This is a genomic window from Pantoea sp. PA1, assembly GCF_056856975.1.
Window position 1 is genome coordinate 113,481 of sequence record NZ_JBXGEE010000006.1, and the last position, 115,343, is coordinate 228,823.

Genomic DNA, 115,343 nt, shown 5'->3' on the forward strand with positions numbered 1-115,343 from the left:
TCCAGATCGACCAGCGCCAGCTTCATCGCCTCAATCGACAGATGCAACCACTGGGGAGAATCGGGCGCGTAGCGATGAATCTCCCACTCCTCCAGGATGCCGAGCGCAATCAGGGTGGCGATGCCCTGACCGTTAGGCGGTAACTCCTGAACCGATCCGCCGGCAAACGGATGGGAGAGCAGGGTGACCCAGTCGGCGCGGTGATTTTTCAAATCCTCCAGCGTCAGGGCTGCGCCATGCTCGCGGGCAAAGTCTGCCATCTTCTGCGCCAGTTCGCCGCGATAAAAACTCTCTCCCCGGCTCTCAGCGATCGCCTGCAGGGTGCTGGCCTGTGCCGGGTTGCGGAAAATGTCACCCGCGCGCGGTGGGCGGCCCTGCGGCGCAAAGCAGCGGCTGAAGCCAGGCTGATCCCGCAGCTTGTCATAGCCGCGCTGCCAGAGCTGAGCAATCAGCGGTGAAACCGGAAAACCGTCGCGCGCATAACCGATCGCTGGCTGTGCCAGGGTGGTCAGCGGCAGTGTGCCGAAGCGCTCAGCCAGGGTGACCCAGGCCGAGACAGCCCCCGGCACGGTGACGGACTCCCAGCCGGTTTCAGGCATGGTGTCTGAAGCGGCAAAGCGTTCAGGATGCCAGGCGGCGGGGGCGCGACCGGACGCGTTCAGCCCGTGCAGCGTGTGGCCGTCCCAGACAATGGCAAAGGCATCGCTGCCGATGCCGTTTCCGGTCGGCTCCAGCACGGTTAAGGCCATGGCCGTGGCGACCGCCGCATCCACAGCGTTACCTCCCTGTTGCAGCATACGAAGACCGGCCTGCGCCGCCAGCGGCTGGGAGGTGGCGACGGCGTTACGTCCCATCATCGGTACGCGATAAGAGGGATAGCCGACATTGAAATCTGTTTCACGCATCGCTTTTCCTTAGAGAGTTCAGCTCCCGGTCTGGCCGTCATCGGCGTGCCATAGCGTCTGCACTTCTTTCGCGCAGGCGCATCAGCATTGACGGAGCGCTGCACCGGCAGAAGGCAGAGACCGTTTCATCAGGGAGTCTGCTGTTTTATCCGGTGATGTCTGGCCGTGCAGAATAGGTGATTCATCCACAACCTGCTGTGAGCCGCCGCGCGGCCGCGCACAGGGGGTTGCCAGGACTATTCTTAATTTCATAAAGGCAGTGAATATAAGTGTTCAGGAAGTAAACCATTGGCGTATATTTTGCACTCACTATCTGAAGAGGCAGACCGCCTCACAAAATTGAGAAGATGCCTGCAAAAAGCATGACGGCACCCGCATAAATAGCAAACAGCATTTGATTTTTTTGTCCGCTATGAGGGCACAAAAACCAGCTGCCTCAGCGTGTTAGAGGCGTCGGAACAACTCCGGCAAAAGATAGTGAAAAAAATAATGAGAAATTGCGCGGCAAATAGTCAGGTCTCTATCCATACTTAGTCTCCCGGCATTTGTTGCATTGAACTGACACCTTTTAAAGCAGTGCACAGCAGGCTGCGTCCCGTAGTGGTTTCAAAAACAACAAAAACAAACCCTTGCGGGATCCAGCCTGTAACAGGCCCGGTTTCAGAGCCCCAGGTTGAGGCTCTTACCTCTCTACTTTCACGTGCTTCATAGCGAGTTTTAAGGAGTTCTCTATGGAATTAAAAGACCCGATGTTTGAATTGCTCAGCAGCCTTGAGCAGATTGTTTTGACACGTGATGATCGCGCCGCCGACTTACTGATTCAGCGTCAGCAACCCGCTCAGCCAGAGCCACAGCGCCTGCGCGAAATGACCGGTATGCAGGTTGATGAGTTTGCTAAAGTGATGGGCGTGAGCGTTTCTTCCGTGAAAAGCTGGGAAGCCCGGCGCACCCGTCCTTCTGCGACGGCACAGAAACTGATGAAGTTATTACATGCCAATCCCTATCTGGGACGGCAGTTGCTCGACTAAGTTTGCTTCAGAAAAGAACCCGCCGCTGGCGGGTTTTTTATGCGCGTAATTCGCTGTATTTGGCCGCCTGCTTCACGAACCAGCTTTCCGGAACGTTGTAGGGTGATTCGCGCAGCTGTGCGATCCCACTCTCTATAATGGTGGAAGCCTGCTGCCATAACTGTGCATCGCCCTGTTTCAGCAGCGTAATCTGTATCTGCTTTTCCACCAGATAGACGCGGGCAAAGTCAGGATCGAAGCGCACAATCGCGCGGGTATTGTCGATGATATCGGCCAGTTTTATGGTTTGCGCCTCAGGACTGGCGCTGGCAGTATGGCGAAAGTGCGCCAGTTTACGGGCTGCCCGATTTCTGGCCGTGGCAGGCGCGCTGTCGGTCAGCATTTCTACCAGGCTGGCCACGCGCGCGCCGAAGTGGGCTTCTATATCGCCCGGCGTGGTCGGTGTATCTTCCACGGTGTCGTGCAGCCAGGCGGCTGCCAGCAGGGCATCATCATGGCTGACGCTGCGGACCAGCTCCACGACCGCCGCCGGATGAACGATGTAAGGCTCGTCGGTATATTTGCGGCGCTGACCGGCCCGGGCATGCGCCTCGGTGGCGAAACGACGCGCCTGTTCTTCCAGTGAATTCTGCATGCCTGTTCCCCTGATAAAAGTTTGCTTGCAATTATCTAGTGCGCTACCTATATTAAACACCATGAACAGTGATCAAGATGACAAAAAAGTGAAACCGATGCCACTGTTGGTCGATCAGCAGCTCTGCTTTGCGCTTTACTCTGCCAACCTGGCGATGAATAAAGTCTATCGCCAGTTGCTGAGCCAGCTCGACATCACCTATCCACAGTATCTGGTGATGCTGGTGCTATGGCAGAAAGATGATGTCACCGTCTCAGAGATCGGCGAGCAGCTCTTTTTAGACTCCGCCACCCTGACGCCCCTGCTGAAACGACTGGAGAGCGCAGGTCTGATTAACCGGCAGCGTACCCGTCAGGACGAGCGTCAGGTTGCTGTGACGCTCACCGAAGCGGGCGAGGCGCTGCGCATTAAAGCCGCCTCTATTCCTGAAGCGGTGAAATGCGCCACAGCCTGTGACGATGAGACCCTGCTGGCGCTGAAAACAGAGCTGGATGGGCTGCGGGATAACCTGAACCAGTCCCGATAAAAATTGCTGACGGGTGCGTGGCACCCGTTAAACCTCATCGCCTGATACCGCACAGATAAGTAGCGGGCGATTAAATAGCGTAACGGAGAAATGTCATGTCTTTAGAACAAGTGGTTTACCGCGCCAAAGCCAAAGCAACCGGTGGTCGTGATGGTCGTGCAACCTCTTCTGACGGTGTACTGGACGTGAAACTGGGTGTCCCGAAAGAGATGGGCGGTGCAGGCGGCGAAGCGACTAACCCTGAGCAGCTGTTTGCTGCGGGCTACTCTGCCTGCTTCATCGGTGCGATGAAGTTTGTGGCGGGCCGTGACAAGATCGCCATGCCAAAAGATGCCTGGATCGAAGGTGAAGTTGGTATCGGTCCTATTCCCAACGGCTTTGGTATCGAAGCGACCCTGAACATCCATCTGCCAGGCATGGATGAAGCAGAAGCGCAGAAGCTGGTTGATGCGGCGCATATCGTTTGTCCTTACTCAAACGCGACCCGCAACAACATTGACGTGACGCTGAATATTATTCGCTAAGCGAGCAGCGGGCCTGACTCTCTCAGGCCCCTCTTTTTTTATCCCCGATTCCGCTCTGCCACCCTCTGTTTGCCCGCCACGATCTGTCTTGTACAAAAAATGTGCTAATCAGGTCGACAAAGATTATTTTCTGGTCTATCAAACGCAGCCATGTTTTACTGGGCCACCTCGCGTTATAGCCCATAAACCCGTTCAGAATTTTCCTTCATCTTGTCCGGCCCGCTTATTCAGCGAACTCTGCCGCGTTTCGGCAGTCACATTAAAGATTTGTCAGGCGCTTCACACCGGAGAAACCCCCTTTTTCATGAATTACATTAAAACGCTAACGCAGCAAAAGTTATCGCTATTGCTGGCGCTCTATCTCGGTATCTTGCTGAATTTACCGATTTTCTATCGTCGTTTTGACGGTTTTCTGAAGCAATCTACAGTCACGAACTGGCTGACGGCGGTCACTGAGGTTGTGGCGATCGTGCTGCTGACATTCTTCCTGATGCGCCTGCTGTCGCTGGGAGGCAAGTGGTTTTATCGCGTGCTCGCCACGCTGATTGTGCTGATTTCTGTTGCCGCCGCCTATTACATGGCGTTTTTCAACGTGGTGATTGGCTACGGCATTGTGGCGTCGGTGATGACCACCGACACCGATCTCTCTAAAGAGGTGATCGGCTACCACTTCGTTCTGTGGATGGTGCTGGTCAGTGCGTTACCGTTGCTGATGATCTGGCGCAACCGGCTGAGCATGACGCTGAACGAGCAGCTGCGTACGCCGGGACAGCGGCTGAAACCGACCCTGATTATGCTGCTCTGCGTGGCGCTGGTCTGGCTGCCAATCCGTTATTTCGACAAGCTGCAGAAGCATAATGAAGAGATCACGAACATCGATCTGCCGAGCTACGGCGGCGTGGTCGCGCACTCCTATCTTCCTTCCAACTGGCTGGCAGCGGTCGGACTGTTTGCCTGGACCCGCATGGATGAGTCGCTGCAAAGCGAGGAGCTGCTGGATCCGGCGAAGAAGTTTACCTACGTCGCGCCTGCCGGGCTGGATGATACCTATGTGGTGTTTGTGATTGGTGAGACCACGCGCTGGGATCACATGGGTATGCTGGGTTATGAGCGTGACACCACGCCTAAACTGTCGAAAGAGAAAAATCTGGTCGCGTTCCGGGGTGAATCCTGTGATACCGCGACCAAGCTGTCGCTGCGCTGCATGTTCGTGCGCGAAGGCGGCACGATGAATAATCCGGGCCGTACGCTGAAAGAGCAGAATGTGTTTGCGGTGATGAAAGAGCTGGGCTTCACCTCTGAGCTGTTTGCGATGCAAAGCGAAGTCTGGTTCTACGACAACGTTAATGCCAATAACTTTGCCTTCCGTGAGCAGATCGGTTCTGAGAAGCGCAATCAGGGCAAAGCCGTGGATGATATGCTGCTGGTGCCTGAGATGAAGGCGTCGCTGGATCGTTTCCCGAAGGGCAAGCATCTGGTGATCCTGCATACCAAAGGGTCGCATTATCTCTATTCACAGCGTTACCCTCGCAGCTTCGCGAAGTATCAGCCGGAGTGTATGGGGGTGGATGAGACCTGCAGCAAAGCGCAGTTGATCAACGCTTACGATAACTCGGTGCTTTATGTGGATAGCATGCTGGACAGCGTGCTGGATCAGCTGCGTGATAAGAAGGCGATCGTCTTCTATGCCGCCGACCACGGGGAGTCGATCAGCGAGAATATGCATCTGCACGGCACGCCGCGTGAGATGGCGCCGCCTGAGCAGTTCCGCGTGCCGATGATGGTCTGGGCGTCCGATAAGTATCTGGAAGACAGCCAGAACCGCAGTAATTTTGAGCGTCTGCAGGCGCAGCAGCGTGTGGGGCGAACCCATCGTCACGTTGAGCTGTTCGATACCATCCTGGGTTGTCTGGGGTATACCTCGCCAGATGGCGGCATTAACCCGGCCAATAACTGGTGCCAGGCACCGGCGAAAAGTCAGGCTAAATCGCTGTAATGGTGTACGAAAGGGGAGGGCAGGCGGCTGATTTCCGGTAACCGCATGCTTTCCAGGCGATCGGCGGCAAAAGCTTAAAAAGCGGTTGACGCTAATCCGGGGTAGCAGTAACATGCGCCCCCATCGGCGAGTAGCGCAGCTTGGTAGCGCAACTGGTTTGGGACCAGTGGGTCGGAGGTTCGAATCCTCTCTCGCCGACCATCTTTAAGAAACCTGTCTGAAAAGACAGGTTTTTTTTCGTCTGTTGAAAGGCAAAGAGTGATTTTTGAGCGGGCTTCAGAATACGTGTTTTCAGCAGCCGCAGATTAACTCAATGCGCAGGTAACCCGGTCAGAAGAGGAAAGCGTCCCACGCCATGGATGGCGTGGGCCGAGCGTCCAGGGATGGTTTAAGCGACTTTCCGATCTGACCGGGTTACCTGAGCAGGCTCGATCTCCCCGCTAAGCAGATACGATCATAGATGCGCTCTCACAGCGAATCGGCTCACCCTGTCCTTCACAGCTTCACGTTTTATCTGTCCTCTTCCAGAAAGTTCCAGAAAAAGGCATTCGCCGCGCCAGATGCTTGCCAGCCGTTATTATCGCCATTTTCCTGCTCGCAGGCCTTGCCACATCAGAGATGCCACCATAATTCGCGACACGTTCTTCTTATGACCGAAAGCAGCAACATGCTGATTTCTTATACATCAAAACCAGCATATTCCGCTGGATGAACGTCATAACGCACGGTGAATCGTTCAGTTATTCAACATTTGCCGGTAAAAGTTTTAAGTTTTTTAGCGGTGAGAATCACTAGCGATAAAGCTGGCATCCAGCACAATGCACGGATATCGGGGCTGCAGCACTGTGCATTGTATGGCTTTTGTGCGGAAACGGTATTTATTACCGTTGCATGCTATTCCTCACACTCTGTGTAAATAAGTAACCCTTGTATTGACGTTCTTTGCAACTGTTGACAAATTGATGCGTCAATAAGCCGCAGTTACGGAATTTTCTGAATGCCCAACCCGCTTCGGAAAAACAAAAAAACGTAGCGTGATTTAACCACCTGTTCGGTGGTACGCCTGAACCGCATAAAAAAACCAGAGGTCAGGCAATACACACAACATCACATCACAATGGAGCAAAAGCATGATCAACTCCCTGGCTAAATCCGGGATGCTGAAGGTCGGTCTGAGCCTGATTGCTATGACTGTCGCCGCCGGTGTTCAGGCAAAAACCCTGGTCTACTGTTCTGAAGGTTCTCCGGAAGGCTTTAACCCGCAGTTATTCACTTCGGGCACCACCTACGATGCCAGCTCACGTCAGATCTACAACCGACTGGTTGAGTTCACTGTCGGCACGACCGAACTGCATCCTGCGCTGGCAGAGAAGTGGGACGTCAGCGACGATGGCAAAACCTACACCTTCCACCTGCGTAAGGGTGTGAAGTGGCAGACGACCAAAGATTTCAAACCTACGCGTGACTTCAACGCGGATGATGTGGTGTTCACCTTTGAGCGCCAGCTGGATAAAAACAACGCCTATCACGGCGTCTCCGGCGGCAGCTATGAATATTTCGAAGGCATGGATATGCCGAAGCTGATCAGCAAAATCGAGAAGGTGGACGACAACACCGTACGCTTCGTGCTGACCCGCCCTGAAGCGCCGTTCCTCGCCGACCTCGGCATGGACTTCGCCTCTATCCTGTCCAAAGAGTATGCGGACAACATGCTGAAAGCCGGCACGCCGCAAAACGTCGACCTGAACCCGGTCGGAACCGGTCCGTTCCAGCTGCTGCAATACCAGAAAGATTCGCGCATCCTCTACAAAGCGAACCCGAACTACTGGGGCGAAAAGCCAAAAATCGACCGCTTAGTCTTCTCCATCACCCCGGATGCGTCAGTGCGCTACGCCAAACTGCAGAAGGGTGAGTGCCAGGTCATGCCTTATCCGAACCCGGCTGACATCGCACGCATGAAGCAGGACAAAAACATCAACCTGTATGAGCAGGCTGGCCTGAACGTCGGCTATCTCTCTTACAACGTTGAGAAAAAACCGCTGGATAACCTCAAAGTGCGTCAGGCACTGACCATGGCCGTCAACAAAAAGGCCATTATCGACGCGGTTTATCAGGGTGCAGGCCAGCCGGCTAAAAACCTGATCCCGCCAACGATGTGGGGCTACAACGACGCGGTCAAAGACTACGCCTACGATCCTGAGAAAGCCAAAGCGTTGCTGAAAGAAGCGGGCATGGCCGACGGCTTCTCCATCGACCTCTGGGCGATGCCGGTTCAGCGTCCTTACAACCCGAACGCACGCCGCATGGCGGAAATGATCCAGAGCGACTGGGCGAAGATTGGCGTGAAAGCCAAAATCGTTACCTACGAGTGGGGCGAATACCTGAAACGCGCCAAAGCGGGTGAACATCAGACCGTCATGATGGGCTGGACCGGTGACAACGGAGATCCGGACAACTTCCTGGCGACCCTGTTCAGCTGTTCAGCCGCGAAAGATGGCTCTAACTACTCGCGCTGGTGTGATAAATCCTTTGAGGATCAGATCCAGCCTGCGCGTGCCACCGCCGACCAGGCGAAGCGTATCGAGTACTACAAACAGGCACAGGTTGTGATGCATGACCAGGCACCGGCGCTGATGATCGCGCACTCTACGGTATACGAACCGGTCAGCAAGAAAGTCACCGGGTACAAAGTCGATCCGCTGGGCGGACACTACTTTGCTCAGGTAGACATTCAGGAATAATTGTCGCCTTTTCCGGGGCGGCCCTGCGTCGCCCCGGCTTTTTCTCCCTGTTTTACTGGAAACGGTAGAGGCGCAGTCTGACTGCGTCGCGGTCGGACCTACCCGATCGTCAGATGTAAGCAATAACAACCCTCGCGGCGACGGTCGCGCGGAGAAGAGAGAACCCGGATTATGCTGCAGTTCATACTCCGACGTCTGGGCCTTGTCATCCCAACGTTCATCGGTATTACATTACTCACTTTCGCTTTTGTTCACATGATCCCCGGCGATCCGGTGCTGATCATGGCGGGCGAACGCGGGATTTCTCCTGAACGTCATGCACAGTTAATGACGCTGCTGGGTCTGGATCAGCCGCTGTGGAAACAGTACCTGAACTACATCAACGGCGTACTGCATGGCGACCTGGGCGTTTCACTCAAGAGCCGCATCCCGGTCTGGGATGAGTTTGTTCCGCGCTTCAAAGCGACGCTGGAACTCGGCATCTGCGCCATGATATTTGCCGTTGCGGTGGGCATCCCGGTTGGGGTCCTGGCCGCCGTGAAGCGTGGCTCCATTTTCGATCACACCGCCGTGGGCATCTCACTGACCGGCTACTCCATGCCGATCTTCTGGTGGGGCATCATGCTGATCATGCTGGTCTCAGTGCAGCTCAACCTGACGCCGGTTTCCGGGCGGGTTGGCGACACCGTCTTCCTGGATGACAGCATGCCGCTGACCGGCTTTATGCTGATCGACACCTTCTTCTGGGGTGAGCCGGGCGACTTCCATGACGCGGTCATGCACATGATTTTGCCAGCCATCGTGCTGGGCACCATTCCGCTGGCGGTGATTGTGCGTATGACGCGCTCGGCGATGCTGGAAGTGCTGGGTGAAGATTACATCCGCACGGCGCGCGCCAAAGGCCTGACGCGGATGCGGGTGATCGTGGTGCATGCGCTGCGCAACGCCATGCTGCCGGTGGTCACGGTCATCGGTCTGCAGGTCGGCACGCTGCTGGCCGGGGCGATTCTGACCGAAACCATCTTCTCGTGGCCGGGTCTGGGTCGCTGGCTGATTGAAGCGTTGCAGCGCCGCGATTATCCGGTGGTGCAGGGCGGTGTGCTGCTGACGGCAGTACTGATTATCCTGGTCAACCTGCTGGTTGATCTGCTGTATGGCGTGGTGAACCCGCGCATACGTCACAAGAAATAAGGGGGCATCATGTCTGTTGTTGATCCCGGCAGCGTTACCGTTGCACCCAAGCCGATGACCCCGTTTCAGGAATTCTGGCACTACTTTAAACGTAACAAAGGCGCGGTAATTGGCCTGGTGTACATCATCATTGTCCTGCTGTGCGCCATTTTTGCCGATGTGCTGGCTCCGCATGCGCCGGCTGAGCAGTTCCGCGATGCGCTGCTGCATCCGCCGGTCTGGCAGGACGGGGGCAGCTGGAACTTTATTCTGGGCACCGATGATGTGGGCCGCGATGTGCTGTCGCGCCTGATGTACGGCGCGCGCCTGTCGCTGCTGGTGGGCTGCCTGGTGGTGGTGCTGTCGCTGATTTTCGGCGTGATATTCGGCCTGCTGGCCGGTTATCTCGGCGGCCTGGTCGACGTCATCATCATGCGTGTCGTTGATATCATGCTGGCGCTGCCCAGTCTGCTGCTGGCGCTGGTGCTGGTCGCCATCTTTGGCCCCTCGATCGTCAACGCCTCTATCGCGCTGACCTTTGTCGCCCTGCCGCACTACATCCGTCTCACCCGTGCGGCGGTGCTGGTGGAGGTGAACCGCGACTATGTCACCGCCTCCGGCGTGGCCGGTGCCGGTATGCTGCGTCAGATGTTCGTCAATATTCTGCCTAACTGCCTTGCGCCGCTGATCGTGCAGGCGTCATTAGGCTTCTCCAACGCCATCCTGGATATGGCGGCGTTGGGCTTTCTCGGTATGGGTGCGCAACCGCCAACGCCGGAGTGGGGCACCATGCTCTCCGACGTGCTGCAGTATGCGCAAAGTGCCTGGTGGGTGGTGACCTTCCCTGGATTGGTCATCCTGCTCACCGTGCTGGCATTTAACCTGATGGGCGATGGTTTGCGTGATGCACTCGACCCGAAACTCAAGCAGTAAAGAGGCACCGAGATGGCGTTATTAAATGTAGACAAACTGTCGGTGCATTTCGGCGACGACAAAGCACCGTTTCGTGCGGTTGACCGCATCAGTTATCAGGTTGAGCAGGGCCAGGTGGTCGGCATTGTCGGCGAGTCCGGCTCCGGTAAGTCGGTGAGTTCACTGGCGATCATGGGGCTGATCGATTTCCCCGGCAAAGTGATGGCGGAAAAGCTGGAGTTTAACCAGCGCGATCTGAAGCGCATCTCCGAAAAAGAGCGCCGTCAGCTGGTTGGCGCAGAAGTGGCGATGATCTTTCAGGACCCGATGACCAGCCTTAACCCCTGCTACACCGTGGGTTTCCAGATTATGGAAGCGATCAAGGTGCATCAGGGCGGCAATAAACGCACCCGGCGTCAGCGGGCAATCGACCTGCTGACCCAGGTGGGAATTCCCGATCCCGCGTCGCGGCTTGATGTCTATCCTCACCAGCTGTCGGGCGGTATGAGCCAGCGTGTGATGATCGCGATGGCGATCGCCTGCCGGCCTAAGCTGCTGATTGCGGATGAGCCGACCACGGCGCTCGACGTGACCATTCAGGCACAGATCATCGAACTGCTGCTGGAGTTACAGCGTCAGGAGAACATGGCGCTGATCCTGATTACGCACGATCTGGCGTTAGTGGCGGAAGCCGCGCACCACATCATCGTGATGTATGCCGGTCAGGTGGTGGAGAGCGGTAAAGCGAGCGATATCTTTAAAGCGCCGCGTCATCCTTACACGCAGGCGCTGCTGCGCGCGCTGCCGGAGTTTGCGGCGGATAAAGCGCGTCTGGCCTCGCTGCCTGGCGTGGTGCCGGGCAAATATGACCGCCCGACGGGCTGTCTGCTTAACCCACGCTGCCCCTATGCGACCGATCATTGTCGTCAGGTGGAACCTGAATTGCGCACCATTCCAGGACGCCAGTCCAAGTGTCACTATCCGCTGGACGATGCCGGGAGACCAACGTATGAGTCATGAAACAACCAGAGATCAGTTCCTGTTGCAGGCGATTGATCTGAAGAAGCACTACCCGGTGAAGAAGGGTCTGTTTGGTCAGGAGCGTCTGGTTAAGGCGCTGGATGGCGTCTCCTTTAATCTGGAACGGGGCAAGACCCTGGCGGTCGTGGGCGAGTCGGGCTGTGGTAAATCCACCCTTGGCCGTCTGCTGACGATGATTGAAACCCCGACCGAAGGGCAGCTCTACTGGCACGGTCAGGATCTGCTGAAACACGATCCCCAGGCGCAGAAGCTGCGCCGTCAGAAAATCCAGATCGTATTCCAGAACCCCTATGGCTCGCTCAACCCGCGTAAAAAGGTGAGTCAGATTCTGGAAGAGCCGCTGGTGATCAATACCCAGCTGACTAAAGCGGAACGCCGTGAGAAGACGCTGGAGATGATGGCGAAAGTCGGCCTGAAAACCGAGCACTACGATCGCTATCCGCATATGTTCTCTGGCGGACAGCGTCAGCGTATTGCGATTGCGCGCGGGCTGATGCTCGATCCGGACGTCCTGATCGCCGATGAGCCGGTTTCGGCCCTCGACGTCTCGGTGCGCGCCCAGGTGCTTAACCTGATGATGGATCTGCAGCAGGATATGGGGCTCTCCTACGTCTTTATCTCGCACGATCTGTCGGTGGTGGAGCACATCGCCGATGAGGTGATGGTGATGTACCTCGGCCGTTGCGTTGAGAAGGGCAGCAAAGAGGCGATTTTCAGTAATCCGCGTCACCCTTACACCCAGGCGCTGCTCTCCGCGACACCGCGACTGAATCCTGACGATCGGCGTGAGCGGATTAAGCTGACCGGCGAGCTGCCCAGCCCGCTCAATCCGCCGCCGGGCTGCGCCTTTAATGCGCGCTGTCACCGTCGTTTTGGCACCTGTGTGCAGCTGCAACCGAAGCTGAAAAACTACGGCGGACAGGAGATTGCCTGTTTTGCAGTGGATCAGGATGAGAATCAGCCGGTCGGTGTGGCAGAAAAGGTCAGTTAAGGATCGGCAGGCCCCGTCGGGGGCCTGCGTTTCCTGATATCGCACGGGCTCAGCCCTCTTCAGCCTGAACCGGCAGAGTCATGGCCTGACGATCAGTCCCCCCGCTTTATTTTCCCCCTCTCTTATCACAGCCCGTCGCTGTTATTCGCCAGCAGCGCTGCATCTTCCTTTAGCGGTGCCATCCTGATATGAGTGCAGCTGGCTGTACCAGGCAATGTCTGAGCCCTCTCTGCTGAAACATTATTCAGACAGGAATAGCCAGTTTAACTTAAGTTTAATTTATTAATTTAAAGTGCCGGTTGGCTATGGAAGGCGTCATCGGGATATTAGCGAATCTGTATGATTAAAAACGTTAATTAAATATGCTTTTTTTATAATCAGGTTTTCCTGACTGCGAATAACAGGATGTGGTATATTCCAGGAAAATTCCCCCCTTGTGGCAGGCCACCTCAAATGAAGAATTATGATGATTTGCAGCGTTTTAAAGAAAAAACACAAACGCTCGACATCGCCTTTAAAGATATGTCTGGCCAGACGCAGGAACCGGCGGAACAGAGTAAATGGGCACTGCTTCGTCAGCTGGCGAAGGAGGAGCATCACACGCCGTTCGGTGGCGGTCAGCGAATAGACCTGCCACAACCGCAGCCGCTGCGCGGTGATGAGTTTACGGCACCTCCGCCAGAGCCACCGCGCCCCGCAACGCTCTCTGCGTCGCCGGCAGAGGCACAGCCCCGTTACGCCGCGCTCAGTGCGCAACCGGCGGCGGTCCGCAGTTCGATTCTCGATAGCCTGGCAGGCAGCAGCGTCCCTGCGGCCACGCCAGCGGCTGAGCGGGGCCCGTCGGCCTTATTTCCACCACCCCCGCCGCCACAAAAAGCCATCGTCGCGGAACCTGTCGCCGCGCCGGTCCGGCCCGCCAGCGTGGCCGAACTTCAGCCCGCGGTGGCACCGTCCGCGCCTCATGCTGAGCCGGGACGGTTTGGCGCGCTGTTCCGCTCACGCGAAGTCAGCCTGCCGAAAGAAACCTTACTGAAACCGTTACTGGAGAAGATTGCGCTATGCCGTTAGTTTGTGTGTGCTCGCCGAAGGGGGGCGTGGGCAAAACCACGCTGGCGGCGAATCTGGCCTGGAGCCTGGCGCGATCCGGTAGCAAAGTTCTGGCCATCGATTTTGATGTGCAGAACGCATTACGTCTGCATTTTGGCGTGCCGCTCCACGACGGCCGCGGATTTGTGGCGCGTTCAGAAGAGCAGGCGGACTGGAGTCAGTCGATTCTCACCACCGGCGGCAATATCTTTGTTCTGCCTTATGGCGACGTCACAGAGCCGCAGCGCGAACGGTTCGAAGAGAACCTGATGAAAGATCCCCACTTTATTCAGCGCGGTCTCGACACGGTGCTCAATTATCCCGGCCTGGTGATTGTGGCTGATTTTCCGCCCGGTCCCGGTCCGGCCCTTAAAGCCATGACGGCGCTGGCCGATATGCATTTAGTGGTGATGTTAGCGGATACCGCATCGGTCTCATTATTACCGCAGATAGAAGAGAACCGGATGATCGGTAAACCGCTTAATAATAAGCAGGGGCACTATTTTATCCTGAACCAGTGCGATAACCGCCGCAATATTAATCGCGATGTGACGGCCTTTATGCAGCAGCGGCTGGGGGATAATTTACTGGGCGTGGTTCACCGTGATGAAAGTGTTGGCGAAGCCAACGCGTCTCAGCAGTCTGTTTACGATTTCAGCCCCGCTTCCGCCGCGGCATTTGATATTGAACTGATCGCGAAACGCGTCAGCAGCATTCTCAATATCACCGTGGGCAATGGCGAAGTTCAGGCACCTATCCGTACTCACCATTTTTAACCGGCTGGTTTCGCCAGACAGCTGATTTACACAGCGCTTCTCAGGGTGAATCATGAGTAAAATCGGGTTTTACCTGCTGCTGCTGGTGCTTGCACCCGTTGCGGCGGTGATCATCACTACGCCGATGGACAGCCAGAAACAGTATATTTTTGGTCTGATCAGCATCGGCATGATGTTTTTATTGGGTTTCAGCAAGAGCCGCAAAATTACCGTGGTGATGGTGATCCTCTCGGCATTAATGTCCAGCCGTTATATCTGGTGGCGGACGACAGAGACGCTGCATTTTAATTCCGAAGTCGAGGCTATCTTAGGGATTGGCTTATATCTGGCGGAGCTTTACGTCTGGCTGATTTTAATTCTGGGCTTCCTGCAAACCACCTGGCCTTTAAAACGCACCATCGTTCCGATGCCGGACGATACCCGGTTGTGGCCGACGGTGGATATTTATATCCCCTCCTACAATGAAAGTTTGGAAGTGGTGCGCGACACCGTGCTGGCGGCGCAGTGTATTGACTACCCGCGCGACAAACTCAGGGTCTACCTGCTGGATGATGGCAAGCGCAGCGAATTTGCCCGCTTCGCGGCCGATGTGGGGGTGGGCTATATCACCCGCGACGACAACAGACACGCCAAGGCCGGTAACCTTAACCATGCCATGAAAATCACCAAAGGTGAGCTGATCTGCATTTTCGACTGCGATCACGTCGCGACCCGCACCTTCCTGCAGGCGACGGTTGGCCCCTTTCTGAACGACCCAAAACTGGCGCTGCTTCAGACACCGCACTACTTCTACTCACCCGATCCCTTCGAGCGTAACCTGCGCGCCGCGCGCAGCATGCCAAACGAAGGGTCACTGTTTTATGGCCCGGTGCAGCAGGGCAACGACAACTGGAACGCCACCTTCTTCTGCGGCTCCTGTGCGGTGATCCGCCGTTCCGCGCTGGAAGAGATTGGCGGCTTTGCCGTTGAAACCGTGACGGAAGATGCGCATACCGCCCTGAAAATGCAGCGGCTGGGCTGGGGTTCGGCCTTTCTGTCGATTCCGCTGGCGGCCGGTCTGGCCACAGAACGTCTGGGGCTGCACATCATTCAGCGTACCCGCTGGGCGCGCGGCATGACGCAGATTTTCCGCGTCGATAACCCGCTGTTTGGCCGGGGTCTGAAGTGGCAGCAGCGTCTCTGCTATCTCAACGCCATGCTGCATTTTCAGTTTGGTCTGCCGCGCGTCGCCTTCCTGACCGCGCCGCTGGCTTACCTGCTGTTTAACCTCAACATTATTCACTCCTCGGCGTCACTGATTTTCGCCTACGTGCTGCCGCATCTGGTGATGTCACTCTACGTCAACTCCCGCATGAATGGCCGTTTCCGCTACACCTTCTGGGGCGAGATTTATGAGACGGTGATGTGCTTCCACCTGGTGATCCCGACCATCCTGACCCTGCTGTCGCCTAAACATGGCAAATTTAACGTGACCGATAAAGGCGGCGTGCTGGATCAGGGCTTCTTCGACTTCCATATTGTGCGTCCGCACGTGATCGTGGCGCTGCTGCTGAGCATCGGCATTGTGGCTGGCGTGGTGCGGGCGGTGATGCATGACTACTTTGGCGTCGATCCCTACGTGATTGCCCTGAACGTCGGCTGGGCGATTTTCAGCCTGATCATTCTGATGGCCGCAATTGCCGTGGCGCGCGAAACCAAACAGGTGCGTAAAACCATCCGTATTGAGGTACAGATCCCGACGATTATTCACTACGCCAGCGGCATTTCATCGCGCACACTGACCAGTAACCTCTCCATGGGGGGCGCGCAACTCGACGCGCCCGACGGGCGTCACGAGTCTGATGAAATCGAAGAGATCGATCTGCTGCTGAAGTCAGGGGCGATTACGCTTCCGGTCACGAAGATTTCCGGCGATGCGGAGAGCATTCGTCTGCGCTTTGAAGCGATGCCACTGGCGCGCCGTCGCGAACTGGTGCGCGTGGTGCTGGCGCGTGCCGATGCGTGGATTCAGCCGGAGTATAAACAGGACAACCCATTGATCTCGCTGGGCACCATTATCCGTACCGTGTTTGAGCTGTTCTGGCTGACCTGGAAGGGCCGCCACGATAAACGTAAAAATGTCGACCCGGTTGCCGCGGCGGCGAAAGAGGATGGCGCGGCATGAAGATCCTGACGCAGACATTGCTGGCCAGTTCACTGACGGCGGCCTTGTGGCTGACGCCTGCCGGCGCGGAAACGCCAGCGGCGGTGGACAATAGCGGCGCGGCCCCGGTAAACAGTTCAGCCCCGACGCCGCCCGGGGCGGCTCCGGTCACACCGTCTGTCACAGAGGGTACGCCGTCAGCCGCGCCGGGAACCGATTCCGCGCAGGTTCCGGCCAGCGAGACGCCGCCAGCTGCGGCAGCCACGCCAGCCGGGAACAGCGCAGTATCAGCCACGCCGGGAACCGATTCGGCGCAGGCTCCGGCCAGCGAGACGCCGTCAGCCGCGCCAGCTGCGGCAGCCGGGAACAGCGCAGCGTCTGCCACGCCGGGAACCGATTCCGCGCAGGCTCCGGCCAGCGAGATGCCGTCAGCTGCGCCAGCTGCGGCAGCCGGGAACAGCGCAGCGTCTGCCACGCCGGGAACCGATTCCGCGCAGGTTCCGGCCAGCGAAACGCCGTCAGCCGCGCCCTCTGTGGCACCAGCGACCGGCGCGGCCCAGTCATCCGCCAGCGATGCGCCCTCTGCCGCACCGGTGAACAGTGCGGCCCCCGCCAGCGGAGCGGTTCCCTCCGCAGCGTCACCATCCGCCTCACCCGGTGACACGCCAGCCGCAGCCGTTCCCTCTGCTGAGGCGACAGCCGCTCAGCAGAATCCTGCCGCGACGGGCGACGCTGCGGCCCCGACGACGACGAATAGTGGAGCCGTCACGCAGGACAGCAGTGCGCTGTCAGCGGTGCCGTTGCCGCAGGGGCTGAGCAGTGCGGACCCGGCGCTGGAAGCGGCCGCCAGCGCGCTGCCCTATGCGCCAGGCCAGGCGACAGCACCGGCGGCAGACGCGCCGTTACCGGTCATGGCGGCGATCAATCAGCCGATCAGCAGCACCCTCTCCGTGGCGCAGATGGGCCAGACACGCGGCATCACGCTGACCGGCGGCCAGTTGCAGTCAGGCATTACCTTTACCCTGCCCAGCGATGAGGTGATTACCAATGCGCGGCTCAATCTGTCGCTGCGCGTCTCAGCCGCACTGGCAGCGCGGAATACGTCGCTGCAGCTGATGCTGAACGGTCAGCCGCTCGGCACACTGCCGCTGGGCGCGACCGACAGCGATGTCAGCGACTATGAGCTGGAGATCCCGGCGGCGATGGTGGTCTCTGAAAACAACCTGAGTTTTAAAATCAACGATGCGGACAAGTTGCTGTGTGAGAAAGAGAGCGCACAGCAGTATCAGGTCACCATCCTGCCGCAGACCTCCCTGCACCTTGAGGGGCAGCAGCTGAATATCGGCACCCGCCTGCGCAATTTCCCGCGACCGTTCCTTGATCCTCAGCGGATGACCGCCGCCACCGTGACCATCGGCTTCGCCAGCAACCTCTCTCCCGATGCGGTGAGTGCGGCGGCGCTGGTGGCATCCTGGCTCGGCATCCAGAGTGATTATCGCGGGATTCGTTTCCCGGTGGTGCGCGGTGAGCTGCCGGAGAACAACGGCATCCTGTTTGGTCATCCCGGAGAGCGCATCGGCACGCTGACCTTCCCGGCCAGCAACGGACCGATGCTGCAGCTGGTGGATAACCCCATCAATCCGGTCTACAAACTGCTGCTGGTCAGTGGCAACAACGCGGATCAGCTGCGTCAGGCGGCAAACCGGCTGACGCAGCCCCTGGCGACCGATGAGAGCCAGCTGCCGGTCTCTTCGCCGCTCCCTGACAGCCGTAAGCCTTACGATGCCCCGCGCTGGATCAACACGGACCGTCCGGTGCGCCTGAGCGAACTGCTGCGCAAATATCAGAGCCTGACCAGCAGCGGCATCTGGCACGACGCCCTGCGCGTGAACTTCCGCGCCGCGCCTGACCTTTTCCTGTGGGATGGCGACACGGTGCCGGTCAATCTGCACTATCGCTTCCCGTCGGAAACCTGGATTGATGAGGAGAATTCCTTCCTTAACGTCATGCTTAACGGCACCTTCCTGCGCAACCTGACGGTGAACAAAGTTGGTCTGCTGGAGAATGCCTGGCACCGTTTAGGCGGGGATGCGCGGCAGGAGCAGTATCGGCTTAATCTCGAACCCTATCTGATCTACGGCGATAACCAGCTAGCGCTCTACTTCAATATTAAACCGCGCGCCGACGCGCCCTGCGGCGTGCTGCTGAATAACAACATCAAGAGCCGGATTGAAGAGGACTCGTGGATCGATCTGAGCCATACCCGCCACTTCAGTATGCTGCCGAACCTCTCTTACTTTGTCGGGGCCTCATTCCCGTTCTCGCGCCTGGCCGACTTCGGTCAGACCACGCTGCTGCTGCCGGAAACCCCCAGCAACGCCGAGCTGTCGACGCTGCTGGATCTGGCGGCGCGCGCCGGGAATGCCACCGGCGTGGCGCTGACGCAGAATCAGGTCATGTTTGGTCTGCCCGCTGGTGGCACCCATCTGGCACGTTTACAGCAGAGCGATCTGCTGGCGGTCAGCACCACCGGCAACAGCGCCTTTAATCAGGCGATGCTGGCGGCGTCACCGTACGACGCCAGCGGCAACACCTTTGGCGTGAAAGAGCCGGATACGCTGGAACAATTACGCGGCTGGCTGACCGGCGACTGGAGTCGGCAGCAGCTGGATGCCGATCGCTACTTCTCCTCCAACGAGGCGTGGCGCGGCTTCCTCAGCTATCGCTCGCCGTGGAACCCCGATCGACTGGTGGTGATGACGGTCGCAACCAGCGACGACCAGCTGCTGCGACTGCACAACGATTTAAGTTCGGCGCAGATCAACGCCGCCGTGCGCGGCGATACCGCGATCATTACCGATGAAAACGGCATTCGCAGTTTCCGCGTCGGCGCACAGTTCCCCAGCGGCGAGATGCCCTGGTACATGATGGTGGTGTGGTACGCCAACCAGCACTCGGTGCTGCTGGCACTGGCGGCGCTGCTGGTCTCTGCGCTGGTGGGCAGTGCGGCCTGGGTGATGCTGAAGCGCCATGCCTGGCGGCGTCTGCATCCAAAGCAGGACCGTGATTCCGGCAGGAAGTAAGGATAAAAAGAATGAAAACGACTCTGATAAGTGCCGGAATCCGCCATGCGCTGCTGCTGGGCAGCACGCTGATCTTCTCTTCGCCGCTGCTGGCGGCGGAAAGCAGCAACCCGGCGTTGCAGGCGCTGTTCGACCAGGCTTCTTACTGGCACCAGAAGGCGCATGACGATCTGGCGAAGGCTTCGCTGCAGAAGGTGCTGATGGTGGAACCCGGCAACACCCAGGCGCTCTACCTGCTGGCGCTCTATTCCCAGCAGGGTGGCGACACGGCGGCGGCGGCGCAGTATCGCGCCCGCCTGAGTCAGGTTGCCCCTGGCGATCCCCATCTGAGCGAGCTGGATAATGCGCGCCAGATGCAGACCATTCCGCAGGCGCAGCTTTCGCTGGCGCGTCAGCAGGCGCGCAGCGGCAATATACCGGCGGCGTTACAGACCTGGCGCAACACCTTCAGCGGCAATGAGCCGCCCGCCAGCGTGGCGGCGGAATATTATCTCACTATGGCCGGCGACCGTACGCTGCTGCCGCAGGCGGTCGAGGCGCTGCGGCAGTTTGCGGCGCAGCATCCGCAGGACACGGGTGCGCAGCTGGCGCTGGGGAAAGCGCTGACTTATCAGGAGTCGACCCGCCGTGAAGGCATTGAAGTGCTGAGCGCGCTGGCGAGCGGCAATCAGGATGCTGACCGTTCACTGCGTCAGGCGCTGCTGTGGCTCGGCCCGCAGCCCGCCGATGCGGCGCGTTATCAGACCTGGCAGCAGCGTCATCCGCAGGACACAGCGGTCATGGACTACTACCGTAAGAACGTGGGTGGCGCAGAAAAAGGGGCGGGCTTCAGCGCGCTCAACAGCGGGGATGTCGGCGGGGCGCAGGCCAGCTTTGAAAAAGTGCTGGGTGCCAATCCTCAGGATGCGGATGCGCTGGCGGGCATGGGCTACGTGGCCCAGCGTGACGGACGTTATCAGGAAGCGGCCGATTATCTGCAGCGGGCGGCGCAGCTTGGCGGCGATCAGAGTGCGTCGCGTCAGCAGCAGGCCGACGATGCCCGCTTCTATGCGCAGCTGGCCAGCGCGCAGCAGGCGCTGAAAAACGGCGACAGCGCACAGGCGCTGACATTAAGCGAACCACTGATGCAGGCGCAGGGCGAAAAAGGACTGGCCGCCAGGCTGTTCCGCGCCGACGTGCTGCGCCGCACGAATCAGCCCGTCCAGGCAGAGCAGATCTACCGCGAAATCCTGCAAAGCGATGCGGATAACCGCAGCGCCAAAGAGGGGCTGTTTTACGTGCTGCGCCAGCAGAATCGCACGGCTGAAGCTGGCAGTCTGCTGGGCTCCCTGCCGGAGAGCGTACGCCAGAGCGTCGCACCGCGCGTGAATGAAGCCGATGCGCTGCGCCAGCAGGCGAAGCGTCAGCTGGCCGCCGGTAACAGCGCCGCGGCGATGGCGACGCTGCAACAGGCTATTCAGCGCTATCCCACGGAGGGGTGGCTGCGGCTCGATCTGGCCCGGCTCTACCGCCAGCAGGGGGATACGCTGCTGGCCGCTAACGTGATGCAGCCGGTCATGCGCAGCGGTGCCAGCAGCAGCGAGCTGTATGCCGGCGCACTCAACGCCAGCGAAAGCGGCGGCTGGCAGCAGGCCAGCACCTTACTGTCACGCATTCCCGCCAGCGCACAGACCGCAGCGATGCGTGAACTGGCGCAGCGGGTCAATTTCAACCTGCAGATGAGCACCGCCGATCGCTATCTGGCGCAGGGGGCCACGGCCGCCGCTGCCAATACCCTGAAAGCGCTCACGGTCAATCCGCCCGCGAATCCGGTTGATGCCGGTAACCTGGCGCAGAAGCTGGCGCAGGCGGGCGATCTCCCCAGCGCCGTCTCGCTGGTGCGGGCGAACCTGCAGCGCGGCGTGCAGGGGAATGCGGGCGACTATGCGGCGCAGATGGCGGTGCTGAATCAGGCGGGCCTCGGCAGCGAGGCACAGCGCTTCCTCAGCAACCCTGAGCTGCAGGCGCGCAGTACCCCGACCCAGCTGGCCGGCATTCGCAACGGCTATCTGATTAATGAAGTGGATCGCCTGCGGCAGCAGCGGCAGTATGCGGTGGCCTATGACAAGCTGATTGGTGCCCTGCAGCAGGATCCACAGAACCGCGATCTGATGTTCGCGATGGCCCGTCTTTACCAGGACGGTAAGATGAACCGGGATGCCGGTGTGGTGTATGACTACCTGATGACCCAGGATACTCCGACTCAGGATGCCCGTGTCGGGGCCATCAACGTGGCGCTGGCGCAGAACGATGTGCAGCGCGCCAGTGCGCTGAGTCGTGGCCTTAACCGCACCGCGCCGTCGGCCGATCGCCTGCTGCTGCTGGCGCGCGTCGCGGAAGCCAACGGCGACCATACGCAGGCGATGGGCTATCTGCGTTCCGCGCGTGGTCAGCTGATCGGCCTGCAGGGTGCGCAACCCGGCAGCGTGCCGACGATAGGCGGGCTGGCGCTGGCGGATAACCCCTTTATCAATCGCCACACTTCGCCGGTAGGACGCACCGCGTCCAGCTACGGCACCGTGCTGCCGTGGCAGGCAGCGCCTGCCGGGGTGACGGCACAGGGCGAACCGGCTGTGGGCAGCGAAACCGCGTCCCGACAGGCGCAGACGCTGCACGAGATCGACACCATGATGGATTCGCTGCAGGAGAAAACCGGCACCTGGAGTCAGGGTATGGTGCAGGTGCGCGGGCGTGATGGCGAGTCAGGCCTGAGCAAACTCACCGAAGCCAAAGCGCCGCTGACGTTCTCTACCGTGCCGTTTGAAAAGGCGCGCTTTGACTTTACCGCCACGCCGGTCTCGCTCACGGCGGGCAGCGGCGCGGCCGATGCGTGGCGTCGTTTCGGCACCAATGCGCTGAGCCAGGGCAATGTGGTCGCCGCAGGCGGTGCCACGGTCAATGATCTGCCGAACGCCACCACCGATTCGCAAACGGCGTCGGGCGTGGAGCTGAATCTGGCGCTGAAGGGCGACCGTTACAAGGTCGATCTCGGCAGTACGCCGCTGGGGCAGGATCTCAGTACCCTGGTGGGCGGCGTCCAGTGGTCACCAAAGCTGACCGACTTCCTGACGCTGATCCTGACCGGCGAGCGCCGCGCCATTACCGACAGCCTGCTCTCATACGTGGGCGCAGAGGATAAGGCCAGCGGCAAACGCTGGGGCCGCGTCACGAAGAACGGGGCTAACGCCCTGCTAAGCTACGACAATGGCGATGCGGGCTTCTACGCCGGGGCAGGCGCTTACAGCTATCTGGGTGAAAATGTTGCCAGCAACAACAGTCTGCAGGCGACGGCAGGCGCTTACGTTCGTCCGTTCCACAGCGACGATCGCGAGCTGAAAGTGGGGATGAGCCTGTCGTGGATGGACTTCTCGAAAAACCTCAGCTATTTCAGCTACGGGCAGGGCGGCTACTTCAGCCCGCAGAACTATGCGGCGGTCTCTTTCCCGGTGGAGTTCTCTCGCCGGTTTAACGATCTGAAAGTGAACATCGGCGGTTCCGCCGGTTATCAGAGCTACAGCCAGGATAAGAGTGCGTACTTCCCGGCCGATGCCCGGCTGCAGTCGCAGCTGGAGGCGCTTGCCGCCGGTGGCAGCGTGAAAGAGGCGTACTATTCGGGTGGCAGTAAAAACGGCGTCGGCTATAACCTGCACGCGGGGGCTGACTATAAACTCAATAAAGATGTGACGATTGGCGGCCAGCTGGGCTATGACACCTTTGGTGACTACAACGAAAGCAGTGCGCAGCTCTATGTCCGCTATCTGTTCGGAGAGAAGTAATGAGTGAGCATTCGGGCGGTTCGCATCCCTGGCAGCCGGGCTGGTTTGACCTGGTCAGCGTGCTGATTGAGGGGATGATCGCCAACGCCGGTCAGCAGGAGGCGGAAGCCTTCCTCTACCGCATGGGGGAGTCGCTGGCGACCCGCTATCCGTTGCCAGCGTCACGCACCGTGCAGGATCTGGAGCGCGAGTGTAATCTGCAGCTGGCGCGCTTTAACTGGGGGTTTGTGCAGCTTCAGCCGGAAGAGGCGGCGCTGCGGATTACCTGTCACGCTATACCGGCAGGCGACAACATCCTTTCACCGGCTGAGTGGCAGTCGGCGTTTGGTGCGGTGCTGGCCGGTCTTTTTTCGGGCTGGCTGCAGGGGCAGGGCGGCAGCAACCGGGTGCCGGTAACGGCTGAACGCAGTGAAGGCAGTACGCTGTACTATCGATATCAATAGGATCAACTATGAAACGTAAGCCATTCTGGCTGGGCTGGATCTGCTCAGTGTTACTGCTGGCCTGCAGCGCGCAGGCCAGTGCCAGCGGCTGGGACACTTTTAAAAGCCGTTTTGTTACCCCTGAAGGGCGGATCATCGACACCGCCAATAACAATGTCAGTCACACCGAAGGTCAGGGGTATGGCATGTTGCTGGCGGTCGCTAACGATGACCGCGCCACTTTTGATCGGCTGTGGCAGTGGACGCGCACCCAGCTGCGTAATCCGCAGACCGAGCTGTTCTACTGGCGCTATGTGCCGGGGAGTGACAACCCGGTTGCCGACAAAAACAACGCCTCGGATGGTGATGTGTTGCTCGCCTGGGCGCTGCAGCGTGCCGCGCAGAAGTGGCAGGCTGAGAGCTATCAGCAGGCCTCTGACCGTATCCAGCGTGCCATCATCCGGCTGGATGTGGCGAATTTTGGCGGGCACACCGTGCTGTTGCCGGGGGCGCAGGGCTTTAACAAAGGCAGCTTTGTGGTGCTGAATCCCTCCTACTTCCTGTTTCAGGCCTGGCATGAGTTTGGCGAGCGCAGCCATCTCCAGGTCTGGGATAAGCTGATCAATGACGGTTTCGATCTGCTGGGTAAGCTGAGCTTTGGGAAAACCGGCCTGCCGCTGGACTGGGTGGCGCTGAATGCTGACGGATCGGTTGCCCCGGCCGTCGGCTATTCCAGCCGCTTCAGCTACGACGCCATTCGCGTGCCGCTGAACATCTGGTGGTATGACCCGCACAGTCTGGCGCTGGTGCCGTTTCAGCGCGTCTGGCAGGGTTACAGCCGGATGCTGACGCCAGCCTGGTTTGACGTGCTGGCGAATACCCCGGCCCCTTACCATCTTGAGGGCGGTCTGCTGGCAGTTCGTGACCTGACGCTGAATGAGACGGGCTATCTGAGCGATACGCTGGCGGCGGATCAGAACTACTTTTCGGCCAGCCTGCAGTTACTGACCTGGCAGGCCTTTCAGGAGAAGCGCTGATTGCTCAGCGCCCTGTTGCGGATAGCAGCGGGTTCACTCCGGTTCAGGCGCGCCGACGCGCCTGAACCCCCTTCATCGCTGCGCTACTGCGGGTAGGCTACCCAGTCGCCGCCGTTAAGCCGGATCCAGGGTTTGCCCTGATACATCATCACCACCGCACCATCATTCTCCGATACGACAGGCGTCTGAGGCAGCTTGTCCGTCAGCACCGACATGTTCACATTCGGCGCATTAAACACCTGACCATCGACCACGCGCGAGACAAGCTCTGAGACAGCCAGCAGGCTGGTTGGTGCATCGATATTCAGGGGCTGTCCCTGATGCGGTGCCTTCATGCCGACAAACTTAATTCCCACCGGCACGTGCGTGATGTCGGGGCTGGGGATATCGCGCAGGCCGGACATCTGCATTTTATCGCCCTGCAGCGCGGCACCATGCTCCGGCACCACCAGAACCATCACCCGGCGGCCCGATTTCTCCAGCTGCGTCAGGAAGGCGTCGATCTGGTCAAACAGCAGCTGAGCGCGCGGCTTCCACGGGGCCGTTTTCGTGCTGCCCAGGTCGCGCGTGCCGTCGTGCAGCGGGATCAGATTGTAGAAGGTGGCGCTGCGGGCATCGCTGCTCTTGCTGCGATCATCCAGCCAGCGCTGCATCACCTGGGCATCGTTAAGCACCGGCGAGCCGTCGAACGAGGTCAGTTCCGGCGCAATACCCGCCTGGGACATCAGCGGAGCCTGAATATCGCCTGACTCGCGTAACTCCTTGAGATAGTTACCGAACACACCGGTATGATCCATCATCAGCTGCTCTTTAAAGCCCAGTTTCGCCAGATTATCGAACAGATAGCAGCGTGAATCGGTGGGCTTATAAAGGTCACTGTGCGAGGTCTGACCGCAGCTGGCACGCAGCAGGCGAATCCCCGCCGGGCCGCTGTAGCTGGTGGCCGAGTTGAAGTTGGTCAGCATGATGTCGAAGTGCTGCCACAGCGGGTGATTACGCAGCTGGGACGCGTCCATATCAGACCAGGCGAGCGAACAGATATTGATCACCAGAATGTCGAACGGCTGCGAATCGGCTGGCAGACTGTCAGGGAAGTGGGTGACGCGCTTGCGTTCACTCTCATAAAAGCGGCTGAGCCAGGCGGTCAGGCTGGCGCTGGTGGGGGCAGCCGACTGATCGAGCCCCTCCGGTGCCGCCGCGGGCTGGCTGGCGGCGGCGGGCGTCTGATTCAGAACCACCTGCGGCGTGGCGGCGCGCGTGGGTAGCAGCGACATCGCCGGGCCGGCGATAGTCAGCACGTTGAGCCAGATCATCATCAGCGACACCAGCACGGTGATGCGGATCCAGGGCGAAATAAACAGGTAGATCACCAGCAGCACAAACAGCGCACCTAACATCTGCCAGTTAATAAAACGGTCAGCCAGATCGAGCAGGTAAGCGGCGGAGAAGCCCGCCAGCTGGTCGCCCTGGCTGAGCAGGCTGCTGAGCCCGGGCAGCCAGGTGTCATGCCAGAACAGCCCGATCCCGATGGGTAGGGAGATCCAGTGACGGAGGCGATGCAGGCGCAGCGACGGCAACGGAAAGAGGAGCCAGGCGAGAAACACCAGATTGCTCAGGGCGTGAAAATTAAGATAGCCGTACCACAGCAGGGCAAACTTCACTAAGAAATAGAAATTCCAGCCGCCCAGGCCGCGCCAGCAGGACCACAAACGGGAAGCGTGGGCTGCAGCGGGTTGATCATTTTTCATTAATGTTGGCATCCGTTTTTGAAGATTGACGCTGCCAGTGCCCCTCAGACTTCAGCGCACGTGCAGGTAACAGGCGATTCAGTAGACCGTTCCAGCGGCGCGGCAGCCACTGCTGCCACACGGGTCTGGCGATCAGCAAAATGAACAGCAGCAGCAGCGCAATCTGCACCCAATCCATCAGGTTCATCAGGACTCTCTCTCCGGCAGTAATGTAATGGGCTGCGGAACCGGGCGCTCCGGCGCGGCCACTGGCGGGATCTCCGCGGGGCGCACCGAATCGGAAACCGGCGTCAGCACCTGCAGCGCCATCGGCGTCATTTTTTTAATGTTGCCGATCTCGGCGAGGATCTGGTTGTCCTCAAACCAGATAATCCGGTTGGCAAACAGCTCATCGTGCGGCAGTGAAAAGATAAATTTCAGCGCTTTATCCAGGTCGTTGTAGCGGCAGGAGGAGAGGAACAGAATCACCCGATCCTCCAGTACCGTGACCAGATCGCCAAAGCGGCGCGGTTTGCAAAGCGTCAGAACCTGCTGAGGGGTGAGCTGCGGCACCGGGCGCAGGGCGACCAGCAGGCCTTTGTCATTTTCCGGCAGCAGGGTGTTGCTGATTAACTGGCTGACCGCCTCACAGAACGCATCCAGGCGCAGATAGCCCTTTTCATGCAGCGGCTGCAGGGAGGCGATCAGCGCATCCAGGCTGGCGGGCACGCGACGACTGAACCGCTGCCCCTGAATCCCTTCAAGCATGGTGAGAAAGCGCGACATCGCTGCCGTGGTGGGCACAATGGTGTTCACGCCGCAGGCCTGCAGCAGGCGCTCATCGCTGTAACGCAGGCTGACGCCCATCTCACGCACCACAATTTTCAGCCCGTTGCCGCGCGCGCGGCGCAGGCTATGCACCATTTTTGCCAGTTCACCGATCTGTTCACTGTGATTCAGGCTGAAGATCACGGTGGCCGCATGGGCCTGCTGCGCCTGCAACCAGACCTGCTGATTATCGTCAAACAGCTGCCACTGGCGGGAAAGCGGCGGCGCGCCTTCAAGCACGCTTTTATCGGCCAGATAGTGTTGCTCGTCATTCAGGCTCAGCGGTTCCTGCGTTTCTTTTAACGCAAAGAAATGCGCATCTTCATAGCCCAGACGAAGCGTACGATCGGCAAACAGTCTTTCGCCGGTATACCACCAGCTTATTTGATACAGCCAGCTATCCTGCTCAACGGTTAAATAAGCCAGTCCGTCTATCTGACGATAATAACGCTGAAGCGAGCTGGTCTGATTAAAAAGAGTAATACCGGTGGTGACGATGAGAAGTGTAATATTTCGTTTGCGCAACATTCTGCGCATGCGTGTTATCCAGTCACGCAACTCCGCTTCGTTTAATTTATCCCATTGCGCCGTACTGCTGCTGAAGATCACCAGCCCACTTTTATGACTGAGCGTGCGGGATAAATCCCTTTCCAGCTGCAGCAGACTTTTTTTATTTGCCGGCAGAGAAAAGAGCGGGATACGGTCGGGGCCGCCCGTCAGGTCGGGCCTCAGCAGCTCGCGGGGCGGCAGCCCGGCGCTGATGAGCGTGGCGGCATGCTGCTGGGAAATAACCTGTCGAATAAAGGCACGCATATCCTGCTGGCGTGCGCAGGTGACCCAATAAAAACCGGGATTTTGCAACGTTATGACTTCAGGCTGAACCTGTCGCAGCCCCAGTGAAAAAGAATTTTTCATAATGAATTCGATATTGTTCCAGCCCAGGCTAGTTTATTATAGTCAGCACAGGTTGTAACCTGACGAATTAAAAATTACTGCGACAGGCCAATTATGCTTTTCTGATAGCGTCCTTATTCTGGAAACCCCTTTTCAGAAAAAAGGCGAAGAGGCCACTGTCCTCAATCCGACACTGTTTATTCGTGGCGAAAAATAATGACAAACCCGAATGTTTATACGCCGGTCGCCGTTGAGGGTGGACCTCAGGATGATATCAGCGCACTGCGTGACGCCTTTTCTCTGCACGCGTTCCGTTATATCGATATTGCCCGCGAAGAACGGCTGGCAGAGATCGTATCGCGCTGGCCATTATTAACCGAAACCGTTGCCGCACAGCCGGAGCCGCATCGCTGATGGCGCTGATGGCACTTCAGGGCATCCGGGGCGGTGTCGGCACCTCCTCTCTCTGCGCGGGCCTCGGCTGGGCGCTGTCGGCACTGGGTGAACAGGTTCTGCTGATTGACGGCTCGCCGGTCAGCCAGCTCGGCATGCATTTTAATCTGCCGGTGCAGGCGGAGCAGGGCTGGATGCAGGCGCTGTGTCACGGCGGCGACTGGCTGCAGAGCGCCCGGCGCTATCCGCAGGGGCCGGATCTGCTCCCCTACGGTCAGCTCTCCGCTTCCGCTGCGGTTCAGGACAGCACGATTGCTGCCCCGCTGCTGGCGGCGCTACCGGCGCTGCGGGGGCGCTACGGCTGGATAATTTTTGATCTGCCCGCCGAAAGCGCGCCGTGGCATACAGCGCTCTATGCGCAGCTGGATGGCCTGCTCGGCGTCATTACGCCCGATGCGAACTGCCATTTGCGCCTGAGTCAGCAACGCTTTCCTGCGGCGACCCGTTTTCTGATCAACCAGTTCAACGCCAACAGCCGCCTGCAGCAGGATCTGCATCAGCTCTGGATGGCGTCGCTGAATCCGCTGATCCCGCTGCTGATCCACCGGGATGAAGCGCTGTCAGAAGCGCTGATGATGAAGCAGCCGGTCGGAGAATACCGGCCCCACGCGCTGGTCAGCGAAGAGCTCACCACCCTGGCGAACTGGCTGCTGCTTCATCTGAAAGGCGATCGCGTATGAACCCGCTGCGCTGGCTGCTGACCCGACCCGCCTGGCTGGCGTTGCAGCGTCGCTACAGCACCGCCCGGAACAACGGAGCATCCCGCTTCGCCAGCGCGCTGCATCTCTTCTGGTGCGGGCTGGCGGTGACGCTGTTGCGGCTGGAGGCACCGTGCTGGCAGCAGATTATTCAGCAGCGCCGCCGCCTCTATCCGCATATTTCGCCCGAACGCCCGCAGCCGCTTGATCCTGTGCGCTATCTGATCCAGACGCTCTGGCTGGTGTTTATCCTGCCGGGTGATGGCCGCCGCCGCGTGAACGGCTTCGCCACGCTGGCTGGCTGGCGGCAGCGGGTCTATCGCTGGCTCGACAGGCGTGGCAGGCAGGCAGAGGCGCAGGGGCTGGGCGCGCGGGCGGAAAAACGGCTGAAGAGACTGCCGCCCCTGCTGCGTTACACCCTCCTGGCCGGGATGGGCGTGATCGCGTCGGTACTGGCGCTGCTCTGTATCAGCCAGCCCTTTGACCTGCTGACGCAGTTTATCTTTGTGCTGCTGCTCTGGAGTCTGGCGATGGTGGTGCGGCGCGTGCCGGGCCGCTTACCGACCATGATGCTGATCGTCCTGTCGCTGACCGTATCCTGCCGCTATCTCTGGTGGCGTTACACCTCGACACTCAACTGGGATGACCCGCTCAGCCTGGTGCTGGGTCTGCTGCTGATCGCCGCCGAAACCTATGCCTGGGTGGTGCTGGTGCTGGGCTATTTCCAGACGCTATGGCCGCTCAACCGTCAGCCGGTTTCGATGCCTGCCGATCGTGCGCTGTGGCCGTCGGTGGATCTGCTGGTTCCGACCTATAACGAACCGCTGAGCGTGGTCAGGCCGACGCTTTACGCCGCGCTGGGTATCGACTGGCCGAAAGATCGGCTTAACATCTATCTGCTGGACGATGGCAACCGGCCCGAATTTCGCGCGTTCGCCGCCAGCATTGGCGTTAACTATGTGGTGCGTCCCTCGAATGAACACGCCAAAGCAGGCAACATCAACCATGCGCTGAAAAAGCACTGCCGCAGCGACTTCGTGTCGATCTTTGACTGCGACCATGTGCCGACGCGCGCCTTTTTGCAGATGACCATGGGCTGGTTTATCAAAGATCCCCGGCTGGCCATGCTGCAGACGCCGCACCACTTCTTTTCGCCCGATCCGTTTGAGCGCAATCTGGGCCGTTTTCGCCGCACGCCGAATGAGGGATCACTCTTTTACGGCCTGGTTCAGGATGGCAACGATACCTGGGATGCGACCTTCTTCTGCGGCTCCTGCGCCATTCTGCGCCGCACCGCGCTGGAGGAGATTGGCGGCATCGCGGTCGAAACCGTAACGGAAGATGCGCATACCTCGCTGCGCCTGCACCGGCTGGGTTACACCTCGGCCTATATCCGTATTCCTCAGGCCGCCGGACTGGCGACCGAGAGCCTGTCAGCGCATATCGGACAGCGAATCCGCTGGGCACGCGGCATGGTGCAGATCTTCCGTCTGGATAACCCCCTGTTCGGTAAAGGGCTTAAGTGGGTGCAGCGACTCTGTTATGCCAACGCCATGCTGCACTTTCTCTCCGGCATTCCGCGGCTGATCTTCCTGCTGGCTCCGCTGGCGTTTCTGCTCTGCCACGCCTACATCATCTACGCGCCCGCGCTGGCCATCGCGGTCTATGTACTGCCCCACATGCTGCACACCAGCCTGACCAACTCGCGTATTCAGGGGCGCTGGCGACACTCGTTCTGGAGTGAAGTCTACGAAACGGTGCTGGCATGGTATATCGCCCTGCCCACGACCGTTGCGCTGATCAATCCCCACAAAGGCAAGTTTAACGTCACCGCCAAAGGCGGGCTGGTTGAGAAGCGGCATCTGGACTGGGTCATCACCCGGCCTTATATGCTGCTGGTGTTGCTTAACCTGGCGGGGGTAGGGATGGCGTTCTGGCGCATGCAGCACGGCCCGGCCAACGAAGTGTTAACGGTGTGGGTCAGCCTGGTGTGGGTCATCTATAACATGGTGATTCTGGGGGGCGCGGTGGCGGTCTCGGTTGAAGCCCGGCAGATCCGCGAGGCCCATCGCGTGGAGATTGCGATGCCTGCCGCCATTGCGCGCGAAAACGGCCACATGCTGCCCTGCACGCTGCGGGACTACTCCGATGGCGGGGTGGGTCTGGAGCTGCGCGAGCCGGATGCGTTGCGGGAGGATGAAAAGGTCTGGCTGCTGCTGCGTCGCGGTCAGCAGGAGTTCAGCTTCCCCTGTACGGTGCAGCGCGTCTTTGGCCGTCGGGCGGGCGTTCGCCTTGAGTCCCTGACCACCCGGCAGCACATCGATTTTATCCAGTGTACCTTCGCCCGTGCCGATACCTGGGCGTTGTGGCAGGACGGTTTCCCGGAAGATAAACCGGTGCAGAGCCTCACCGATATTATGATCCTCGGCTTCAAAGGTTATCTGCGCCTGGCGGAATATGGTCCGCCGCAGTTACGTCGGTTGTTTAACCTGCTTACCGCTGGGGTAAGCTGGCTGGCTTCGCTGTTGCCGCAAGGCATCGGACGCGTGCCCGCCTCAAAAAATCTGCATTGAGTTGATGATATGACGACAACGAGAATAAACAGGTGGGTCGCTGCGCTGTTGCTGGGTTCTGCAACATTAAGCTGCGCTGCAGCAGAGGAAAATGCACCGGTCAGCGCGGCCGGAGAAACGGCGCAGCAGGCCGCACCGCAGCCGTCGGCTGCGCCGCTACGAAACAGCCAGCTGAGTTTTGCTAAGCTGGCACCACCGCCAGGCAGCATGACGCTGCGCGGAACGCGCACCACCGGGCAGATTGAGTTTGGGGTGCGCAGCGACGAAGTCGTCACGAGTGCTATGCTGAACCTCAGCTATCGGCCATCGCCTGCGCTGCTGCCGACCCTGTCGCAGCTGAAGATCTATCTCAACGATGAGCTGGTGAGCCTGATTACCCTGACGCCGGAGCAGATCGGCAAAGAGAATCAGACGCAGCTGGCGCTGGACCCCCGGTTTATCGCCGATTTTAACCGCGTCCGCTTTGAGCTGGTCGGTCACTACGCCAACATCTGTGAAAACCCGGCCAACAGCACCATCTGGCTCGACATCGGTAAAGCCAGCAGCCTGGATTTGACGCTGCAAAAGCTGCCGCTGAAAAACGACCTGTCACACTTCCCGGAGCCTTTCTTTGATGCGCGCGACACGCGGCCGCTGACCCTGCCGATGGTGTTTGCCGCCCAGCCCGATGTCGCGCAGCAGCGGGCCGCCGCCATCCTCGCCTCCTGGTTTGGCAGCAAAGCCGCCTGGCGCGGCCAGCGCTTCCCGGTCCTCTACAACCAGCTGCCGCAGCAACAGCACGCGGTGGTGTTTGCCACCAACGATGCGCGCCCGGCATTCCTGAAAGATCTGCCGCCGGTGAGCAAACCGACCGTAGAGATCGTCAGTCAGCCTGACAATCCCTATGAGAAAATGCTGCTGATTCTGGGCCGCAACGACGACGACCTGCTGACGGCCGTGCACGGCATTGCGCAGGGCGAGTTACTGCTGCGGGGCGATACCTCCACCATTGATCGCGTCACGCTGCTGGCCCCGCGCCAGCCTTATGATGCGCCAAACTGGGTACGCACCGATCGCCGCACGACCTTTGCCGAGCTGACGCAATATGAAAATCAGTTACAGTCTGACGGTCTGCAGCCTAATCCGATCAGCCTGACGCTGAATCTGCCACCCGATCTCTTCCTGGTGCGGGCGCGCGGTATCGATATGGATCTGAACTATCGTTACACCTCGCCCACCCAGCCGGACGGCTCCAGGCTGGCGGTCAACCTGAACAATCAGTTCATTCAGGACTACCCGCTGCAGCCGAAAAACACGGCCGGACAGCAGCTGCTGCACCTTCCCCTGCTGCAGGGAACGACAGACAAGAGTCATGAGCTGAAAATCCCGGCGCTCCGTCTGGGCGTAATGAATCAGCTGCGTTTCGATTTCGACTATGCCACGACCTTTATGGGCGGCACGGCGGACGGACGCTGCGAAACCGTCACCCCGGTGAGCAATCATGTGGTGGTGGACGACAACTCCAGCATCGACTTCTCCGGATATCGCCACTACATCGAAATGCCGTCGCTGCAGACCTGGGCGAATGCCGGCTTCCCGTTCAGCCGCTACGCCGATCTCTCCCAGACGCTGGTGCTGGTTCAGCCGGATCCGGATGCGCAGCAGGTCGCTACCCTGCTGAATGCGGTGGGCAATATCGGCGCGCAGACCGGGTATCCGGCGCTGCGCGTGCAGCTTACCGACGACTGGCGCACGGCGCAGAAGCAGGACGCGGATCTGCTGCTGATCGGCGACATCCCCAAAGATCTTCAGGACGACCGCCGGATCAGCGCGCTGGTTGACGCCACCGCCAGCTGGCTGAAAACCCCGGCGCGACGGGCATCTCTGCCGGCTCAGACTCTCAGCGAGGCGGAACGCAGCGCAGAAAGCACCACCGCCATCGGCTCCCGGGGTCCGCTGGCCACCGTGATTGGTTTCCAGTCGCCGTTCTACGATCAGCGCAGTGTGGTTGCGCTTCTCGCCGATGGCAGTCCGCGCAGCTGGCAGCTGCTCGATGAGGCGCTGGCTGACAGCGGCAAGCGTGCGGCCATCTCAGGCTCTACGGCAATTGTCCGTGAGTCGGGTGTGAACAGTCTGCGTGTCGGCGAGACCTACTATGTGGGCCACCTCCCCTGGTGGGAGCGGCTCTGGGCCGCGCTGGCTACCCATCCTTTCTGGCTGGCGCTCTGCTCGGTGGGTGTCGTGGTGCTGTTTGCCATGCTGGTCTGGCGTCTGATGCGTCTTATCTCGCGCCGCCGTCTGCTTGATGATGAAGATGAATAAGTCGCTTCTGCTGCGGACAGGTGTGCTGATCGGCCTGCTGGGTGCGCTGCCGGGGCAGGCTGCGCCTGTCGCCGGTCCGCAGGTTTCACCGGTTGACTGGCTGCTGACCCAGGTGCGCATCGGCGAATCGACCAACAAGTATGAGCTGGTGCAGCAGTCGCTCTACCGGCTGGAGAAGATTGACCCGGAGAATCCCCAGGTGCTGGCGGCGCGTCTGCGACTGGCGCTGCATCAGGGCGATCTTACCACCGCACAGACCCTGCTGGATCAGCTCAACCGGCTGGCGCCCGACTCCGCTGCGGCGCGGGAATCTGCCGCCGGCCTGCGCATGATGTCGTCTGACGGACGGCAGCAACTGCAGCAGGCGCGGCTGCTTGCCACCTCAGGACGACTGGCGGAGGCGAAAAGCGCCTACGATGCCCTGTTTAACGGCGTCTTCCCCGATCCCAATATTGCCCTGGAGTACTGGCGGCTGGTGGCGCGCCTTCCCGGCCAGGAGGATCTGGCCTGGCAACAGCTTCAGGTGCTGGAGCAGCGCTATCCTGGCAACGTCGGGGTCGGATTACAGATCGCCCGCATGGCCTTTGCGCGTCAGCAGCCGGAGCAGGCAATTACACAGCTGAAGCGGCTGGCGGAGCGCGGCGGCGGGCGTGAGGCCGCCGCCGACCTCTGGCTGCAGCAGATCACTGACCAGCCGGTCAGCGACAGCAGCGTGGCGCAGCTGAAGGCCTATCTGGCGGTATTTACCGACGGCGAGCCTCATCAGCAGGGTGTGGACACGTTATCGAAGCAGCAGAGCCAGCTGGCCGATCCCGCCTATCGCGACCGGATGCAGGCGCTGGCGCGGGTCGATGCCGGTAACGCTGACAGCACCATGCGCGCCCTTGAACGGGCGCTGAAGAGTAATCCCGGTAATGCCGAACTGATGGGCGCAATGGGGCAGATCCAGGCCCGCGCGGGCCATCGTGAGGTGGCCATTCGCTGGCTGGAGCGCGCGATTCAGGCGGGTCAGCAGAGCACGCTGATTGGCAAATGGCAGTCGCTGCTGCAGACCAGTCGTTACTGGCTGGCGATTGAGCAGGGTGATAAAGCGCTGGCGCAGCACGATATCGACGGGGCTGAAAAGGCCTACCGCGCGGCGCAAACCTATGACAGCAGCGACAGCTACGCCCTGATTGGTCTGGGTGATGTGGCGATGGCGCGCAACGATGCGCCCGGCGCTGAACGGTTCTGGCAAAAAGCGCGCCGACTGGATGGCACCAATATCACCGCGGTGCGGCGGCTGGCAGGGCTTTACCGGACGGTGTCGCCCGCCCGCGAGATGGCATTTATCGATACGCTGCCCGCCGACCAGCAGCGCGCTCTGGCCGACACGATTCGCACGCTGCGCAGCGACAGCCTGCGCGCGGAGGCCGATGCACTGGCGCAGCAGGCGCGCTGGCCCCAGGCCGCCGATCGCTATCGCCAGGCACTGGCGCTGACGCCGGATGACGTCTGGCTCAGCTACCGGCTGGCGGGTGCGCTGCGTAACAGCGGTCGTGCGCAGCAGGCGGAGGCGGTGATGCGCGGCGTGGCGCAGCAGCACCCGCAGGATAGCACCGCGCTCTACGCCGCCGCCCTCTGGTTCTCGGGCAACGATAACGCTGCTGAGGCCAGCGCCACGCTGCATCGTCTGCCGGAAGCACAATGGAGCAGCGATATGCGCCAGCTGGCTGACCGCCTGACGCAGGATCAGCGCTTTGCCGAGGCCGATGCCCTGCGCGAGGCGGGCGATGAGCCTGCCGCAATCGCGCTGCTTCGGCAGCAGCCGGATTCCAGCCGCCGCGATCTGACCCTGGCCGACTGGGCGCTGGCGCGGGGGGACGCGCAGCAGGCGCTGCAGGGGTATCAGCAGGTGCTGTCGCGTCAGGCGGACAACCGCGATGCGGCGCTGGGACGGATTGAGGCGCTGGTGGCGCTGCAGCGCAACGGCGAAGCCCGTCAGTCGCTGGAGACGCTGCCGCCGCAGCAGAGCACGCTGAATGCGGATCGCCGCGCGGCGCTGGCGTGGCAGGCAGTCGGTGAAACTACGCGGGCCGCGGCGCTGTTGACCGATCTGAAACAGCGTGCCGCCTCGCTGCCCCCTTCGCAGGATAAAGCGCTGGTCTATCGTGATGCGGCACGGCTGGAAGGGGCGCAGCAGCAGCCTGAACAGGCACTGGCAGACTATCGTCAGGCGATGACGGCCAGCGGCATCGGGAGCAGTGGCAATATCAGCCGCGCAACCCGCAACGATCCCCAGGATGACTGGCTGAAGCGCAGCCTGCGCAGCGACACGGCCGATCTCTACCGTCAGCAGCAGACCACGCTCACGGTGCAGCAGGACTATTCACGCAACAGCGGCACCGGCGGCATCTCCGATTTTACGGCGCACACCACCATGCTGCAGGCGGAACATCCGTTTGCCGATGGCCGGGGCTTTTTCCGTCTTGATCGGGTCGATGTCTCCGCAGGCACCTTTGCCACCCGGAACGGCAGCATCGACGCCCTGTTTGGCAGCTGCGACGATGCCAATTCTGGCGGCTGTAATCGTGACAACCGCCAGCGCGATAGCGGGACAGCGCTGGCCGCGGGCTGGCATAACGCGACCTGGTCCGCTGACCTCGGAACCACGCCGCTGGGTTTTGAAGTCACGAACTGGACCGGCGGCCTGAGCTGGAAAACCGATGTGAAACAGCTCGGCGTCACACTGACGGCCTCACGCAGGCCGATCGCCAGTTCGCTGCTCTCCTATGCCGGGACGCGCGATCCCGCAGCCAGCGGCGGCAAAAGCTGGGGCGGCGTGGTGGCCACCGGCGGCAGCATCGGGCTGAGTTACGATCAGGGCGGCGCGCATGGCGTCTGGGGCGACATCAGTGTGCATCAGATCACCGGCAAAAATGTCGCCGATAACAGCCGCGAGCGCCTGATGGGCGGCTATTACTATAAGCTCATCAACAGCGACAACCGCCGGGCGACCGTCGGGCTGAACAGCATGCTCTGGCACTATCAGAAGGATCTCAGCGATTACACCTTCGGCCAGGGCGGCTACTACAGCCCGCAGCAGTATCTCTCTTTTTCCGTGCCGGTCACCTGGCGGCAGCGGACAGAGAACTGGTCGTTTGATCTGGGCGGCTCTGTCTCCTGGTCCCATTCACAAACCCATGCCCAGCAGCGCTATCCGGTTAATCCGGGCTATACCCTTGCCAGTAACCCCTCTTCTGCCAGCAGTTCCGGCGGCGGTACCGGCTATACGCTGCAGGCAGTGATTGAGCGACGGCTGACGTCGAACTGGTTTATCGGTGCCGGTGTGGATATCCAGCAGGCGAAGGATTACACCCCGAGTCATGGTCTGCTTTATGTGCGCTATGCTGCCGGTGGCTGGGAAGGGGACCTGGATATGCCGCCACAGCCGCTGACCCCTTACGCGGATTTTAAATAATCCTGACCGGGAAAAAGCCGGACTTTTCAGACGGTAAAAAAGTCAGTTTATGGGATATACTGGCTGGCATTGTACTGTCTGCTATCTGGGCTTTTTTCATCGTCAGGAGAGAATTTTTTGCGCGTAAGCCGGTCACTTACGATAAAGCAGATGGCGACGGTTTCGCTGGTTGCGGTTATCACCATCAGTATTTTTATCGTCATCCAACTGTTTCATTTTGTGCAGCAGCGCAGGATTGACTACGCCCAGCAGATGGAGAATATCGCCCACACCGTTCGTCAGCCGCTGTCGGAAGCGGTGTTGCGGGCCGATATCCCCCGGGCCGAACACATTCTTCACTCTCTGAAACCGGCCGGTATTCTGTCGCGCGCCGATGTGGTGCTGCCCAATGCGTTTCAGGCGCTGCATGCTGACTTTGAGACGGAAAAACCGGTGCCGCGTATGGTGGCCCGCCTGTTTGAGCTGCCGGTGCAGATTACGCTGCCGCTCTACTCGATAGAAAATACCAGAATGCCAAAACCGCTGGCCTATCTGGTGCTGCAGGCGAACTCAACGCGCGTCTACCAGTTTATTCTCAGCACGCTCTCGACCATGATCATCACCTATCTGCTGCTGGCGCTGATCCTCTCCGTGGCGATCAGCTGGTGCATCAACCGGCTGGTCGTCCATCCCCTGCGTCATCTCTCGCGCGAGCTGCAGGAGCTGCCGCCGCAGGCGATTCTGACCCATAAACTCTCCCTGCCGCACAGTCATCACGATGACGAGATCGGCATGCTGGTGCGCAGCTACAACCGCAATCAGCAGGTGCTGGAGTCGATTCATGATGAGATGAGCCGGCTGACCACCCACTTCCCGGTCACCGACCTGCCCAACCGCACCCTGTTCCTGGCGCTGGTCGAACAGTTCATGTGTAATCCTGAACGGTCGCTGGGTCTGATGGTGATCCGCATTGAAACCCTGCAGGAAGCCAACGGCATACTCAGCGATGAGCAGCGCGACACGCTGATGCTGACGCTGGTGGAGAAGATCCGCCATACGCTGGATGACCACACCCTGCTGGCGCAGACCGGCGTCAGCGATTTTGTCCTGCTGATGAAGCGCGCCAGTAATCCGTTCCGCGCCCTGCGTCTGGCGCGCAATCTGATGATTCGCCTTAATCAGCCGGTCAGCCTGCACCAGCTTCAGCTGCGCCCTAACGTCAGCATCGGTCTGGCGCTGCGCGACGATCAGCCGCTGAGCGCCAGTGAACTGCTGGACAGGGCGATCTCGGCGATGATGTCGGCCCGTCATCAGGGCAAAAATCAGATCCTCTTCTTTGACGCCGCGCTGACCGAGCGCGCGCAGAAACGCCTGACCCAGGAGCATGACATTCTGCAGGGTCTGCACGATGAGCAGTTTGCTCTCTACCTGCAACCGCAGGTCGATATGCGCACCGGGGCACTGGCGGGCGCGGAAGCGCTGCTGCGTATGCGCCAGCCGGATGGCAGTTACGGCCTGACGGAAGAGTTTATCGCCAGCGCCGAAGAGATAGGCGTGATTAGCGCAGTGGGACGCTGGGTGTTTGAAGAGGCGTGCCGCATTCTGGCTGGCTGGCAGCGGCAGGGCATGATGCTGCCGCTGAGCGTGAATATTTCTGCGGTACAGTTGCGCGATACGGGCGTGGTCTCCCATCTGCAGTCTCTGCTGACCCGTCACCGCATCGCCCCTGGCACTTTTGTGCTGGAAGTGACCGAAACAGCGCATCTGGATGATGCAGAACAGGCGATAGCGATGCTGCGACTGTTGCAGCAGGCCGGGGTGGCGGTGGCGCTGGATGATTTCGGCATGGGCTACTCCAATCTCAACTATCTGCATCAGCTGAAAGCGTTGCCGGTCAACAAGCTGAAGATGGATCGCAGCTTTGTGGCGGCGCTGCCGGATGACGACACCATGGTCTGCATCGTGGCGGCGATCGCCGAGATTATCCACCTTGAGGTGATTGCCGAGGGCGTGGAAACCGCGGAGCAGCGTGACTGGCTACTGGCGCGCGGCATTCATATCGGGCAGGGCTACCTCTACGCGGAAGCGCTGCCTCTGACCCGATTCAATCAGGCCTGGATAGAAAACTCCTCACTGCCGCAATAATTGCCTGATTCATTGATTTTGCGAGAATTTTAGTTACAAAACCCCTTGCTGAAGCGTTTCAGTTCAGAATTACGATCCTGACATTTCCTGGGGGTTTGTCGCCCTGTATTAATCACGTAAACACAGTGTTATTTTCGGGTTACTGTCAGGCGCCACCTCTGTTGCCCGCCAGTCACAATAACGAATCCGACAACATCACCTCACGGCGTTAGTGGACACCTGTTTATGAAAACCTCACTTTTTAAAAGCCTTTATTTCCAGGTGCTGATGGCGATTGGCATCGGCGTTTTGTTAGGCCATTTTTACCCGGAGCTGGGGACCCAGATGAAGCCGCTGGGCGATGGCTTTGTTAAGTTAATCAAGATGATTATCGCCCCGGTCATCTTCTGTACCGTGGTGACCGGCATCGCCGGTATGGAAAGCATGAAAGCCGTCGGGCGCACCGGCGCTGTCGCGCTGCTCTATTTTGAAATTGTCAGTACCATCGCGCTGATCATTGGTCTGATCGTGGTTAACGTGGTGCAGCCAGGCGCAGGAATGAACGTTGATCCCGCCACCCTGGATGCCAAAGCGGTGGCGGTCTATGCGCAGCAGGCGGAACAGCAGGGCATCGTCGCCTTCCTGCTGGATGTCATCCCTAACAGCGTGATTGGCGCCTTTGCCAGCGGCAACATCCTGCAGGTGCTGCTGTTTGCCATTCTGTTTGGTTTTGCCCTGCATCGTCTGGGTAACACCGGCACGCTGATCTTCAACGTGATTGAGAGCTTCTCGAAAGTCATTTTCGGCATCATCAACATGATCATGCGTCTGGCACCGATAGGGGCCTTCGGCGCGATGGCGTTCACGATCGGTAAATATGGCGTGGGGTCACTGGTGCAGCTCGGCCAGCTGATCGTCTGCTTCTATATCACCTGTGTGCTGTTTGTGGTGATTGTGCTGGGGCTGATTGCGCGTCTGTTTGCCGGATTCAGCATCTTTAAGTTCATCGCCTATATCAAAGAGGAGTTGCTGATTGTGCTGGGCACCTCCTCGTCCGAGTCAGCGCTGCCGCGCATGCTGGATAAGATGGAGAAGCTGGGCTGTAAGAAGTCTGTGGTCGGGCTGGTGATCCCCACCGGTTACTCCTTTAACCTCGACGGCACCTCGATTTATCTGACCATGGCGGCGGTGTTTATCGCCCAGGCGACCAATGCCCACATGGATATTTTCCATCAGATCACGCTGCTGGTGGTACTGCTGCTCTCCTCGAAGGGCGCGGCAGGGGTGACCGGCAGTGGATTCATCGTGCTGGCGGCGACGCTCTCGGCGGTCGGCCATCTGCCGGTGGCGGGTCTGGCGCTGATTCTGGGTATCGACCGCTTTATGTCCGAAGCGCGTGCGCTGACTAACCTGATCGGAAACGGTGTGGCGACCGTGGTGGTGGCGAAATGGGTAGACCAGCTGGATCACAAACAGCTCAATGACACGCTCGCCGGCCGGAATAAAGAGAACAAAGCGTCCGAATCTTCAGTTTAATCATTGAATTTCACTTAAATCCCCTCAAATGCCCGCTGTCGCTTGCCCTGACAGCGGGCATTTGCATAATAAACCCCACTTGTTTTTTTTGACGTTTTTCACTTCGTTGCGCGACATCCTGAACTTCCTGTGGTCAAACACGTTGTTGTTGGATAACAGCGCGATTCGGCGCCAGCCGATTCGTTAATAACAGCGGCACGTCGCGCCAGTGATAACGATATTTGAATTATTTGAGTAGGGGTTCACATGCAGGGCACCAGAATTCGGCTTTTGGTTGGTGGATTAGTGCTGGCAGCAAGCAGCTATGGTCTCCAGGCAGAAACGCTGCAACCGGATCCGGCCTGGCAGGAAGGCAAGCTGGATAACGGATTTAACTGGCAGTTACTGGCCACACCGCAACGCCCCAGTGACCGCATCGAACTGCGGCTGGTGGTCAACACCGGCTCACTGGTGGAGAGTGCGCAACAGACCGGCTTCAGCCATCTGCTGTCGCGTCTGGCCATGGTGCACAACACCGCGCTCGACACCCAGCAGCAGCGCGCGCTATGGCAGCAGGCGATGGATCCTCAGCGCCCCCTGCCGCCCGTCATCGCCTCTTATGATTCCACCCAATATAATCTGAGCCTGCCGAACAACCGCCCTGAGCTGCTGAAAGAAGCGCTGAACTGGCTGGCGGCCACGGCGGGCAATATGGCGATTACCGAACAGGTGGTGAGCACCGCGCTGACGGCCTCCGATCCGGTCGCCACCTGGCCGAAAGATACGCAGGATGTCTGGTGGCGCTACCGCCTGAAAGGCTCGGCGCTGCTGGCGCACGATCCTGCGGCGCAGCCACGCGCCCCGGTTGATTTAACCCAGCTCAACGACTTTTATCATCAGTGGTACACCCCGGATGCGATGACGCTCTACGTGGTCGGCAATGTCGACAGCCGCAACCTCTCTGAGCAGATCAACAAAACCTTCTCGGCACTGACCGGCAAACGCGAAACACCTGCGCCACTGCCCACCCTCTCCCCGCTGCCGCACGAGCCGGTGAATCTGGTCAGCAGCAACATGACGCAGGATCGCCTCTCACTGGTGTGGGATACGCCGTGGCAGCCGATTCGTGACTCGCAGAATCTGCAGCGTTACTGGCAGGGCGATCTGGCCCGTGAAGCGCTGTTCTGGCACGTTCAGCGCGCGCTCAGTGACAGCAAAGCGCAGGGCATACAGGTGGGATTTGACTGCCGCGTGCTCTATCAGCGTGCGCAGTGCTCGATCAATCTGGATGGACGCAACGACAGTCTGGCGCAGAATATGAATCTGGTGGCTCGCGAGCTGGCTAACGTGCGCGATAAAGGCTTACCGCAGGAGGAGTTTGATGCGCTGATGGCGCAGAAGCTGCTGGAGCTGAATAAGCTGTTCACCACCTATGCCCGCACCGACACCGATGTGCTGATGAGCCAGCGGCTGCGCTCCCAGCAGAACGCCGTGGTCGATATTGCGCCTGAGCAGTATCAGAAGCTGCGGCAGGCCTTCCTGGCGGGTCTGACCCGCGAGCAGTTAAACCAGGAGCTGCGCCAGCAGCTGACCCAGGAACTGATGATGGTTCTGATCCAGCCGGAAGGCGAAGCGGAAACCAACGTGAAAAGCCTGCAAAACAGCTGGGACAAAGTGATGGCACCGTCAGCGGCACCGGCGGCCAGCAATGAAGCCACGCCGCCGGACAGCAACGTCAAAGACGTGCCGCCTGCGGCTTAAGATCAGGTCTTTGCCCTGAGCCACTCGGTCACTAACATCGGCCAGCTGGCGAGGGGCAAATCTGCCACACCGCGGATACCGAATCCGTGCCCGCCTTTTTGATAGAAATGCACCTCTGCCGGGACCTTATGCTCCCGCAACGCACTGAAAAACGCCATGCTGTGATTCACCGAAACGGCTTCGTCGTCGGCGGCGTGGATCAACAGCGTTGGCGGCACCAGTGGGTGAACCCGGGTTTCCAGGGAGTAGGCCTCAATCGTTTTCTGATCGGGCCAGGCACCCAGCAGGCGGGTTCGGGCGCCTTCATGGGCAATGCCATCACGCATGCTGATCAGCGGATAGACCAGGATCATCGCATCCGGGCGAGGTGAGAAGTTTTCTGCGCCATCCTGCACCGGATAGAGTTTTTCCGCGAAGCGTGTGCCCAGGCTGGCCGCGACGTGGCCACCCGCCGAAAAGCCCATCATCACAATGTACTTTCCATTCAGGCCGCGCTGCGCCCGTTCACGCAGCACACGCACGGCGCGCTGTGCATCGGCCAGCGGCGCATCGGGGCCTTCATGATGACCATCATAGGGCAGGCGGTAGGTCATGACCGCCAGGGTATAGCCCATTGAGGTGAAGAAGGTCGCCAGGGCGCTGCCTTCACGGTCGATCATCACACGCTGATAACCTCCGCCTGGCGCGACCAGCAGGGTGATCCCGTTGGATTCGACCGGATGCCAGATCGCCATCTCCGGGCAACGTACACCGGTGGCGGCGCGATCGTAAGGCTCATACTCTTTTGCCATATCGACGATCTGCGGCTGTGCCCGCGAATCGCTGGCACCTGGCGCATCACCGTGTGGCCAGATATTAATGATTTCTGTGTGCATAAATAGGTCCTGATGCGGAGAATATTTTAGTTGTTTTGTTCACGGCCGGAGAGCACAGCGTCCTGCTGTTGTTGATTAAAAGATGGTCTTTTTTACGGCGAACGTCCATCCGAAAAGGGCCGAATCGGGCAGATTCGGACTATGCCTGGTGGCGCCCGGGTGGTTATAACTGGCTAATTTTATTCAATAAATTATAAGTCTGATTGAAGGGGGTGGCCGGGTCGCCTGTGCGATTAACCACAATTTTTCAGCGTAAGGGAAATGAGTGGCATGGCCCGCTTTATTAGCCGAAATTTACCGGATATCACACTGCGGGCGCTTAAGAGGCGATAATGATTTTATCCCCGCGTGATCCGGGCCTGGAGGCAGGGGAGAAGTACCAGTCTCATTTGAGACTGTTTATGATTCATGGCGACAGGGCAGTTTCCGGTTGGTTGATACGGTTTAACATATCATCATCCGTTCCTACACAACGGTAAGATGCATGCCATGTCTGAACCCACACTCTCTGCCAGACAGACGTTTACGCGACTGTGGCCCACCATTTCACCCTTCAGGCTGGGCCTGGTGGTCGCCGGGATAGCCCTCATCGTCAACGCCGCCATAGACCCGTTTATGCTGACATTGCTGAAAAGCCTGCTGGACGATGTGATGGGCAGGCGGCATGCGGGGATGCTGCTGTGGATGCCGCTGGTGATTATCGGGCTGATCCTGATCCGCGGCGTCAGCGGCTATATCTCCGGTTACTGTATCTCCTGGGTCTCCGGTAAAGTGGTGATGAGCCTGCGCCGTCGTCTCTTCAGCCATATGATGGGGATGCCGGTGGCGTTCTTTGATCAGCAATCAACCGGCACGCTGCTCTCCCGCATCAGCTACGATTGCGAGCAGGTCGCCTCCGCCTCTTCCGGCTCGCTGGTCACGGTGGTGCGTGAAGGTGCCTCTATCCTTGGCCTGTTTGTCATGATGTTTTACTACAGCTGGCAGCTTTCCCTGATCCTGCTGGTACTTGCGCCCGTGGTGTCGCTGGCGATCCGCCTCGTCTCCCGGCGCTTTCGCCGCATCAGCAGGAACATGCAGGACACCATGGGGCAGGTCACCTCCCATGCTGAGCAGATGCTGAAAGGGCATAAAGAGGTGCTGATGTTCGGCGGTCAGCGGGTGGAGACAGAGCGGTTTGGGCAGGTCAGCAACAGGATGCGTCGCCAGGGGATGAAAATGGTGTCGGCCACCGCGTTGTCCGATCCGCTTATCCAGTTAATCGCCTCTTTCGCACTGGCTTTTGTGCTCTATGCGGCCAGTTTTCCGTCGGTAATGACGACGCTGACGGCGGGCACCCTCAGCGCGGTCTTTTCCGCCATGCTGATGCTGATGCGTCCGTTAAAGTCCCTGACCAGCGTCAATGCGCAGTTCCAGCGCGGCATGGCCGCCTGCCAGACACTGTTTGCGATTCTGGATACTGAGCAGGAAAAAGATGAGGGCACCCGCGTTATCGGACGCGCCGCCGGTCATATCGCGTTCCGCAACGTCAGCTTCACCTATCCCGGTTCGGAAACGCCCGCCCTGAACGCAATCAATATTGATATCCCGGCCGGGAAAACGGTCGCCCTGGTAGGCCGTTCCGGCTCAGGTAAATCGACCCTCGCCAGCCTGCTCACGCGTTTTTACGATATCGACAGCGGCGAAATTTTGCTGGATGGGCACGATCTGCGTGACTACACCCTGGCCTCGCTGCGCGAGCAGATGGCGCTGGTCTCTCAGCATGTTCATCTGTTCAATGACACCATCGCCAACAATATCGCCTATGCCCGTCGTGATCTCTTCAGCCGCGCCGCGGTCGAACAGGCGGCGCAGATGGCTCATGCCATGGAATTCATCAATAAAATGGAGAACGGGCTGGATACGATGATTGGGGAGAATGGGGTGCTGCTGTCGGGTGGACAGCGCCAGCGCATTGCCATTGCCCGCGCCCTGTTGCGCGACAGTCCCGTTCTGATCCTCGACGAAGCGACCTCGGCCCTCGATACCGGCTCAGAACGGGCGATTCAGTCTGCGCTGGAGACGCTGCAGCAGAACCGCACCACGCTGATTATTGCGCACCGGCTCTCAACCATTGAGAAAGCCGATGAGATCCTGCTTATCGAAGAGGGCCGGATTGTTGAGCGCGGCTCGCATCAGCAGCTGCTGCAGCAGAACGGCGCTTATGCCCGGCTTTATCAGATGCAGTTCAGTCAGGCATCGCCTCTGCCGGAATAATCGCGCCACGATGCTGAATCACCGTGCTGGCGATCAGATGCCCGCGCTGTGCGGCGGCTTCAGCCGATGCGCCGGTCAGGCGGCGCGCCAGATATCCGGCGCTGAACGAATCGCCCGCGGCCGTCGTATCCACCACCTTCTCCTTCGCCAGCCGGACCGCAGGCACCTCAATCAGCGGCGCATCACCCGTGGCGACCAGGCAGGCCTCCGCACCCCGCTTAATCACAATTTCGCTGGCGCCTGCTTCGCGGGTTCGCGCGATAACCTCCTCCAGCGGCTGCTCGCCCCACAGCAGATGTTCATCATCCAGGGTGAGAAAGGCGATATCGGTACAGCTGAGCATGGCGCGATACGCGCTCTGCGCACTGGCCCGATCGGCCCATAAACGCGGGCGATAGTTATTATCGAAAATCACCCTGCCGTCCTCTGCCCGGCAGCGGGCCAGAAGCTGCATCAGTTTTTCCCGGCTGGCAGCGGGCAGAATCGCCAGACTGATGCCGCTGAGGTAAAGATAGTCATAGTGCGCCAGCTGGTCGGCGATCGCCTCTGACTGCGGGCTGTCGAGCCAGTAGCGGGCCGCGGCGTCGCTGCGCCAGTACCAGAAGGTGCGCTCGCCCTCCGCATCGGTTTCAATCACATACAGGCCTGGCATTTTATTATCGAGACGCTGAATCAGGCCGGTGTTGACCTTCTCCTGCTGCCAGGCGGTTATCATCTGATCGCTGAACGAATCCGTCCCCAGAGCCGTGACGTAATCGACCCGTAACTGCTGCTCATCCACCTGGCGGGCGAGATAAACCGCCGTGTTCAGCGTATCGCCGCCAAAACCCCGTTTAATGTTCTCACCCTTTTCCGACAGCTCAATCATGCATTCGCCGATAATGGCAATTTTCTTCTGCGTCATGGTTTGCAACCCGTAGTGAAAGAGTACTCAGTCTCGCGTCTGGTATGGCAGTCGTCAACGCTTTTAAAACGCTGTTTTGATTTAGCTTAAGGTGCAGGAGAGGGCTAATCTGGCGGATAAGAGGCGCTAATTTCGGCTTTTTTTACCGATTATGCGGGCGACGCAGCTGATAGACTTTCCCTTTTTGTGGCCGGGTCGTTCATCTCTTTACCACAGACACTCACGATAATCGCAGCTGCGTCACCCGTTTTGGGGACATATTATCAACCAGGAAAATACCATGGTGATGGAGAGTATTAGTCAATGGCTGCCGTCTTCAATTGACCCTGATTATCAAACGGAAACCCCGCTCTTCTGGCAACAGTGCCAGCGGCGCTATCGGTTCCAGCCTATCTATCGGGTAACCGGTCGGTTACTCGCCATTGAACTGCTGACCGCCGTTTCTCATCCTGCCCAGCCGGAACGGAATCTGTCACCCGAGGCCTGGTTTGCCGGGCTCGATATCGCCCAGCGCCTCAATGTGATCTATGAGCAGCTGGAACTGCTGACGCAGTGGTCCGCCTTCTTCGAGCGCAACGGTGTGGTCGCGTCGGTCAACATCGATGGCCCCTCGCTGCTCTCCATTCAGCACCGGCCCGCCATTCGTCGCCTGATCGCCCGCCTGCCCTGGATCCGCTTTGAGCTGACAGAGCATCATGCGCTGCCACAGGCGGAGAGAGTCGCTAAGATCCCGGAACTGGGCCCGCTGTGGCTGGATGATTTTGGCTCTGGCATGGCCAATTTCTCCGCGCTGACCGAACTGAAATATGACTACATCAAGCTGTCGCGCGACCTGTTTATTCTGCTGGGCAGTTCTGATGAAGGGCGCAGCCTCTTTTCGATGCTGCTGGCGCTCATCAATCGCTACTGCAACGGCGTGATTGTCGAGGGCGTGGAAACGGAAGAGCAGTGGCAGCAGGTCAGGGGTTCCCCGGCCATCGCGGCTCAGGGCTACTACTTTTCGCGGCCTGTCCCATTTTCTGAACTGAATCATCTGACTCTCCAGCTTCCCTGATGCCGTTGCCCGCCGTCTCGACTATCTTTAACGCAGGCCGTGAAAGAGCAAGGAGAAAGCGACATGTCGCGTACCGGGAAAATCGTCAGTTGGGTTGCAGGCATTCTGGTGTTGTTGATTGTGGTGATTATTGTGGTGATCGCGACATTTGACTGGAACCGCCTGAAGCCCACCATCAATCAGAAAGTCTCAACCGAACTCAATCGTCCTTTTGCCATCCGCGGGGATCTGGGGATCGACTGGGTGCGCCATCGCGACGAGTCGGGCTGGCGGCGCTGGGTGCCGTGGCCGCAGATACACGCCGAAGATATCATGCTGGGTAACCCGCCCGGCATTCCTGATGTCACCATGGTCCATCTGCAACGGGCCGACGCGACGCTGGCACCGCTGTCGCTGCTGCACAAAGAGCTTTTCATCCCGTGGATTAAGCTGCAGCGACCCGATGCGCGCCTGATTCAGACGGCGGATAAAAAGAATAACTGGACGTTCGATCTCGCCAGTAGTGACAAGGATGACAAGGACAGCGCGCCTTCGGCCTGGTCCTTCCGGCTGGATAATATCCTGTTTGATCAGGGGCAAATCCGCTATCGCGATGCGGTTAACCGCGCCGATGTCACGGTACAGGTGAATCCGCTGGGCAAACCGGTGCCCTATGCGCAGATTGCCGGCGGTGACGATCAGCAGAAGGGCGCGGGAGACTTCGTCTTTGGCTGGCAGGCCAGTGGCACCTACAAAAATGAAAAGCTCAGCGGTGAAGGCAGGATTGGCGGCATGCTCTCGCTGCGCAGCCAGAACACCCCTTTCCCGGTGCAGGCCGATGTGCGAAACGGCACCACGCGGGTTCAGGTAACCGGGGGCGTGCAGGACCCGATGAACCTGGGCGGACTGAATGTGCGTCTGCGTTTCTCCGGCGATACGCTGGCGAACCTCTATGGCCTGACCGGCGTTCTGCTGCCTGATACCCCGCCTTATGAAACGGACGGCCATCTGATCGCGAAATTCAGCTGGGAAAAGGGCGCGGTCTACCGCTATGAGAAATTTAACGGTCATATCGGCGACAGTGATATTCATGGCTCGCTGATCTACACGCAGGGCAAACCGCGTCCCACCCTCACCGGGGAACTCACCTCTGAGCAACTGCGCATGGCCGATCTGGGGCCGCTGATTGGTGTGAACTCCGGCAAAGGGAGTGAGAAGACCGCCCAGGCCAAAGCCCGGCGCGGTGAGAAATCGAATCAGCCTGCTGACCGTGTGCTGCCGCACGACAGGTTTGAAACCAAAAGCTGGGATGTGATGGATGCCGACGTGAAGTTCAGCGGCAAACGTATCGAACACAGCAACTCACTGCCACTGAGCGATCTCTATACCCACTTACAGCTCAAAAACGGCGATCTGCTGCTGGACCCGCTGCGCTTTGGTATCGCGGGCGGCAATCTCAACAGCACTATCCGGCTGGAGGGCGATCGCTCACCGATGCGTGGCCGGGTTGACCTGCATGCACGCAAGCTGCGTTTGCGTCAGCTGTTCCCGGATGTGCAGGCGATGAAGAACAGCCTGGGTCAGCTCAACGGTGATGCCAGCTTTACCGGCACCGGCAACTCGGTCGCCGACCTGCTGGCGACCAGCAACGGTCAGCTCAAGCTGCTGATGAATGACGGGCTGATCAGCCGCAATCTGATGGAGATCGCCGGACTTAACGTGGGTAACTACGTGGTCGGCAAACTCTTTGGCGACGATCAGGTTCGCATCAACTGCGCGGCCACCGATATCAGACTGCAGAACGGTCTGGCGACGCCGAACCTGTTTGTGTTTGATACCGAGAACGCGATTATCAATGTGTCAGGGAACGCCAACTTCGCCAGTGAGCGACTGGACCTGTCGATCAATCCGGAGAGTAAAGGTGTTCGCATCGTCACGCTGCGTTCCCCGCTCTACGTGCGCGGCACCTTTAAGAATCCGGATGCGGGCGTGAAAGCGGGGCCACTGCTGGCCCGTGGGGCCGCCGCTGTAGCGCTGGGTGCGGTCGTGGGACCGGCAGCGGCGCTGCTGGCACTGATCTCCCCCAGCGACAACGAAGACAACCAGTGCAGCAACGTTCTGCAGCAGATGAAGCAGAAGAAGTAACTAGTTGCGGTAGAGCACTTTGATAATGTGATAACCAAAGCCGGTCTTTACCGGCCCGTAAGGCGTCAGCAGCGGGCAGGTAAAGACCGCTTTATCAAAGGCCGGTACCATCTGCCCCTGCCGAAACTCGCCCAGATCGCCTCCCTTACGGCCGGAAGGACAGGTCGAATGCTTCTTCGCCAGCTGCTGGAAATTGCCGCCCTTCGCCAGTTTCGCCAGAATCTCTTTTGCCAGCGCTTCCTCTTTGACCAGGATGTGTAAAGCCGCCGCGGTTTTCGCCATGTTGGTATCTCGGTTGTGTATAATTGCCGCCCAGTATAAACCCCTTTCTTTTGATTCAATCAGGCGATTTCTTCTATGCGTTTAAACCCCAGCCAACAACGTGCCGTCGAATTTGTTACCGGTCCCTGTCTGGTACTGGCGGGCGCGGGATCGGGCAAAACCCGCGTAATTACCAATAAAATCGCCCATCTGATTCGTGAGTGCGGCTATCAGGCGCGACACATCGCTGCGGTGACCTTCACCAATAAAGCCTCGCGCGAAATGAAAGAGCGTGTGGCGCAGACGCTGGGTCGCAAAGAGGCGCGCGGGCTGCTGATCTCTACCTTCCACACGCTGGGCCTGGAGATCATCAAGCGTGAAACGGCGGCGCTGGGCATGAAGTCTAACTTCTCGCTGTTCGACGATCAGGATCAGCTCGCCCTGCTGAAAGAGCTGACCAGAGAGTGGCTGGAGGAGGATAAGACGCTGTTGCAGCAGCTCATCTCCACCATCTCAAACTGGAAAAATGACCTGATCGATCCGCAGGGCGCGGCCGCGCAGGCGCGTTCACAGCAGGAGAATATTTTTGCCCACTGCTATGGCCTCTACAGTCAGCATCTCAAATCGTGCAACGTCCTCGATTTTGACGATTTGATCCTGCTGCCGACGCTGCTGCTGCAGCGTAATCAGGAGGTGCGCGAACGCTGGCAGCAGCGTATCCGCTATCTGCTGGTGGATGAGTACCAGGATACCAACACCAGCCAGTATGAGCTGGTTAAACTGCTGGTTGGCGCGCGGGCGCGCTTCACGGTGGTGGGTGATGATGACCAGTCGATCTACTCCTGGCGCGGCGCGCGGCCTCAGAATCTGGTGCTGCTGAGTCAGGACTTTCCGGCACTGGAGGTGGTGAAGCTGGAGCAGAACTACCGCTCCTCGCAGCGCATCCTGAAAGCGGCGAACATCCTGATTGCCAACAATCCGCACGTGTTTGAAAAGCGGCTCTTCTCCGAGCTGGGGCAGGGCAGCGAACTCAAAGTGGTGACCGCCAACAGCGAAGAGCATGAAGCGGAGCGGGTCACCGGCGAACTGATTGCGCATCACTTTATCAACAAAACGCAGTACAAAGATTACGCGATCCTCTACCGTGGTAACCATCAGTCACGCACCTTTGAAAAGTTTCTGATGCAGAACCGCATTCCCTATCGCATCTCTGGCGGCACCTCGTTCTTCTCACGGCCGGAGATTAAAGATCTGCTCGCCTATCTGCGCGTGCTGACTAACCCTGAGGATGACAGTGCGTTCCTGCGCATCGTCAACACACCGCGTCGCGAGATTGGTCCGGCGACGCTGCAGAAGCTCGGTGAATGGGCGAATCTGCGCAGCAAGAGCCTGTTTCATGCCAGTTTTGATGTCGGGCTGGGTCAGACGCTCAGCGGACGTGGCCTGGAGCATCTGCAGCGCTTTACCCACTGGCTGAATGAGATCATCCAGCTGACCGAACGCGAGCCGGTCAACGCGGTCCGCGATCTGATTCGCGGCATCGATTACGAAAGCTGGCTGTTCGAAACCTCCGGCAGTCCGAAAGCCGCAGAAATGCGGATGAAGAACGTCAACACGCTGTTTCAGTGGATGACCGAAATGCTGGAGGGCAGCGATATCGACGAGCCGATGACGCTGGCCCAGGTGGTCACGCGCTTTACCCTGCGCGACATGATGGAGCGCGGTGAAAGCGATGAAGAGCTGGATCAGGTGCAGCTGATGACGCTGCACGCCTCCAAAGGGCTGGAGTTCCCCTATGTGTTCCTGGTGGGCATGGAAGAGGGGCTGTTGCCGCACCAGAGCAGCATCGATGAGAACAATATCGAAGAGGAGCGTCGTCTGGCCTACGTCGGCATCACGCGGGCACAGAAAGAGCTGACCTTTACCCTCTGCCGTGAACGGCGGCAATATGGCGAGCTGGTGCGACCGGAACCGAGCCGTTTTCTGCTGGAGCTGCCGCAGGACGATCTGCAGTGGGAGACGGAGCGCAAAGTGGTCAGTGCCGAGGAGCGGATGAAAACCGGGCAGAGCCGGGTTGCCGGTCTGCGGGCGATGCTGGATAAAGCCAGAAAAGGGTAAGCGCGTCGGGCGGAGAGGCGAAGGCGATTCGCCTCAGACGCAGGTATTACGACAGGGTTAACAACCAGTGAACATAGGACTGATAGTGGCTCTCCTGCTCCAGCAGCTCGCTGCGCAGCGGATGCGCTTCCAGCCAGCCAGCGGGCAGGGTCAGATGCAGGGCATCATCGTCTGCCTGGAGTCGTACCGCTGGCAGGGTGTCATCGCGGCGGCGGGTTGAGAAAATAATCGCCAGCCGCAGCAGACGGCACATCCGTTCCGCCAGACGCGGCGGCAGGGCGTTTTGCTGGGTCAGCAGCGCCAGATCGATGCTGCCGCTCTGGTTTTGTAGCAGGCAGGCCAGCAGCTTCTTCTGGGCCGGTGTGAAGCCAGGCAGATCCAGATGACGCACCAGGTAAGCCGCATGCTGTGGCGCATGCCGGAAGTCGACGCTGAGGCCGATTTCGTGGATCGCACAGGCGCTGAGCAGCAGCTCACGACAGCGCTGATCCAGCTTCCACGAGGTGGAAACCTGACGGAAGAAGCTCTCCGCCAGCTGACGCACACGATCCGCCTGTTCAACATCAATGCTGAACCGGCGCTGGACGTTGTGAAGCGTGCGGGTGCGGATATCGCGGTCAACGGGCAGATGCAGCATGCCGTAGACCAGCCCTTCACGCAGCGCGCCGCCCGCCAGGGTCATGCTATCGATATTGAGCGTCTGGAAAATGGCGATCAGGATCGACAGACCGCTGGGAAACACCAGCGCCCGTTCCAGTGTCAGCCCTTCGATTTCAAGCTCTTCCAGTTTGCCGCACTGGATTGCGCGCTGCTTAAGCTGCTGCAGCTTGCTCAGCGTGATGCGCTCATCCATGCCCTGCGCCACCATAATCTCCTGCAGCGCCTGCACCGTGCCGGACGCACCGACACAGGCCTGCCAGCCCTGCTGACGCAGCTGCGCGGCGACAGGCTGGATCATCTCACGGGCAGCCTGCTCCGCCTGGTCAAAATTCTCTTTTGCCAGATGACGATCGCTGAAGAAGCGCTCCAGCCAGGTGACACAGCCCATCGACAGACTGAACAACACCGACGCGTGCGAACCATCGCCGGTTGCCAGCTCGGTACTGCCGCCACCGATATCCACCACCAGACGCTGGTCGGAGCCGCCCGTGGTGTGAGCCACGCCCTGATAAATCAGGCGCGCCTCTTCTTCACCGCTGATGACGTTAATGGTGCAGCCAAGAATCTGCTGGGCGGTATCGAGGAAGGTCTGCGCATTCGCGGCCAGACGCAGCGTGGCGGTCGCCACCACGCGAATCTGATCGGGGGGAATATCCTGCAGTTGCTCAGAGAAGAGCCGGAGGCATTGCCAGCCACGCGCCATGGCTTCGGCTGACAACTGATTACTGGCATCCAGACCGGCGGCAAGGCGAACCTTGCGCTTGATTTTTGCCACGGTCTGAATACTGCCAGAGACCTCGCGCACCACCAACATATGAAAGCTGTTAGACCCTAAATCAATCGCTGCATAAAGTGACGACGCGCTGAGCATGGTGGCCTAACCTGAACGTTTACGGTTGTTGTTGCGTGGCGCACCGCGACGATTAGCGTTATTGCCTCCACGGCGTGGGCCATTGCCGGAACGGCTGCGCTGCAGACGCTTAGGCGGCGGTAAATCGGTTAACAGGGCTTCGCTGCTGTACTTACTGACCGGTATGCTGTGACCAATGTACTCTTCAATCGACGGCAGATTCAGCGCGTACTCTTCACAGGCCAGGCTGATAGAGTGTCCGCTGGCACCTGCACGACCGGTACGGCCAATGCGGTGAACGTAATCTTCACAGTCATCAGGCAGATCGTAGTTAAAGACGTGGGTGACCGCCGGGATGTGCAGACCACGGGCAGCAACGTCAGTCGCGACCAGAATATCCACGTCCCCTTTGGTGAAGTCATCAAGAATGCGCAGGCGCTTCTTCTGTGCCACATCGCCGGTCAGCAGGCCAACGCGGTGACCATCAGCGGCCAGGTGGCCCCAGATATCTTCACAGCGGTGCTTGGTGTTTGCGAAGACAATGGCGCGATCCGGCCACTCTTCTTCCAGCAGGGTCTGCAGCAGGCGCATTTTCTCTTCGTTAGACGGATAGAAAAGCTCTTCCTGGATGCGATGGCCGGTTTTCTGCTCCGGTTCCACTTCCACATATTCCGCGCTGTTCATGTGCTCGAACGCCAGTTCACGAACGCGATAAGAGAGCGTTGCTGAGAAGAGCATGCTCAGGCGCTGCGTGGCAGGCGGCATACGGCGGAACAGCCAGCGAATATCTTTAATAAAGCCGAGATCGAACATGCGATCGGCTTCGTCCAGCACCATGACCTGGATGGCACCGAGGTTAACGTGATTCTGCTTCGCGTAGTCGATCAGGCGACCGGTGGTGGCCACCAGAATATCTACGCCCTGCTCCAGCACTTTCAGCTGTTTATCATAACCGTCTCCGCCATAGGCGAGACCCAGTTTCAGGCCGGTTGAGGCGGTAAGGGGTTCGGCATCTGCATGAATCTGCACAGCAAGTTCACGCGTTGGCGCAAGAATAAGTGCCCGTGGCTGATTAACCTGACGACCTTCCGCCGCAGGATAAGAGAGAAGATGATGAAACGTTGACGTCAGAAACGCCATCGTTTTGCCGGTACCGGTTTGCGCCTGGCCTGCAACATCACGCCCTGAAAGCGTAAAAGGCAGAGCTAACGCCTGAATCGGCGTGCAGTATTGAAAGCCTTTACTATCAAGGGCTTCAACCACTTTAGGGTGCAGGGCGAAGTCGGAAAACTTCTGTTCAGTTAAGTGTGTTTTGCTCATAGTGTGGTAGAATATCAGCTTACTATCGCTTTACGAAAGCGTATCCGATGAAATAAAGTCAACCAACATTGGTATATATTACGCCAATTCGCCAGGCATAATCTTGTGGAGTAAAACATGAGCAGCGATAAAATCGTTCATCTGACTGATGACAGTTTCGACACCGACGTGCTGAAAGCCGACGGCGTTACACTGGTAGATTTCTGGGCTGAATGGTGTGGTCCTTGCAAAATGATCGCGCCAATCCTTGATGAAGTTGCAGAAGAGTATGATGGCAAGCTGACCATCGCTAAGCTGAATATTGACGATAACCCAGGCACGGCACCGAAGTATGGCATTCGTGGTATCCCGACGCTGCTGCTGTTCAAAAATGGCGAAGTCGCCGCGACCAAAGTGGGCGCGCTGTCTAAAGGCCAGCTGAAAGAGTTCCTGAACGCCAACCTGGCGTAATGCAGGACTGAATGTCTGGCAGTGGTGAATTTATCTCCTGCTGCTGGACGTTCGCTTTCAGGCGTGCTAATTTACTCACACTGCATTACGAACTTACCTTGTAGTTAGCATCTAAAGTTTTCCCTTGTTGAACCCATTCGCCCTGTACCTTATAAAGATAGAACGGTTCAGCAATCTTACGGTTAGCTCCAACTCTGGCATTACATTCGGACATCTCCCTGCATACCGATCGCCATTCCATTCGATGATCGTCGGGAAGAGCCGAAAAGAGCCATTAACGGCATGGATTAGTTGCCATACCATTCACGACAAACATTCCGAGTATTACCCCGAGTTTAAGAACCCATCACTATGAATCTTACCGAATTAAAGAATACGCCGGTTGCTGAGCTGATTACTCTCGGCGAAAATATGGGGCTGGAAAATCAGGCTCGCATGCGCAAGCAGGACATTATCTTTTCAATCCTGAAGCAGCACGCGAAGAGCGGCGAAGACATCTTCGGTGATGGCGTGCTGGAGATTCTTCAGGATGGATTTGGATTCCTCCGTTCCGGAGACAGCTCCTACCTCGCCGGCCCTGATGATATCTACGTTTCCCCCAGCCAAATCCGCCGCTTCAACCTCCGCACTGGTGACACCATCTCTGGCAAAATCCGTCCACCGAAAGAAGGTGAACGCTATTTTGCGCTGCTGAAAGTTAACGAAGTTAACTATGACAAGCCGGAAAACGCGCGTAATAAGATTCTGTTCGAAAACCTTACGCCGCTGCACGCTAACAAGCGTCTGCGTATGGAACGGGGTAATGGTTCAACGGAAGATTTAACGGCCCGCGTTCTGGATCTGGCGTCACCGATCGGTCGTGGTCAGCGTGGTCTGATCGTTGCACCGCCGAAAGCCGGTAAAACCATGCTGCTGCAGAACATCGCGCAGAGCCTGGCGTATAACTACCCGGACTGCGTGCTGATGGTCCTGCTGATCGATGAGCGTCCGGAAGAAGTGACCGAGATGCAGCGTCTGGTCAAAGGTGAAGTCATTGCCTCAACCTTCGATGAGCCGGCGTCACGCCACGTTCAGGTTGCGGAAATGGTCATCGAGAAAGCCAAGCGCCTGGTTGAGCACAAGAAAGATGTCATCATCCTGCTCGACTCCATCACCCGTCTGGCGCGTGCTTATAACACCGTGGTGCCGGCGTCAGGTAAAGTCCTGACCGGTGGTGTGGATGCCAACGCCCTGCATCGTCCAAAGCGTTTCTTTGGTGCTGCACGTAACGTGGAAGAGGGCGGCAGCCTGACCATCATCGCCACCGCGCTGGTTGATACCGGTTCGAAGATGGACGAAGTGATTTACGAAGAGTTCAAAGGTACCGGTAACATGGAACTGCATCTCGCCCGTAAAATCGCTGAAAAACGTGTCTTCCCGGCGATTGACTACAACCGCTCCGGTACACGTAAAGAAGAGCTGCTTACCTCTCAGGAAGAGCTGCAGAAGATGTGGATCCTGCGTAAGATCATTCACCCGATGGGCGAAATCGACGCAATGGAGTTCCTCATCAACAAACTGGCGATGACGAAAACCAACGATGAATTCTTCGACATGATGAAGCGTTCATAATCTGATACGGCCAGGCCGGACCACTGATTCGGCTTTTTTAATCCAGATTCGCAGAAAATCGCCCTTACGCCACGTCCCGACGTGGCGTTTTTCATTTGTGAGCTATAGGATTGAACACTGGCAGGAGCATTTATAATGACTGTGGTAGTGATGGCGAATTTTTGACCGTTCGTCTGTCTCTTGATGCAGAATTCGGAATCCGACACAGCGATAAACGCGCTTTTTCGCGTATTGTTGTGCGGGATGTTAGCTGAGAGCGTTTAACGTGAATTTACTCACTATGAGTACTGAGCTTGGTTTAATTTTTCTCTTTTCACTGGCTTTCCTCTTTTTTGCTCGAAAAGCAGCTAAAAAAATTGGTTTAGTTGATAAGCCTAACTTACGTAAACGCCATCATGGCGCGATTCCGTTGGTGGGCGGCATTTCCGTGTTCGCAGGGATCTGCTTCACATTCGCGATTACCAACTACTATCTGCCACACGCGCTGCTCTATCTGGGCTGTGCCGGTGTGCTGGTGCTGGTCGGGGCGCTCGACGATCGCTTTGATATCAGCGTTAAAATCCGCGCGGTGGTTCAGGCGCTGGTCGCGGTCGTCATGATGGTGGGGGCTAAACTCTATCTGCTGAGTCTGGGCTTTATCGTCGGTCCGTTCGAGCTGATCGTGGGGCCCTTTGGCTATGTGCTGACGCTGTTTGCCGTCTGGGCCGCGATTAACGCCTTTAATATGGTGGATGGCATCGACGGTCTGCTGGGCGGCCTCTCCTCAGTGACCTTTGCCGCTATGGGCATCATCCTCTATTTCGACGGGCAGACCAGCCTGGCGATGTGGTGCTTTGCGATGATCGCCGCCACGCTGCCCTATATTCTGCTCAACCTGGGCTTTCTTGGCCGCCGCTTTAAAGTCTTTATGGGTGACGCCGGCAGCACCATGATCGGCTTCACCATCATCTGGATTCTGCTGGAAACCACCCAGGGTCTGAGTCACCCCATCACGCCGGTGACCGCCCTCTGGCTCATCGCCATTCCCCTGATGGATATGGTGGCGATCATGTATCGCCGTCTGCGCAAAGGCATGAGCCCGTTCTCGGCTGACCGTCAGCACATCCACCATCTGATTATGCGCGCCGGCTTCAGCCCGCGTCAGGCCTTTGTGCTGATTACCGTGGCGGCCGCGATTCTCGCCGGTATCGGGGTGCTGGGTGAGTATCTGGCGTTTATCCCTGAGTGGGTGATGCTGCTGCTTTTCCTGGGCGCGTTCATGGTTTATGGCTACTGCCTGAAACATGCATGGCGCGTGGCGCGGCGTATCCGTCGCATCAAGCGCCGTCTGAGCCATCATCGCGAAGCAAAAAATAAATGAACCCGATGCTGATTAAAGGATATCTCTGCCATGCCTTCTGACGTTGTGGACAACGAACTGGATCTTCGCGGCTTAGGCTGCCGGTTATGGCGTGGCAAGCGCTGGATTGTGGGGCTGGCCCTGCTGTTTGCCCTGGTCGCCTGGCTGGCGACGCTGCTGCTGAAACAGGTCTGGAGCACCACGGCGATCACCGATCGTCCGACGGTGAATATGCTGGGCTCCTACTATGCACAGCAGCAGTTTCTGAACAACCTGGATGTGCGCAACAACGCGTTAACCCTGGCGGCGCCCTCGCCAACGGTGATGGATGAGGTCTATCAGGAGTTCGTCATGCAGCTCGCCTCGTGGGATACGCGTCGCGAGTTCTGGCAGCAAACCGACTACTACAAGAGTCGTAAAACCGGCAACGCGCACAACGATGCCGCGCTACTTGACGACATGATCGGCAACATTCTCTTCACCCCGGCGGACGCGGCACATAACCTGCCGGACAACGTCAGACTCAAAGCGGAAACCGCAGGCGACGCCAACAACCTGCTGCGTCAGTATATTGCCTACGCCAGCGAGCGTGCCGCACGTCATCTGAATGATGAGTTAAAAGGGGCCTGGCAGGCGCGCACCGATCAGTTGCAGGCGCAGGTAAAACGTCAGGAAGATGTGGCGAACGCCGTATTCCAGCGCCAGCAGCACCGTCTCGAGCAGGCGCTGAAGATCGCCAGTCAGCAGGGTATCAATGAGAAACAGACGCGCGAAGCGGGTGAAAATCTGGCGGACAGCGATCTCTTCCTGCTGGGCCAGCCCGTGCTGCAGGGACAGCTTGAAACCCTGCGTGCCACCGGTCCCAGCTTCGATATCAGCTATGATCAAAACAGAGCGATGCTGGCCACGCTGCAGACCGGACCCAGACTGAACAGCCAGTTCCAGACCTACCGTTATCTGCGTACGCCGGAAGAGCCGGTATCACGTGACAGCCCGCGACGTCTGTTCATGATGATTATGTGGGGTGCCGTTGGGGCATTAACCGGCGCGGGTGTGGCGCTGGCACGTCGTCCGCGTCTGATGTCAGACACGCATGATTGAGAGAAACAGTGTGAAAGTTCTGACCGTATTTGGTACTCGCCCCGAAGCGATAAAAATGGCCCCGCTGGTTCAGGCGCTGGCGCAGGATCCCGCGTTTGAATCACGGCTGTGCGTTACCGCCCAGCATCGCGAAATGCTCGATCAGGTGCTGCGTCTGTTCAGACTGCAGCCGGACTACGATCTCAACATCATGCGGCCTGAGCAGGGGCTGACGGAGATCACCTGTCGCATCCTGGAGGGCATGAAAACCGTTCTGCTCGACTTCCGGCCCGACATCGTGCTGGTGCACGGCGACACGACCACCACGCTGGCGGCGAGTCTGGCCGCCTTTTATCATCAGATTCCGGTTGGCCATGTGGAAGCCGGGCTGCGCACCGGCGATCTCGCGTCGCCGTGGCCGGAAGAGGGCAACCGTAAGCTGACCGGCCATCTCGCCCGCCTGCATTTCACCCCGACCTCGCGCTCGCGACAGAATCTGCTGCAGGAAAATCTCGCCGACTCACGCATTATCGTGACCGGCAATACGGTTATTGACGCGCTGCTGTGGGTACGTGATCGGGTGCTGGATGACACGAATCTGAATGCGCAGCTGGCCGCGCGCTATCCGTTTCTTGATCCGGAGAAGAAACTGGTGCTGGTCACCGGTCATCGTCGTGAAAGCTTTGGCGGCGGGTTTGAACGGATCTGCAGCGCGCTGGCTCAGATTGCCCGCCAGCATCCGGAAGCGCAGATTGTCTATCCGGTGCACCTCAATCCCAATGTTAGCGAACCGGTTAACCGGATACTCAGCGGCATTGAAAATATCATTCTGATCGAACCGCAGGAGTATCTGCCTTTTGTCTGGCTGATGAACCGCGCCTGGTTAATCCTCACCGACTCCGGCGGTATCCAGGAAGAGGCGCCGTCGCTGGGTAAACCGGTGCTGGTGATGCGCGACACCACCGAGCGGCCGGAAGCGGTCGATGCCGGCACCGTGAAACTGGTAGGAACTGATGTCGCCACTATCGTGGCCAGCGTGAGCGAACTGCTGAGCGACGATGAGGCCTGGCAGGCGATGAGCCATGCCCATAATCCTTATGGCGATGGCAAAGCCTGCGGTCGTATTTTACAAGCCTTAAAAGATAACCGAGCCGAATTATGAGTTTTGAAACCATCTCCGTGATTGGACTGGGATACATTGGGCTGCCGACGGCAGCCGTTTTTGCCTCAAAGGGAAAAAAAGTGGTGGGCGTGGATATCAACGCGCGCGCCGTGGAAACCATCAACCGTGGCGCGATCCACATCGTGGAGCCCGATTTAGATCAGGTGGTACATGCTGCCGTCACGCGTGGCGACCTGCGTGCCACCACCCAGCCTGAGCCTGCGGACGCCTTTCTTATTGCCGTGCCGACTCCGTTCAAAGATGACCATCAGCCCGACCTGCGCTTTGTGAAAGCCGCCGCAGAGTCGATAGCTCCTGTGCTGAAGAAGGGCGACCTGGTGATTCTGGAGTCGACGTCGCCGGTTGGCAGCACGGAACAGATGGCCGACTGGCTGGCGGCGGCGCGTCCCGATCTGCGTTTTCCGCAGCACGGTGAGACGCCCGATGTCTTCGTCGCCTACTGCCCGGAGCGCGTACTGCCGGGTCAGGTGATGGTCGAACTGATCAATAATGACAGGGTCATCGGCGGCATGACACCCGCCTGTTCCGCCCGCGCCAGCGAGCTGTATCGCATTTTCCTGAAAGGCGAGTGTGTGGAAACCAACGCCCGCACCGCCGAGATGTGCAAGCTGACTGAGAACAGCTTCCGCGATGTGAACATCGCCTTTGCCAATGAGCTGTCGCTGATTTGCGCCGATCAGGGGATCAACGTCTGGGAGCTGATTGCGCTGGCGAATCGCCATCCGCGCGTCAACATTCTGCAGCCAGGGCCGGGCGTCGGGGGACACTGTATCGCCGTCGATCCCTGGTTCATCGTGGCGCAGAATCCCGAACTAGCCCGTCTGATCCGCACCGCGCGCGAGGTCAATGATGCCAAGCCGCAGTGGGTGCTGGACCAGGTAAAAACCGCGCTGGCGGAGTGCCTGACCCAGACCGGCAAGCGCGCCAGCGATATCACCATCGCCTGCTTCGGACTGGCTTTTAAACCCAATATTGACGATCTGCGCGAAAGCCCGGCGGTGGGCGTGGCGCAGAAGATTGCGGAGTGGCACCGCGGCACAACCTGGGTGGTTGAGCCTCACATTGCGCAGATCGCTGACGCGCTGGCAGGCAAAGCTGAGCTGGTCCCGGGCGAGCAGGCGCTGGCCCAGGCCGATATTCTAGTGATGCTGGTGGATCATCGCGCCTTCCGCGCCATCGATGCCGCTCAGGTACAGCAGCAATGGATTGTCGACACCAAAGGTGTGTGGCGATGAGGCGTTTTAGCGTTTAAATAACTGACATGTGCGGTTGCCTGGCGTAACGGCTGGCTGAGTGACGAACAGCTGCGCGCCGCGGGTGACGCGTTGACGAAAACCGGCTACGGCCAATACCTGCTGGATTTATTACATGCCCGTCCACGTCAATATTAATCCCCTCAGCTGGGAGAGCGCATTCTTCGGTGTTGAGACGGTGCGGCTGGAGCTGCAAGGCGACACCCCGCTGGAGCAGGCGCTGCGCCATCCCTGTGCACTGATGCAGATGAAAGTCGCTGCGGGTGAAACGGCGCTGATCGATACGCTGCAGCAGCATCAGTTCCAGCTGGTGGAGGGTGAGGCCGATCTGACGCTGGCGATTGACCAGACGGAACGGCAGGCGGGCATTCGCATTGCGCGTGAGGCACAGATCCCCTCTCTGCGTGACGCCGCGTCGCAGCTCTTCAGTCAGAGCCGCTTTCGTGCGCCCTGGTATGCGCCGGACGCCAGCGGTCGCTTTTATGCGCAGTGGATTGAAAATGCGGTGCGCGGGGCGTTTGACGATCAGTGCCTGGTCGCCTGCGATGCCGCGGGTGGAGTGCAGGGCTTTGTTTCGCTGCGTGCGGTGGAGGGCGATGCCCGCATCGGCCTGCTCGGCGTCCTGCCCGACGCACAGGGACAGGGGCTGGGTCAGCGACTGATGCTGGCGGCGGCGGACTGGGCGCGGGTCAGGCAGCTCGCGCAGCTTCGGGTGGCGACTCAGCTCAGCAATCTTACGGCGATGCGCCTCTATTTACGCAGCGGTGCCCGGCTCGACAGCACCGCCTACTGGTTTTACAGGAAAGGTCATGATTCCATTTAATGCGCCGCCCGTGGTGGGCACAGAAATTGAGTATATGCAGTCGGCGATGAGCAGCGGCAAGCTGTGCGGCGACGGCGGCTTTACCCGCCGCTGCCAGCAGTGGATGGAGCAGCGTTTCGGCAGTAAAAAAGTGCTGCTGACCCCCTCCTGCACCGCTTCGCTGGAGATGGCGGCACTGCTTATCGATCTGCAGCCTGGCGATGAAGTGATCATGCCGAGCTACACCTTTGTCTCTACCGCCAATGCCTTTGTGCTGCGCGGCGCGCGTATTGTCTTTGTCGATGTCCGCCCGGACACCATGAATATTGATGAGACCCTGATTGAAGCGGCCATCACAGAAAAAACCCGTGCCATTGTCCCGGTGCACTACGCAGGCGTCGCCTGTGAAATGGACACCATCATGGCGCTGGCGGCAAAACATAAGCTGTTTGTCATCGAAGATGCGGCGCAGGGTGTGATGTCACGCTACAAAGGCCGTGCGCTGGGTACCATCGGTCATATCGGCTGCTTCAGCTTTCATGAAACCAAGAACTACACGGCGGGTGGCGAAGGGGGGGCAACCCTGATTAACGACGCCAGTCTGGTCGAGCGCGCCGAAATCGTGCGGGAAAAGGGCACGAACCGCAGCCAGTTCTTCCGCGGTCAGGTCGATAAATACACCTGGCGCGATATGGGGTCGAGCTTCCTGATGGCCGATCTGCAGGCGGCCTACCTCTGGGCACAGCTGGAAGCGGCTGAACGCATTAACCAGCAACGTTTACGTATCTGGCAGCGTTATTATGAGGCGCTTCAGCCACTGGCGGCACAGGGACGCATTGACCTGCCCGTGATCCCTGCCAGCTGCGAACATAATGCCCATATGTTCTACATCAAGCTGCGCGATCAGGATGATCGTCAGGCGCTGATTAACTGGATGAAGGAAGCCGAGATACTGACGGTGTTCCACTATATTCCGCTGCACAGTTCGCCTGCCGGTGAGCGTTTCTCGCAGTTTGTCGGGGAGGATCGCTTTACCACAGCGGAAAGCGAACGCCTGCTGCGCCTGCCGCTGTTTTATAACCTGTCAGATAATAATCAGAGAACGGTTATCAGCTCACTGCTGAGCTTCTTTTCCTGATGTCATTAGCCAGAGCCTCAGTATGGACCGCGTCGTCCACGCTGGTAAAAATTGTGTCTGGTCTGCTGGTGGTGAAACTGCTGGCGGTCAGCTTCGGTCCTGAAGGTGTGGGGCAGGCGGGGAACTTTCGTCAGCTGATTACCGTGCTGGGTGTACTGGCCGGGGCGGGCATCTTCAACGGTGTCACCACGTATGTGGCGCAGTATCAGCAGCAACCCGGCCAGTTGCGGGCGCTGGTGGGTACGGCGTCGGCCATGGTGCTGAGCTTTTCCGGCGCGCTGGCGCTGCTGTTTCTGCTGGCGGCGGCCCCGATCAGCACGGCGCTGTTTGGTCACGACCGCTATCAGGGCGTTATCCGCGTGGTCGCTTTCCTTCAGCTCGGCATCGCCTGGGCCAACTTTACGCTGGCGCTGCTGAAGGGGTATCGCGACGCGCGCGGCAATGCGCTGGCGCTGATCGCTGGCAGCCTGATTGGGGTCATGGGCTATCTGGTCTGCTGGTGGCTGGGTGGCTATCAGGGCGCACTGACCGGCCTGGCGCTGGTGCCGGCCCTGCTGCTGCTGCCGGCACTGGTGATGCTGAAACGCCGCGCGCCGCTGCCGCTGAGCTGGCTGCGTCCGCAATGGCATCCTGAGCTGGCGCGCAATCTGGCGAAATATACCCTTATGGCGCTGATCACGGCGGTAACCCTGCCGGTGGCCTGGATGCTAATGCGTAACCTGCTGGCAGAGCAGCAGGGCTGGGCGCAGGTCGGGTTGTGGCAGGGCGTGACCAGCATTTCCGATGCCTATCTGCAGTTTATTACCGCCACCTTCAGCGTCTGGCTGCTGCCGACCCTGGCACGGCTCGATGACAAGCGCGACATCGCGCGGGAGATTGGCCGGGCACTGCGCTTTGTGCTGCCTGCCGTGGCCGTCGCCAGCCTCGCTGTCTGGGTACTGCGCGATTTCGCCATCAGCCTGCTTTTCTCCGAAGCCTTTCGCGGGATGCGCGATCTCTTTGTCTGGCAACTGTGCGGCGATGTTTTTAAAGTTGGCGCCTATGTTTTCGGATATCTGGTTATCGCCAAAGCCTCGCTGCGCTTTTATGTTCTGACTGAGATCAGCCAGTTTCTGTTACTGACCCTGTTCTCACGCTGGCTGATCCCGTTACATGGCGCAACGGGGGCCGCACAGGCCTATATGCTGACCTACATGGCTTACTTTGCCCTGTGTTGTGGCGCTTTTATTGTTTACTGTCGGAAAAAATGAGTTTAATTCACGTTCTGGGATCGGATATTCCCCATCACAACCTCACGGTGCTGCGCTTTTTTAACGACGTTCTCAGCGTTGAGCAGCCTGCGGCTTCGCCACGCCATTTTATGGTGGTGACCGGGCAGCCCGAGAGTCTGGCCCCCTTCACAGCATTGCGGATCGACTGTTTTGCCAGCAAGAAAGCGCTGGCGCAGGCGGTAGTGCAGCGGGCAAAAAATCGTCAGCAGCGTTTCTTCTGTCACGGCCAGTTTAACCCGTGGATCTGGCTGGCACTGCTTAGCGGTAAGCTGCGCCGCTCACAGCTGTTCTGGCATGTCTGGGGAGCCGATCTTTATGAAGACTCACGCAGCCTGAAGTTCCGCCTGTTCTATCACATTCGCCGGTTAGCTCAGGGGCGGGTGGCACAGGTTTTTGCCACCCGTGGAGACCTGCACCACTTTCAGCAGCGGCATCGCCGGGTGCCGGGTTCACTGCTCTATTTCCCGACCCGAATGCCTGCCGCCGCCGTGCAGGCCGATCCGACGGAACCGTTCACGCTGCTGCTGGGCAACTCGGGCGATCCGAGTAACCGCCATATTGAAGGCTTAAAAGCGATTCACGCGCAGTTTGGTGAGCAGGTGCGTATTGAGGTGCCGCTGGGTTATCCGCCGGGCAATGAGGCTTATATCAGCCAGATTCAGGCCGCAGCGGATACGCTGTTCCCGCAGGGGCAGGTGAACCTGATACGTGAAAATATGGCGTTTGAAGCCTATCTGGCGCTGCTGGCGCGCTGCCACGTCGGCTATTTTATGTTTGAACGTCAGCAGGGGGTGGGCACACTCTGCCTGCTGATTCAGGCGAACGTGCCGTTTGTGCTGACCCGCAAAAATCCATTCTGGCGCGATGTGGCAGAGCAGCAGTTGCCGGTCCTGTTCAGCGAAGATACGCTGTCGCCTGCTGTTATCGCCGAGGCGCGTCGCCAGCTTATGACCTGTGATAAAGCGGCGATCGCCTTTTTCGCTCCCGGTTATCTGGCAGGCTGGCGGGCAGCGTTACAGCTCAGCGAAGGGGAAAAGTCATGAGTCTTATGCAGTTTGGCGGCCTGCTGGTGGTCTATCTGCTGTCGCTGGGTTTCATTCTGACCCTGACCTGGCGGGAGTTTAAGCGTGTCCGTTTTAACTTCCACCTCTTTTTCACGCTGCTGTTTTTACTGACCTTCTACTTCGGCTTTCCGCTGACTTCCCTGCTGGTGTTCCGGTTTCATGTTGAGGTGGTGCCGGTGGAAAACCTGCTGGAGGCGCTGCTCTCGGCCACGGCGTTTTATGCCATCTATTACGTCAGTTATAAGGTGCGGCTGAAGCCGGCCAATGCACCGCCTGCAAAGCCCTGGCTGCAGATGAACCGGGTCGAAACCCACCTGACCTGTGTGATTCTGGCGCTGGTGGCGCTGGGCACCGTTACGGTGTTCTTTATTCACAACGGTTTTCTGCTGTTCCGCCTGACGGCCTATAACCAGATTTTTTCCAGCGAAGTGTCGGGCGTGGCGCTGAAGCGCTTCTTCTATTTCTTTATTCCGGCGATGCTGATCCCCTATTTTCTGCGTCCGACGCGTCGCAACTGGCTGCTGTTTCTGGTGGTGACGGTGGCCTTTGGCCTGCTGACCTACGCGCTGGTGGGCGGGACTCGCGCCAATATCATTATTGCGTTTGCGCTGTTCCTGTTTATCGGTATCACGCGCGGCTGGATCACCCTGTGGATGCTGGCAACGGCGGGGGTGATGGCTATCGCGGGGATGTTCTGGCTGGCGCTGCGCCGCTATAACCTGGACGTTATGGGTGATGAAGCGTTTTACACCTTCCTTTATCTGACGCGGGATACGTTCTCACCGTGGGAAAATCTGGCCCTGCTGCTGGATAACTACGCCAGAATAGAGTTTCAGGGGCTGGCACCGCTGTGGCGTGATTTCTACGTATTTATTCCCACCTGGCTGTGGCCGGATCGGCCGCTGACCGTGCTGAACAGCGCGAACTACTTCACCTGGGAAGTGCTGGATAACCATTCGGGCCTGGCCATTTCCCCGACGCTGATCGGCTCGCTGGTGGTCATGGGCGGCGTCTGGGCGATTCCGATCGGCGCCGTGGCGGTGGGGATGATTATTAAAGCCTTCGATGCGATCTACCAGCGTGGCTGCCGTGAGGCCAACCGCTACAGCGGTGCTATCCTGCAAAGCTTCTGTTTTGGTGCGGTCTTTAACATGATCGTGCTGGCACGCGAAGGGCTGGATGCCTTCGGTTCACGCGTGGTGTTTTTCTGCATCATTTTTGCTGCCTGTCTGGGCCTGGCTAAATTACTTTTCTGGTTACTGGATCGCGCAGGTTTAATTCGCGACCGCAGTGGACGGGTGCTACACAGCCCGCTCTGATTAACCTCTGGGATTAACGGAAGATATGACACAGTTAACGGATACGCCGCAGTACCGGATCCGCGGCGTTGACCTGTATGGCTTCGAAAATATGTCGTCGGCGGTGAGCTTTCTGATGCCGCCGCAGAGCGTACGCAGCGGCATTCTGGTGGCGATCAATGCGGAGAAGATCCTGACAGCCGAGCGGGATGAGGGATTACGCACGCTGCTGGCGCAGGCGGAGTATGCCTATGCCGATGGCATCAGCATTGTGCGCTCGATCCGTAAAAAGTATCCGCAGGCGTCAGTGCAGCGTATTGCCGGTGCGGATTTATGGGAGGCGCTGATGGAACGTGCCGGGCGGGAAGGGACGCCGGTGTTTCTGGTCGGCGGTCGCCAGCAGGTGCTGGATGAGACCTGCGCGAAGCTGCGCCGTCAGTGGAATGTGAATATTGTCGGGGCGCAGGATGGCTATTTTGCGCCAGCGGATCAGGATGCCCTGTTTGCCCGGATTGCCGCCAGCGGCGCAAAGCTGGTGACCGTGGCGCTGGGGTCGCCCCGTCAGGAGCTGCTGATGCTGGCGTGCCGTTCACACTGGCCGGATGCGCTTTATATGGGGGTAGGGGGAACCTACGACGTCTTCACCGGCCATGTGAAGCGCGCGCCCAAAATCTGGCAGCGGCTGGGGCTGGAGTGGCTCTACCGTCTGATTCGGCAGCCGAGCCGTCTGCGCAGGCAGTTAAAACTGCTTAAATATTTGCGCTATCACTGGCGCGGCGATCTCTGATATCGCTGATAAATGCCGCATTTTTACGCACGGTGAGCGCGGAAATGTACTATTTGTCGACGAAATGCACAAAGCGTAATCAAACGCGCCTTTTTATTTAAAAAGCACTAGACACGATGGGCGCTTATCTCTAGTATGCACATCCGCAACGGCGCTACGCGCCCGTAGCTCAGCTGGATAGAGCGCTGCCCTCCGGAGGCAGAGGTCTCAGGTTCGAATCCTGTCGGGCGCGCCATATCGTTTGTGCGCATGAGCTTCGGTGGTTGATTTACCGCGGTTGGCAGTAAAGATTTACATGCTGCAGGTCTTTGACTTGTAACATTAAGTACAGTGGTGGCTATAGCTCAGTTGGTAGAGCCCTGGATTGTGATTCCAGTTGTCGTGGGTTCGAGTCCCATTAGCCACCCCAGATTTTGCTGGGATACGCGAAGGTGGCGGAATTGGTAGACGCGCTAGCTTCAGGTGTTAGTGTCTTAACGGACGTGAGGGTTCAAGTCCCTCTCTTCGCACCAGGCAAAACAGTTAAAAAAATCGGCGAGTAGCGCAGCTTGGTAGCGCAACTGGTTTGGGACCAGTGGGTCGGAGGTTCGAATCCTCTCTCGCCGACCATTTTTAGAAACCTGTCTGAAAAGACAGGTTTTTTTTCGTCTGTAGAAAAGTGGATTTGAATGTCTGCGGGAGATATGGGCCGGACCGGGTGGGTGCGGTGTAACAATGTTGCTGTCAGTTCGAGCCTGCGAAGGTAACACGGTCAGATCGGAAAGTCGCTTAAGCCATCCATGGCCGCTCGGCCCACGCGATTACGCACCTCATCCATGAGGTGCGCCCGTAAACGGGCCAACGCGTTGCGTTGTTCAAAAACGCTCCCGGCGTTTTTATCCGGGCGGCGGGACGCTTTCCTCTTCTGACCGTGTTCCCTGCGCGTTGAGCTTATGCGCTGTGGTTAGATGCATCCGGGTTTAGATCTGTCATTAGTCCAAAGCTTCCTTGTAAGTATCTGATGCGTCTGCCATACGTGAAGCGAAGGGAGCATACGCCTGTAGCAAAGCATAGCGGGCCAGGGATGGCCCGCGCTGAGCCTGCCATGGATGGCGTCTTTTGCGTCTTTGCGGAAGGCGTATGCTTCCTGAAGCCTGCTCAGTGATGAGAGTCGGCGTGCTCGTTAGCGTATTGTTTGATGCCAGATTACCCGCTTTGAGTGAGTCAGTTGTCAGAGAAGATTGCTTAAGCAGGATCGCTAGCGTCGTGAATTGCCGACAAATAAGTTATTGTTATTTATAGATTCATAAAGAGTGCGGGCTCGCTGTCTCTGTTAAGAGACAGCGAAAGTCTCTGCTGTCGCCGGATACCGACACTTACCCGCCATCTGCTCCGCTGGAGCACTCAGCCTCTTTGATAACCTAATGATTTAAAATAGTTTTTAAAATAACCTTCAAACTGGCACGGCTTGTGCAATACTCCTGCTGTAGATGCTCATTCCACCTCTTATGTCTGCTGATGCTGCATAAACCTGGGAATGATGCAGAGCCAATTTTAGGTACCTGTTGTCTGCCTGCCTGTATCGCGTAAGCCTTACAGGATTACCAGACACCACGTTGAGTCGGGTACCTCCCGGTTGTCTTACCGACCTGATCTTACACCTGCCACCGGCAGGTGTTTTTTTTTGCCTGAGGAGAAGGAGCGGCAGATTGCGGGCACAAAAAAGCCGGGGGAGCCCGGCTTAGTTAGCTTTGCGCCTGTCAGGCGCCAGGATTATTTTTCAGCGTCAGCAGTAAGCCTTCACGGCGCATCTTAGCGGCCTCTTCCGGACGATGCAGACGATCATACACATCCGCCAGCCACGCATAATCGAATGCGTCAGGACGCTGTGCCAGCGCCTGCTGCAGAGCATCCGCTGCCTGCTGCCACTCTCCATGACGCATCAGCAACTGCCCCAGCGTGCTGTGCAGCAGCGGCGTTGCGCCATGCTGTTTGATCTGCTGACGTAAGGCCTTCTCAAGTGCTTCCGGATTGCCGCTTTTAATGTGGGGCATCAGCAGCACCAGACGATCGTCATAATGACGCTTGAGGCCTTCCAGCACGATTGACTGCGCGGTGTCATGATCGTTGCACTCAATCAGGTGATCCGCCATGGCGACCTGCAGCGTGGTATCCTGACGGGTCTTACGGCTCAGCGTATTCCACCAGCGCTTCAGACCGTCACTGCCCTGATCGGCCATCGCCTGATTCATCAGGCCCAGCCAGGCCTGCTGCTGCAACGCGTCGCGATGGAGGTCGTCGCCGACCTGCGCTTTCTGCATCGCAGGCAGAATATCCAGCAGCGCACTCCAGGCGCCGGTACGGACATAGGCCTGTTCAGCCAGACGCAGCACTTCAGGATGACGCGGTGCCACTTCCAGCAGACGATCGATGCTGTGACGTGCAGCGTGATCTTCATTGCGCGCCAGCTGAATACGTGCGCGGGCAATTTCTACCGGAATAGTATTGTTTTCGGACAGCTCTGCCGCGCGTTCAAGATGCTGATTGGCACGCACTTCATCACCGCGCTGCTGCGCGGCTTCCGCAGCCAGCAGGTAGTTTGCTACCGGCACATCCGCGTGATCGGCATCTTTAGAGAGCAGTTTTTCCACCTGACGGTGGTCACCTTCCGCCAGCTTCATCAGCGCAGTCTGCGTATGACGCTGGGCGCGGCGGCGTTTACGTCCGGTAAACCAGCCACGGGTGCGTGCGCCGGTTCGCAGCACGCGACGCAGCAGCCACTCCACGGCCAGAATTACCAGCAGGCTGAGAATAAGGATAATCACCAGCCCGGTGACACTGGTCTCAATATTCCAGTTATCAGTCTGAATCAGCACATAGCCCTGATGACCGGCAATCATCGGTCCCAGTACCACGCCCGCAATCAGCAGGATAAATAGGATAAATACCTTAAGCATGCTTAGCCTCCCTGCTGAGTGGCAGCGGCAGAGGGCTGAGCTAACAGGTTCCGCACACGGGTCTGCATCAGCTGTTCCAGCAACGGCTGGCTTTCCAGCGTGTCAGGCAGATCCATATTGATGTTCTGCTGGCTCAGCTCATCCAGCTGGGCAAGAAAGGCTTTCGTTGCCGCATCGTTAGTGTCATACCAGGCGCGAACCCAGGCGGAGACGGTATCGATAGATTGTTTGTAAATCTCATCCTGATGACGCGGCACAGCCTGCGCTGCGATCAGCAGACGCGAGCGGATATTCTCCCGCAGATAGACATCCTGATTCGGGGCCAGCAGCGGCTGGGCGGTATTATCGCGGCGGCGGATGGTAATAAAGTCATCCATAAAGTTGTGCCAGCTCTTCACCAGGTTCTGACGCCACTCGCGCACGGAACCCGACAGTTCGCCGCCATCGCTGTCCATCGGCGCATCATCGCTGTCGTTGTCTGCCAGACGCAGATTATCGACGTTGTTCGACAGCTGATTCAGCTTGAGGATCACGCCGTCATAATCGACCTGCGTGACGGAGGAGAGATTGCTGATGTCCTGGGTCAGGGCGCGACGCACGTTCATTACACTGGGATCGTTCATGTCGGCCAGGCTGGCATCAGCGCTTTTCAGCAGCGCAGCGGCGGTCGTGACATCCTGATCGCTCCAGAGCTTGCGGCCAGCCAGTTTCACCAGATAATCGGCCTGGGCCAGCAACCAGCTGCGCACGTCATTGCCGGAAATCACGGCCATTTTTTCACGCAGGGTTTCCAGCTCTTTGGCTGACGCGTTCTGCTGGGCCTGTGCCGTCTGCAGTGCGGTTTCAGCGCCGCTCAGCTGCTGGGTCAGCTGCTGTTTGTCGCTGCTGGCCTGCTGCTGCAGCGCACTCAGCTGGTCACTCAGCTTCTGATTGGTTTGTGCCTGTAAATCAGCCTGATGTTTCCCGTAAAGGTATAAACCTGCACCCATCGCCAGCGCAATGACGATCGCCACTGCCCCCAGCGCCATGCCACCTTTATTCGCATTGCGCGGAGGCGTGTCGTTGCTGGAGAGAGAGCGGTCGACCGCTGGGGTGGTTTCTTCAACCATGGCGGAGGAGTCTTTTTGTTCCGTCATATGTGGCACATCCCATTGTTAAGTTCATCGTAACGCGCGCAGCAGCGCATCGTTATCGGCACCATCGGCTACCTGAATATCCTGCCAACCTAATCCTGCGGCCAGGGTAGCCAAACGTTCACTGACGACAATCAGTCGGCAGTTGAGCAGCCATTCCTCGCGATCGACTGCGGGGAACAGCGAAAAGAGCTGTTGTAACATTTCACCGCTGGTGACCACCAGTACCGAGACGCCGCGATCGCGCCAGCGGCGGCCTTCGACCGGTCCGTCGTAATGCTTCTTACAGCGCTGGTAACAGGCAGCAAACGTCACCTCAGCACCACGCCGGGTTAATGTCTCTGCCAGCAATTCGCGTCCGGGGTCGCCGCGCAGGATCAGCGCACGTTTACCGGCAATCTGCTGCAGCGTATTCAGCTGAATCAGTTCTTCACTGGTTTCATGAGCATGGGGCCATGTTACCTGCCGGCCGCTGGCGGTGTGAAACGCCAGCGCAGTGCTGCGACCAATTGCATAATAGTCCAGCTCGCCGGGCCATGCTTTGATCGCGTGCTGCGCGTAGTGAATAACCTGCTGAGAAAGAATGAAAACCAGGTCGCCCGGGCGGAGGGCGGCGAGCTTCTGAGGCAGAAAGGGGAGGTCCGCGCCCGGTGCGAACTCGATTAGCGGCAGGCTCCACGCCTGCCTGCCAAGGGCATGCAGGCGTGACACCAGCTCTGCCGCGGCGGGTTCCGGGCGCGTCACCAGAATGGTCATGCCGGTGGCTGCCCCTGGTAAACGTCCTGCAGAATCTCACGGGCGCCACCGTCCAGCAGCTCGTCGGCCAGGGAAATGCCCATCTCGCGGGCCTGATCCCGCGGACCACGACGCTCGCCGCTGACCATCACATGACCATCCGGTGCACCGACCATGCCGCGCAGCCAGAGTTCATCGCCTTCCAGCACGGCGAAACTGCCGATAGGCACCTGACACCCCCCTTCGAGACGGGTATTCATGGCGCGTTCCGCTCTGACACAGACTTCCGTGTCGTCGTGATTCAGCGCCTGCAGCAGGCCGATCAGGGTGGTGTCATCCAGACGGCATTCAATACCGACTGCGCCCTGGCCCACGGCGGGTAAGGAGACTTCAGCAGGCAGGGCCTGACGAATACGATCTTCCAGTCCCAGACGTTTCAGCCCGGCAACGGCGAGAATAATCGCGTCATATTCACCCGCATCCAGTTTGCTCAGACGGGTGCCCACATTGCCCCGCAGCGAGCGGATCACCAGATCCGGGCGGCGAGCGCTAATCTGGCACTGACGACGCAGGCTGGAGGTGCCGACAATAGCACCCTGAGGCAGCGCGTCCAGGCTGTCATAATGATGAGAAACGAACGCATCGCGCGGATCGTCGCGCTCGCAGATGGTTACGAGGCCCAGACCTTCAGGGAAATCGACCGGCACATCTTTCATTGAGTGCACCGCCATATCGGCCCGGCCATCCAGCATCGCCAGCTCCAGCTCTTTGACAAACAGCCCTTTACCGCCGACTTTCGCCAGCGGCGTATCAAGAATAATGTCACCCTTGGTGACCATCGGCACCAGTTCAACGCGCAGTCCCGGATGGGCGCTCATCAGGCGTTGCTGTACATAATGTGCCTGCCATAATGCGAGCGGGCTTTGTCTTGTAGCAATTCTGAAAATTTTGTCTAACATGCTGTTAACCATTTTTATCGTTCACTGAATATCCTATCATCTCTGGGTGAATACTGTCAGTTTCAACGGATTGAAAACGGCCTGTGAGCGGTTTCAGGCCCGGTTTATCAAGCCATCACGTGGGAACCAGTGCTGAAAAGGCGGGAAGCTGGTAAGAACGTGCTAAACTGTTAAGTAGCGCAACTTTCTTTACGGTCAATCTGCCGGGTGTTAGATTGATCACGTTTCCAGCAATTATCTGCCCACTTTTTTACTTTTATAAGCGGCAGAGCGGGGAAACAGGGTGCTTAAACACTGGGACAATCAGGCGAAACGTCTTGTACCTCTACATTGAGACACTGAAACAGAGACTGGATGCAATCAACCAGCTGCGCGTTGATCGTGCGCTGGCTGCCATGGGACCCGCTTTTCAGCGCGTCTACAGTCTGCTGCCAACCTTATTACATTATCAACATCCGCAGATGCCGGGTTACCTTGAAGGTAACGTTCCACATGGCATCAGCTTTTTCACGCCTGATGAAAACCAGCGTCAGCTGCTGGCCGATCTCACCGGTGACAGCGACCTGCGCCATGCCGATGCGCCGAAAGGCGAAATGCCGATCACGGCGATCTACTCCATGGGCAGCACCTCCTCTGTCGGGCAGAACAGCGTCTCAGATCTCGATATCTGGGTCTGCCATCAATCCTGGCTGGATAATGAAGAGCGCCTGAATCTGCAGCGCAAATGCACGCTGCTGCAGAAGTGGTGCGTCTCGATGGGCGTGGAAGTGAGCTTCTTCCTGATCGACGAGAACCGCTTCCGTCACAACGAAAGCGGCAGTCTGGGCGGTGAAGATTGTGGCTCAACGCAACACATTCTCCTGCTGGATGAGTTTTACCGCACCGCGGTGCGTATGGCGGGTAAACGCCTCCTGTGGAATATGGTGCCGGGCGAAGAGGAGCATCACTACGACGATTACGTGATGTCGCTCTACGCCAAAGGGGTGCTGACGCCCAACGAGTGGCTCGATCTGGGCGGCCTTGGCACCCTGTCGGCGGAAGAGTATTTCGGTGCCAGCCTGTGGCAGCTCTATAAGAGCATCGATTCGCCTTATAAAGCGGTGCTGAAGACCCTGCTGCTGGAAGCCTACAGCTGGGAATATCCGAACACCCAGCTGCTGGCGATGGACATTAAACAGCGTCTGCACGATGGCGAAATCATCTGCTTCGGGCTGGACCCTTACTGCATGATGCTGGAGCGCGTGACGCACTATCTGACCAGCATCGACGATCAGCCGCGTCTCGACCTGGTGCGGCGCTGTTTCTATCTCAAAGTGTGCGAAAAGCTCAGCACGGACGACCATCCGCAGCGCAGCGGCTGGCGTCGCGAAATTTTGTCGCAGCTGGTGAAAGAGTGGGGCTGGAACGACGAGAAGCTCGCTATCCTGGATAACCGCGCCGGGTGGAAAATCGAGCGCGTGCGTGAAGCCCACAATGAACTGCTGGATGCGATGATGCAGAGCTATCGCAACCTGATCCGCTTTGCCCGCCGTAACAATTTAAGCGTGAGCGCCAGCCCGCAGGATATCGGCGTGCTGACCCGTAAATTGTATGCCGCCTTTGAGGCGCTGCCGGGCAAAGTGACGCTGGTGAACCCACAGATTTCACCCGATCTCTCTGAGCCGAACCTGACCTTTATTCATGTGCCGCCTGGCCGTGCCAACCGCTCCGGCTGGTATCTCTATAATCAGGCGCCGGATATGGATTCGATCATCAGCCATCAGCCGCTGGAATATAACCGCTATCTGAACAAGCTGGTGGCGTGGGCGTGGTTCAATGGCCTGCTGACCCGCAAAACCCGGCTGCATATCAAAGGCAATGACACCTGCGATCTGGCGCGCCTGCAGGAGCTGGTTAACGACGTCTCCAGCCACTTTCCGCTGCGCCTGCCTGCGCCGACGCCCAAAGCGCTCTACAGCCCGTGCGAAATTCGTCACCTGGCGATTATCGTGAACCTTGAGCACGATCCGACGGCGGCCTTCCGCAATCAGGTGGTGCATTTTGACTTCCGCAAACTCGATGTCTTCAGCTTCGGTCAGCAGCAGCAGTGCCTGATTGGCAGCATTGATCTGCTCTACCGTAACTCCTGGAATGAGGTGCGAACCCTGCACTTCAGTGGTGAACAGGCGATGATCGAGGGACTGAAAACCATTCTGGGCAAGATGCACCAGGATGCCGCACCGCCAGACACGGTAGAGGTCTTCTGCTACAGCCAGCATCTGCGCGGTCTGATTCGCACGCGCGTTCAGCAGCTGGTGTCCGAGTGCATTGAGCTGCGCCTTTCCAGCACGCGTCAGGAGCCTGGCCGCTTCAAGGCGCTACGTATGGCTGGCCAGACCTGGGGACTCTTCTTTGAACGCATGAGCGTCTCCGTGCAGAAGCTGGAAAACGCGGTGGAGTTTTATGGCGCGATCTCCAATAACAAGCTGCACGGGCTGTCGATCAAAGTCGAAACCAACCAGACGCCGCTGCCGCCGGTGGTCAACGGCTATGCCAGCGAAGGCATTATTCAGTTCTTTTTCGAGAACACGACGGACGACCAGGGCTTCAACATCTACATCCTGGATGAGTCCAACCGGGTTGAGGTTTATCATCACTGCGAAGGCAGCAAAGAGGAGCTGGTGCGCGACGTCAGCCGGTTCTACTCCTCCTCGCACGATCGCTTTACCTACGGGTCGAGCTTCATCAACTTTAACCTGCCGCAGTTCTACCAGATAGTGAACACCGGCGAGCGTTTTCAGGTGATACCGTTCCGCAGTCAGACGCTGACCCAGCTCTGCACCAGCCAGCCTGACAACTACAACAGCGACTATCAGCCACGCTATCAGGTGCACTGATGCCGACCGGCTGCCTGCGCTCAGCAGGTGGCCGCGCGCTTCCTGACCGCTTATCAGGTTCACGCTATTTGCGGGGATTTCCTGTTGCTTTTCCACCTTCAACTGCGATGATAAGCATCCAGGTAAAGGACATGAAGAGCATAAAGAATGAAGAAAGTGATAAGCCTGTTTGCCATGACACTGGCAGTAATCAGCCTTGCAGGTTGTGGTCTGAAAGGGCCGCTTTACTTCCCGCCGAAGGATCAGCCGAAGAAACAACAAGCGCCGACCGAACGCCAGAAAGCGGACGCCTCTAAAGCCGATGTGGGCGGGCTGGTAACCGGCAATTCAGGCGTAAAAGCGAACTAATCTGATGGCTTACCCGGCGGAGCAAAAAATGCAGTTCTCCAAAATGCACGGTCTCGGCAACGATTTTATGGTTGTGGATGCGGTGACGCAAAACGTCTTCTTTTCGCCGGAATTGATCCGCCGGCTGGCCGATCGTCATCTGGGGATCGGCTTCGATCAGCTGCTGATTGTTGAACCGCCCTACGATCCCGATCTCGATTTCCACTACCGCATTTTCAACGCCGACGGCAGCGAAGTGGCTCAGTGCGGTAACGGCGCACGCTGCTTTGCCCGTTTTGTGCAGCTGAAAGGGCTGACCAACAAAAGCGATATCCGGGTCAGTACCCAGAATGGCCGCATGGTGTTAACCGTGACGCCGGACGATCAGGTGCGCGTGAACATGGGCGAACCGAACTTTGAGCCGCAGCAGGTGCCGTTCCGTGCCAATAAAGCGGAAAATCTCTATCTGCTGCGCGTGGCCGAACAGACGGTGATGATGGGCGCGGTGTCGATGGGCAATCCGCACTGCGTGATTCAGGTTGAAAGTGTGAAAACCGCACAGGTTGAACTGCTGGGCCCGATTCTGGAAAGCCATGAGCGCTTCACGGAGCGGGTCAATGTGGGTTTCATGGAGATCGTCAATCCCGAACACATCCGCCTGCGCGTCTACGAACGCGGCGCGGGAGAAACGCAGGCGTGCGGCAGCGGCGCCTGTGCTGCCGTGGCATGCGGCATCCAGCAGGGCATTCTGGCACCCAAAGTGCGTGTCGATCTGCCCGGCGGAACCCTGCATATCACCTGGAAAGGGGCCGGACAGCCGCTCTACATGACCGGTCCTGCGACACACGTCTACGATGGGTTTATTCATCTATGAAAAATATCGAAGAGCAGGCTGACAGTTCGGTTCTGCTGGACGATCAGGCCGTCAGTGATTATCTGCGGCAGAATCCCGATTTCTTTATCCGTAACGCACGCGAAGTGGAACAGATGGCCGTGCCGCATCCGGTTCGCGGCAGCGTCTCGCTGGTTGAGTGGCATATGGCGCGTCAGCGCAACCACATCCAGCGGCTGGAAGAGGAGATCACGCTGCTGATGGAGCAGGCCAGCGCCAACCATGAGCTGTTTGATCGTCTGCTGTCGCTGGAGAGCCATCTGGCCGCGGCTGACTCCCTGCAGGATATGCTCAACCGTCTGCATCGCTGGGCGCGAGAGCTGGGGCTGGCGGGCGCCAACGTGCGGCTGTTCAGCGATAAATGGCTGCTGGGTGCCCCCTCCGATTTCTTCCAGCTGAGCCTGTCGCGTCAGGCCTTCGAACCGCTGCGTATTCAGCGTTTCGGTCATCAGCACCACTATCTCGGCAACATCAACGGCCCGGAACTGCTGCTACTGCTGCCGCAGGCTAAAGCGATCGGCTCGGTGGCGATGTCGCTGATGGGCGAAGCGGGTGACCTCGGCGTGCTGATTTTCAGCAGCCGCGACAGCCAGCACTATCAGTCAGGCATGGGAACGCTGCTGTTGCAGCACCTGTCACAGATGATGCCAGGTCTGCTGTCGCGCTGGGTTGAACGCGCATGAGCAGCGCGCTGCAGGAGGCCGTTGACGGATTTCTGCGCTTCCTGAAAGTGGAACGTCAGTTAAGTCCGCTGACCCAGAGCAGCTATGCGCGCCAGCTCGCTGCGCTGGTCGCCATTGCGGATGAGATGAAGCTCAGCAGCTGGGCCGCGCTGGAGCCCGCCCAGGTGCGCAGTATGGCGGCACGCAGCCGCCGCGCCGGACTCTCGGCCAGCAGCCTTGCGCTGCGTCTCTCAGCCCTGCGCAGTTTCCTGGACTGGCAGGTCAGTCAGGGTATGCTCGCCGCTAACCCCGCCAAAGGGGTGATGACGCCGCGTAAAGCGCGCCATCTGCCGAAGAATATCGACGTTGACGAAGTGAATCAGCTGCTGGAGATCGATCTCAGCGATCCGCTGGCCGTTCGCGACCGGGCGATGCTGGAGGTGATGTATGGCGGCGGGTTGCGTCTCTCTGAACTGGTCAATATGGATTGCCGCCACGTCGACCTCGATTCCGGTGAGGTGTGGGTGGTAGGTAAGGGCAGTAAAGAGCGCCGGGTGCCGATTGGCCGCACGGCCGTGACCTGGATCGAACAGTGGCTGCCGCTGCGTGAGACCTTCGGCTGTCAGGATGATGCGCTGTTTCTTTCAACGCGCGGCAACCGCATCTCACCGCGCAGCGTGCAGAAGCGCTTCGCCGAATGGGGCATTCGCCAGGGCGTCGCCAGTCATATTCATCCACATAAGCTGCGTCACTCCTTTGCAACGCATCTGCTGGAATCCAGCGGCGATCTGCGCGCCGTGCAGGAGCTGCTGGGGCATGCGAACCTGTCGACGACCCAGATCTATACCCATCTCGACTTCCAGCATCTGGCTTCGGTGTATGACGCTGCGCATCCCCGCGCCAAACGAGGAAAGAACGAATGAAGTTTTATCGTCCGCTGTCGGCCATCAAAGCCATGACTTTCGACCTTGATGACACGCTTTACGATAACTACCCGGTGATCCGCCGCACCACACTGGAGTCTCATGCCGCGTTACAGGCTTTTCATCCGGCGCTGCGCGACTTTACGCCGCAGGATTATCAGCAACTGCGTGATGAGCTGTTGCAGCGAGAGCCCGACATCTTTCACGACGTTTCGGAGTGGCGCCGCCGTTCGGTTGAGCTGGCGATGCTGAATATCGGCCTCTCTGCGGCGGAAGCCACGGCGGGCGCGGCAGAGGTGATGGCGGTCTTCCACCAGTGGCGGAGTCAGGTTGTGATGCCGGAGGAAACCCATCAGACGCTGAAAGCGCTGGCGGAGAAGGTGCCGCTGGTGGCGATCACCAACGGCAACGCCAGCCCGGAAAAAATGGGTATTGCCGGCTATTTTCAGTTCACTCTGCGCGCCGGGCCCGACGGGCGCGCCAAGCCGTGGCAGGATATGTATCAGCTGGCGGCGCAGCGTCTTGCTATCGCCCCCCACCATATTCTGCATGTGGGCGACGATCTCACCACTGACGTGGCGGGTTCGCTGCGCGGCGGGCTGCAGGCGTGCTGGATTAACCTGCGGCAGGGCAACCTGATGCATATCCCGGACGCGCGCCTGTTGCCGCATGTCGAAATTTCGCGGTTGGCATCACTCACCTCACTGCTATAATGGCTGTAAATTTATCCAGTCGTTGCCGCTTTCAGCTTTGCCGCCCGCCTTGTCTGTGGCAGGCGCACTACCGCGCGCGATGACGGCGTTTTCTCTTTGGTAACCGGTGCTTATGGACGTTTCTGAACTGCTCGATGGGTTAAATGACAATCAGCGTGAGGCCGTAGCGGCCCCGCGCAGTAACCTGCTGGTGCTGGCAGGCGCGGGCAGTGGCAAAACGCGGGTGCTGGTGCATCGCATCGCCTGGCTGATGTCGGTAGAGAACTGTTCACCCTATTCCATTATGGCGGTGACCTTTACCAACAAAGCGGCGGCGGAGATGCGTCACCGTATTGAGCAGCTGATTGGCACCAGCCAGGGCGGGATGTGGATCGGGACCTTCCACGGTCTGGCGCATCGCCTGCTGCGTGCTCATCATCTTGACGCCGGTCTGCCACAGGACTTTCAGATCCTCGACAGTGAAGATCAGCTGCGCCTGCTTAAGCGCCTGATTAAATCGATGAACCTGGATGAGAAGCAGTGGCCTGCGCGTCAGGGCATGTGGTACATCAACGGCAAAAAAGATGAAGGCCTGCGGCCAAAGCATATCGAAAGCTACGGCAATCCGATCGAGCAGACCTGGCTGCGCATCTATCAGGCCTATCAGGAAGCGTGCGATCGCGCCGGTCTGGTGGACTTTGCCGAGCTGCTGCTGCGTGCGCATGAGTTATGGCTCAACAAGCCGCACATTCTGAATCACTACCGCGAACGCTTCACCAACGTGCTGGTGGATGAGTTCCAGGATACCAACAACATTCAGTATGCCTGGATTCGGATGCTGGCGGGTGACAGCGGCCGGGTAATCATCGTGGGTGACGATGACCAGTCGATCTACGGCTGGCGTGGCGCGCAGGTCGAAAATATTCAGCGCTTCCTGCAGGATTTTCCCGGCGCGGAAACCATTCGTCTGGAGCAGAACTATCGCTCCACCAATAACATCCTGAAAGCCGCCAACGCCCTGATCGCCAATAACAATGGCCGGCTGGGTAAAGAGCTCTGGACCGACGGCAGTGATGGGGAACCGATCTCTATCTACTGCGCCTTCAATGAGCTGGATGAAGCGCGCTTCGTGGTTAACCGCATCAAGGTCTGGATGGAGAACGGCGGGGCGCTCAATGACTGCGCCATTCTCTACCGCAGTAACGCCCAGTCGCGCGTGCTGGAAGAGGCGCTGCTGCAGAGCAGCATGCCCTACCGGATTTATGGCGGCATGCGCTTCTTTGAACGTCAGGAGATCAAAGATGCGCTCTCCTATCTGCGTCTGATCGCGAACCGCAATGACGACGCGGCGTTTGAGCGTGTGGTCAATACCCCGACGCGCGGCGTGGGCGATCGGACGCTCGACGTGGTGCGTCAGACTGCCCGCGAACGTCAGATGACACTGTGGCAGGCGACGCGCGAACTGCTGCAAACCCGTGCGCTGGCTGGCCGGGCCGCCTCGGCGCTGCAACGCTTCTGTGAGCTGGTCGATTCCCTGGCGACCGAAACCGCCGAATTACCGCTCCATGTTCAGACCGATCGGGTGATCAAAGACTCCGGTCTGTGGCTGATGTATGAGCAGGAGAAAGGCGAGAAGGGTCAGGCGCGAATCGAAAACCTTGAGGAGCTGGTGACGGCAACCCGCCAGTTCAGCTATCAGGACGAAGATGAAGATCTGATGCCGCTGCAGGCGTTTTTATCTCATGCGGCGCTGGAAGCGGGCGAAGGTCAGGCAGACAAATGGCAGGATGCGGTTCAGCTGATGACGCTGCACTCGGCAAAAGGGCTGGAGTTCAGCCAGGTCTTCATCGTCGGCATGGAAGAGGGGATGTTCCCGAGCCAGATGTCGCTGGATGAGGGGGGCCGGCTGGAAGAGGAGCGTCGTCTCGCTTATGTCGGCGTCACCCGTGCGATGCTCAAGCTGACGCTGACCTATGCTGAAACCCGCCGACTCTATGGTAAGGAAGTGTATCACCGTCCTTCCCGTTTTATCGGTGAGCTGCCCGAAACGTGCATTGAAGAAGTGCGGCTGCGCGCCAGCGTCAGTCGTCCGGTCAGCCATCAGCGGATGGGAGCACCGGTGACCAAAAATGACAGCGGATTCTCGCTGGGCCAGCGTGTTCATCACGCCAAATTTGGTGAAGGCACCATCATTAACCTGGAAGGCAGCGGCGAGCACAGCCGCCTGCAGGTGGCGTTTCAGGGGCAGGGAATCAAGTGGCTGGTGGCGGCTTACGCGAAGCTGGAAACGCTTTAGCGTGCGGTTGACGGCTTTTTCGTCTCAGCGTAACATGCGCCCACTATTATCATGAGAGGACAACGCCTTGGACACGCCCAGTCGATGCTGGCTCAATGACCTGGATACCAGGCATAACATCTAAGGCTACCTCTTTACGCGGGTAGCCTTAGCGGTTATCAGCGACCTCCCTTTTTGATCCCGTCGCACGAGTCAGCACTGATTTACCTTTGAAACTCTGTTTCCGTGTTCAGGCCGCCCGTTCTGTGTTGAGGAACGGCGGATTGCCTTGTCCCATTTAGTCTGCAATGGGGAGTATTGCTATGCTGAGCGCATTTAAACTGGACCACAGCCGCCTGACGCGACTGGAGCTGGAAGACGAAAACGACAAACTGACCACCTCCGTCTGGGTCGATCTGATTGAGCCGGAAGAGGGCGAGCGTGACCGGGTGCAGTGTGAGCTGGGCCAGAGCCTGGCAACCCGACCTGAGCTGGAAGATATCGAGGCGTCGGCGCGCTTCTTCGAAGATGAAGATGGTCTGCACATCCACTCCTTCTTCTTTTATGAAGATGCGGACGACCACGCCGGTAACTCCACCGTGGCGTTCACCATCCGTGAAGGCCGCCTCTATACCCTGCGCGAACGCGAACTGCCCGCTTTCCGTCTCTACCGCATGCGCGCCCGAAACCAGACCCTGATCGACGGCAACGCGTTTGAGCTGCTGCTCGACCTGTTCGAAACCAAAATCGAACAGCTGGCGGATGAGATCGAGAACATCTACAGCGCGCTGGAGAAACTCAGCCGGGTGATTATGGAAGGTCAGCAGGGCGAAGAGTACGATCAGGCGCTGTCACGCCTGGCAGAGCTGGAAGATATCGGCTGGAAAGTGCGTCTCTGCCTGATGGATACCCAGCGCGCCCTGAACTTCCTGGTGCGCAAAGCGCGTCTGCCGGGCAATCAGCTGGAGCAGGCGCGTGAAATCCTGCGCGATATCGAGTCGCTGCTGCCGCACAACGAATCGCTGTTCCAGAAGGTCAACTTCCTGATGCAGGCCGCGATGGGCTTTATCAACATCGAGCAGAACCGCATCATCAAGATCTTCTCGGTGGTCTCCGTCGTCTTCCTGCCGCCGACGCTGGTGGCCTCCAGCTACGGGATGAACTTCGAGTTTATGCCGGAACTGAAGTGGAGCTTTGGCTATCCGGCTGCAATTGGCCTGATGATCCTGGCGGGTCTGGCACCCTATCTCTACTTCAAACGTAAAAACTGGCTGTAAAAACGTTCCGGGCCATCGTCGATGGCCCGTTCTGCTGGCTCCCGTCGCCATTTCTGCGTACTCTGTCCCCCTTGTTTTTACAAATAATTAACTTTTATGGACGCTTTATCCTTACGCGCGCAGTGGGCGCTGCTGCTGCTGGTGTCGGTCCTGCTGGGGACGCTGCTGCACCACTTTCAGGTGCCCGCGGCGCTGCTGCTGGGCCCGATGGTGGTCGGCGTGGTGATGGGGTTATCAGGCGCAACGCTGCGCATCGACAGGCGGTTGTTCCTGCTGGCGCAGGCGGTACTGGGCTGCATGATTGCACAGAGCCTGTCGCTGTCGATTCTGACGCCGCTGATTCAGGAGTGGCCGGTGGTGCTGGCGGTGCTGCTGCTGACCCTGGCGGCCAGCGGCGTATCGGGCTTTCTGCTGGTGCGTTTCAGTCAGCTGCCTGGCCCGACCGGTGCCTGGGGATCGTCACCGGGTGGCGCATCTGCCATGGTGGCGATGGCGGGCGACTTTGGGGCCGACGTGCGGCTGGTGGCGTTCATGCAGTATCTGCGGGTGCTGTTTGTCGCCTCGGCGGCGGCACTGGTGGCACGTATCGGTCTGGGGGATGAGGCACACAGCGTCTCGCTGCTCTGGTTTCCCGCCCTGAATCGCGGCTTTGTCATCACGCTGGCGGTGATGCTGGCGGGCGCGTGGCTGGGCACCCGGCTGCGCATCCCGTCGGGGGCGCTGTTGCTGCCCGCGCTGGCAGGGGCGGCACTGAACGGCAGCGGTGTCGCGGTACTCCAGGTGCCGGAGTGGCTGCTGGCTCTGGCCTACGCGCTGATCGGCTGGAGTGTCGGGCTCCGGTTCACCCGTCCGATTTTCCTGCTGGCGCTGCGCACGCTGCCGCAGATGCTCGCCTCCATCTTCGGGCTGATGCTGTTGTGTGGCGGGCTGGCGTGGATGCTGACGCAGATGCTGGATATCGATCTGATGACCGCCTATCTCGCCACCAGTCCGGGCGGGCTGGACACGGTGGCGATTATTGCCGCGGGCACCCAGGTCAACATGGCTTTTGTGATGGCGTTACAGACGCTGCGTCTGTTCACCATCCTGCTGACCGGTCCGGCGATGGCGCGTTTTATTTCACGCTACGCGCGTACGGGTGCGGAATGAAAACGCCACCGCATCGCAGACAAACACCAGCAGCGCCAGCCAGATGAAGCCAAAGGTGACCATCTTGTCTGGCGTGATGGTTTCCCCGTAGAAAACGACCGCCAGGATAAACATCAGGGTCGGGCCGAGATACTGAAAGAAGCCAACCGTGGAGAGACGCAGCCGGCTGCAGGCCGCCGCAAACAGCATCAGCGGAATGGTGGTGATAATCCCTGCCGCGACCAGCCTGAGGTTGAGACTCAGCGGGTTAGCGGAGAGATGGCTGGTAGGGCTGTCGGCAAAGCCGAACAGATAGATGGCCGCCAGGGGGAACAGCCACAGGGTCTCAATCAGCATGCCGCTCTGGGCATCGACCTGAATCTTTTTACGCACCAGACCATACAGGGCGAAGCTCAGCGCCAGCCCCAGCGCAATCACCGGCAGCGAACCGAACTGCCACAGCTGCACCAGCACGCCGAGGGTGGCCAGCAGCACCGCCAGCCACTGGAGACGACGGAAACGCTCGCGCAGAAACAGCATGCCGAACACCACATTAATCAGCGGATTAATAAAGTAACCCAGGCTGGCTTCCAGCATATGCTGATTATTCACCGCCCAGATAAACAGCAGCCAGTTGCCGCCAATGGTCAGCGCGGTCAGCGCCAGCATCAGCACTTTTGCTGGCTGAGACAACACGCTGCGTACGACGGGCCAGCTGCGGCTCAGCGTAATCAGCAGCAGCATAAACAGCGCAGACCAGATAACCCGGTGCGTCATGATTTCCGTGGCCGGAACCTGCTTCACCAGTTTGAAGTAAGCCGGCGCGATGCCCCAGATAAAGTAAGCCCCTAGGGCGAAACCCACGCCCTGGCGGGTTTGTTGCGTATCCATATGAGATCCAGATGGCGTGCTTAGCCGATAAGATAGGTGGCGGTTGCCGTGGCGATATAGTCGCCCTGTTGGTTGTGCAGCTCGACGCGCGCCACGGCGACTTTGTTACCGGCACGCAGCAGGCTGCTGGTGGCAGTAAAGCGCTCGCCGCGTCCGGGGCGCAGATAGTCAACGCGCATATCGATGGTGCCCATGCGGGAGAGACGCTGGCGAAGCTCGGCTTCGCTGATGCTCTCCTGACGGGTCAGTGCGTTACTGACGCAGACCATACCAGCCGCCACATCCAGAACCGACGCGATCACCCCGCCATGCAGGATCTGTTGTGCCTGGTTGCCCACCAGCATGGTTTTGTTGGCAAAGCTGATTTCGGCGTAGTCCGCCTCCAGGCGCATCAGTTCCAGACCCAGCGCCTGATTGAAGGGCATGTGATAAACGAAAATTTCGCCGACCAGCTGGCGAGCGTCCTGCGGTGTCAGCACGGGTGATGACATGATGATGTGTCCTGAAAAAATCGGGCCAGAGGGGCGCGCAATCTGAATGAGTTGTGTATTCTATGCCGCCTGCGAGGGGGTTTCCAGTTTAAGAAATCAGCACTCTTGCTCACTGCCATTTGCGTGTAGAATGGCCTGCTTTTTACGACACCCTTTCAGTTGTTTTGATACGCAGCGCTCACCGGAGAATTTTATGCGTAAGCATCGCGCCTTGCTGGCGGCAATGTTGATAATTCCTGCGCTGGCGCAGGCAGATGAAGCTCAGATCAAAGAGGTTCATGACGCGCCACAGGTTCAGGGCAGCATCATTGCTAACCTGCTGGAGAAGCATGATAATCCGTTTGTTCTCTATCCCTACGAGAACAACTATCTGCTCTACACCTACACCAGCGACCTGAATAAAGAGGCGATCTCCTCCTATAACTGGGGAGAAAATGCCCGCAAAGATGAAGTGAAATTCCAGCTCAGCCTGGCGTTTCCGCTGTGGCGCGGTATTCTGGGTGATAACTCGGTGCTGGCCGCCTCTTACACCCAGCGCTCCTGGTGGCAGCTGTCGAATCGCGGTGAATCCTCGCCCTTCCGTGAGACCAATTATGAGCCGCAGATTTTCCTTGGCTGGGCCACGGATTATTCGCTGGGTGGCTGGACACTGCGGGATGTCGAACTGGGTCTGAATCATGAGTCTAACGGGCGCAGCGATCCCACTTCGCGCAGCTGGAACCGCGTTTATGCGCGGCTGATGGCGGAGAACGGGAACTTCCTGGCGGAGATCAAACCCTGGTATCGCATCCCGGATGGGGCAAATAATGACGACAACCCCGATATCACCAAATATATGGGTTATTACCGCACCCGGCTGGGCTATAAGCTGGGCGACAGTATCTTCAGCGTTGAAGGCAACTATAACTGGAACAGCGGTTATGGCGGTGCGACGATGGCCTGGAGCTACCCAATCAGTGAGCATGTCCGCTTCTATACGCAGGTGTTCAGCGGCTACGGTGAATCACTGATCGATTACAACCATCGCCAGACGCGTCTGGGTGTGGGTGTAACGCTCAACGACTTGTTCTAATCCCTAACGTACGACAGGAATCGCGTGGCAACCTCGGCAGTTCTCAATCAGGAAGCGCTGGCGCAGCAGGTATTGCAGGATACCTTCGGCTACCAGCAGTTTCGTCCCGGTCAGCAGACGATCATCAATCAGGCGCTGAGCGGGCGCGATTGTCTGGTGGTCATGCCCACCGGCGGCGGTAAATCGCTCTGCTATCAGATCCCGGCGCTGGTGCGCGAAGGCCTGACGCTGGTGGTCTCGCCGCTGATCTCACTGATGAAAGATCAGGTCGATCAGCTGCTGGCAAACGGCGTGGCCGCGGCGTGTCTCAACTCCACTATGACGCGCGAACAGCAGCAGACGGTGATGGCTGACTGCCGCACCGGTCGGGTGAAGCTGCTCTACATCGCCCCTGAACGCCTGATGATGGATAACTTCCTCGACAATCTGGCACACTGGCAGCCCGTGATGCTGGCGGTGGATGAGGCGCACTGTATCTCGCAGTGGGGGCACGATTTCCGTCCGGAATATGGCGCGCTGGGCCGGTTGCGTGAACGCTTCCCGGAGGTGCCGGTGATGGCGCTGACCGCGACCGCCGATGAAACCACCCGTAACGACATCGTTAACCTGCTGCACATGCAGGACCCGCTGATCCAGATCAGCAGCTTCGACCGTCCCAATATCCGCTACACCCTGGTGGAAAAATTTAAGCCCACAGATCAGCTGCTGCGCTACGTTCAGGATCAGCGCGGCAAGTGCGGCATTATCTACTGCAACAGCCGGGCGAAGGTGGAAGACACCGCCGCGCGCCTGCAGAGCCGGGGGCTGAGCGTCGGGGCCTATCATGCCGGTATCGACAGCGAACAGCGCGCCAGAGTGCAGGAAGCGTTTCAGCGTGACGATCTGCAAATCGTGGTGGCGACGGTGGCCTTTGGGATGGGCATCAACAAGCCCAACGTCCGCTTTGTGGTTCACTTTGATATCCCGCGCAACATCGAATCCTACTACCAGGAAACCGGCCGTGCCGGCCGTGATGGCCTGCCCGCCGAGGCGATGATGCTTTACGACCCGGCAGATATGGCCTGGCTGCGTAAGTGTCTGGAAGAGAAAGTGCCGGGGCCGCTGCAGGATATTGAACGCCACAAGCTCAACGCCATGGGCGCGTTTGCGGAAGCGCAGACCTGCCGCCGCCTCGTGCTGCTCAACTACTTTGGTGAGGGGCGCCAGCAGCCGTGCGATAACTGCGATATCTGTCTCGATCCGCCTAAACGGTATGATGGTCTGGTCGAGGCGCAGAAGGCGCTCTCCGGCATCTACCGCGTGGGGCAGCGTTTCGGCATGGGCTATATCGTGGAGGTGCTGCGCGGCTCCAACAATCAGCGTATCCGGGAACAGGGCCATGACAAACTGCCGGTCTATGGACTCGGCAAAGATCAGAGCCACGAGCACTGGGTCAGCGTGTTACGTCAGTTGATCCATCTGGGGCTGGTCACGCAGAACATTGCCATGCATTCGGCACTGCAGCTGACCGAAGCCGCCCGCCCGGTGCTGCGCGGTGAAGTCCCCCTGATGCTGGCGGTGCCGCGCCTGATTACCGCGAAGACGAAGAGCAGCAGTCCGGCGAAGTTTCACGGTGGCAACTACGATCGCAAGCTCTTTGCCAAGCTGCGTAAGCTGCGAAAAGCGATCGCCGATGAAGAGAATATTCCGCCTTACGTGGTGTTCAATGACGCCACACTGATTGAAATGGCAGAACAGATGCCGGTCAGCGCGTCAGAGATGCTCAGCGTCAATGGCGTGGGTCACCGCAAACTGGAGCGCTTTGGCAAACCTTTCCTGGTGATGATCAAAGAGCATCTCGATGAAGAGTAAAGGACACTGATTATGCTGATGTTATTTGCCACTGTGGCGCTGGTACACCTGGTGGCGCTGATGAGCCCCGGCCCGGATTTCTTTTTTGTCTCACAGACGGCTGCCAGCCGCTCACGTAAAGAGGCGATGATGGGCGTGCTGGGCATTACGCTCGGTATCGTTGTCTGGGCAGGGGTGGCGCTGATGGGGCTGCATCTGATTCTGGAGAAAATGGCCTGGCTGCATCAGATCATCATGGTCGGTGGCGGACTCTATCTGCTGTGGATGGGCTGGCAGCTGATGGGCTCGGCACGTCAGCGCCACAAACAGCCGCAGCAGGATGAACCGGTGGTGGAGCTGCCAAAACGCGGCATGAGCTTTCTCAAAGGGCTGCTGACGAATCTCTCAAATCCTAAAGCGATTATCTACTTCGGCAGCGTCTTCTCGCTGTTTGTCGGGGATGATGTCGGCGCGACGGAGCGCTGGGGTCTGTTCCTGCTGATCATCGCGGAAACTTTTGCCTGGTTTGCGCTGGTGGCGGCAATCTTTGCCCTGCCGTGGATGCGTGCGAAATATCAGCGCCTGGCAAAATGGGTGGATGGTATGGCAGGGGTGCTCTTTGCCGGTTTCGGCATCCATCTGATTATCTCCCGCTAAGCATCGCGGATGCCGGCGTGCACGAGGCGCGTCCGGCAGGGCTCTCACCTCCCGTCGTCTCTCCCTCATGTGACAGCGATCACACTCTGCTCCACCGTTTATCCCGTTACCTTAACCGTCACTCAATCGTCACCCGGTGTTAATCCACCGAGGCATCACCTCTGGTAAGGTCGGTAACCGGGCATATTTTTGCAGGAACAGGATGATGAGAATGAAAGCGTTGCTGCTGCTGTTAATGAGTGCGGGCATCAGCGCCTGCGCGTCACCGGCGGCGACCCGTTATCCGGCGTCGCAGCCGATCCGGACGGATAAGGTGACGTCGATGCTGGCGCAGCTTCCTGCGCCCGGCCTGCCGCAGGGGGACAGGATTAGCCGGATCTCTGCGGCTTTTCTCGGGACACCTTATCAGGCCCAGACGCTGATCGGCTCGCCTGCGACGCCCGAAGCGCTGGTGATCAACCTCTACCGGGTAGACTGCTTTACGCTGCTGGATTATGTGCAGGCGCTGAGCCAAAGCCACGATCGCCCCAGCTTTGAAGCCAGCCTTATCCGCACCCGTTATCGGGATGGCGAGGTCAGCTACCTGAAACGGCGCCACTTTTTTTCCGACTGGGCTGCTGACAGCCCGCCGATTGCCGATGACGTCACCCGCACACTGAGCCCGGCGGCGGTAACGGTGATGAAGCCACTCAATCGTCAGGCCAGCGGAACAGAAAAAGTGCCGGGTCTGGGCGTGATGCCGCGTCCGATCACATACATTCCGGCCCGCGCCCTTACGCCCCGGCTGCTTGACCAGATTCAGAATGGCGATTACGTCGGGGTTTACACGCCCGCGGCGGGGCTGGATGTCTCACATGTGGGGATTGCCGTCCGGCACGATGGCCGGTTGTGGTTCAGGAACGCCTCCTCGCGGGCTGAAAACCGCCGGGTTGTCGATGCGCCGTTCAGGGAATATATGCGGTCAGTGCCGGGCATCATCGTGCTGCGTGCCGTGCCGGCGGTGTGATGAGAGAGAAGCGATCGCGCCGGCCCTGGCGGGCCGGCGCGTCAGGATCAGGCGATCTTCCTGGCGCTGGCCAGCAGGGCGCCGACCGCCATAAACAGTCCGCCGAAAATACGGTTCATGAGCTTCATCTGTTTTGGCCCTTTAATCCAGCCCGCAATGCGGGTTGCCAGCGTGGCGTAGCCAATCATCACGATGATATCGACCACTACGGTCGTCACGCCCAGCACCAGATACTGCATAAAGAGCGGCTGATGCGGCTGAATAAATTGCGGGAAGAGCGCCGCCAGAAAGACGATGCTTTTGGGGTTGGTCAGGTTCACCAGCACGGCACGTTTGAACAGGCGACGGCGCGGCATCGCTTTAGCGACCGCGTCCAGGTCAATACCGCCCGCTGAGCGCCACTGCTGAATACCCAGCCAGACCAGGTAGGCCGCACCGGCCCATTTCAGAATCTCAAAGGCGAGCAGCGACTGGGAAAACAGCGCGCCCAGCCCGATGCCTACCAGCACGATATGCAGCGCCAGCCCGACCTGCAGGCCGGAGATGGATGCCACCGTGCCGCGATAGCCGTGGCTGATGCCGGTACTCATGGTGTTAATCGCGCCGGAGCCGGGCGACAGGCTGAGAATTGTGGTGGTGAGCAGATAGGTCAGCCACCATTCGATGGTCATGGGTTGCGCTCTCTTTAGGGGCGGAAGTGTGACACAATACGCCAGAAATAAGCGCGGCGCTACGGCCTGCGTACGGCAACAGGGACTCTTTATCCGGTCATCAGGAGGGCGAATGAATCCACACAAAGCCAGCTGGCTGCGACGCGAAAAAGCCTTTGCTGCCTTTGCAACCGGTCCGCTGCTCGACTTCTGGCACAGCCGTGAAGAGCGTGAGTTTACCGGCGTCGGTAATCTGACATTGCGTTACGTCCGGTTCACGTCACCGAAACATACGCGTGTCATCCTGATTGTGCCCGGCCGCATCGAGAGTTACATCAAATATCCCGAGCTGGCCTACGATCTGTTTCACTGTGGCTTCGATGTGGTGATCCTCGATCATCGCGGCCAGGGGCGCTCCGATCGTCTGCTGGAGGACTCACACCGCGGCCACGTGGTGGAATTTACCCACTATGTCGACGATCTCGAAACCCTCTATCTGAAAGAGATCGTCAGCGGACACTATCAGCAGCGTTATGCGCTGGCTCACTCGATGGGGGGCGCAATATTAACGCTGTTTCTGGCGCGGCAGCCGCAGGCTTTTCATGCGGTTGCCCTGGTGGCCCCGATGTTTGGTATTGCGCTGCCGTTGCCCGCCTTCCTGACCCACCGGATACTCGACTGGGCGGAGAAACGCCCGGCGGTGCGCGATGGGTATGCGCTCGGCACCGGACGCTGGCGCGCGCATCCGTTTGGCATCAACCGGCTGACGCACAGTGCTGAGCGTTACCGGCGTAACCTGCGCTTTTATGCTGATGATCCGGCGATTCGCGTTGGCGGGCCGACCTATCACTGGGTGCGCGAAGGCATCCATGCCGGTCGCAACATCATCAGTCAGGTGGATAAGATCACCACGCCGCTGCTGCTGTTACAGGCCAGCGAGGATCGGGTGGTCGATAACCGTTCGCAGGACCTGTTTTGTGCCGCGATGGCTGCGGCGGGTCATCCGTGTGAGGGCAACACGCCGCGGGTGATCAACGGCGCGCGTCATGAGATCCTGTTTGAAAAAGACGCGATGCGTGCCGAAGCGCTCCATGCAGTGGTCGACTTCTTTTCAGCGCATCACTGACGTTATTTATCCGACCGGCGAAAGCCGGCAGACTCCGATACCCGAGGTTTTCATGTACCACATCGTTGCATCCGACCTGGATGGCACGCTGCTTTCTCCCGAACATCGCCTGACCCCGTTTGCACGCGAAACGCTGCAGCAGCTGGTCGCCAGAGATATCCACTTCGTTTTCGCGACCGGCCGTCATCATATCGATGTCGGACAGATGCGCGACAGCCTGGCGATTCCGGCTTATATGATCACTTCAAACGGCGCGCGCGTTCACAACGCGGCGGGCGAACTGGTCTTCAGTCACAATCTGGATGCCGACATCGCCAGCGATCTGTTTGGCCTGCAATATCATCACAACGAAATCCTGACTCACGTCTACCGGGATGATGAGTGGTTTGTCAGCCGCTCAAGTCCGGCGGAACAGGATTACTTCCGCGAGTCGGTGTTCAATTATCAGGTCTATGAGCCAGGTCTGCTGCCAACCGATAACATCAGCAAAGTCTTCTTCACCTGCGAAAACCCTGAACATCTGATCCCGATGGAGCAGGCCATTGAAGCGCGCTGGGGTGACCGCGTTAACGTCAGCTTCTCATTACCCACTTGCCTGGAGGTCATGGCGGGCGGCGTGTCGAAGGGGCATGCGCTGGAAGCCGTGGCGAAGCAGCTGGGTCATTCGCTGCAAAGCTGTATCGCCTTTGGCGACGGCATGAACGATGTGGAGATGCTGAGCATGGCGGGCAAGGGCTGTATCATGCAGAACGCCCATCAGCGGCTGAAAGATACGCTGCCGGCGCTGGAAGTGATTGGATCGAATGCGGATGATGCGGTGCCGCAGACGCTGCGCGCACTCTACCTCGCATAAGCAGATGAATGAAAAGGGCCGGTTATCCGGCCCTTTTTTTATGCCGTCAGGCGATTTTCTGTTTGTGTCTGTGTTCGCTGACCATGGTCAGGAGCAGCAGAATAACGGCGAGCACGCAGCCTGCGATCATCACCAGGAAGCCGCCATCCCAGCCGAAGTAGTCGACGGTGTAACCGACAATAGCGCTGGCGGCCACCGACCCACCCAGGTAGCCGAACAGGCCGGTAAAGCCCGCTGCCGTTCCTGCCGCTTTTTTCGGGGCCAGCTCCAGCGCGTGCAGACCAATCAGCATCACTGGACCGTAGATCAGGAAGCCAATCACGATCATACAGGCCATATCAACGCCGGGGTTACCCGCCGGATTGAGCCAGTAGATGACGGTCGCGACGGTGACCAGCGTCATAAAGAACACCCCGGTCGCCCCCCGATTGCCGCGGAACACTTTATCCGACATCCAGCCGCAGAGCAGCGTCCCCGGTATCCCCGCATATTCATACAGGAAGTAGGCCCAGGAGGATTTATCCAGCGTGAAGTGTTTCACCTCTTTGAGATAGGTCGGAGACCAGTCGAGGATGCCGTAGCGCAGCAGATAGACAAACACGTTGGCCAGCGCGATGTACCACAGCAGCTTGTTCGGCAGCACGTACTTCATGAAGATCTGCTTTGCCGTCAGCTCCTCTTCATGGCTGGCATCGTAGTCGGGCGGATAGTCGTTTTTATACGCTTCAATCGGCGGCAGGCCACAGGATTGCGGGGTATCGCGCATCAGCGCAAAGGCCAGAATCGCAATGGCAATCGCGCCAAAAGCGGGCATGTAGAGCGCCGCTTTCCAGTCGTTAAACCACGCCATGCCCAGCAGAAACAGCAGCGGGGGGATACCGCCGCCCACATTATGGGCGCAGTTCCAGACCGAGACGATCCGGCCGCGCTCCTTCTGTGACCACCAGTGAACCATGGTGCGTCCGCACGGCGGCCAGCCCATCCCCTGAAACCAGCCGCAGATAAACAGCAGTACAAACATCACCATGATGCTGGAGGTCGCCCAGGGCACAAATCCCATGATCAGCATCACCGCCGCGGCCAGAATCAGGCCAGCCGGCAGGAAGACGCGCGGGTTTGAGCGGTCCGACACCGATCCCATGATGAATTTTGAAAAGCCGTAGGCGATGGAGATGCCCGACAGGGCAAACCCTAAATCGCCCCGCGAAAAACCCTGCTCGACCAGATAGGGCATCGCGAGCGCAAAGTTTTTTCTGACCAGATAGTAGGCGGCATAACCGAAGAAGATCCCGATGAAAATTTGCCAGCGCAGACGACGGTAGAGGGGATCGACACGATCCTCTGCCACCTGTGGCTGGCGTGGCGCAGGTTTAAAAATGCTCAGCATCAGTGAGGCCCTCCAGGGCACATTATGGTTTTTGAATTCCCGGCAGGTTGAAGCAGGAAAAGAGGAGAAAATGGCCATCCGATGTTCCATTTCGCGCAAAGAATAGTGTTAGTTGCGCAGCGTTACTGTGATGAATGACACATTTGTTACAGTTTTATTACAGTTGAGAGCGAAAGTGTTCACCTGATGGATCATTTCGCGCATTTTGTCTGGCGGAAAAGCGGTTCTGTCGACAGTTATGTCAGTCTGTGTAAACGGTGCGCTGCTTAAAGATTCTGATCGAATGTTTTATAGTCAGATGTCAACCAGATTTCACAGCCTGATGGCAGCACATTGTTTACACTGGCGGCCTGTTAATTTCAGGGTCATGACCGTGTTCTTATTAATTATTACCACTATTCTGTGGGCCTTTTCGTTCAGTCTGATTGGCGAATACCTTGCCGGGCAGGTGGACAGCTGGTTTTCCGTTCTGATGCGTCTGGCGCTGGCTGCGCTGGTCTTCCTGCCTTTCCTGCGCTGGCGCGGCTACCGCCCTTCAACGCTGCTGCTTTATATGCTGGTGGGGATGCTGCAGCTCGGGGTGATGTATCTGCTGAGTTTTGAAGCCTATCTCTATCTGAGCGTTTCAGAATTTCTGCTGTTTACGGTGATGACGCCGCTGTATGTGACGCTGATTTACGATCTGATCAGCCGTCGTCCGCTGCGCATCGGTTATGTGTTCAGTGCGCTGCTGGCGGTGGCCGGTGCGGCGATTATCCGTTATGACAAAGTCAGCGATCATTTCTGGTTCGGGCTGCTGTTAGTGCAGCTGGCAAACATCTGTTTTGCGGCGGGAATGGTTGGGTATAAGCGTCTGCAGGAGACCCGTCCGATGCCGCAGCACACCGCCTTCTCCTGGTTCTATCTGGGTGCGGTTGTGATTGCCGTGATCGCGTGGTGCGCCTGGGGTAATCCGCAGAAGTTGCCGACCACCTCCCTGCAGTGGGGCATTCTGATCTGGCTGGGCGTTGCGGCTTCCGGTCTGGGCTATTTTATGTGGAACTACGGTGCAACGCAGGTCGATGCCGGCACGCTGGGCATTATGAATAACATGCACGTTCCCGCCGGGCTGCTGGTGAATCTGGCAATCTGGCAGGAGAAACCGCACTGGCCGAGCTTTATTGCGGGTGCGCTGGTGATCCTCGCCTCGCTGTGGGTGCATAAGCGCTGGGTGGTGGGGCGTAGTAGCCGATCTTAAAGGAGAATCGTACCTAATCAGTAGCTGTGGGTCAGGTGAGGCCTCCCGGGCTGGCGCGTCCGATCGCGAAGGAATCTCACTTCCCTGTGGATCGGCCGGGCCATCCCTGGCCCGGACGCTTCGCTCTTCTGACGCGCCAGCCCATGAGGCGCAACAGCCTCATCGCTGTTAAATACATGGCTCAGCGCGAGCATGAAGGAGTGATGCAAGGGTAGTAAAGCCTGGAGGCGTGACAGCCTCATCGCTGTTAAATGCGTGGCTCAGTGCGAGCATGAAGGAGGGAATGGCAGGCCCGGTGCTGCTCTTGTCAAAGCCCTGATGAAGCGGGAGGGAAGGGGGGGCGCAGCTGAGGAGCAAAGCGTCCGAGCCAGGGATGGCGAGGCCGTGCTGCATGGATGCAGGCTTTCTTTGCGATCAGATGCGCCACCTCTGACCACGCAGGGGTCAGAAGCGATCAAAAATTAAGCCGGCTTATCACTCTTCGGACGCTGGATCATCGCCAGCCCTTTCAGGAAGTTACGCAGAATCTGATCGCCACACTCGCGGTAGTTCTTATGGTCAGGCTTGCGGAAAATCGCCCCTACTTCCGCCTGCGACACGGTAAAGTTTGCGCGCTTCAGCACGTCAGGAATGTCGGTCGTTTTCAGATCGAACGCGATACGCAGTTTCTTCATGAAGATGTTGTTATTCATTTTGCGCTCGATCGACGGGGCAGGCGCCTCTTCACTTTTACCACGACGGTAAAAAATCAGGCCATTCAGAAAATAACCCATCAGCACATCAGGGCAGGGACGGAACGCGGCGTCGTCATCTTTTTTCAGCCACGCCTGAACATCCGTCTCGGGTACCTCACATTCCGCCAGCGCAAAAATCTTCACCATTCCGGCATCGCTCAGATTAAGCATGTAGCGCACGCTGCGCAGAATATCGTTATTAGTCATGGTGAGATCTTCTCATGGTCAGTCGACAGGCTGCGCATTATAGGGGATTTTGCCAGCGTTCGCGCAGGTTTGTGCCCGACCGGTTACCGCTGCAACACCGCACCGGGCAGGGCAGCATCGCGCACAAACGGCAGATGCTCACAGGCGTGCTGACGGGCGAAACGGATAAAGGCTTCCAGCACCGGCTGCCGCTGTTCACCTTCGCGCACGGCGGCATAAAGACGACTCCAGAGCCCCTCACCCAGCGTGCGGGTCACGACCAGACCCTGCTTCTCAAAACTCTCCACCACCCAGTGCGGCAGCGCCGCGATACCCATGCGCGCGGAAACCATCTGAATCATCAGCAGGGTGTTATCGACGCTTTTCAGCGCCGGGCTGACGCCAGCAGGCTGCAGGAAGTGACGCCAGATATCCAGACGCTGACGCTGTACCGGATAGATCATCAACACCTCATCAGCCAGATCTTCCGGGGCAATCTGCTCCACCTGGGCCAGAGGATGATCCGTTGCCAGCACCAGCCGCACTTCATAATCAAACATCGGGGAGTAGAACAGGCCGGAGCGCGCCAGAATATCGGAGGTCAGCACCACATCCAGCTCACCCTGCTGCAGAGCGGGCTGAGGATCAAAGGTCACGCCCGATTTGAAATCCATCACCACCTGCGGCCAGCTCTGACGGAATTTATCCAGTGCGGGGGTCAGCCACTGAATACAGCTATGACACTCGATCGCCACCCGCAGCGTGGTCTGATGCGGCTCATGGCACGCCTGCAGGGCGTGCTGGATCTGCGGCAACACCTGCTCTGCCAGCTGCAGCAGAATATCGCCCTGCGGCGTAAACCGCAGCGGCTGACTTTTACGCACGAACAGGCGGAATCCCAGCCGCTGCTCCAGGTCGCTGAACTGATGAGAGAGCGCCGATTGCGTCTGGTGAAGCTGGGCCGCCGCCGCCGCCAGCGATCCCGTATTGCGCAGAGCCTGAAGCGTCCGCAGGTGCTTGAGTTCAATCATGAGGGTCCTTCACATCGAAAATGAACATATTGCGCTTGAGCCACATACAGTACCCGCAGATTATAGCAGTGTAAACATCTGGACGGCTAAACCTCTCTGGCTGCCTGTAAAAGCCAGCGTGAAAGATTATCTGGAGAACAGCACATGACTATTCTGAACCACACCCTCGGCTTTCCCCGTATTGGCCTGCGCCGGGAACTGAAAAAAGCACTGGAGCAGTACTGGGCGGGTGATATTTCGCAGCAGGACTTACTGGCGGTGGGCCGTGAACTGCGCGCCCGCCACTGGCAACAGCAGAAAGCGGCGGGTGTCGATCTGCTGCCGGTCGGCGATTTCGCCTGGTACGATCATGTGCTGACCACCAGCCTGATGCTGGGCAACGTGCCCGCACGCCATCAGAACCCGGAGGGCAGCGTTGACCTGGACACCCTGTTCCGCCTGGGCCGCGGTCGAGCCCCCAGCGGGGAACCCGCCGCCGCGGCAGAGATGACCAAATGGTTTAACACCAACTATCACTACATGGTGCCGGAATTTACCCGGGGACAGCGGTTTAAACTGACCTGGACTCAGCTGCTGGACGAGGTCGATGAGGCGCTGGCGCTGGGTCACAACATCAAGCCGGTGCTGCTGGGGCCGGTAACCTATCTGTGGCTGGGCAAAGTGAAAGGTGAGCCGTTCGAGCGCCTGTCGCTGCTGGAAGCGATTCTGCCCGTCTACCAGCAGGTGCTGGCAGAACTGGCCAGACGGGGCATCGAATGGGTGCAGATTGATGAACCGGCCCTGGCCCTGGAACTGCCGCAGGCGTGGCGCGACGCCTTCAAACCGGCGTATGACGCGCTGCAGGGTCACAGCAGACTGCTGCTGACCACCTACTTTGACAGCATCGGACAGAATATTGAGGTGATTCGCGCACTGCCGGTGCAGGGCCTGCATGTCGATCTGGTTCATGGCCACGATGACCTCCAGCAGCTGAATCAGCAACTGCCCGCCAGCTGGCTGCTGTCACTCGGGGTGATCAACGGGCGTAACGTCTGGCGCGCCGATCTCAGCCGCTGGTTCAGCCGTCTGCAACCGGTGATTGCACAGCGGGAACAGGTCTGGATCGGCTCCTCCTGCTCGCTGCTGCACAGCCCGATCGATCTCAGCGTGGAAACCCGTCTGGATGATGAGGTCAAAAGCTGGTTCGCTTTCGCCCTGCAGAAGTGTGCTGAACTTTCGCTGCTTACTCTCGCACTGAACCAGAACGATGCGGCGTCGTTGGAGGCCTGGAGTGCCCCGGTGCGCGCCCGTGCGCACTCGCGCCGCGTGCACAATGCCGCAGTGGGCCAGCGTCTGCAGGCCATCACGCCACAGCTCAGTCAGCGCCAGCGCGCCTATTCTGAGCGGGCTGCCCTGCAGCGTCAGCGTTTCAGACTGCCGGCCTGGCCCACCACCACCATCGGCTCTTTTCCACAGACCACTGAGATCCGTGGCCTGCGCCTCGACTTTAAGCAGGGCCGTCTCGACAGCAGCCACTACCGCACCGGCATCGCGGCACATATCAGGCAGGCCATTACCGAACAGGAGCGGCTGGGGCTGGATGTGCTGGTTCACGGTGAAGCGGAACGCAACGACATGGTGGAGTATTTTGGCGAGCATCTGGAGGGATTTGTCTTCACCCAGAACGGCTGGGTGCAGAGCTACGGTTCCCGCTGTGTGAAACCGCCGGTCATCATCGGGGATATCAGCCGGCCGGCGGCGATCACCGTGGAGTGGGCCAGCTATGCGCAGTCGCTGACCGACAAGCCGGTAAAAGGGATGCTGACTGGCCCGGTTACCATCCTCTGCTGGTCTTTCCCGCGTGAAGATGTGTCACGGGAAACCCTCGCAAAGCAGATCGCGCTGGCGCTGCGTGATGAAGTGAAAGATCTGGAGAAAGCGGGAATCGGGATTATTCAGATAGATGAACCGGCTCTGCGTGAGGGCCTGCCTTTGCATCAGTCGGAGTGGGCCGCCTACCTGACCTGGGCGGTAGAGGCGTTCCGGCTTACCGCGGCCGTGGCGCAGGATGACACCCAGATTCACACCCATATGTGTTACTGCGAGTTCAACGACATCATGGATGCCATTGCGGCGCTGGATGCGGATGTCATCACCATTGAAACCTCGCGCTCCGATATGGAGCTGCTGGAATCGTTTGAGCATTTCGACTATCCGAATGAAATCGGCCCCGGCGTCTATGACATTCACTCGCCTAACGTTCCCAGCGTTGAGTGGATAGAGGCCCTGCTGCAGAAGGCCGCACAACGGATTCCGGCAGCGCGTCTGTGGGTAAACCCGGACTGCGGCCTGAAAACGCGCGGCTGGACGGAAACACGGCAGGCGCTGGCCAATATGGTAACGGCGGCGAAGAAACTGCGTGGTGAGACGGCGTAGGGGAGCGGGTCCGGGTGGCAAAAAAAAGGGGCGCAGACGCGCCCCTTTTTCAGTTACTGCGAGGTCACACCATATTGCCTGAACCAGGTCAGCATCCGCTGCCAGCCATCCTGAGCCGATTCCGCATGGTAGCTCGGGCGGTAGTCTGCATTAAACGCATGACCCGCTTCGGGATAGACGATGATCTCGGCGGTGGCATTGGCGGCATGCAGCGCCTGTCGCATCTGCTCGACGCTCTCCAGCGGGATGCTCTCGTCCTGTCCGCCATAGAGTCCTAAAACCGGCGCGTTGAGCGCGACGGCAATATCAATCGGGTGCTTCTGCTGCTTCAGAGTGCGGTCGCCGGTCAGCCGTCCATACCAGGCCACGGCGGCGCGCAGCTGCGGATTGTGCGCGGCGTAGAGCCAGCTGATGCGGCCACCCCAGCAGAAACCGGTAATGCCCATGCGGCGGATATCGCCGCCGTTGCGTGCGGCCCAGTTGGCGGCATGGTCCAGGTCAGCCAGCACCTGAGTATCCGGCACTTTACTGACCAGCTCGCTGAACAGCGTCGGGATATCGTGATACTCAGAGGGATCGCCCTCGCGGAAATAGAGCTCCGGTGCAATCGCCAGATAGCCTTCCAGCGCCAGACGGCGGCAGATATCCCGGATGTGTTCGTGCACACCAAAGATCTCCTGCACCACCAGCACGACGGGTAAAGGACCTTCCGCTGACTGCGGTTTTGCAAAATAGGCCGGCATGTTTTCGCCCTGACTGGGCACGGAAGTCTCACCTGCGTGAATGGCCGGACTATCGGTAATAATGGTGGTGTCGGCGGTGGGCTGCACGGCTGGGGCAAAGCCGCCCGTCGCCGGTTTTTGTGGCAAAGTATCACTGGGTTTCATTATTCTCTCCGTGCAAGCATTGGCGCAATCACGTAACTATAGCCTGGCCCGAAAGCGTGCGTGCCAGGTGTCGGGTAACAGAATCAGCAGCGAACAAACGCATCCACCTCTTTAACATTGCCCTGACCCCGACACAGCCCCACCGGGCGTTATCCGGGCGAAGAAGATGTTAATGTGTGATTAATGTCGCATTTTTTCTTTCGGTAAATGTAACTTTCATTTTCTTAAGTGAATGCTGTCACATATTTATCGGGCGTGCTGGCGTAGAGTGGCGCGCTATCATCCCTTAACAGGAGTCTGCAAATGACACAGTCTGACGTTTTCCATCTTGGCCTGACGAAAGCCGATCTGCAGGGCGCCACCCTGGCGATTGTGCCGGGCGACCCGGAGCGCGTGAAGAAAATTGCCGGACTGATGGAGGATGCCACGCATCTCGCCTCACACCGTGAATTTACCTCCTGGCTGGCAAAACTGGATGGCAAGCCGGTGGTTGTCTGCTCAACCGGCATCGGCGGCCCTTCGACCTCGATTGCGGTAGAAGAGCTGGCTCAGCTTGGCGTGCGCACCTTCCTGCGCGTCGGCACCACGGGTGCCATTCAGCCACATATCAACGTCGGCGATGTGCTGGTCACGACCGCCTCCGTGCGCCTGGATGGCGCCAGCCTGCATTTCGCGCCGATGGAGTTCCCGGCGGTGGCTGACTTCGGTTGTACCACTGCGCTGGTGGCGGCTGCAGAAGCCTGTGGCGCCACCACCCATATCGGCATTACCGCCTCCTCTGACACCTTCTATCCGGGCCAGGAGCGCTACGACACCGTCTCAGGCCGCGTCGTCAGCCGTTTCAAGGGATCGATGAAAGAGTGGCAGGAGATGGGTGTCCTCAACTATGAGATGGAATCCGCTACACTGTTAACCATGTGCGCCAGCCAGGGCCTCCGCGCCGGTATGGTGGCAGGCGTCATTGTGAACCGTACGCAGAAAGAGATCCCTGATGCGGTCACCATGAAACAGACAGAAAGCGACGCAGTGAAGATTGTGGTCGAAGCGGCGCGTCGCTTGCTGTAGGCCGCGTCAGGCCGCGGGCCCCTATCGGGCCTGCTGCTGTATAGGGCGCGTCATTTCAGTGAAACCTGAGAAGGCTTATGCGCAATACACTTCCTGTCCGACGACCGGCATTCAAAGCCGATCCCGCCGCCCTTAATGCCCGGCTGGAACGCGGTGCCGAACGCTTCCGTGCCGCCATGCAGCAGGGTGACTATGCACAGGCCGCCCAGTGCTGCGAAGAGGCACTGCGCTATCTGCCTCAGCAGATGCAGGTGCTGAGCGACTATGCGCTCTGTCTGCTGCGTCTGGGTCAGTACCAGAAGTCCTATAAAATCTATCAGAAGATTGCACACTCCCCGCCCGCGGTGCGCAGCACCGCCTCTGAAACCTGGCTGGATGGCCTGACGGAAGTCTGTGGCTGGCTGAATAAGCCGGATGAGGTGGCGCGCTATGGTCTGGCGTCGCTGATGCAGTCCGATGCGCGTTTCAGTCAGGGGCAGCGCGTGGCGTTTCCCGCTCCCCAGCCCGAACCTGCCGATCTCACACAGCCGCACCAGAATGTCATTGCCTTCAGCCTGTTTGGTGACCAGCCGCGCTACTGCGAAACCCTGATTAAAAACGTTGAAGTCGCACCTGAACTCTATCCCGGCTGGGTCTGCCGCATCTACCTTGACGACAGCGTGCCGCAGCATGTCTGGCAGCGACTGGACCAGCCGCATGTGCAACGGGTCGATATGTCGCATGAGAAAACCCTGTTTCCCACCCTGTGGCGTTTTCTGGTGATGGACGATCCCGGCGTGAAGCGCTTTATCGTCCGCGATGCCGACTCGCTGCTCTCAGAGCGCGAAGCGGCGGCGGTCAGCGCCTGGCTGGCTTCACCTTACTGGTTCCACCATATGCGTGACTACTTTTCCCACACCGAACTGCTGCTGGCAGGGATGTGGGGCGGCTGTCATGGCGTCTTTCACAACGTGGAACAGGCGATGCGTGATTTTATTGCGCACTACCGGGGGAGCGAACGCTTCACCGATCAATATTTCCTCAAAGTGGCGTTATGGCCGACAGTACGTGAAAGCGTGCTGAATCACGATGAACTGTTTCACTTTCATCAGGCCCGGCCGTGGCCTGCCCATGCGCCGGTGCGCTGGCAGACGCCGCAGTTCCACGTGGGCAGCAATGCCGGCTTTGCCAGTATGACCGGGAAAGCCAGTGTGGCCGACGGCAGCAGACAGCGCGTGGCGATCACCGCGGGCGAAACCACCTGGCACTATCTGGCGCAGGTTAAGCAGGGTGAGTGGCTGTTGCCGATGCCCTTTTTTCTGATTGAGGAGTGGCAGGCGGGAAGGGTGACCGTGACCGCGCTCTAAGTTGCTGAGCGCGAATAAATTTATCTGGACATTCATACAGTGCGACTCTACCTTTTTCCTCAGCAGTGTAAGTCGCGGGGAAATCATGGATCAGCACATCATCATCAGCATCTGTCTGGCGCTTGCCGGGGTCGGAATCGGCTGGATGCTGGCACAGCTTCGTGCCGGGCACCAGGCCGCCAGTTTCCAGACTGAGCGCCGTCTGCAGCAGGAGGCGCAGCAGCGTCAGCAGCAGCAGACTGAACAGCTTCAGCAGCAGATCCGCGAGCGGGAACAGGAGCTGCGTCAGCTGCACGGTGCCCTGAGCGGAGCCACGGAGCGGCTGCAGCAGCTCGACTACTGGCGCAATGAAAGCGAGCAGCTCAATCGCGAGCTGCGCAATCAGCTGGAGGTCAATAGCGCGCAGGAAGCGGAGCTGCGTGAAGTGACCATCCGTCTGGAAGAGACCCGTTTTGCCGCCGAGGAGAAGCAGCGCCTGCTGACCAACAGCGAGCAGCGTCTCAGCGCCCAGTTTGAAAACCTCGCCAACCGCATTTTCGAAAACAGCGGCCGTCGCGTCGATGAGCAGAACCGTCAAAGCCTGGATAGCCTGATTGGCCCGTTACGTGAACAGCTGGATGGCTTTCGTCGTCAGGTGCATGAAAGCTTTGGTGCAGAGGCGCGTGAACGTCACACCCTGACCCACGAAATCCGTCAGCTTCAGCAGCTGAATGCGCAGATGGCGCAGGAGGCGCTCAACCTGACCAAAGCCCTGAAGGGCGACAATAAAATTCAGGGTAACTGGGGGGAAGTGGTCCTGAGTCGGGTGCTGGAAGCCTCCGGGCTGCGTGAAGGCTATGAATATGAAACGCAGGTCAGCATTCAGTCTGAACAGCAGGGCAGGATGCAGCCGGATGTGATTGTGCGGCTGCCGCAGGGCAAAGATGTGGTGGTGGACGCCAAGATGACGCTGGTGGCCTATGAGCGCTACTTCAATGCGGATGATGAGATCGAACGTGAACAGGCGATTCAGGAGCATGTCAGCGCCATGCGGGCTCATATCCGCCTGCTGGGGCGAAAAGATTATCAACAATTGCCCGGTTTACGCTCGCTGGATTATGTGTTGATGTTCATTCCGGTTGAACCGGCCTTTTTACTGGCGATCGACCGCCAGCCTGAGCTGATTAGCGAGGCGCTGCAGCAGAATATCATGCTGGTCAGCCCCACCACGCTGCTGGTGGCGTTACGGACCATCAATAATCTGTGGCGCTATGAGCACCAGAGCCGCAATGCACAGCGTATTGCCGATCGGGCCGCACGCCTCTATGACAAGATGCGGCTGTTTGTGGATGACATGAGCGGTATTGGTCACAGTCTGGACAAAGCGCAAAACAGCTATCGCGAGGCGATGAAAAAGCTGGCAGAGGGGCGCGGTAACCTGATTGCGCAGACGGAAGGCTTCCGTGCGCTGGGCGTTGAAATCAAACGGCCGATCAATCCTCAGCTGGCCGAACGGGCTATGCCGGAAAAGCGGATGGCAGATGACGACAGGGATGATGAGGATGCGGATGACAGTGACAGGCGTGTGAGACGCCTCCACGAATAGTATGGGCGCAGCGTGCCTGACTTCCGTGACTCTGATACACTTCGGAAAGTATTGTTTGTGGAGCAGGTAAAACCGATGGCAGATGAATCACAGCAGGAAACCACCCATTTTGGCTTTCAGACGGTCGCCAAAAGCGAAAAAGCTGACAAAGTCGCGGATGTGTTTCACTCCGTAGCGGCAAAATATGACCTGATGAACGATTTGATGTCCTTTGGCGTCCATCGTATCTGGAAGCGCTTTACCATCGACAGCAGCGGTGTTCGCCGCGGTCAGCGTGTGTTGGATCTGGCGGGAGGCACCGGCGATCTGACGGCAAAATTCTCTCGTCTGGTGGGTGACACCGGTCAGGTGGTACTGGCGGATATCAACAGTTCCATGCTGAAGATGGGCCGCGAAAAGCTGCGCAATCAGGGTGTGGTGGGCAACGTGAGTTACGTGCAGGCCAACGCAGAAGCTCTGCCTTTCCCTGATAACTACTTCGACTGCATCACCATCTCCTTTGGTCTGCGCAACGTCACGGAAAAAGAGAAGGCGCTGGCCTCCATGTTCCGGGTGCTTAAGCCGGGCGGACGCCTGCTGGTGCTGGAGTTCTCTAAGCCGGTGCTGGACCCGCTGAGCAAAGCGTATGACGCCTATTCGTTCCACATTCTGCCGCGTATCGGCCAGCTGGTGGCGCAGGATGCTGAGAGCTACCGCTATCTCGCCGAATCGATCCGTATGCATCCCGATCAGGAGACCCTGAAGGCGATGATGAACGATGTCGGCTTTGAAAATACCACTTACTCCAACATGACTGGCGGCATCGTGGCGCTGCATCGTGGATTTAAGTTCTGAGTGAGATGGTGATGAACCTGACTCCTTTGATTACGGCGGGCATGGAGACGGCACTGAACCGTATTCTGTACCGCGATCGCGGCCTTAAGCCGGCGCGGCAACGTCTGAATGGCAAAGTCCTGACACTGCGCCTGAATGAGTTCTCGTCTCCCCTGGTGCTGGTGTTCAGTGAACAGCAGCTGGACGTGTTAGCTGACTGGCAGGACCGCAGCGACTGCACGGTGATCACCTCGCTGAAAAGTCTGCCAAAGCTGCGCGATCGCCAGCAGCTGACGCCGCTGATTCGCAGCGGTGAACTGCAGGTAGAGGGCGATCTGCAGGTGGTGCAGCAGTTCTCGGCGCTGATGGATCTGGCTGAGCTGGATCCGGCGGAATATCTGGCTCCCTGGGTGGGCGACATCGCCGCGCAGGGCATCAGTCAGCGGGCACAGCAGGCTTTCCGCTTTTTCAAAGGTGAAGCAGCGCGTCGTCAGGGATATCTCGGACAGGCCATGACCGAAGAGTGGCGTGTTGCGCCTGGCTCACTGGAACTGGCCTGGTTTTCTGAGGAGGTCGACGCGATGGAACGTTCGCTTGAGGCGCTTGATGCGCGTCTGGCGCAGCTGGAGGCAAAATGAGTTTAGGAGAGATCCGCCGCTTATATCTGATCATGAAGGTGTTTCTGACCTATGGCCTTGATGAACTGATCCCGCAGACACGTCTCACTTTCCTGTTCCGCCTGTGGCGTCGCTCAATTTTCTGGATCCCCAATCTGCACCAGCATGAACCGACCGGTGCGCGTATGCGTATGGCGATGGAGCAGCTGGGGCCGGTCTGGATCAAGTTTGGTCAGATGCTGTCAACGCGCCGGGATCTTTTCCCGCCGCTGATCGCCGATCAGCTGGCGATCCTGCAGGACCGTGTGGCGCCCTTTGATGGCGTCAAAGCGAAAGCACAGATTGAAGCCTCGATGGGTGCCCCCATCGAGACCTGGTTTGATGATTTTGACATTAAGCCGCTGGCGTCTGCGTCGATTGCGCAGGTTCACACCGCCACGCTGAAATCTAACGGCAAAAAAGTGGTGATCAAAGTGATCCGCCCCGACATTTTGCCGGTGATCAAAGCGGATATGAAGCTGATCTATCGCCTGGCGCGCTGGGTTCCGCGTCTGCTGCCGGATGGCCGTCGTCTGCGTCCGGTCGAAGTGGTGCGCGATTATGAGAAAACCCTGCTTGATGAGCTGAACCTGTTACGCGAAGCCGCCAACGCCATTCAGTTACGCCGCAATTTTGAAGAGAGCCGTATGCTCTATGTACCGGAAGTCTATTCCGACTATTGCAGCGAAACCATGATGGTGATGGAGCGCATTTACGGCATCCCGATTTCCGACGTTGCGACGCTTGAGCGCCACGGCGTGAACATGAAGCTGCTGGCCGAACGGGGTGTCCAGGTCTTCTTTACCCAAGTCTTCCGCGACAGCTTCTTCCACGCAGATATGCATCCGGGCAATATTTTTGTCAGCTATGAACACCCGGAAGATCCGCAATATATCGGTATCGACTGCGGCATCGTGGGGTCGCTGAACAAAGAAGATAAGCGTTATCTGGCGGAAAACTTTATCGCGTTCTTCAACCGTGACTATCGCAAGGTTGCCGAGCTGCACGTTGATTCCGGCTGGGTACCGCCCGATACCAACGTCGAAGATTTCGAGTTTGCGATTCGCACGGTGTGTGAGCCGATTTTTGAAAAGCCGCTGGCTGAGATCTCGTTCGGGCATGTGCTGCTGAACCTGTTCAACACCGCGCGTCGCTTTAATATGGAAGTGCAGCCGCAGCTGGTGCTGCTGCAAAAAACGCTGCTTTATGTGGAAGGCATTGGCCGTCAGCTCTACCCACAGCTCGACCTGTGGAAAACGGCCAAACCCTTCCTGGAAGAGTGGATCAAGGATCAGGTGGGTATCCCTGCCATTATCCGTGCGGTCAAAGAGAAAGCGCCGTTCTGGGCTGAAAAGCTCCCGGAGCTGCCAGAACTCTTTTACGACAGCATGCGCCAGCACAAGCTTTTACGGCACAGCGTCGATAAATTAGTGGGCGATCTCAATGCGCAGCGCGTCCGTCATCATCAGGCGCGTTATCTGTTTGGCGTCGGTGCCACGCTGCTGCTAAGCGGAACGGCAGTTCTGCTCACCCGACCGGACTGGGATCTCTTTCCGGCGGTTCTGATGGCAGCAGGAATCGTTTCGTGGCTAATCGGCTGGCGTAAGACAAACTGATTGTCACGTCTGTTTAAAAAAAGGTAATGTCGCTGGCTAAAGCCCGGCTAAAAAGGGCACTCTGTCCTGCATTACCTTATCGTTTTCACAGAATATTAGAGGCTATCTCATGGGCGGTATCAGTATCTGGCAACTGTTAATCATTGCCGTGATTGTTGTACTTCTGTTCGGTACCAATAAATTACGTAATCTGGGTTCGGATTTAGGTTCTTCGATTCGTGGCTTCAAAAAGGCCATGAGTGATGAGGACGACAAAAAGGATCAACCGAAAGAGCAGGACGCTGACTTCGCTGCCAAAACGCTGGCGGACAAACAGCAAACTTCGGCTAACAAAGAAGAAGCCAAGAACGACAAGCAGGTGTAAACCGTGTTCGATATTGGTTTTAGTGAACTGGTATTGGTGTTCGTTATCGGGCTGATTGTACTCGGCCCGCAACGATTACCGGTTGCGGTGAAAACCGTGGTCGGCTGGATCAGGGCGATTCGTTCGCTGGCAGCCAATGTACAACATGAACTGGCGCAGGAGCTCAAACTGCAGGAGTTGCAGGAGAGCCTGAAAAAGGTGGAAGAGGCGGGCCGTGGCACCCTCTCCCCTGAGCTGAAGGAGTCGATGGAAGAGCTGCGTAAAACGGCAGATTCAATGAAGCGCTCGGTCAGTCAGAGCATCGACATTGAAAAAGAGGAAGACGAAGCGAACACCATCCACTCAGCACAGCACCGGTATGCCCCTGAGCCTGCTGCGACGGAAACCGCCGCGACGCCAGCCTCAGCAGAGCATCAGGCCAGCGCACCGGCACAGGCACCGTCTGCGGTAGCGGGTGCCGATGCCGCGGTGCAACCCGCACCGGCCGCGGCCGCACAGCGACCCTCTGCTGCGCCATCCGCTCCGGCTGCGCCATCCTCTGCTGCACCTGCTGCTGTGGCCAGCGCACCGGCACAGGCACCCGCTGGCGAATCCGCCAGGTCATCAGAGTCTGCGCGTCCTTCCGCGACCTCCTCTTCTGCAGGTGATGAACGATAATGGCCGTTGAAGATACCCAACCGCTCATCAGCCATCTGATTGAGCTGCGTAAGCGATTACTGAACTGCATCATCGCCGTACTGGTCATTTTCCTGGTACTGGTCTATTTCGCCAACGACATCTACCAGCTGGTCGCATCACCGCTGATCAGTCAGATGCCGGTGGGCTCCAGCATGATTGCAACCGATGTCGCCTCGCCGTTCTTTACCCCGATAAAGCTGACCATCATCGTGTCAGTGTTTCTCGCGGTGCCGGTGATCCTCTATCAGGTCTGGGCATTTGTCGCCCCGGCGCTCTACCGGCATGAGCGCAGGCTGGTGATGCCGCTGCTCTTTTCCAGCACCTTCCTGTTCTACTTCGGTGTGGCCTTTGCTTACTTCGTCGTTTTCCCGCTGGCATTTGGCTTTTTCACCAAGACCGCGCCCATCGGCGTGACGGTCGCAACGGATATCGCCAAATACCTCGATTTCGTCATGACTCTCTTCATGGCCTTTGGGGTGGCGTTTGAGGTGCCGGTGGCGATCGTGTTGCTCTGCTGGACCGGTATCACCAGCCCGGAAGATCTGAAAAAGAAACGTCCCTATATTCTGGTGGGCGCTTTCGTAGTCGGGATGCTGCTCACACCTCCGGACGTTTTTTCCCAAACTTTGCTCGCTATTCCGATGTACTGCCTGTTTGAAGTCGGCGTATTCTTTTCCCGTTACTATGTGGGTAAAGGCCGCTGGTCACAGGATGAGGATAAACATACCGACGCCTGACGCTGACCGTATGACCCGCACAGGCGGGAAGCGAGCCATCCAGACCGCCCCTCCGGGCGGTTTTTTTTTACAAACTGTGGGAAAAATTATGTTTGATATCGGTGTAAACCTGACCAGCACGCAATTCGCCTCCGACCGGCAAAAGGTGGTTAAACGCGCGCGTGATGCGGGCGTCACCGGCATGCTTATTACCGGCACCAACGCGCTGGAGAGCCAGCAGGCTCAGCGACTGGCTGAAGGCCAGCCCGGCTTTTGCTGGTCTACCGCGGGCGTTCACCCTCATCATGCCAGCGAATGGTCGCTGGAGATCGCCAGCACCCTGCGCCGGCTGGCGGAAAAACCGGAAGTGGTCGCCATTGGTGAGTGCGGACTCGATTTTAATCGCAACCTCTCAGCCCATGAGCAGCAGGAGTATGCATTTGACGCACAGCTGGCGCTGGCCGCAGAACTCAATATGCCGGTGTTCCTGCACTGCCGTGAAGCCCATGCGCGTTTCGCTGCGGTGCTTGCCCCCTGGCTGCCAAAACTGCCGGGTGCGGTGATCCACTGCTTTACCGGCACGCGCGACGAACTGGAAGCCTGTCTGGAAATGGGGTTATCTGTGGGCATTACGGGCTGGGTCTGCGATGAGCGTCGGGGTCTGGAACTGCGCGAGCTGCTGCCGCTGATCCCGGCCGAACGCCTGCTGCTCGAAACGGATGCGCCCTACCTGTTGCCGCGCGACATGCGTCCGCGTCCGCCTTCGCGCCGCAACGAACCCTGCTTTTTACCGCATATTGTCAATCAGGTGGCGACATGGCGAGGTGAGAGTGCGGAGGCACTGGCGGCCCGCATCGATCATAATGCGCGGACGCTGTTCAGACTGGCTTAAAGCTTGCGGAACTGCTTGTTATCGACGCTGCGCATCACCTGCTTGTTGAGGAGATTCAGCAACAGGATCGAGCGTGTTTCACCATCCGGCTCGGCAAAAATGGCGCGCAGCCCTTCAAACGTTCCTTCGGTGATGACCACCTCATCGCCGCTCTGTGGCGTTTCAGGATCGAGCAGGATTTGCGGGACGTCGGTTTCCAGCGCTTCAATGACCGCCGACGGCACGGTTGCCGGGGTGGAGCCGAAGCGGACAAAGTGACTGACACCGCGGGTGCTGCTGATGGTGGTGGTGTGAATCTCTTCAGGATCGAATTCGATAAACAGGTAGTTAGGGAACAGCGGCTCACTCACCGTGGTGCGTTTACCGCGCACGATCTTTTCCAGAGCGATCATCGGGCTGAGGCAATGCACCTCCTGCCGCTCGAGATGCTCCTTCGCGCGCAATAGCTGTCCACGTTTGCAATAGAGTAAGTACCAGGCTTCCATAACGGCTCCCATTGAATGGACGCTAAGAATAGCAAACCTGTTGCCAGAGTTATAGCGCAGGGGCAGGGTAAAGCGGCCCGCAGAGAAAATAAATTGAGACTTTTCTTAGCAGGCCGGAGGCGGGCAGAAACGGTAACGGGAAATTGACGTGCACCAGGGCTCTGTATCAGACTCGATAACCTTCACCCTGCAAAAGGAACGTCTGATGGAACTCTTTCTGTTGAGCAATGGCAGGCTGGCGGACGATGCGCCGCTGCTGGGTTATGCGCAGCCGCAGCTGCACGCGATGATCGCCCGACGCGCTATCCACTCGGCGGTCCTGATCCCCTACGCGATAATCCGGGGCGATCAGCAGCAGCGCGCCGCCGAACTCACGGCGTCTCTGGGCATCCCGGTCAGGCTGGTTCAATCCTTTGCCTCACCGGCTGAGGCGATTGCACAGGCAGAACTGATTCTGGTCAGCGGCGGCAACACCTGGTTTCTGAACCAGATGCTGCATGAGCAGGATCTCATCGTCCCGATCCAGCGTGCAGTACGTGAGCGACAGGTGCCTTATCTCGGCTGGAGCGCGGGCTGCAATGTGGCGACGCCCTCCATCCGCACCACCAACGATATGCCGGTGCGCAGCAGTGTGGTGCTGCCCGCGCTGGGACTCTTTCCGGTGCAGATCAATCCCCACTATCTTGATGCCAGCGTCAGCGGCCATATGGGCGAAACCCGCGATGAGCGTCTGGCGGAGTTCTGCGCGGTCAATCCGACGGAGTCGGTGATTGCCCTGCGTGAAGGCAGTTTTCTGCACCTGCATGACAACCAGCTGCGCTATCACAGCGTGCGAAACGAGGACTTTAAGCTGTTTCGTCACGGTGACCCGATTCAGGGAATGCACGATACCCGCGCACTGCAGCCGCTGGTTCCCTTTCAGTGCGTATGAGGCTGCGGTATAAACCTCAGCAACTCCGCGTAATCAGACCTATAATGGCCGATTCACTCTGGCCGGAATGTTAAAGCCGCATGAAATACCACGATTTGAGAGACTTCCTCGCGCTGCTTGAACAGCGCGGTGAGCTAAAGCGCATTACCCAGTCCATCGATCCCGAACTGGAAATGACGGAGATTGCCGATCGCACGCTGCGTGCCGGTGGCCCCGCCCTGCTGTTTGAAAACCCGAAAGGGTACGATATGCCGGTGCTGTGCAACCTGTTCGGCACGCCTAAGCGCGTGGCCATGGGCATGGGGCAGGAGGAGGTGAGCGCCCTGCGTGAAGTGGGTAAGCTGCTGGCCTTCCTGAAAGAGCCTGAGCCGCCAAAAGGCTTCCGCGACCTGTTCGATAAAATGCCGCAGTTTAAGCAGGTGCTGAACATGCCGACCAAACGGCTGCGTAATGCGCCCTGTCAGGAAGAGGTGTTCAGCGGTGATGAGGTCGATCTGACGCGTATTCCGGTCATGAAGTGCTGGCCAGGCGATGCCGCACCGCTGATTACCTGGGGGCTGACCGTCACGCGTGGCCCCCACAAAGAGCGCCAGAATCTCGGTATTTACCGTCAGCAGGTGATCGGTAAAAATCGGCTGATCATGCGCTGGCTGTCGCACCGTGGCGGCGCGCTTGATTTTCAGGAGTGGACGAAAGCGCATCCGGGTGAACGTTTTCCGGTTTCGGTCGCGCTGGGCGCCGATCCTGCCACCATCCTCGGCGCGGTGACACCGGTGCCTGACACGCTGTCAGAATATGCGTTTGCCGGTCTGCTGCGCGGCAACAAAACGGAAGTGGTGAAGTGCCTGTCGAACGATCTCGAAGTGCCGGCCAGTGCGGAAATCGTGCTGGAAGGGTATATCGAAGCGGGCGATATGGCGCCAGAAGGCCCCTACGGCGACCACACCGGCTACTACAATGAAGTGGATAGCTTCCCGGTATTTACCGTGACGCATATCACGCAGCGTCGTCAGCCGATCTATCACTCCACCTATACCGGGCGTCCGCCGGATGAACCCGCCGTACTGGGCGTGGCGCTGAATGAAGTTCTGGTACCGATTCTGATTAAGCAGTTCCCGGAGATCGTGGACTTCTACCTGCCGCCTGAAGGTTGCTCCTACCGGCTGGCGGTTGTGACGATTAAAAAGCAGTACGCAGGGCATGCCAAACGTGTCATGTTTGGCGTCTGGTCATTTTTGCGGCAGTTCATGTACACCAAATTTGTTATTGTGTGTGACGATGATGTTAATGCGCGCGACTGGAATGACGTGATCTGGGCGATCACCACGCGAATGGATCCGGCCCGTGATACGGTATTAGTCGAAAATACCCCTATCGACTATCTCGATTTCGCCTCGCCGGTTTCCGGGCTGGGGTCGAAGATGGGGCTTGATGCAACCAATAAGTGGCCGGGTGAAACGCAGCGTGAATGGGGTACGCCCATTGTTAAAGATCCTGCGGTCACGGCGCGCATTGATGCTATCTGGGATGAGCTAGGTATTCTTGATCAGCCGCCACAGCGTTGATGGCGAGCACAACCATAAAGACGACCCGACAGAGGGAACGCATGACAACGTTAAGCTGTAAAGTAACTTCGGTTGAGGCGATTACCGACACGGTCTATCGCGTTCGCCTGATCCCTGAAGCGGAATTCAGTTTTCGCGCGGGGCAGTATCTGATGGTCGTGATGGATGAGCGTGATAAGCGTCCGTTCTCACTGGCCTCAACGCCGATGGAAAAAGATATTATTGAGCTGCATATCGGCGCGTCCGATCTCAACCTCTATGCGATGGCGGTGATGGATCGGATCCGCAACGATCGCCAGATCACCGTCGATATGCCGCACGGTGACGCCTGGCTGCGCGAAGAGAGCAGTAAGCCACTGATCCTGATTGCAGGCGGCACCGGCTTCTCCTACGCCCGTTCGATTCTGCTCACCGCACTGGCGGAACAGCCGGAGCGCGATATCGCCATTTACTGGGGCGGACGTGAGCTTAAGCATCTGTACGATCTGGACGAGCTGAATGCGCTGGCGGTGAAGCACCCGAACC

General features: G+C 58.6%; 93 protein-coding genes, 5 tRNA genes and 1 pseudogene (2 of these 99 cut by a window edge). 77 read left to right on the plus strand and 22 right to left on the minus strand.

Going from position 1 to position 115,343, the window contains the following annotated elements; translation table 11 throughout:
- A protein-coding gene (locus tag AC1V0D_RS19210) for a gamma-glutamyltransferase family protein (protein WP_482907891.1) crosses the window boundary here: on the minus strand, window positions 1–905 show its 5' portion. 694 nt of this gene lie to the left of the window's left edge; 905 of the gene's 1,599 nt are visible here — the first part of the coding sequence; its start codon is at window positions 903–905; its stop codon lies beyond the left edge, outside the window.
- Between the two features lie 731 nt (window positions 906–1,636).
- Between AC1V0D_RS19210 and AC1V0D_RS19215 the strand changes: the two genes are divergently transcribed.
- Complete coding sequence (locus AC1V0D_RS19215) at window positions 1,637–1,933, plus strand: HTH-type transcriptional regulator (RefSeq protein ID WP_009088351.1); 297 nt, start codon at window positions 1,637–1,639, stop codon at window positions 1,931–1,933.
- Window positions 1,934–1,970: 37 nt separating this feature from the next.
- Here AC1V0D_RS19215 and AC1V0D_RS19220 read toward each other — a convergent pair whose 3' ends face one another.
- Window positions 1,971–2,567 (minus strand): HD domain-containing protein, encoded by a 597-nt coding sequence (locus AC1V0D_RS19220; protein WP_009088354.1) that lies wholly within the window; start codon window positions 2,565–2,567, stop codon window positions 1,971–1,973.
- A gap of 61 nt (window positions 2,568–2,628) precedes the next feature.
- Between AC1V0D_RS19220 and AC1V0D_RS19225 the strand changes: the two genes are divergently transcribed.
- From AC1V0D_RS19225 to AC1V0D_RS19300, 16 genes are all read left to right on the plus strand, one after another.
- On the plus strand, window positions 2,629–3,093 hold the full coding sequence (locus AC1V0D_RS19225; protein WP_046100928.1) for a MarR family winged helix-turn-helix transcriptional regulator: 465 nt from the start codon (window positions 2,629–2,631) through the stop codon (window positions 3,091–3,093).
- 95 nt (window positions 3,094–3,188) lie between these two features.
- Window positions 3,189–3,617 carry an organic hydroperoxide resistance protein gene (locus tag AC1V0D_RS19230; RefSeq protein ID WP_009088357.1) on the plus strand — a complete coding sequence of 143 codons (429 nt, stop codon included), beginning with the start codon at window positions 3,189–3,191 and terminating at the stop codon, window positions 3,615–3,617.
- Between the two features lie 304 nt (window positions 3,618–3,921).
- The gene (gene eptB, locus AC1V0D_RS19235; RefSeq protein WP_009088360.1) at window positions 3,922–5,613 is read left to right on the plus strand and encodes a kdo(2)-lipid A phosphoethanolamine 7''-transferase; all 1,692 of its coding nucleotides are present in this window, start codon (window positions 3,922–3,924) and stop codon (window positions 5,611–5,613) included.
- A 124-nt stretch (window positions 5,614–5,737) separates the two neighbouring features.
- Window positions 5,738–5,814, plus strand: a tRNA-Pro gene (locus AC1V0D_RS19240).
- Window positions 5,815–6,743: 929 nt separating this feature from the next.
- On the plus strand, window positions 6,744–8,354 hold the full coding sequence (gene dppA, locus AC1V0D_RS19245) for a dipeptide ABC transporter periplasmic-binding protein DppA (protein ID WP_009088361.1): 1,611 nt from the start codon (window positions 6,744–6,746) through the stop codon (window positions 8,352–8,354).
- Between the two features lie 171 nt (window positions 8,355–8,525).
- Window positions 8,526–9,545, plus strand: a complete 1,020-nt coding sequence (dppB, locus tag AC1V0D_RS19250; RefSeq protein WP_009088364.1) for a dipeptide ABC transporter permease DppB — start codon at window positions 8,526–8,528, stop codon at window positions 9,543–9,545.
- A gap of 9 nt (window positions 9,546–9,554) precedes the next feature.
- Window positions 9,555–10,457, plus strand: a complete 903-nt coding sequence (gene dppC, locus AC1V0D_RS19255; RefSeq protein WP_009088366.1) for a dipeptide ABC transporter permease DppC — start codon at window positions 9,555–9,557, stop codon at window positions 10,455–10,457.
- 12 nt (window positions 10,458–10,469) lie between these two features.
- Window positions 10,470–11,456 carry a dipeptide ABC transporter ATP-binding protein gene (gene dppD / locus AC1V0D_RS19260; protein WP_009088368.1) on the plus strand — a complete coding sequence of 329 codons (987 nt, stop codon included), beginning with the start codon at window positions 10,470–10,472 and terminating at the stop codon, window positions 11,454–11,456.
- Window positions 11,446–12,468 carry a dipeptide ABC transporter ATP-binding subunit DppF gene (gene dppF, locus AC1V0D_RS19265; protein WP_009088370.1) on the plus strand — a complete coding sequence of 341 codons (1,023 nt, stop codon included), beginning with the start codon at window positions 11,446–11,448 and terminating at the stop codon, window positions 12,466–12,468. The genes dppD and dppF overlap by 11 nt, the downstream gene beginning before the upstream one ends.
- A 453-nt stretch (window positions 12,469–12,921) precedes the next feature.
- Window positions 12,922–13,536, plus strand: a complete 615-nt coding sequence (gene bcsO / locus AC1V0D_RS19270; RefSeq protein ID WP_482907892.1) for a cellulose biosynthesis protein BcsO — start codon at window positions 12,922–12,924, stop codon at window positions 13,534–13,536.
- A complete protein-coding gene (bcsQ, locus tag AC1V0D_RS19275) occupies window positions 13,527–14,330 on the plus strand; it encodes a cellulose biosynthesis protein BcsQ (protein ID WP_009088374.1) in 804 nt (267 codons plus the stop codon). Before bcsO ends, bcsQ (AC1V0D_RS19275) begins: the two co-directional genes overlap by 10 nt.
- Before the next feature lie 52 nt (window positions 14,331–14,382).
- A complete protein-coding gene (gene bcsA, locus AC1V0D_RS19280; protein WP_009088376.1) occupies window positions 14,383–16,494 on the plus strand; it encodes a UDP-forming cellulose synthase catalytic subunit in 2,112 nt (703 codons plus the stop codon).
- Complete coding sequence (gene bcsB, locus AC1V0D_RS19285; protein WP_482907893.1) at window positions 16,491–19,556, plus strand: cellulose biosynthesis cyclic di-GMP-binding regulatory protein BcsB; 3,066 nt, start codon at window positions 16,491–16,493, stop codon at window positions 19,554–19,556. Before bcsA (AC1V0D_RS19280) ends, bcsB (AC1V0D_RS19285) begins: the two co-directional genes overlap by 4 nt.
- Window positions 19,557–19,567: 11 nt before the next feature.
- Window positions 19,568–23,371, plus strand: coding sequence for a cellulose biosynthesis protein BcsC (locus tag AC1V0D_RS19290; RefSeq protein ID WP_482907894.1), 3,804 nt, complete (start codon window positions 19,568–19,570; stop codon window positions 23,369–23,371).
- Window positions 23,371–23,814 (plus strand): cellulose biosynthesis protein BcsD, encoded by a 444-nt coding sequence (bcsD, locus tag AC1V0D_RS19295; protein ID WP_336794684.1) that lies wholly within the window; start codon window positions 23,371–23,373, stop codon window positions 23,812–23,814. The genes AC1V0D_RS19290 and bcsD overlap by 1 nt, the downstream gene beginning before the upstream one ends.
- Before the next feature lie 8 nt (window positions 23,815–23,822).
- Window positions 23,823–24,830: a family 8 glycosyl hydrolase gene (locus tag AC1V0D_RS19300; RefSeq protein WP_009088382.1), complete on the plus strand. Its 1,008-nt coding sequence runs from the start codon at window positions 23,823–23,825 to the stop codon at window positions 24,828–24,830.
- Window positions 24,831–24,913: 83 nt separating this feature from the next.
- Here the strand turns inward: AC1V0D_RS19300 and bcsG are convergent, their stop codons facing one another.
- From bcsG to bcsE, 3 genes are read right to left on the minus strand one after another with little or no spacing between them, the layout of a single operon-like run.
- Entirely contained in the window at window positions 24,914–26,578 is a 1,665-nt protein-coding gene (gene bcsG, locus AC1V0D_RS19305; RefSeq protein ID WP_058958314.1) for a cellulose biosynthesis protein BcsG, read from the minus strand.
- The gene (locus AC1V0D_RS19310) at window positions 26,568–26,765 is read right to left on the minus strand and encodes a cellulose biosynthesis protein BcsF (RefSeq protein ID WP_009088386.1); all 198 of its coding nucleotides are present in this window, start codon (window positions 26,763–26,765) and stop codon (window positions 26,568–26,570) included. Before AC1V0D_RS19310 ends, bcsG begins: the two co-directional genes overlap by 11 nt.
- Window positions 26,765–28,300: a cellulose biosynthesis protein BcsE gene (gene bcsE / locus AC1V0D_RS19315; RefSeq protein ID WP_482907895.1), complete on the minus strand. Its 1,536-nt coding sequence runs from the start codon at window positions 28,298–28,300 to the stop codon at window positions 26,765–26,767. Before bcsE ends, AC1V0D_RS19310 begins: the two co-directional genes overlap by 1 nt.
- A 195-nt stretch (window positions 28,301–28,495) precedes the next feature.
- Between bcsE and bcsR the strand changes: the two genes are divergently transcribed.
- The 8 genes from bcsR (at window position 28,496) to AC1V0D_RS19355 (ending at window position 43,143) form a co-directional block, all read left to right on the plus strand.
- A complete protein-coding gene (bcsR, locus tag AC1V0D_RS19320) occupies window positions 28,496–28,693 on the plus strand; it encodes a cellulose biosynthesis protein BcsR (protein WP_009088390.1) in 198 nt (65 codons plus the stop codon).
- The gene (bcsQ, locus tag AC1V0D_RS19325; RefSeq protein ID WP_482907896.1) at window positions 28,693–29,412 is read left to right on the plus strand and encodes a cellulose biosynthesis protein BcsQ; all 720 of its coding nucleotides are present in this window, start codon (window positions 28,693–28,695) and stop codon (window positions 29,410–29,412) included. The genes bcsR and bcsQ (AC1V0D_RS19325) overlap by 1 nt, the downstream gene beginning before the upstream one ends.
- Window positions 29,409–32,003: a UDP-forming cellulose synthase catalytic subunit gene (gene bcsA, locus AC1V0D_RS19330; protein ID WP_482907897.1), complete on the plus strand. Its 2,595-nt coding sequence runs from the start codon at window positions 29,409–29,411 to the stop codon at window positions 32,001–32,003. Before bcsQ (AC1V0D_RS19325) ends, bcsA (AC1V0D_RS19330) begins: the two co-directional genes overlap by 4 nt.
- A 9-nt stretch (window positions 32,004–32,012) precedes the next feature.
- Complete coding sequence (bcsB, locus tag AC1V0D_RS19335; RefSeq protein WP_482907898.1) at window positions 32,013–34,304, plus strand: cellulose biosynthesis cyclic di-GMP-binding regulatory protein BcsB; 2,292 nt, start codon at window positions 32,013–32,015, stop codon at window positions 34,302–34,304.
- Window positions 34,297–37,764 carry a cellulose synthase complex outer membrane protein BcsC gene (bcsC, locus tag AC1V0D_RS19340; protein ID WP_482907899.1) on the plus strand — a complete coding sequence of 1,156 codons (3,468 nt, stop codon included), beginning with the start codon at window positions 34,297–34,299 and terminating at the stop codon, window positions 37,762–37,764. Before bcsB (AC1V0D_RS19335) ends, bcsC begins: the two co-directional genes overlap by 8 nt.
- Window positions 37,765–37,881: 117 nt before the next feature.
- On the plus strand, window positions 37,882–39,888 hold the full coding sequence (hmsP, locus tag AC1V0D_RS19345) for a biofilm formation regulator HmsP (protein ID WP_482907900.1): 2,007 nt from the start codon (window positions 37,882–37,884) through the stop codon (window positions 39,886–39,888).
- A gap of 225 nt (window positions 39,889–40,113) precedes the next feature.
- A complete protein-coding gene (locus tag AC1V0D_RS19350; RefSeq protein ID WP_009088401.1) occupies window positions 40,114–41,403 on the plus strand; it encodes a dicarboxylate/amino acid:cation symporter in 1,290 nt (429 codons plus the stop codon).
- Window positions 41,404–41,649: 246 nt separating this feature from the next.
- A complete protein-coding gene (locus AC1V0D_RS19355; RefSeq protein ID WP_009088402.1) occupies window positions 41,650–43,143 on the plus strand; it encodes a M16 family metallopeptidase in 1,494 nt (497 codons plus the stop codon).
- 2 nt (window positions 43,144–43,145) lie between these two features.
- Here the strand turns inward: AC1V0D_RS19355 and AC1V0D_RS19360 are convergent, their stop codons facing one another.
- The gene (locus AC1V0D_RS19360) at window positions 43,146–44,018 is read right to left on the minus strand and encodes an alpha/beta hydrolase (RefSeq protein ID WP_009088404.1); all 873 of its coding nucleotides are present in this window, start codon (window positions 44,016–44,018) and stop codon (window positions 43,146–43,148) included.
- Between the two features lie 489 nt (window positions 44,019–44,507).
- Here AC1V0D_RS19360 and msbA point away from each other — a divergent pair, with 489 nt between their 5' ends.
- Window positions 44,508–46,271 carry a lipid A ABC transporter ATP-binding protein/permease MsbA gene (msbA, locus tag AC1V0D_RS19365; RefSeq protein WP_482907901.1) on the plus strand — a complete coding sequence of 588 codons (1,764 nt, stop codon included), beginning with the start codon at window positions 44,508–44,510 and terminating at the stop codon, window positions 46,269–46,271.
- Here the strand turns inward: msbA and kdgK are convergent.
- Window positions 46,243–47,175 (minus strand): 2-dehydro-3-deoxygluconokinase, encoded by a 933-nt coding sequence (gene kdgK, locus AC1V0D_RS19370; protein ID WP_482907902.1) that lies wholly within the window; start codon window positions 47,173–47,175, stop codon window positions 46,243–46,245. The genes msbA and kdgK overlap by 29 nt on opposite strands.
- A gap of 280 nt (window positions 47,176–47,455) precedes the next feature.
- Here kdgK and pdeH point away from each other — a divergent pair, with 280 nt between their 5' ends.
- A complete protein-coding gene (gene pdeH / locus AC1V0D_RS19375; protein ID WP_058958109.1) occupies window positions 47,456–48,229 on the plus strand; it encodes a cyclic-guanylate-specific phosphodiesterase in 774 nt (257 codons plus the stop codon).
- 63 nt (window positions 48,230–48,292) lie between these two features.
- Window positions 48,293–50,353: an AsmA family protein gene (locus AC1V0D_RS19380; protein WP_058958108.1), complete on the plus strand. Its 2,061-nt coding sequence runs from the start codon at window positions 48,293–48,295 to the stop codon at window positions 50,351–50,353.
- Here the strand turns inward: AC1V0D_RS19380 and ppiC are convergent, their stop codons facing one another.
- Entirely contained in the window at window positions 50,354–50,635 is a 282-nt protein-coding gene (ppiC, locus tag AC1V0D_RS19385; RefSeq protein WP_009088412.1) for a peptidylprolyl isomerase PpiC, read from the minus strand.
- A 75-nt stretch (window positions 50,636–50,710) separates the two neighbouring features.
- Between ppiC and rep the strand changes: the two genes are divergently transcribed.
- Window positions 50,711–52,732, plus strand: coding sequence for a DNA helicase Rep (gene rep / locus AC1V0D_RS19390; protein WP_046100946.1), 2,022 nt, complete (start codon window positions 50,711–50,713; stop codon window positions 52,730–52,732).
- 46 nt (window positions 52,733–52,778) lie between these two features.
- Here rep and gppA read toward each other — a convergent pair whose 3' ends face one another.
- Complete coding sequence (gene gppA / locus AC1V0D_RS19395) at window positions 52,779–54,263, minus strand: guanosine-5'-triphosphate,3'-diphosphate diphosphatase (RefSeq protein WP_046100947.1); 1,485 nt, start codon at window positions 54,261–54,263, stop codon at window positions 52,779–52,781.
- Window positions 54,264–54,269: 6 nt separating this feature from the next.
- Window positions 54,270–55,562, minus strand: a complete 1,293-nt coding sequence (gene rhlB / locus AC1V0D_RS19400; RefSeq protein ID WP_009088417.1) for an ATP-dependent RNA helicase RhlB — start codon at window positions 55,560–55,562, stop codon at window positions 54,270–54,272.
- 117 nt (window positions 55,563–55,679) lie between these two features.
- On the opposite strand from rhlB, the gene trxA reads away from it, so the two are divergent.
- From trxA to AC1V0D_RS19485, 17 genes and pseudogenes are all read left to right on the plus strand, one after another.
- Complete coding sequence (gene trxA / locus AC1V0D_RS19405; RefSeq protein WP_003851963.1) at window positions 55,680–56,012, plus strand: thioredoxin TrxA; 333 nt, start codon at window positions 55,680–55,682, stop codon at window positions 56,010–56,012.
- Between the two features lie 351 nt (window positions 56,013–56,363).
- Window positions 56,364–57,623: a transcription termination factor Rho gene (rho, locus tag AC1V0D_RS19410; RefSeq protein ID WP_003851960.1), complete on the plus strand. Its 1,260-nt coding sequence runs from the start codon at window positions 56,364–56,366 to the stop codon at window positions 57,621–57,623.
- A gap of 280 nt (window positions 57,624–57,903) precedes the next feature.
- Window positions 57,904–58,983 (plus strand): UDP-N-acetylglucosamine--undecaprenyl-phosphate N-acetylglucosaminephosphotransferase, encoded by a 1,080-nt coding sequence (gene wecA, locus AC1V0D_RS19415; protein ID WP_482907903.1) that lies wholly within the window; start codon window positions 57,904–57,906, stop codon window positions 58,981–58,983.
- 30 nt (window positions 58,984–59,013) lie between these two features.
- Window positions 59,014–60,063 (plus strand): ECA polysaccharide chain length modulation protein, encoded by a 1,050-nt coding sequence (wzzE, locus tag AC1V0D_RS19420; RefSeq protein WP_307743768.1) that lies wholly within the window; start codon window positions 59,014–59,016, stop codon window positions 60,061–60,063.
- Between the two features lie 10 nt (window positions 60,064–60,073).
- Complete coding sequence (gene wecB, locus AC1V0D_RS19425; protein WP_009088424.1) at window positions 60,074–61,204, plus strand: non-hydrolyzing UDP-N-acetylglucosamine 2-epimerase; 1,131 nt, start codon at window positions 60,074–60,076, stop codon at window positions 61,202–61,204.
- Window positions 61,201–62,460, plus strand: a complete 1,260-nt coding sequence (wecC, locus tag AC1V0D_RS19430; protein WP_058958104.1) for a UDP-N-acetyl-D-mannosamine dehydrogenase — start codon at window positions 61,201–61,203, stop codon at window positions 62,458–62,460. Before wecB ends, wecC begins: the two co-directional genes overlap by 4 nt.
- A 33-nt stretch (window positions 62,461–62,493) precedes the next feature.
- A pseudogene (locus AC1V0D_RS19435) lies at window positions 62,494–62,616 on the plus strand (glucose-1-phosphate thymidylyltransferase 2 RmlA2); the annotation flags it as partial.
- Window positions 62,594–63,301 (plus strand): dTDP-4-amino-4,6-dideoxy-D-galactose acyltransferase, encoded by a 708-nt coding sequence (rffC, locus tag AC1V0D_RS19440; protein ID WP_009088428.1) that lies wholly within the window; start codon window positions 62,594–62,596, stop codon window positions 63,299–63,301. The pseudogene AC1V0D_RS19435 and the gene rffC, both read left to right, overlap by 23 nt.
- Complete coding sequence (gene rffA, locus AC1V0D_RS19445) at window positions 63,288–64,418, plus strand: dTDP-4-amino-4,6-dideoxygalactose transaminase (RefSeq protein ID WP_325954573.1); 1,131 nt, start codon at window positions 63,288–63,290, stop codon at window positions 64,416–64,418. The genes rffC and rffA overlap by 14 nt, the downstream gene beginning before the upstream one ends.
- Window positions 64,418–65,668, plus strand: coding sequence for a lipid III flippase WzxE (gene wzxE, locus AC1V0D_RS19450; RefSeq protein WP_325954574.1), 1,251 nt, complete (start codon window positions 64,418–64,420; stop codon window positions 65,666–65,668). The genes rffA and wzxE overlap by 1 nt, the downstream gene beginning before the upstream one ends.
- A complete protein-coding gene (gene wecF / locus AC1V0D_RS19455) occupies window positions 65,665–66,732 on the plus strand; it encodes a TDP-N-acetylfucosamine:lipid II N-acetylfucosaminyltransferase (RefSeq protein ID WP_307743761.1) in 1,068 nt (355 codons plus the stop codon). Before wzxE ends, wecF begins: the two co-directional genes overlap by 4 nt.
- Window positions 66,729–68,072 carry an ECA oligosaccharide polymerase gene (gene wzyE / locus AC1V0D_RS19460; RefSeq protein WP_058958101.1) on the plus strand — a complete coding sequence of 448 codons (1,344 nt, stop codon included), beginning with the start codon at window positions 66,729–66,731 and terminating at the stop codon, window positions 68,070–68,072. The genes wecF and wzyE overlap by 4 nt, the downstream gene beginning before the upstream one ends.
- A 25-nt stretch (window positions 68,073–68,097) precedes the next feature.
- Window positions 68,098–68,838 (plus strand): lipopolysaccharide N-acetylmannosaminouronosyltransferase, encoded by a 741-nt coding sequence (gene wecG / locus AC1V0D_RS19465; RefSeq protein WP_325954575.1) that lies wholly within the window; start codon window positions 68,098–68,100, stop codon window positions 68,836–68,838.
- A 158-nt stretch (window positions 68,839–68,996) separates the two neighbouring features.
- A tRNA-Arg gene (locus AC1V0D_RS19470) sits at window positions 68,997–69,073 on the plus strand.
- Between the two features lie 98 nt (window positions 69,074–69,171).
- Window positions 69,172–69,247 (plus strand) — tRNA-His (locus AC1V0D_RS19475).
- A 16-nt stretch (window positions 69,248–69,263) separates the two neighbouring features.
- A tRNA-Leu gene (locus AC1V0D_RS19480) sits at window positions 69,264–69,350 on the plus strand.
- A gap of 20 nt (window positions 69,351–69,370) precedes the next feature.
- A tRNA-Pro gene (locus AC1V0D_RS19485) sits at window positions 69,371–69,447 on the plus strand.
- A 1,130-nt stretch (window positions 69,448–70,577) separates the two neighbouring features.
- Here the strand turns inward: AC1V0D_RS19485 and hemY are convergent.
- The 4 genes from hemY to hemC are packed head-to-tail and all read right to left on the minus strand — an operon-like array spanning window position 70,578 to window position 74,601.
- The gene (gene hemY, locus AC1V0D_RS19490) at window positions 70,578–71,774 is read right to left on the minus strand and encodes a protoheme IX biogenesis protein HemY (RefSeq protein ID WP_482907904.1); all 1,197 of its coding nucleotides are present in this window, start codon (window positions 71,772–71,774) and stop codon (window positions 70,578–70,580) included.
- A gap of 2 nt (window positions 71,775–71,776) precedes the next feature.
- Window positions 71,777–72,910 carry a uroporphyrinogen-III C-methyltransferase gene (hemX, locus tag AC1V0D_RS19495; protein WP_009088438.1) on the minus strand — a complete coding sequence of 378 codons (1,134 nt, stop codon included), beginning with the start codon at window positions 72,908–72,910 and terminating at the stop codon, window positions 71,777–71,779.
- Window positions 72,911–72,934: 24 nt separating this feature from the next.
- A complete protein-coding gene (gene hemD / locus AC1V0D_RS19500) occupies window positions 72,935–73,663 on the minus strand; it encodes a uroporphyrinogen-III synthase (protein WP_350769456.1) in 729 nt (242 codons plus the stop codon).
- Window positions 73,660–74,601, minus strand: coding sequence for a hydroxymethylbilane synthase (gene hemC, locus AC1V0D_RS19505; RefSeq protein WP_111208493.1), 942 nt, complete (start codon window positions 74,599–74,601; stop codon window positions 73,660–73,662). The genes hemD and hemC overlap by 4 nt, the downstream gene beginning before the upstream one ends.
- Window positions 74,602–74,918: 317 nt before the next feature.
- Here hemC and AC1V0D_RS19510 point away from each other — a divergent pair, with 317 nt between their 5' ends.
- The 10 genes from AC1V0D_RS19510 to AC1V0D_RS19555 all read left to right on the plus strand — a co-directional run bounded on the left by AC1V0D_RS19510 (window position 74,919) and on the right by AC1V0D_RS19555 (window position 85,674).
- Window positions 74,919–77,477, plus strand: coding sequence for a class I adenylate cyclase (locus tag AC1V0D_RS19510; protein WP_482907905.1), 2,559 nt, complete (start codon window positions 74,919–74,921; stop codon window positions 77,475–77,477).
- A gap of 147 nt (window positions 77,478–77,624) precedes the next feature.
- On the plus strand, window positions 77,625–77,825 hold the full coding sequence (gene lptM / locus AC1V0D_RS19515) for an LPS translocon maturation chaperone LptM (protein ID WP_009088446.1): 201 nt from the start codon (window positions 77,625–77,627) through the stop codon (window positions 77,823–77,825).
- Between the two features lie 28 nt (window positions 77,826–77,853).
- Window positions 77,854–78,678, plus strand: coding sequence for a diaminopimelate epimerase (gene dapF, locus AC1V0D_RS19520; RefSeq protein WP_482907906.1), 825 nt, complete (start codon window positions 77,854–77,856; stop codon window positions 78,676–78,678).
- Window positions 78,675–79,379: a DUF484 domain-containing protein gene (locus AC1V0D_RS19525; RefSeq protein WP_009088449.1), complete on the plus strand. Its 705-nt coding sequence runs from the start codon at window positions 78,675–78,677 to the stop codon at window positions 79,377–79,379. Before dapF ends, AC1V0D_RS19525 begins: the two co-directional genes overlap by 4 nt.
- Window positions 79,376–80,281, plus strand: coding sequence for a tyrosine recombinase XerC (gene xerC / locus AC1V0D_RS19530; protein ID WP_058958097.1), 906 nt, complete (start codon window positions 79,376–79,378; stop codon window positions 80,279–80,281). The genes AC1V0D_RS19525 and xerC overlap by 4 nt, the downstream gene beginning before the upstream one ends.
- On the plus strand, window positions 80,278–80,994 hold the full coding sequence (gene yigB / locus AC1V0D_RS19535; protein WP_009088454.1) for a 5-amino-6-(5-phospho-D-ribitylamino)uracil phosphatase YigB: 717 nt from the start codon (window positions 80,278–80,280) through the stop codon (window positions 80,992–80,994). Before xerC ends, yigB begins: the two co-directional genes overlap by 4 nt.
- Window positions 80,995–81,106: 112 nt before the next feature.
- Entirely contained in the window at window positions 81,107–83,269 is a 2,163-nt protein-coding gene (gene uvrD, locus AC1V0D_RS19540; protein ID WP_009088456.1) for a DNA helicase II, read from the plus strand.
- 67 nt (window positions 83,270–83,336) lie between these two features.
- A complete protein-coding gene (gene ysgD, locus AC1V0D_RS19545) occupies window positions 83,337–83,393 on the plus strand; it encodes a YsgD/CorL family protein (RefSeq protein WP_350769477.1) in 57 nt (18 codons plus the stop codon).
- A 178-nt stretch (window positions 83,394–83,571) separates the two neighbouring features.
- Window positions 83,572–84,525 (plus strand): magnesium/cobalt transporter CorA, encoded by a 954-nt coding sequence (corA, locus tag AC1V0D_RS19550; RefSeq protein ID WP_009088458.1) that lies wholly within the window; start codon window positions 83,572–83,574, stop codon window positions 84,523–84,525.
- Window positions 84,526–84,621: 96 nt separating this feature from the next.
- Window positions 84,622–85,674 (plus strand): AbrB family transcriptional regulator, encoded by a 1,053-nt coding sequence (locus AC1V0D_RS19555; protein WP_111208478.1) that lies wholly within the window; start codon window positions 84,622–84,624, stop codon window positions 85,672–85,674.
- Here AC1V0D_RS19555 and rarD read toward each other — a convergent pair.
- Window positions 85,645–86,544, minus strand: a complete 900-nt coding sequence (gene rarD, locus AC1V0D_RS19560; protein ID WP_482907907.1) for an EamA family transporter RarD — start codon at window positions 86,542–86,544, stop codon at window positions 85,645–85,647. The two genes, AC1V0D_RS19555 and rarD, sit on opposite strands and share 30 nt — an antisense overlap.
- Window positions 86,545–86,564: 20 nt before the next feature.
- Window positions 86,565–87,035 carry a thioesterase family protein gene (locus AC1V0D_RS19565; protein ID WP_009088464.1) on the minus strand — a complete coding sequence of 157 codons (471 nt, stop codon included), beginning with the start codon at window positions 87,033–87,035 and terminating at the stop codon, window positions 86,565–86,567.
- 193 nt (window positions 87,036–87,228) lie between these two features.
- Between AC1V0D_RS19565 and pldA the strand changes: the two genes are divergently transcribed.
- The 4 genes from pldA to AC1V0D_RS19585 all read left to right on the plus strand — a co-directional run bounded on the left by pldA (window position 87,229) and on the right by AC1V0D_RS19585 (window position 91,600).
- On the plus strand, window positions 87,229–88,107 hold the full coding sequence (pldA, locus tag AC1V0D_RS19570; RefSeq protein ID WP_009088467.1) for a phospholipase A: 879 nt from the start codon (window positions 87,229–87,231) through the stop codon (window positions 88,105–88,107).
- 24 nt (window positions 88,108–88,131) lie between these two features.
- The gene (gene recQ, locus AC1V0D_RS19575) at window positions 88,132–89,958 is read left to right on the plus strand and encodes an ATP-dependent DNA helicase RecQ (RefSeq protein ID WP_009088468.1); all 1,827 of its coding nucleotides are present in this window, start codon (window positions 88,132–88,134) and stop codon (window positions 89,956–89,958) included.
- Between the two features lie 12 nt (window positions 89,959–89,970).
- Complete coding sequence (gene rhtC / locus AC1V0D_RS19580; protein WP_009088470.1) at window positions 89,971–90,594, plus strand: threonine export protein RhtC; 624 nt, start codon at window positions 89,971–89,973, stop codon at window positions 90,592–90,594.
- A gap of 205 nt (window positions 90,595–90,799) precedes the next feature.
- On the plus strand, window positions 90,800–91,600 hold the full coding sequence (locus tag AC1V0D_RS19585; RefSeq protein ID WP_482907915.1) for a DUF1460 domain-containing protein: 801 nt from the start codon (window positions 90,800–90,802) through the stop codon (window positions 91,598–91,600).
- A gap of 47 nt (window positions 91,601–91,647) precedes the next feature.
- Here AC1V0D_RS19585 and rhtB read toward each other — a convergent pair whose 3' ends face one another.
- The gene (rhtB, locus tag AC1V0D_RS19590) at window positions 91,648–92,271 is read right to left on the minus strand and encodes a homoserine/homoserine lactone efflux protein (RefSeq protein ID WP_003854387.1); all 624 of its coding nucleotides are present in this window, start codon (window positions 92,269–92,271) and stop codon (window positions 91,648–91,650) included.
- A 112-nt stretch (window positions 92,272–92,383) separates the two neighbouring features.
- Between rhtB and pldB the strand changes: the two genes are divergently transcribed.
- Window positions 92,384–93,376: a lysophospholipase L2 gene (gene pldB / locus AC1V0D_RS19595; RefSeq protein ID WP_154929006.1), complete on the plus strand. Its 993-nt coding sequence runs from the start codon at window positions 92,384–92,386 to the stop codon at window positions 93,374–93,376.
- A gap of 52 nt (window positions 93,377–93,428) precedes the next feature.
- Window positions 93,429–94,229 (plus strand): sugar/pyridoxal phosphate phosphatase YigL, encoded by an 801-nt coding sequence (gene yigL / locus AC1V0D_RS19600; protein WP_009088476.1) that lies wholly within the window; start codon window positions 93,429–93,431, stop codon window positions 94,227–94,229.
- Window positions 94,230–94,275: 46 nt separating this feature from the next.
- Here the strand turns inward: yigL and glpT are convergent, their stop codons facing one another.
- Window positions 94,276–95,616: a glycerol-3-phosphate transporter gene (gene glpT, locus AC1V0D_RS19605; protein WP_009088478.1), complete on the minus strand. Its 1,341-nt coding sequence runs from the start codon at window positions 95,614–95,616 to the stop codon at window positions 94,276–94,278.
- A 373-nt stretch (window positions 95,617–95,989) separates the two neighbouring features.
- On the opposite strand from glpT, the gene AC1V0D_RS19610 reads away from it, so the two are divergent.
- On the plus strand, window positions 95,990–96,853 hold the full coding sequence (locus AC1V0D_RS19610; RefSeq protein WP_482907908.1) for a carboxylate/amino acid/amine transporter: 864 nt from the start codon (window positions 95,990–95,992) through the stop codon (window positions 96,851–96,853).
- 461 nt (window positions 96,854–97,314) lie between these two features.
- On the opposite strand, the gene AC1V0D_RS19615 is transcribed toward AC1V0D_RS19610, so the two are convergent.
- Both AC1V0D_RS19615 and metR read right to left on the minus strand, forming a co-directional pair.
- Entirely contained in the window at window positions 97,315–97,794 is a 480-nt protein-coding gene (locus AC1V0D_RS19615; protein WP_009088484.1) for a YehS family protein, read from the minus strand.
- 83 nt (window positions 97,795–97,877) lie between these two features.
- The gene (gene metR, locus AC1V0D_RS19620) at window positions 97,878–98,804 is read right to left on the minus strand and encodes an HTH-type transcriptional regulator MetR (RefSeq protein ID WP_009088486.1); all 927 of its coding nucleotides are present in this window, start codon (window positions 98,802–98,804) and stop codon (window positions 97,878–97,880) included.
- Window positions 98,805–98,948: 144 nt separating this feature from the next.
- On the opposite strand from metR, the gene metE reads away from it, so the two are divergent.
- Window positions 98,949–101,219, plus strand: a complete 2,271-nt coding sequence (gene metE, locus AC1V0D_RS19625) for a 5-methyltetrahydropteroyltriglutamate--homocysteine S-methyltransferase (protein WP_482907909.1) — start codon at window positions 98,949–98,951, stop codon at window positions 101,217–101,219.
- Window positions 101,220–101,272: 53 nt separating this feature from the next.
- Here metE and AC1V0D_RS19630 read toward each other — a convergent pair whose 3' ends face one another.
- Window positions 101,273–102,106 carry a dienelactone hydrolase family protein gene (locus tag AC1V0D_RS19630; protein WP_009088490.1) on the minus strand — a complete coding sequence of 278 codons (834 nt, stop codon included), beginning with the start codon at window positions 102,104–102,106 and terminating at the stop codon, window positions 101,273–101,275.
- Window positions 102,107–102,409: 303 nt separating this feature from the next.
- Here AC1V0D_RS19630 and udp point away from each other — a divergent pair, with 303 nt between their 5' ends.
- The 10 genes from udp to tatD all read left to right on the plus strand — a co-directional run bounded on the left by udp (window position 102,410) and on the right by tatD (window position 111,837).
- Window positions 102,410–103,171 carry a uridine phosphorylase gene (udp, locus tag AC1V0D_RS19635; RefSeq protein WP_009088492.1) on the plus strand — a complete coding sequence of 254 codons (762 nt, stop codon included), beginning with the start codon at window positions 102,410–102,412 and terminating at the stop codon, window positions 103,169–103,171.
- Window positions 103,172–103,248: 77 nt separating this feature from the next.
- Window positions 103,249–104,517: a tetratricopeptide repeat protein gene (locus AC1V0D_RS19640; protein WP_312830059.1), complete on the plus strand. Its 1,269-nt coding sequence runs from the start codon at window positions 103,249–103,251 to the stop codon at window positions 104,515–104,517.
- 85 nt (window positions 104,518–104,602) lie between these two features.
- Window positions 104,603–106,102, plus strand: coding sequence for a DNA recombination protein RmuC (gene rmuC / locus AC1V0D_RS19645; protein WP_140029660.1), 1,500 nt, complete (start codon window positions 104,603–104,605; stop codon window positions 106,100–106,102).
- Window positions 106,103–106,177: 75 nt separating this feature from the next.
- A complete protein-coding gene (gene ubiE, locus AC1V0D_RS19650) occupies window positions 106,178–106,936 on the plus strand; it encodes a bifunctional demethylmenaquinone methyltransferase/2-methoxy-6-polyprenyl-1,4-benzoquinol methylase UbiE (RefSeq protein WP_009088499.1) in 759 nt (252 codons plus the stop codon).
- An 11-nt stretch (window positions 106,937–106,947) separates the two neighbouring features.
- A complete protein-coding gene (gene ubiJ / locus AC1V0D_RS19655; protein WP_046100983.1) occupies window positions 106,948–107,553 on the plus strand; it encodes a ubiquinone biosynthesis protein UbiJ in 606 nt (201 codons plus the stop codon).
- A complete protein-coding gene (ubiB, locus tag AC1V0D_RS19660) occupies window positions 107,550–109,187 on the plus strand; it encodes a ubiquinone biosynthesis regulatory protein kinase UbiB (RefSeq protein WP_009088503.1) in 1,638 nt (545 codons plus the stop codon). The genes ubiJ and ubiB overlap by 4 nt, the downstream gene beginning before the upstream one ends.
- Before the next feature lie 109 nt (window positions 109,188–109,296).
- On the plus strand, window positions 109,297–109,551 hold the full coding sequence (gene tatA / locus AC1V0D_RS19665) for a Sec-independent protein translocase subunit TatA (RefSeq protein ID WP_009088506.1): 255 nt from the start codon (window positions 109,297–109,299) through the stop codon (window positions 109,549–109,551).
- 3 nt (window positions 109,552–109,554) lie between these two features.
- Window positions 109,555–110,208 carry a Sec-independent protein translocase protein TatB gene (gene tatB, locus AC1V0D_RS19670; RefSeq protein ID WP_482907910.1) on the plus strand — a complete coding sequence of 218 codons (654 nt, stop codon included), beginning with the start codon at window positions 109,555–109,557 and terminating at the stop codon, window positions 110,206–110,208.
- Window positions 110,208–110,966, plus strand: coding sequence for a Sec-independent protein translocase subunit TatC (tatC, locus tag AC1V0D_RS19675; protein ID WP_009088508.1), 759 nt, complete (start codon window positions 110,208–110,210; stop codon window positions 110,964–110,966). Before tatB ends, tatC begins: the two co-directional genes overlap by 1 nt.
- An 88-nt stretch (window positions 110,967–111,054) precedes the next feature.
- Window positions 111,055–111,837: a 3'-5' ssDNA/RNA exonuclease TatD gene (gene tatD / locus AC1V0D_RS19680; RefSeq protein ID WP_140029661.1), complete on the plus strand. Its 783-nt coding sequence runs from the start codon at window positions 111,055–111,057 to the stop codon at window positions 111,835–111,837.
- Here the strand turns inward: tatD and rfaH are convergent.
- The gene (gene rfaH / locus AC1V0D_RS19685; RefSeq protein WP_009088512.1) at window positions 111,834–112,322 is read right to left on the minus strand and encodes a transcription/translation regulatory transformer protein RfaH; all 489 of its coding nucleotides are present in this window, start codon (window positions 112,320–112,322) and stop codon (window positions 111,834–111,836) included. The two genes, tatD and rfaH, sit on opposite strands and share 4 nt — an antisense overlap.
- Window positions 112,323–112,527: 205 nt before the next feature.
- Between rfaH and pepE the strand changes: the two genes are divergently transcribed.
- From pepE to fre, 3 genes are all read left to right on the plus strand, one after another.
- Window positions 112,528–113,253 (plus strand): dipeptidase PepE, encoded by a 726-nt coding sequence (pepE, locus tag AC1V0D_RS19690; RefSeq protein ID WP_482907911.1) that lies wholly within the window; start codon window positions 112,528–112,530, stop codon window positions 113,251–113,253.
- A gap of 80 nt (window positions 113,254–113,333) precedes the next feature.
- Window positions 113,334–114,818, plus strand: a complete 1,485-nt coding sequence (ubiD, locus tag AC1V0D_RS19695) for a 4-hydroxy-3-polyprenylbenzoate decarboxylase (protein ID WP_009088516.1) — start codon at window positions 113,334–113,336, stop codon at window positions 114,816–114,818.
- Between the two features lie 41 nt (window positions 114,819–114,859).
- Window positions 114,860–115,343: the 5' portion of an NAD(P)H-flavin reductase gene (gene fre, locus AC1V0D_RS19700; protein ID WP_009088519.1), read on the plus strand. It continues 218 nt past the right edge of the window; the window shows 484 of its 702 coding nt (coding positions 1–484); its start codon is at window positions 114,860–114,862; its stop codon lies off the right edge, out of view.

Coding starts and splice junctions, on each gene's coding strand:
- AC1V0D_RS19215 (WP_009088351.1), top strand. CDS start 1,637: ATGGAATTAAAAGACCCGATGTTTGAATTGCTCAGCAGCCTTGAGCAG.
- AC1V0D_RS19220 (WP_009088354.1), bottom strand. CDS start 2,567: ATGCAGAATTCACTGGAAGAACAGGCGCGTCGTTTCGCCACCGAGGCG.
- AC1V0D_RS19225 (WP_046100928.1), top strand. CDS start 2,629: ATGAACAGTGATCAAGATGACAAAAAAGTGAAACCGATGCCACTGTTG.
- AC1V0D_RS19230 (WP_009088357.1), top strand. CDS start 3,189: ATGTCTTTAGAACAAGTGGTTTACCGCGCCAAAGCCAAAGCAACCGGT.
- eptB (WP_009088360.1), top strand. CDS start 3,922: ATGAATTACATTAAAACGCTAACGCAGCAAAAGTTATCGCTATTGCTG.
- dppA (WP_009088361.1), top strand. CDS start 6,744: ATGATCAACTCCCTGGCTAAATCCGGGATGCTGAAGGTCGGTCTGAGC.
- dppB (WP_009088364.1), top strand. CDS start 8,526: ATGCTGCAGTTCATACTCCGACGTCTGGGCCTTGTCATCCCAACGTTC.
- dppC (WP_009088366.1), top strand. CDS start 9,555: ATGTCTGTTGTTGATCCCGGCAGCGTTACCGTTGCACCCAAGCCGATG.
- dppD (WP_009088368.1), top strand. CDS start 10,470: ATGGCGTTATTAAATGTAGACAAACTGTCGGTGCATTTCGGCGACGAC.
- dppF (WP_009088370.1), top strand. CDS start 11,446: ATGAGTCATGAAACAACCAGAGATCAGTTCCTGTTGCAGGCGATTGAT.
- bcsO (WP_482907892.1), top strand. CDS start 12,922: ATGAAGAATTATGATGATTTGCAGCGTTTTAAAGAAAAAACACAAACG.
- bcsQ (WP_009088374.1), top strand. CDS start 13,527: ATGCCGTTAGTTTGTGTGTGCTCGCCGAAGGGGGGCGTGGGCAAAACC.
- bcsA (WP_009088376.1), top strand. CDS start 14,383: ATGAGTAAAATCGGGTTTTACCTGCTGCTGCTGGTGCTTGCACCCGTT.
- bcsB (WP_482907893.1), top strand. CDS start 16,491: ATGAAGATCCTGACGCAGACATTGCTGGCCAGTTCACTGACGGCGGCC.
- AC1V0D_RS19290 (WP_482907894.1), top strand. CDS start 19,568: ATGAAAACGACTCTGATAAGTGCCGGAATCCGCCATGCGCTGCTGCTG.
- bcsD (WP_336794684.1), top strand. CDS start 23,371: ATGAGTGAGCATTCGGGCGGTTCGCATCCCTGGCAGCCGGGCTGGTTT.
- AC1V0D_RS19300 (WP_009088382.1), top strand. CDS start 23,823: ATGAAACGTAAGCCATTCTGGCTGGGCTGGATCTGCTCAGTGTTACTG.
- bcsG (WP_058958314.1), bottom strand. CDS start 26,578: ATGAAAAATGATCAACCCGCTGCAGCCCACGCTTCCCGTTTGTGGTCC.
- AC1V0D_RS19310 (WP_009088386.1), bottom strand. CDS start 26,765: ATGAACCTGATGGATTGGGTGCAGATTGCGCTGCTGCTGCTGTTCATT.
- bcsE (WP_482907895.1), bottom strand. CDS start 28,300: ATGAAAAATTCTTTTTCACTGGGGCTGCGACAGGTTCAGCCTGAAGTC.
- bcsR (WP_009088390.1), top strand. CDS start 28,496: ATGACAAACCCGAATGTTTATACGCCGGTCGCCGTTGAGGGTGGACCT.
- bcsQ (WP_482907896.1), top strand. CDS start 28,693: ATGGCGCTGATGGCACTTCAGGGCATCCGGGGCGGTGTCGGCACCTCC.
- bcsA (WP_482907897.1), top strand. CDS start 29,409: ATGAACCCGCTGCGCTGGCTGCTGACCCGACCCGCCTGGCTGGCGTTG.
- bcsB (WP_482907898.1), top strand. CDS start 32,013: ATGACGACAACGAGAATAAACAGGTGGGTCGCTGCGCTGTTGCTGGGT.
- bcsC (WP_482907899.1), top strand. CDS start 34,297: ATGAATAAGTCGCTTCTGCTGCGGACAGGTGTGCTGATCGGCCTGCTG.
- AC1V0D_RS19350 (WP_009088401.1), top strand. CDS start 40,114: ATGAAAACCTCACTTTTTAAAAGCCTTTATTTCCAGGTGCTGATGGCG.
- AC1V0D_RS19355 (WP_009088402.1), top strand. CDS start 41,650: ATGCAGGGCACCAGAATTCGGCTTTTGGTTGGTGGATTAGTGCTGGCA.
- AC1V0D_RS19360 (WP_009088404.1), bottom strand. CDS start 44,018: ATGCACACAGAAATCATTAATATCTGGCCACACGGTGATGCGCCAGGT.
- msbA (WP_482907901.1), top strand. CDS start 44,508: ATGTCTGAACCCACACTCTCTGCCAGACAGACGTTTACGCGACTGTGG.
- kdgK (WP_482907902.1), bottom strand. CDS start 47,175: ATGACGCAGAAGAAAATTGCCATTATCGGCGAATGCATGATTGAGCTG.
- pdeH (WP_058958109.1), top strand. CDS start 47,456: ATGGTGATGGAGAGTATTAGTCAATGGCTGCCGTCTTCAATTGACCCT.
- AC1V0D_RS19380 (WP_058958108.1), top strand. CDS start 48,293: ATGTCGCGTACCGGGAAAATCGTCAGTTGGGTTGCAGGCATTCTGGTG.
- ppiC (WP_009088412.1), bottom strand. CDS start 50,635: ATGGCGAAAACCGCGGCGGCTTTACACATCCTGGTCAAAGAGGAAGCG.
- rep (WP_046100946.1), top strand. CDS start 50,711: ATGCGTTTAAACCCCAGCCAACAACGTGCCGTCGAATTTGTTACCGGT.
- gppA (WP_046100947.1), bottom strand. CDS start 54,263: ATGCTCAGCGCGTCGTCACTTTATGCAGCGATTGATTTAGGGTCTAAC.
- rhlB (WP_009088417.1), bottom strand. CDS start 55,562: ATGAGCAAAACACACTTAACTGAACAGAAGTTTTCCGACTTCGCCCTG.
- trxA (WP_003851963.1), top strand. CDS start 55,680: ATGAGCAGCGATAAAATCGTTCATCTGACTGATGACAGTTTCGACACC.
- rho (WP_003851960.1), top strand. CDS start 56,364: ATGAATCTTACCGAATTAAAGAATACGCCGGTTGCTGAGCTGATTACT.
- wecA (WP_482907903.1), top strand. CDS start 57,904: ATGAGTACTGAGCTTGGTTTAATTTTTCTCTTTTCACTGGCTTTCCTC.
- wzzE (WP_307743768.1), top strand. CDS start 59,014: ATGCCTTCTGACGTTGTGGACAACGAACTGGATCTTCGCGGCTTAGGC.
- wecC (WP_058958104.1), top strand. CDS start 61,201: ATGAGTTTTGAAACCATCTCCGTGATTGGACTGGGATACATTGGGCTG.
- rffC (WP_009088428.1), top strand. CDS start 62,594: ATGCCCGTCCACGTCAATATTAATCCCCTCAGCTGGGAGAGCGCATTC.
- rffA (WP_325954573.1), top strand. CDS start 63,288: ATGATTCCATTTAATGCGCCGCCCGTGGTGGGCACAGAAATTGAGTAT.
- wzxE (WP_325954574.1), top strand. CDS start 64,418: ATGTCATTAGCCAGAGCCTCAGTATGGACCGCGTCGTCCACGCTGGTA.
- wecF (WP_307743761.1), top strand. CDS start 65,665: ATGAGTTTAATTCACGTTCTGGGATCGGATATTCCCCATCACAACCTC.
- wzyE (WP_058958101.1), top strand. CDS start 66,729: ATGAGTCTTATGCAGTTTGGCGGCCTGCTGGTGGTCTATCTGCTGTCG.
- wecG (WP_325954575.1), top strand. CDS start 68,098: ATGACACAGTTAACGGATACGCCGCAGTACCGGATCCGCGGCGTTGAC.
- hemY (WP_482907904.1), bottom strand. CDS start 71,774: ATGCTTAAGGTATTTATCCTATTTATCCTGCTGATTGCGGGCGTGGTA.
- hemX (WP_009088438.1), bottom strand. CDS start 72,910: ATGACGGAACAAAAAGACTCCTCCGCCATGGTTGAAGAAACCACCCCA.
- hemD (WP_350769456.1), bottom strand. CDS start 73,663: ATGACCATTCTGGTGACGCGCCCGGAACCCGCCGCGGCAGAGCTGGTG.
- hemC (WP_111208493.1), bottom strand. CDS start 74,601: ATGTTAGACAAAATTTTCAGAATTGCTACAAGACAAAGCCCGCTCGCA.
- lptM (WP_009088446.1), top strand. CDS start 77,625: ATGAAGAAAGTGATAAGCCTGTTTGCCATGACACTGGCAGTAATCAGC.
- dapF (WP_482907906.1), top strand. CDS start 77,854: ATGCAGTTCTCCAAAATGCACGGTCTCGGCAACGATTTTATGGTTGTG.
- AC1V0D_RS19525 (WP_009088449.1), top strand. CDS start 78,675: ATGAAAAATATCGAAGAGCAGGCTGACAGTTCGGTTCTGCTGGACGAT.
- xerC (WP_058958097.1), top strand. CDS start 79,376: ATGAGCAGCGCGCTGCAGGAGGCCGTTGACGGATTTCTGCGCTTCCTG.
- yigB (WP_009088454.1), top strand. CDS start 80,278: ATGAAGTTTTATCGTCCGCTGTCGGCCATCAAAGCCATGACTTTCGAC.
- uvrD (WP_009088456.1), top strand. CDS start 81,107: ATGGACGTTTCTGAACTGCTCGATGGGTTAAATGACAATCAGCGTGAG.
- corA (WP_009088458.1), top strand. CDS start 83,572: ATGCTGAGCGCATTTAAACTGGACCACAGCCGCCTGACGCGACTGGAG.
- AC1V0D_RS19555 (WP_111208478.1), top strand. CDS start 84,622: ATGGACGCTTTATCCTTACGCGCGCAGTGGGCGCTGCTGCTGCTGGTG.
- rarD (WP_482907907.1), bottom strand. CDS start 86,544: ATGGATACGCAACAAACCCGCCAGGGCGTGGGTTTCGCCCTAGGGGCT.
- AC1V0D_RS19565 (WP_009088464.1), bottom strand. CDS start 87,035: ATGTCATCACCCGTGCTGACACCGCAGGACGCTCGCCAGCTGGTCGGC.
- pldA (WP_009088467.1), top strand. CDS start 87,229: ATGCGTAAGCATCGCGCCTTGCTGGCGGCAATGTTGATAATTCCTGCG.
- rhtC (WP_009088470.1), top strand. CDS start 89,971: ATGCTGATGTTATTTGCCACTGTGGCGCTGGTACACCTGGTGGCGCTG.
- AC1V0D_RS19585 (WP_482907915.1), top strand. CDS start 90,800: ATGAGAATGAAAGCGTTGCTGCTGCTGTTAATGAGTGCGGGCATCAGC.
- rhtB (WP_003854387.1), bottom strand. CDS start 92,271: ATGACCATCGAATGGTGGCTGACCTATCTGCTCACCACCACAATTCTC.
- pldB (WP_154929006.1), top strand. CDS start 92,384: ATGAATCCACACAAAGCCAGCTGGCTGCGACGCGAAAAAGCCTTTGCT.
- yigL (WP_009088476.1), top strand. CDS start 93,429: ATGTACCACATCGTTGCATCCGACCTGGATGGCACGCTGCTTTCTCCC.
- glpT (WP_009088478.1), bottom strand. CDS start 95,616: ATGCTGAGCATTTTTAAACCTGCGCCACGCCAGCCACAGGTGGCAGAG.
- AC1V0D_RS19615 (WP_009088484.1), bottom strand. CDS start 97,794: ATGACTAATAACGATATTCTGCGCAGCGTGCGCTACATGCTTAATCTG.
- metR (WP_009088486.1), bottom strand. CDS start 98,804: ATGATTGAACTCAAGCACCTGCGGACGCTTCAGGCTCTGCGCAATACG.
- metE (WP_482907909.1), top strand. CDS start 98,949: ATGACTATTCTGAACCACACCCTCGGCTTTCCCCGTATTGGCCTGCGC.
- AC1V0D_RS19630 (WP_009088490.1), bottom strand. CDS start 102,106: ATGAAACCCAGTGATACTTTGCCACAAAAACCGGCGACGGGCGGCTTT.
- udp (WP_009088492.1), top strand. CDS start 102,410: ATGACACAGTCTGACGTTTTCCATCTTGGCCTGACGAAAGCCGATCTG.
- AC1V0D_RS19640 (WP_312830059.1), top strand. CDS start 103,249: ATGCGCAATACACTTCCTGTCCGACGACCGGCATTCAAAGCCGATCCC.
- rmuC (WP_140029660.1), top strand. CDS start 104,603: ATGGATCAGCACATCATCATCAGCATCTGTCTGGCGCTTGCCGGGGTC.
- ubiE (WP_009088499.1), top strand. CDS start 106,178: ATGGCAGATGAATCACAGCAGGAAACCACCCATTTTGGCTTTCAGACG.
- ubiJ (WP_046100983.1), top strand. CDS start 106,948: ATGAACCTGACTCCTTTGATTACGGCGGGCATGGAGACGGCACTGAAC.
- ubiB (WP_009088503.1), top strand. CDS start 107,550: ATGAGTTTAGGAGAGATCCGCCGCTTATATCTGATCATGAAGGTGTTT.
- tatA (WP_009088506.1), top strand. CDS start 109,297: ATGGGCGGTATCAGTATCTGGCAACTGTTAATCATTGCCGTGATTGTT.
- tatC (WP_009088508.1), top strand. CDS start 110,208: ATGGCCGTTGAAGATACCCAACCGCTCATCAGCCATCTGATTGAGCTG.
- tatD (WP_140029661.1), top strand. CDS start 111,055: ATGTTTGATATCGGTGTAAACCTGACCAGCACGCAATTCGCCTCCGAC.
- rfaH (WP_009088512.1), bottom strand. CDS start 112,322: ATGGAAGCCTGGTACTTACTCTATTGCAAACGTGGACAGCTATTGCGC.
- pepE (WP_482907911.1), top strand. CDS start 112,528: ATGGAACTCTTTCTGTTGAGCAATGGCAGGCTGGCGGACGATGCGCCG.
- ubiD (WP_009088516.1), top strand. CDS start 113,334: ATGAAATACCACGATTTGAGAGACTTCCTCGCGCTGCTTGAACAGCGC.